This is a genomic window from Sphingobium fuliginis, from assembly GCF_015074805.1.
Taxonomy (GTDB): Bacteria; Pseudomonadota; Alphaproteobacteria; order Sphingomonadales; family Sphingomonadaceae; genus Sphingobium; species Sphingobium fuliginis.
Genome location: NZ_CP060035.1, coordinates 2260490 through 2375832 on the forward strand (window position 1 = coordinate 2260490; position 115343 = coordinate 2375832).

Annotated in this window: 101 protein-coding genes and 6 pseudogenes (2 of these 107 running past the window's edge); 57 read left to right on the forward strand and 50 right to left on the reverse strand. The window is 61.4% G+C overall.

Translation table 11 applies throughout. The annotated features are described in order from the left end of the window. Positions 1–412: pseudogene (gene arsH, locus H5V43_RS10890) on the forward strand (arsenical resistance protein ArsH) (it extends 340 nt beyond the left edge of the window). 72 nt (positions 413–484) lie between these two features. Here arsH and H5V43_RS10895 read toward each other — a convergent pair. Beyond that, on the reverse strand, positions 485–1144 hold the full coding sequence (locus H5V43_RS10895; protein ID WP_200887613.1) for a transposase: 660 nt from the start codon (positions 1142–1144) through the stop codon (positions 485–487). Then, positions 1116–1367, reverse strand: coding sequence for a hypothetical protein (locus tag H5V43_RS23480; RefSeq protein WP_200887614.1), 252 nt, complete (start codon positions 1365–1367; stop codon positions 1116–1118). The genes H5V43_RS10895 and H5V43_RS23480 overlap by 29 nt, the downstream gene beginning before the upstream one ends. Positions 1368–1740: 373 nt before the next feature. On the opposite strand from H5V43_RS23480, the gene H5V43_RS10900 reads away from it, so the two are divergent. The 5 genes from H5V43_RS10900 (at position 1741) to H5V43_RS10920 (ending at position 4646) form a co-directional block, all read left to right on the forward strand. Next, the gene (locus tag H5V43_RS10900) at positions 1741–2214 is read left to right on the forward strand and encodes an Hsp20 family protein (RefSeq protein WP_025548302.1); all 474 of its coding nucleotides are present in this window, start codon (positions 1741–1743) and stop codon (positions 2212–2214) included. 74 nt (positions 2215–2288) lie between these two features. Next, a complete protein-coding gene (locus H5V43_RS10905) occupies positions 2289–2804 on the forward strand; it encodes an Hsp20/alpha crystallin family protein (RefSeq protein WP_025548303.1) in 516 nt (171 codons plus the stop codon). A gap of 192 nt (positions 2805–2996) precedes the next feature. Then, complete coding sequence (locus H5V43_RS23905; protein ID WP_128830709.1) at positions 2997–3344, forward strand: NADH dehydrogenase ubiquinone Fe-S protein 4; 348 nt, start codon at positions 2997–2999, stop codon at positions 3342–3344. Between the two features lie 16 nt (positions 3345–3360). Then, entirely contained in the window at positions 3361–3909 is a 549-nt protein-coding gene (locus tag H5V43_RS10915; protein WP_128830710.1) for a hypothetical protein, read from the forward strand. A 104-nt stretch (positions 3910–4013) separates the two neighbouring features. Next, on the forward strand, positions 4014–4646 hold the full coding sequence (locus H5V43_RS10920) for a MarC family protein (protein ID WP_025548305.1): 633 nt from the start codon (positions 4014–4016) through the stop codon (positions 4644–4646). Between the two features lies 1 nt (position 4647). Here the strand turns inward: H5V43_RS10920 and H5V43_RS10925 are convergent, their stop codons facing one another. Genes H5V43_RS10925 through H5V43_RS10935 form a run of 3 tightly spaced genes read right to left on the reverse strand, consistent with a single transcriptional unit; the run spans position 4648 to position 5511 of the window. Beyond that, entirely contained in the window at positions 4648–5031 is a 384-nt protein-coding gene (locus H5V43_RS10925; protein ID WP_244968613.1) for a hypothetical protein, read from the reverse strand. Further along, on the reverse strand, positions 5009–5278 hold the full coding sequence (locus H5V43_RS10930) for an usg protein (RefSeq protein WP_025548307.1): 270 nt from the start codon (positions 5276–5278) through the stop codon (positions 5009–5011). The genes H5V43_RS10925 and H5V43_RS10930 overlap by 23 nt, the downstream gene beginning before the upstream one ends. Beyond that, positions 5275–5511 (reverse strand): hypothetical protein, encoded by a 237-nt coding sequence (locus H5V43_RS10935; RefSeq protein ID WP_025548308.1) that lies wholly within the window; start codon positions 5509–5511, stop codon positions 5275–5277. Before H5V43_RS10935 ends, H5V43_RS10930 begins: the two co-directional genes overlap by 4 nt. 272 nt (positions 5512–5783) lie before the next feature. Between H5V43_RS10935 and groES the strand changes: the two genes are divergently transcribed. From groES to H5V43_RS11075, 28 genes are all read left to right on the forward strand, one after another. Further along, positions 5784–6098 carry a co-chaperone GroES gene (groES, locus tag H5V43_RS10940; protein WP_025548310.1) on the forward strand — a complete coding sequence of 105 codons (315 nt, stop codon included), beginning with the start codon at positions 5784–5786 and terminating at the stop codon, positions 6096–6098. Positions 6099–6153: 55 nt separating this feature from the next. Next, a complete protein-coding gene (gene groL / locus H5V43_RS10945) occupies positions 6154–7773 on the forward strand; it encodes a chaperonin GroEL (protein WP_025548312.1) in 1620 nt (539 codons plus the stop codon). Positions 7774–8910: 1137 nt separating this feature from the next. Beyond that, complete coding sequence (locus tag H5V43_RS10950; protein WP_037481981.1) at positions 8911–9768, forward strand: GNAT family N-acetyltransferase; 858 nt, start codon at positions 8911–8913, stop codon at positions 9766–9768. Beyond that, positions 9765–11228: an NAD-dependent succinate-semialdehyde dehydrogenase gene (locus H5V43_RS10955; protein ID WP_025548317.1), complete on the forward strand. Its 1464-nt coding sequence runs from the start codon at positions 9765–9767 to the stop codon at positions 11226–11228. Before H5V43_RS10950 ends, H5V43_RS10955 begins: the two co-directional genes overlap by 4 nt. A gap of 22 nt (positions 11229–11250) precedes the next feature. Then, the gene (locus H5V43_RS10960) at positions 11251–12321 is read left to right on the forward strand and encodes a tartrate dehydrogenase (RefSeq protein WP_025548319.1); all 1071 of its coding nucleotides are present in this window, start codon (positions 11251–11253) and stop codon (positions 12319–12321) included. Between the two features lie 153 nt (positions 12322–12474). Further along, on the forward strand, positions 12475–13863 hold the full coding sequence (locus tag H5V43_RS10965) for an aspartate aminotransferase family protein (RefSeq protein WP_037481982.1): 1389 nt from the start codon (positions 12475–12477) through the stop codon (positions 13861–13863). Between the two features lie 20 nt (positions 13864–13883). After that, the gene (locus H5V43_RS10970) at positions 13884–14378 is read left to right on the forward strand and encodes an Lrp/AsnC family transcriptional regulator (RefSeq protein WP_025548322.1); all 495 of its coding nucleotides are present in this window, start codon (positions 13884–13886) and stop codon (positions 14376–14378) included. A 15-nt stretch (positions 14379–14393) separates the two neighbouring features. After that, the gene (locus tag H5V43_RS10975; RefSeq protein ID WP_025548323.1) at positions 14394–15548 is read left to right on the forward strand and encodes a M20 aminoacylase family protein; all 1155 of its coding nucleotides are present in this window, start codon (positions 14394–14396) and stop codon (positions 15546–15548) included. 169 nt (positions 15549–15717) lie between these two features. Then, a complete protein-coding gene (locus tag H5V43_RS10980) occupies positions 15718–16923 on the forward strand; it encodes an acetyltransferase domain-containing protein (protein WP_193666652.1) in 1206 nt (401 codons plus the stop codon). A gap of 207 nt (positions 16924–17130) precedes the next feature. Beyond that, positions 17131–18669: an ABC transporter substrate-binding protein gene (locus tag H5V43_RS10985; protein WP_025548327.1), complete on the forward strand. Its 1539-nt coding sequence runs from the start codon at positions 17131–17133 to the stop codon at positions 18667–18669. Continuing rightward, entirely contained in the window at positions 18654–19646 is a 993-nt protein-coding gene (locus H5V43_RS10990) for an ABC transporter permease (protein ID WP_048577285.1), read from the forward strand. The genes H5V43_RS10985 and H5V43_RS10990 overlap by 16 nt, the downstream gene beginning before the upstream one ends. After that, complete coding sequence (locus H5V43_RS10995; RefSeq protein ID WP_025548329.1) at positions 19643–20470, forward strand: ABC transporter permease; 828 nt, start codon at positions 19643–19645, stop codon at positions 20468–20470. The genes H5V43_RS10990 and H5V43_RS10995 overlap by 4 nt, the downstream gene beginning before the upstream one ends. Continuing rightward, positions 20470–22263 (forward strand): ABC transporter ATP-binding protein, encoded by a 1794-nt coding sequence (locus H5V43_RS11000; RefSeq protein WP_193666653.1) that lies wholly within the window; start codon positions 20470–20472, stop codon positions 22261–22263. Before H5V43_RS10995 ends, H5V43_RS11000 begins: the two co-directional genes overlap by 1 nt. Before the next feature lie 140 nt (positions 22264–22403). Beyond that, positions 22404–23144, forward strand: a complete 741-nt coding sequence (locus H5V43_RS11005; protein ID WP_025548331.1) for a DUF4198 domain-containing protein — start codon at positions 22404–22406, stop codon at positions 23142–23144. 27 nt (positions 23145–23171) lie between these two features. After that, complete coding sequence (locus tag H5V43_RS11010; protein ID WP_025548333.1) at positions 23172–23540, forward strand: hypothetical protein; 369 nt, start codon at positions 23172–23174, stop codon at positions 23538–23540. Then, entirely contained in the window at positions 23537–24241 is a 705-nt protein-coding gene (locus tag H5V43_RS11015; RefSeq protein WP_025548334.1) for a HupE/UreJ family protein, read from the forward strand. Before H5V43_RS11010 ends, H5V43_RS11015 begins: the two co-directional genes overlap by 4 nt. After that, on the forward strand, positions 24238–24846 hold the full coding sequence (locus H5V43_RS11020; protein WP_025548336.1) for a hypothetical protein: 609 nt from the start codon (positions 24238–24240) through the stop codon (positions 24844–24846). The genes H5V43_RS11015 and H5V43_RS11020 overlap by 4 nt, the downstream gene beginning before the upstream one ends. Before the next feature lie 25 nt (positions 24847–24871). Further along, positions 24872–25864 (forward strand): ornithine cyclodeaminase family protein, encoded by a 993-nt coding sequence (locus H5V43_RS11025; protein WP_244968614.1) that lies wholly within the window; start codon positions 24872–24874, stop codon positions 25862–25864. Between the two features lie 233 nt (positions 25865–26097). Next, positions 26098–26766, forward strand: coding sequence for a haloacid dehalogenase type II (locus H5V43_RS11030; RefSeq protein ID WP_025548339.1), 669 nt, complete (start codon positions 26098–26100; stop codon positions 26764–26766). Between the two features lie 5 nt (positions 26767–26771). Next, positions 26772–27473, forward strand: a complete 702-nt coding sequence (locus H5V43_RS11035; protein ID WP_044662785.1) for a cupin domain-containing protein — start codon at positions 26772–26774, stop codon at positions 27471–27473. A gap of 190 nt (positions 27474–27663) precedes the next feature. Then, on the forward strand, positions 27664–28524 hold the full coding sequence (locus tag H5V43_RS11040) for a GNAT family N-acetyltransferase (RefSeq protein ID WP_025548342.1): 861 nt from the start codon (positions 27664–27666) through the stop codon (positions 28522–28524). Between the two features lie 13 nt (positions 28525–28537). Next, a complete protein-coding gene (locus tag H5V43_RS11045; RefSeq protein WP_025548344.1) occupies positions 28538–29713 on the forward strand; it encodes an alanine racemase in 1176 nt (391 codons plus the stop codon). Between the two features lie 37 nt (positions 29714–29750). After that, positions 29751–31031: an NAD(P)/FAD-dependent oxidoreductase gene (locus H5V43_RS11050; RefSeq protein WP_025548345.1), complete on the forward strand. Its 1281-nt coding sequence runs from the start codon at positions 29751–29753 to the stop codon at positions 31029–31031. Beyond that, positions 31028–32488: an aldehyde dehydrogenase family protein gene (locus H5V43_RS11055; RefSeq protein ID WP_193666654.1), complete on the forward strand. Its 1461-nt coding sequence runs from the start codon at positions 31028–31030 to the stop codon at positions 32486–32488. Before H5V43_RS11050 ends, H5V43_RS11055 begins: the two co-directional genes overlap by 4 nt. Positions 32489–32515: 27 nt before the next feature. Beyond that, positions 32516–33841, forward strand: a complete 1326-nt coding sequence (locus H5V43_RS11060; RefSeq protein ID WP_025548346.1) for an NAD(P)/FAD-dependent oxidoreductase — start codon at positions 32516–32518, stop codon at positions 33839–33841. A gap of 257 nt (positions 33842–34098) precedes the next feature. Further along, positions 34099–36261, forward strand: coding sequence for a TonB-dependent siderophore receptor (locus H5V43_RS11065; protein WP_193666655.1), 2163 nt, complete (start codon positions 34099–34101; stop codon positions 36259–36261). A gap of 69 nt (positions 36262–36330) precedes the next feature. Further along, entirely contained in the window at positions 36331–37371 is a 1041-nt protein-coding gene (locus H5V43_RS11070) for a PepSY-associated TM helix domain-containing protein (protein WP_025548348.1), read from the forward strand. After that, positions 37368–38294 carry a 2-hydroxyacid dehydrogenase gene (locus tag H5V43_RS11075; RefSeq protein WP_025548349.1) on the forward strand — a complete coding sequence of 309 codons (927 nt, stop codon included), beginning with the start codon at positions 37368–37370 and terminating at the stop codon, positions 38292–38294. Before H5V43_RS11070 ends, H5V43_RS11075 begins: the two co-directional genes overlap by 4 nt. A gap of 51 nt (positions 38295–38345) precedes the next feature. Here H5V43_RS11075 and H5V43_RS11080 read toward each other — a convergent pair whose 3' ends face one another. From H5V43_RS11080 to H5V43_RS11100, 5 genes are all read right to left on the reverse strand, one after another. Then, positions 38346–39668, reverse strand: coding sequence for an aspartate aminotransferase family protein (locus H5V43_RS11080; RefSeq protein ID WP_128830712.1), 1323 nt, complete (start codon positions 39666–39668; stop codon positions 38346–38348). Then, positions 39665–40792: a phosphotransferase gene (locus tag H5V43_RS11085; protein WP_338055767.1), complete on the reverse strand. Its 1128-nt coding sequence runs from the start codon at positions 40790–40792 to the stop codon at positions 39665–39667. The genes H5V43_RS11080 and H5V43_RS11085 overlap by 4 nt, the downstream gene beginning before the upstream one ends. A 99-nt stretch (positions 40793–40891) precedes the next feature. Then, positions 40892–41383 carry an Lrp/AsnC family transcriptional regulator gene (locus tag H5V43_RS11090; RefSeq protein WP_025548352.1) on the reverse strand — a complete coding sequence of 164 codons (492 nt, stop codon included), beginning with the start codon at positions 41381–41383 and terminating at the stop codon, positions 40892–40894. A 60-nt stretch (positions 41384–41443) separates the two neighbouring features. Beyond that, positions 41444–42106 (reverse strand): haloacid dehalogenase type II, encoded by a 663-nt coding sequence (locus tag H5V43_RS11095; protein WP_193666657.1) that lies wholly within the window; start codon positions 42104–42106, stop codon positions 41444–41446. Between the two features lie 121 nt (positions 42107–42227). After that, positions 42228–42692: an Lrp/AsnC family transcriptional regulator gene (locus H5V43_RS11100; protein ID WP_037481985.1), complete on the reverse strand. Its 465-nt coding sequence runs from the start codon at positions 42690–42692 to the stop codon at positions 42228–42230. 203 nt (positions 42693–42895) lie between these two features. On the opposite strand from H5V43_RS11100, the gene H5V43_RS11105 reads away from it, so the two are divergent. Continuing rightward, positions 42896–43381, forward strand: coding sequence for an Lrp/AsnC family transcriptional regulator (locus tag H5V43_RS11105; protein WP_025548354.1), 486 nt, complete (start codon positions 42896–42898; stop codon positions 43379–43381). Between the two features lie 147 nt (positions 43382–43528). Here the strand turns inward: H5V43_RS11105 and H5V43_RS11110 are convergent, their stop codons facing one another. The 4 genes and pseudogenes from H5V43_RS11110 to H5V43_RS23605 all read right to left on the reverse strand — a co-directional run bounded on the left by H5V43_RS11110 (position 43529) and on the right by H5V43_RS23605 (position 45655). Beyond that, complete coding sequence (locus tag H5V43_RS11110) at positions 43529–44179, reverse strand: copper resistance protein B (protein WP_025548355.1); 651 nt, start codon at positions 44177–44179, stop codon at positions 43529–43531. A gap of 456 nt (positions 44180–44635) precedes the next feature. Continuing rightward, positions 44636–44770: pseudogene (locus tag H5V43_RS11115) on the reverse strand (IS3 family transposase); the annotation flags it as partial. A 122-nt stretch (positions 44771–44892) separates the two neighbouring features. Then, a complete protein-coding gene (locus tag H5V43_RS23600; protein ID WP_025548357.1) occupies positions 44893–45345 on the reverse strand; it encodes a HipA domain-containing protein in 453 nt (150 codons plus the stop codon). Then, positions 45314–45655 carry a hypothetical protein gene (locus H5V43_RS23605; protein ID WP_025548359.1) on the reverse strand — a complete coding sequence of 114 codons (342 nt, stop codon included), beginning with the start codon at positions 45653–45655 and terminating at the stop codon, positions 45314–45316. Before H5V43_RS23605 ends, H5V43_RS23600 begins: the two co-directional genes overlap by 32 nt. A gap of 467 nt (positions 45656–46122) precedes the next feature. Between H5V43_RS23605 and H5V43_RS23610 the strand changes: the two are divergent. From H5V43_RS23610 to H5V43_RS11145, 5 genes and pseudogenes are all read left to right on the forward strand, one after another. Further along, positions 46123–46349: pseudogene (locus H5V43_RS23610) on the forward strand (AbrB/MazE/SpoVT family DNA-binding domain-containing protein). A gap of 4 nt (positions 46350–46353) precedes the next feature. After that, entirely contained in the window at positions 46354–46734 is a 381-nt protein-coding gene (locus H5V43_RS11130; RefSeq protein ID WP_025548361.1) for a type II toxin-antitoxin system death-on-curing family toxin, read from the forward strand. Positions 46735–47087: 353 nt separating this feature from the next. Then, the gene (locus H5V43_RS11135; RefSeq protein ID WP_052816670.1) at positions 47088–48326 is read left to right on the forward strand and encodes a glycosyltransferase family 2 protein; all 1239 of its coding nucleotides are present in this window, start codon (positions 47088–47090) and stop codon (positions 48324–48326) included. Then, a complete protein-coding gene (locus H5V43_RS11140) occupies positions 48323–48748 on the forward strand; it encodes a GtrA family protein (RefSeq protein ID WP_025548363.1) in 426 nt (141 codons plus the stop codon). Before H5V43_RS11135 ends, H5V43_RS11140 begins: the two co-directional genes overlap by 4 nt. 176 nt (positions 48749–48924) lie before the next feature. Next, positions 48925–49659 carry a class I SAM-dependent methyltransferase gene (locus tag H5V43_RS11145; protein ID WP_157846846.1) on the forward strand — a complete coding sequence of 245 codons (735 nt, stop codon included), beginning with the start codon at positions 48925–48927 and terminating at the stop codon, positions 49657–49659. Positions 49660–49697: 38 nt separating this feature from the next. Here the strand turns inward: H5V43_RS11145 and H5V43_RS11150 are convergent, their stop codons facing one another. The 6 genes and pseudogenes from H5V43_RS11150 to H5V43_RS23625 form a co-directional block, all read right to left on the reverse strand. After that, a complete protein-coding gene (locus H5V43_RS11150) occupies positions 49698–50849 on the reverse strand; it encodes a glycosyltransferase family 4 protein (RefSeq protein WP_193666658.1) in 1152 nt (383 codons plus the stop codon). After that, positions 50846–52486 (reverse strand): hypothetical protein, encoded by a 1641-nt coding sequence (locus H5V43_RS11155; RefSeq protein WP_025548366.1) that lies wholly within the window; start codon positions 52484–52486, stop codon positions 50846–50848. Before H5V43_RS11155 ends, H5V43_RS11150 begins: the two co-directional genes overlap by 4 nt. A 388-nt stretch (positions 52487–52874) precedes the next feature. After that, positions 52875–54245, reverse strand: coding sequence for a hypothetical protein (locus tag H5V43_RS11160; RefSeq protein ID WP_128830718.1), 1371 nt, complete (start codon positions 54243–54245; stop codon positions 52875–52877). Positions 54246–54399: 154 nt separating this feature from the next. Next, the gene (locus H5V43_RS23615; RefSeq protein WP_373278222.1) at positions 54400–54648 is read right to left on the reverse strand and encodes a transposase; all 249 of its coding nucleotides are present in this window, start codon (positions 54646–54648) and stop codon (positions 54400–54402) included. Next, positions 54548–54757 (reverse strand): annotated as a pseudogene (locus H5V43_RS23910) (transposase); the annotation flags it as partial. The pseudogene H5V43_RS23910 and the gene H5V43_RS23615, both read right to left, overlap by 101 nt. Positions 54758–54917: 160 nt before the next feature. Further along, a complete protein-coding gene (locus tag H5V43_RS23625) occupies positions 54918–55193 on the reverse strand; it encodes a transposase (RefSeq protein ID WP_306303079.1) in 276 nt (91 codons plus the stop codon). 423 nt (positions 55194–55616) lie between these two features. On the opposite strand from H5V43_RS23625, the gene H5V43_RS11170 reads away from it, so the two are divergent. Continuing rightward, complete coding sequence (locus tag H5V43_RS11170) at positions 55617–56696, forward strand: IS630 family transposase (protein WP_025552325.1); 1080 nt, start codon at positions 55617–55619, stop codon at positions 56694–56696. Here H5V43_RS11170 and H5V43_RS11175 read toward each other — a convergent pair. The 13 genes from H5V43_RS11175 to H5V43_RS11235 form a co-directional block, all read right to left on the reverse strand. Then, positions 56647–56907: a DUF2274 domain-containing protein gene (locus H5V43_RS11175; protein WP_193666659.1), complete on the reverse strand. Its 261-nt coding sequence runs from the start codon at positions 56905–56907 to the stop codon at positions 56647–56649. The genes H5V43_RS11170 and H5V43_RS11175 overlap by 50 nt on opposite strands. Before the next feature lie 9 nt (positions 56908–56916). Beyond that, complete coding sequence (locus tag H5V43_RS11180) at positions 56917–58179, reverse strand: TraB/TrbI/VirB10 family type IV secretion system protein (protein ID WP_025549548.1); 1263 nt, start codon at positions 58177–58179, stop codon at positions 56917–56919. Beyond that, positions 58176–59033 carry a P-type conjugative transfer protein TrbG gene (gene trbG, locus H5V43_RS11185; protein WP_025549549.1) on the reverse strand — a complete coding sequence of 286 codons (858 nt, stop codon included), beginning with the start codon at positions 59031–59033 and terminating at the stop codon, positions 58176–58178. Before trbG ends, H5V43_RS11180 begins: the two co-directional genes overlap by 4 nt. After that, positions 59030–59806 (reverse strand): conjugal transfer protein TrbF, encoded by a 777-nt coding sequence (trbF, locus tag H5V43_RS11190; protein ID WP_025549550.1) that lies wholly within the window; start codon positions 59804–59806, stop codon positions 59030–59032. The genes trbG and trbF overlap by 4 nt, the downstream gene beginning before the upstream one ends. 1 nt (position 59807) lies before the next feature. After that, on the reverse strand, positions 59808–61103 hold the full coding sequence (gene trbL, locus H5V43_RS11195; RefSeq protein ID WP_025549551.1) for a P-type conjugative transfer protein TrbL: 1296 nt from the start codon (positions 61101–61103) through the stop codon (positions 59808–59810). Between the two features lie 126 nt (positions 61104–61229). Further along, positions 61230–61979 carry a P-type conjugative transfer protein TrbJ gene (trbJ, locus tag H5V43_RS11200; RefSeq protein ID WP_025549552.1) on the reverse strand — a complete coding sequence of 250 codons (750 nt, stop codon included), beginning with the start codon at positions 61977–61979 and terminating at the stop codon, positions 61230–61232. Position 61980: 1 nt separating this feature from the next. Further along, entirely contained in the window at positions 61981–64431 is a 2451-nt protein-coding gene (gene trbE, locus H5V43_RS11205) for a conjugal transfer protein TrbE (protein ID WP_025549553.1), read from the reverse strand. Then, on the reverse strand, positions 64425–64685 hold the full coding sequence (locus H5V43_RS11210; RefSeq protein WP_025549554.1) for a VirB3 family type IV secretion system protein: 261 nt from the start codon (positions 64683–64685) through the stop codon (positions 64425–64427). The genes trbE and H5V43_RS11210 overlap by 7 nt, the downstream gene beginning before the upstream one ends. Continuing rightward, positions 64682–64969, reverse strand: coding sequence for a TrbC/VirB2 family type IV secretion system protein (locus tag H5V43_RS11215; protein WP_037482814.1), 288 nt, complete (start codon positions 64967–64969; stop codon positions 64682–64684). Before H5V43_RS11215 ends, H5V43_RS11210 begins: the two co-directional genes overlap by 4 nt. Before the next feature lie 56 nt (positions 64970–65025). Then, positions 65026–65982 (reverse strand): P-type conjugative transfer ATPase TrbB, encoded by a 957-nt coding sequence (trbB, locus tag H5V43_RS11220; protein WP_052816711.1) that lies wholly within the window; start codon positions 65980–65982, stop codon positions 65026–65028. 62 nt (positions 65983–66044) lie between these two features. Then, a complete protein-coding gene (locus H5V43_RS11225) occupies positions 66045–66461 on the reverse strand; it encodes a hypothetical protein (protein ID WP_025549557.1) in 417 nt (138 codons plus the stop codon). Next, positions 66458–68479, reverse strand: a complete 2022-nt coding sequence (locus H5V43_RS11230; protein WP_025549558.1) for a conjugal transfer protein TraG — start codon at positions 68477–68479, stop codon at positions 66458–66460. Before H5V43_RS11230 ends, H5V43_RS11225 begins: the two co-directional genes overlap by 4 nt. Positions 68480–68624: 145 nt before the next feature. Beyond that, positions 68625–69584, reverse strand: coding sequence for a HEPN domain-containing protein (locus H5V43_RS11235; RefSeq protein WP_128830767.1), 960 nt, complete (start codon positions 69582–69584; stop codon positions 68625–68627). A 120-nt stretch (positions 69585–69704) separates the two neighbouring features. On the opposite strand from H5V43_RS11235, the gene H5V43_RS11240 reads away from it, so the two are divergent. Continuing rightward, on the forward strand, positions 69705–69995 hold the full coding sequence (locus H5V43_RS11240; protein WP_244968618.1) for a CopG family ribbon-helix-helix protein: 291 nt from the start codon (positions 69705–69707) through the stop codon (positions 69993–69995). Positions 69996–70132: 137 nt separating this feature from the next. Here H5V43_RS11240 and rlxS read toward each other — a convergent pair whose 3' ends face one another. Beyond that, positions 70133–72145 (reverse strand): relaxase/mobilization nuclease RlxS, encoded by a 2013-nt coding sequence (gene rlxS, locus H5V43_RS11245; protein ID WP_025549560.1) that lies wholly within the window; start codon positions 72143–72145, stop codon positions 70133–70135. 639 nt (positions 72146–72784) lie between these two features. Here rlxS and H5V43_RS11250 point away from each other — a divergent pair. Both H5V43_RS11250 and H5V43_RS11255 read left to right on the forward strand, forming a co-directional pair. Next, positions 72785–79456 (forward strand): autotransporter domain-containing protein, encoded by a 6672-nt coding sequence (locus H5V43_RS11250; protein WP_193666660.1) that lies wholly within the window; start codon positions 72785–72787, stop codon positions 79454–79456. Between the two features lie 56 nt (positions 79457–79512). Then, positions 79513–79787, forward strand: a pseudogene (locus H5V43_RS11255) (HU family DNA-binding protein). A gap of 405 nt (positions 79788–80192) precedes the next feature. Here H5V43_RS11255 and H5V43_RS11260 read toward each other — a convergent pair. From H5V43_RS11260 to H5V43_RS23915, 6 genes are all read right to left on the reverse strand, one after another. Further along, entirely contained in the window at positions 80193–80822 is a 630-nt protein-coding gene (locus tag H5V43_RS11260) for a lytic transglycosylase domain-containing protein (protein ID WP_025549563.1), read from the reverse strand. Then, a complete protein-coding gene (gene lepB / locus H5V43_RS11265) occupies positions 80810–81382 on the reverse strand; it encodes a signal peptidase I (protein WP_025549564.1) in 573 nt (190 codons plus the stop codon). The genes H5V43_RS11260 and lepB overlap by 13 nt, the downstream gene beginning before the upstream one ends. Further along, complete coding sequence (locus tag H5V43_RS11270; RefSeq protein ID WP_025549565.1) at positions 81379–81636, reverse strand: helix-turn-helix domain-containing protein; 258 nt, start codon at positions 81634–81636, stop codon at positions 81379–81381. The genes lepB and H5V43_RS11270 overlap by 4 nt, the downstream gene beginning before the upstream one ends. 175 nt (positions 81637–81811) lie before the next feature. Beyond that, positions 81812–82132 (reverse strand): DUF736 domain-containing protein, encoded by a 321-nt coding sequence (locus tag H5V43_RS11275; protein WP_025549566.1) that lies wholly within the window; start codon positions 82130–82132, stop codon positions 81812–81814. 522 nt (positions 82133–82654) lie between these two features. Continuing rightward, positions 82655–83281, reverse strand: coding sequence for a DUF2285 domain-containing protein (locus H5V43_RS11280; RefSeq protein WP_025549567.1), 627 nt, complete (start codon positions 83279–83281; stop codon positions 82655–82657). After that, positions 83241–83588 (reverse strand): transcriptional regulator domain-containing protein, encoded by a 348-nt coding sequence (locus H5V43_RS23915; RefSeq protein ID WP_025549568.1) that lies wholly within the window; start codon positions 83586–83588, stop codon positions 83241–83243. Before H5V43_RS23915 ends, H5V43_RS11280 begins: the two co-directional genes overlap by 41 nt. A 92-nt stretch (positions 83589–83680) precedes the next feature. Here H5V43_RS23915 and H5V43_RS11285 point away from each other — a divergent pair, with 92 nt between their 5' ends. The 7 genes from H5V43_RS11285 to H5V43_RS11315 all read left to right on the forward strand — a co-directional run bounded on the left by H5V43_RS11285 (position 83681) and on the right by H5V43_RS11315 (position 89344). Beyond that, positions 83681–84448: a LuxR family transcriptional regulator gene (locus tag H5V43_RS11285; RefSeq protein ID WP_025549569.1), complete on the forward strand. Its 768-nt coding sequence runs from the start codon at positions 83681–83683 to the stop codon at positions 84446–84448. Positions 84449–84504: 56 nt separating this feature from the next. Continuing rightward, positions 84505–85104 (forward strand): acyl-homoserine-lactone synthase, encoded by a 600-nt coding sequence (locus H5V43_RS11290; protein ID WP_013041121.1) that lies wholly within the window; start codon positions 84505–84507, stop codon positions 85102–85104. A 16-nt stretch (positions 85105–85120) separates the two neighbouring features. Beyond that, on the forward strand, positions 85121–85987 hold the full coding sequence (locus tag H5V43_RS11295) for a phytanoyl-CoA dioxygenase family protein (RefSeq protein WP_244968619.1): 867 nt from the start codon (positions 85121–85123) through the stop codon (positions 85985–85987). Positions 85988–85993: 6 nt separating this feature from the next. Continuing rightward, complete coding sequence (locus tag H5V43_RS11300) at positions 85994–86599, forward strand: GntR family transcriptional regulator (RefSeq protein ID WP_128830769.1); 606 nt, start codon at positions 85994–85996, stop codon at positions 86597–86599. A 165-nt stretch (positions 86600–86764) separates the two neighbouring features. Further along, complete coding sequence (locus H5V43_RS11305; RefSeq protein ID WP_126516753.1) at positions 86765–86884, forward strand: benenodin family lasso peptide; 120 nt, start codon at positions 86765–86767, stop codon at positions 86882–86884. A gap of 52 nt (positions 86885–86936) precedes the next feature. Then, on the forward strand, positions 86937–87593 hold the full coding sequence (locus tag H5V43_RS11310) for a lasso peptide biosynthesis B2 protein (RefSeq protein ID WP_025549571.1): 657 nt from the start codon (positions 86937–86939) through the stop codon (positions 87591–87593). Beyond that, complete coding sequence (locus H5V43_RS11315) at positions 87593–89344, forward strand: asparagine synthase-related protein (RefSeq protein ID WP_193666662.1); 1752 nt, start codon at positions 87593–87595, stop codon at positions 89342–89344. The genes H5V43_RS11310 and H5V43_RS11315 overlap by 1 nt, the downstream gene beginning before the upstream one ends. On the opposite strand, the gene H5V43_RS11320 is transcribed toward H5V43_RS11315, so the two are convergent. The 4 genes from H5V43_RS11320 to H5V43_RS11335 form a co-directional block, all read right to left on the reverse strand. Continuing rightward, a complete protein-coding gene (locus H5V43_RS11320) occupies positions 89341–91458 on the reverse strand; it encodes an Atxe2 family lasso peptide isopeptidase (protein WP_025549575.1) in 2118 nt (705 codons plus the stop codon). The two genes, H5V43_RS11315 and H5V43_RS11320, sit on opposite strands and share 4 nt — an antisense overlap. Continuing rightward, entirely contained in the window at positions 91452–94022 is a 2571-nt protein-coding gene (locus tag H5V43_RS11325) for a TonB-dependent receptor (protein ID WP_193666663.1), read from the reverse strand. The genes H5V43_RS11320 and H5V43_RS11325 overlap by 7 nt, the downstream gene beginning before the upstream one ends. A 77-nt stretch (positions 94023–94099) precedes the next feature. Then, positions 94100–95107 carry a FecR family protein gene (locus H5V43_RS11330; RefSeq protein ID WP_025552224.1) on the reverse strand — a complete coding sequence of 336 codons (1008 nt, stop codon included), beginning with the start codon at positions 95105–95107 and terminating at the stop codon, positions 94100–94102. Beyond that, positions 95100–95681: an RNA polymerase sigma factor gene (locus H5V43_RS11335; RefSeq protein ID WP_025552226.1), complete on the reverse strand. Its 582-nt coding sequence runs from the start codon at positions 95679–95681 to the stop codon at positions 95100–95102. The genes H5V43_RS11330 and H5V43_RS11335 overlap by 8 nt, the downstream gene beginning before the upstream one ends. A gap of 1062 nt (positions 95682–96743) precedes the next feature. On the opposite strand from H5V43_RS11335, the gene H5V43_RS11340 reads away from it, so the two are divergent. The 5 genes and pseudogenes from H5V43_RS11340 to H5V43_RS11360 all read left to right on the forward strand — a co-directional run bounded on the left by H5V43_RS11340 (position 96744) and on the right by H5V43_RS11360 (position 101583). Continuing rightward, entirely contained in the window at positions 96744–97886 is a 1143-nt protein-coding gene (locus H5V43_RS11340) for a tyrosine-type recombinase/integrase (RefSeq protein WP_244968620.1), read from the forward strand. A 102-nt stretch (positions 97887–97988) separates the two neighbouring features. Beyond that, positions 97989–98690 (forward strand): annotated as a pseudogene (locus tag H5V43_RS11345) (autotransporter outer membrane beta-barrel domain-containing protein); the annotation flags it as partial. 271 nt (positions 98691–98961) lie between these two features. After that, positions 98962–99999 (forward strand): GDP-mannose 4,6-dehydratase, encoded by a 1038-nt coding sequence (gene gmd, locus H5V43_RS11350; protein WP_025552180.1) that lies wholly within the window; start codon positions 98962–98964, stop codon positions 99997–99999. Further along, positions 99999–100865: an NAD-dependent epimerase/dehydratase family protein gene (locus tag H5V43_RS11355; protein WP_128830895.1), complete on the forward strand. Its 867-nt coding sequence runs from the start codon at positions 99999–100001 to the stop codon at positions 100863–100865. The genes gmd and H5V43_RS11355 overlap by 1 nt, the downstream gene beginning before the upstream one ends. A 58-nt stretch (positions 100866–100923) precedes the next feature. Then, the gene (locus tag H5V43_RS11360; RefSeq protein WP_037484369.1) at positions 100924–101583 is read left to right on the forward strand and encodes an ABC transporter ATP-binding protein; all 660 of its coding nucleotides are present in this window, start codon (positions 100924–100926) and stop codon (positions 101581–101583) included. A gap of 256 nt (positions 101584–101839) precedes the next feature. On the opposite strand, the gene H5V43_RS11365 is transcribed toward H5V43_RS11360, so the two are convergent. The 6 genes from H5V43_RS11365 to istA all read right to left on the reverse strand — a co-directional run bounded on the left by H5V43_RS11365 (position 101840) and on the right by istA (position 113442). After that, positions 101840–102919, reverse strand: coding sequence for an IS630 family transposase (locus H5V43_RS11365; RefSeq protein WP_025552325.1), 1080 nt, complete (start codon positions 102917–102919; stop codon positions 101840–101842). A 120-nt stretch (positions 102920–103039) separates the two neighbouring features. Then, complete coding sequence (locus H5V43_RS11370; protein ID WP_025551954.1) at positions 103040–104335, reverse strand: DUF6492 family protein; 1296 nt, start codon at positions 104333–104335, stop codon at positions 103040–103042. 499 nt (positions 104336–104834) lie between these two features. Then, positions 104835–109982 carry a glycosyltransferase gene (locus H5V43_RS11375; RefSeq protein ID WP_193666664.1) on the reverse strand — a complete coding sequence of 1716 codons (5148 nt, stop codon included), beginning with the start codon at positions 109980–109982 and terminating at the stop codon, positions 104835–104837. Between the two features lie 213 nt (positions 109983–110195). Next, positions 110196–111056 carry a right-handed parallel beta-helix repeat-containing protein gene (locus H5V43_RS11380; RefSeq protein ID WP_128830881.1) on the reverse strand — a complete coding sequence of 287 codons (861 nt, stop codon included), beginning with the start codon at positions 111054–111056 and terminating at the stop codon, positions 110196–110198. 266 nt (positions 111057–111322) lie between these two features. Further along, the gene (gene istB / locus H5V43_RS11385) at positions 111323–112183 is read right to left on the reverse strand and encodes an IS21-like element helper ATPase IstB (protein WP_013041154.1); all 861 of its coding nucleotides are present in this window, start codon (positions 112181–112183) and stop codon (positions 111323–111325) included. Next, complete coding sequence (gene istA / locus H5V43_RS11390) at positions 112180–113442, reverse strand: IS21 family transposase (RefSeq protein ID WP_013041153.1); 1263 nt, start codon at positions 113440–113442, stop codon at positions 112180–112182. The genes istB and istA overlap by 4 nt, the downstream gene beginning before the upstream one ends. Positions 113443–113874: 432 nt before the next feature. Between istA and H5V43_RS11395 the strand changes: the two genes are divergently transcribed. Beyond that, positions 113875–115343 carry the 5' portion of a glycosyltransferase gene (locus H5V43_RS11395; RefSeq protein ID WP_193666665.1) on the forward strand. 694 nt of this gene lie beyond the right edge of the window, so 1469 of the gene's 2163 nt are visible here — the first part of the coding sequence; it begins with the start codon at positions 113875–113877; its stop codon lies off the right edge, out of view.

Sequence of the window (115343 nt, forward strand, 5' to 3'; positions counted from 1 at the left end):
GATCAGCGGCATCATGAAGGCGCAGATTGATCATCTGCCGCTCGAGATGAAGGGGATGCGGCCGACCCAGGGGCGCACATTGGCGGTCATGCAGGTGTCGGGCGGTTCGCAGTCGTTCAACGCGGTTAACACGCTGCGCCTTCTCGGACGGTGGATGCGGATGTTCACGATCCCCAACCAGTCGTCGGTCGCGATGGCCTATAAGGAGTTCGATGAGGCTGGCCGGATGAAGCCGTCGAGCTATTACGACCGCATCGTCGATGTGATGGAGGAACTGGTGCGGATGACCGTGCTGCTTCGACCGCATGCTGGCCAGCTTGTCGATCGCTATTCGGAGCGGAAATCTGCAAAACTGGTGGTGAACCCAGATACCGATCTGTCGTCGATCGCGGTCGCGCACCAGCGGCAGTAAGGGCTTCTGTAGGGGAAAGCCTTCCCTGCCGCCGAGCCGCAGAGTCTCGGCCGCCCCCTTCTGCGGGCGAGCTCAGCCCCCCAAGCTGTGCAGAAACTCGCCACGCCGGCGGTGCCGCGAGCCATGCCCTTCAGTCTCGAAGCGGCACGACTCCGTTCGGTTCGGCCGGACCAATGCTCCGGTTCCGACAGTGTTCACTACGCGGATCATGTTGAAGGCCAGCACCGACAGCGCCGCTTCCGCCTTCACTCTCCGCAATCCTCTGGTGAGGAACCTACCCCCACCAGACATTCGTTTGATGGTTCCGAACGGATGTTCGACCGTACATCGCCTGGTCCGCATCAGGCTGGGATCGGCATAGATCCGCGCGTCCATCCGATCGAACGCGCTCTGATCGAACAGTCGATGGACCGTGCGTTGGACGCCTGGCGTGCAGCGAGGCTTCAGGGCGCAGCTCTTGCACGCTGATGTCCGGTATCGGATCGCGCGGTTGCGAGTGTGCTTGCTGGACCGGCGTGAAGTTTGACCGGCTGGGCACCTGATCGTGTCGCTTTCGTCATCATAGACGAATTGAGTCGGCCGGAAGTGCTCCGTATTCATCGCGCCGCGCTTGATCGGTGCGGTCACGATGATCGCCTCGGACTCGCAGCGGGCAACCTCCTCGGCGTTGGAGTAACCGCCGTCGGTCAGAACGTGCAATTCGTCAGCGCCCAGGACATCTTTGGCCGCCAACGTTCGCGTCGTTGAACACGTCGTGATGGATGATGAGGCCACTCTTCACATCGACCACCCTTTGAAGGTTGTAAGACGGCAGCTTCGGCGCGCGTGCGTAGCCCGCCATGTTGCGATAGATGCCGGGCATGGGCCGGCGAAGGCCCTCGTCGTAGACGGCTGCGCCTGCCGCACGCTCCGATGACGGTGGCGGGTACGTGATAGGGTCAAATGGTCTGTTCATGCCTCACTCCATTGTTTCCAAATTGATGAGGCACTCGGCGGCTTCGGCATGAAGCCTGCGATCCTGCACCGAGCGCAATCGATGCGGTCCGACATCACGGGGGCTGAACAGCCACCGTCAGAGGGGCCCGGTCCGCACCGATTGTCTCGTTCTGGTCGTGAGGATTTCAAGAGCCGGAGGCCCCCCGCCGGACTGCCGAACGGCGGACCGCACAGAGGAGCGGGCCAGTCGAAAATTCCCTCTTGAAACCCTTTCCCCCCTTCCTAACTTTTCTCTTGCCGGACGCTGATAACCGGGTCCGGTTGGACATGGAGAGCGCCGGCTCTCTCCGGCGCGTCTCATGCCCAAATTGCTCAATCAGGAGGATTTGGAAATGAGAACCAGTTTTGACTTTGCGCCCTACAGGCGCTCCACGGTCGGCTTTGACCGCCTCTTCAACCTGCTCGAATCGGGCATGCGCGAAGACGATGGCTATCCGCCTTTCGATATCGAGCGGCAGGGCGAGGACAGTTACCGCATCACGCTCGCGGTCCCCGGCTTCCGTCCCGACGAGATCGAGATCGTGGCGCAGCAGAACCAGCTGACCATCACCGGCAAGCGCGCCGAAGACAAGGACCAGGGGCAGTATGTGCATCGCGGCATCGCGGCCCAGCCCTTCGAGCGGCGGTTCCAGCTGGCCGACTTCGTCGAGGTTCGCTCGGCCAGCTTCGACAATGGCATGCTGAGGATCGACCTGCAGCGCGTGCTCCCCGAAGCGATGAAGCCGCGCAAGATCGAGATCAGCGGGAACACGCCGACCCAGACTCGGATCGAGGCGACGAAGGAGAAGAGTCTCGAGTCGGCCTAATCCCGACTTCCTCCCGCCGCCCTCGCGGGCGGCGGGATTCACTCAACTCTCTAGCCAGAAAAGGAGATGACCTCATGGCTTTTCGTGATCTGATCCCCTGGAGCCGGCAGGAGAACCGGCTCCCCGCCACGGTCAGCGCCGAGCGCGACCGGAGCGACCACCCGTTGCTGTCGCTTCACCGCGAGGTGAACCGGCTGTTCGACGACGTCTTCCGCGGTTTCGGCGTGCCGTCACTCGGCGGGTTCGACGGCAGCCTGTCGTGGCCCAATGTCGAGCTCGGCGAGACCGAAAAGGACATCCGCGTCACGGCCGAACTCCCCGGCCTCGATGAGAAGGACCTCGACATCACCGTTGAGGAAGGCGTGCTGACGCTGCGCGGCGAGAAGAAATCCGAGGTCGAAGACAAGGACCGCGGCTACAGCGAGCGCAGCTATGGACGCTTCGAACGGCGGATCGGCCTTCCGCGTGGCGTCGAACAGGAAAAGGCGAGCGCGACCTTCAAAAATGGCGTGCTGACCGTCACCCTGCCAAAGTCGGAGGCGGCGAATGAGAATGTCCGCCGCATTCCGATCAATGCGAGGGCCGCATGACGGCGCGGCCCGGGGCTTTAGCCCCGGGCCGACCCTCCAGCCGCAGGACGTTCCGCCCGAGCCGGAGAGCCGTGCCGCCAACGACAATCATGGTTCTGGCCCAAGCCGCGCAAGCGCGCTACCGCCGGATGCCTCGGCGATCATCGAGCCGGTGCCGATCGCGGTCAACCAGTCCGGTCGCGTCCAAGGAGCATGTGGCGGCTGCGCTTCGCCGAGCGCTGGAGCTCGCGCGCCGATTCGCTGATGGGATGGGCAGGAGGAGGCGATCCGCTTGCGCAGATCGAACTCCGCTTTCCCGACCTAGAAGTGGCCGTGCGCTATTGTCGGCGCGAAGGCGTGTCCTTCGAGGTTCGTGGAGTGGCACGATCGGGCCGTTCCATGCAGCCCCGGCTCACCGATCAAGCCCCGCCGAAGTTGTGCTGCTGGCCCACAGGTCCGCACGCGCGATGCGGCAGCCGGTATGCGGCCGTGCTTGAGGGCACCCAAAGCCTGGGAACAACGGTTGGCGGCGGCGGAATAGCATTTTCACATTCACCATGATCAGAGGAGACGATTGATGCGAAAAATTCGTGCAGCCGTCCTGGCTGGGGTGGCGGCGGTCGCCGTCATGGGCACCGCGCTGGCGACGAGCCACGACCGTCATGTGATGAAGGTCGGCCTGCCGGACGGCACGGTAGCCCGCATAGAATATCAGGGTAATGTGGCGCCGAAGGTCACGTTCGCGCCAGCCTCCAGCCTGGCGCCGATCGCCTGGTTCGATCCGTTCGAGGCGGCTCCATTCGCCCTGTTCGATCGGATCGCGGCCGACTTGGACCGGCAAAGCGACCTGATGATGCGCCAGGTCCACGCATTGCCGCTCCCGGCGATCGCCGATGATGGGAAGATCGACTTGACGGCGCTGCGCAGCCTGCCTCCGGGCACCGTCAGCTACAGTTTTGTCTCGACGATCAATGGCGGAAGCACGTGCAGCCGAAGCGTACGGGCCACCTCGCTCGGCTCGGGCCGGCAACCCAGGGTCGTGTCGAACAGTTCAGGTGATTGCCGCGAAGCGCCGTCGGCAACGGTCGTCCATCCGGACCGGACCGACGCGCTGCGCCGAACATGACGCAATCTGCTGATGGTCAACGCGGGAGGTTGTTCAAAGTCGCCTGTATCATAGGGGAGCGCCGCTGGCGCCGCTCCCTTTACGAGTCTGCAGTTGCTTAGCTCATGCACGTAACAGCCGGTATCCTCTCGAGCTTCATCACCCTGCTCGTCACGATCGGTCCGATCGAAACGGCGGTGGTCTTCGCCGGCCTGACGGCTGGGATTCATCGCAGCGAGCGGATCAGCCTCGCCGCCCGATCGGTCATAATCGCCTCTGGCGTCTTGCTGCTTTTCGCAGTGGCGGGCGGCACGGTTCTCTCGCTCCTGCATATTTCGCTACCGGCATTCCGCGTGGCGGGCGGCGTGCTGCTGTTCCTCCAGGCAATGACGCTCACCTTCTCGAGCCCGGGACTCTCGTCGATCAGCGAGGGCGAGCGCCGGGAAGCCGAGGGGCCCGGCGACATCGCGGTCTTCCCGCTGGCGTTTCCGTTGATTGCGGGTCCGGGCAGCCTTTCGGCCGCCGTACTGGTCATGGGCCGCACCGAGGGCTGGATCGAGGGGAGCGGCGTGCTCGCGATGATCATCGCCTGCATGGGGCTGACCTGGCTGGCGATGCTCACCGCAGACCGTCTCGTCCTGCTGCTCGGCAGCACCGGTGCCGACGTGGTGGGCCGCCTCTCCGGCGTGCTTCTCGCCGGACTCGCCGTCCAGTTCATCTTCGATGGCCTCGCGGCCGCGCCCTTCCTTGTCGGCTGAATCACCCACTATGCGGCCTGATCGAGCACCCGAAGCACCCGGTCGAGCATGGCGGCATTGGAAGCTGCCTTGGCAGCTCACGGCGGGCGAAGCGCTGCAGCAGTGCCAAATCCCGCCGCGGCAACCGCAGCGTGATCAGACTTTGCCCCAGTGCATCCGGGGGAATATGCTCAGCCGCCTTGCCGGATCGCAGGAAGTGATCGAGGAGCCGCTTGCGATCGGCAAAGCTCCAGCCCAACGCTTCCAGCTCGTCCGGCGGTGCCGACAGCAGCGCGAGCGCGAACTCCATGATGTGGTCGAAGGCGAGGACGAGGCGCACCGTCCGTCCGCCCCGCTTGCGCCAGCGCTCGGCAAGACCGGCGTCATGGGAGCGGGATGATACCATCGACCGCGCGCCATTCCCTGGGTCCGATCAGTCGGCCGTGGGCGATCCGAACCGAATGGAGCGCTGCCTCGATCTCGCGCCGCCAATGGTCGAGGAAATCGAACAGCACGGGGAAATCAGGCGCGAGATCATATTCCTGCCAGACGAACAGCTGGAGAAGCGACGGCGCATCGGGCCGGTAATAATGGATCTCGGCGGTCGTGAGACCGTAGCCCTCCAGCTGTGCGATAAAGCCGCGATCGGTCATTGCAGCGAGCGGCCGTCCGTCCGCGCTTTATCGAGCGAGCGCATGGCGGCGAAGACCTCGTCGATCGGCACGGCGCGTCTGGCACCGGGCAGCTTGCGCAGCGCTGGCTGGTCCTTCACCGCGGAGCGGTCGAACGCCCAGGAGGCGAGGATGGCCCGCTTTACTTCGGGTTCGAGACTTGGATGGTGCGCAACGTCAAACGGGTGCAGAAATCGGGAAAATGGCTGCGACATGGCCGTGACTCCTTTCCTTGTGTCGCTCCTTTCTCATGCGCGCGGTGGTGACGCAGACGGGAGAAGATTTGGTGACACCTTGAGTCGCGTCAAGAGGGAAGATGTGGGCACATGGTGCTGAAAATGGCTGAATTGGCACTCCGGGGAAGCGAGTGCCAAAAAATTTCATTCCATCTCTTGATCGGAAAAATCTCTTTACCTAGTTCTTGCAAACCTGTCGTTCCGATGAACGGCAGGCTTGTCCCATTCTGTTTTGCATCTGGAGGTTATGCATGCATTTCCGCCCCTTGCACGACCGTGTGGTCGTCCGCCGCATCGAAGCCGAGGAGAAGACCTCGGGCGGCATCATCATTCCCGACACGGCCAAGGAAAAGCCGCAGGAAGGCGAAATCGTCGCCGTTGGGCCCGGCGCGCGTGACGACAGCGGTCAGTTCGTCGAGCTGTCCGTCAAGGCCGGCGACCGCATCCTGTTCGGCAAATGGTCGGGCACCGAGGTCAAGATCGGTGGCGAGGATTTGCTCATCATGAAGGAGAGCGACATTCTCGGCGTGATCGACACTGTCGTGCCTCTGAAGCAGGCGGCCTGAGCCAGCCTGTCATTCCTCTAATCACCAGGAAGGAATTGAAGAAAGGAGCTGGCAGATGGCTGCCAAGGAAGTGAAATTTGCGTCGGACGCGCGTGACCGCATGCTGCGCGGCGTGGATACGCTGGCGAACGCCGTGAAGGTGACGCTTGGTCCGAAAGGCCGCAATGTCGTTATCGAGAAGTCGTTCGGGGCGCCTCGCATCACCAAGGACGGCGTCACCGTCGCCAAGGAAATCGAACTCGCCGACAAGTTCGAGAATATGGGCGCGCAGATGCTGCGCGAGGTCGCCAATAAGCAGAACGACAAGGCCGGCGACGGCACGACCACGGCAACCGTGCTGGCCCAGGCAATCGTGCGCGAGGGCGCGAAGGCGGTTGCCGCCGGAATGAATCCGATGGATCTCAAGCGCGGCATCGACCTTGCGGTCGGCGCCGTCGTCGAGGATCTCAAGAGCCATGCCAAGAAGGTCGGCGCCAACAGCGAGATCGCACAGGTCGCGACCATCTCGGCCAACGGCGACGCGGAGGTCGGACGCATCCTTGCCGAAGCGATGGAAAAGGTCGGGAACGAGGGCGTGATCACGGTCGAGGAGGCGAAGAGCCTCGAGACCGAGCTGGAGACGGTCGAAGGCATGCAGTTCGACCGCGGCTATCTGTCGCCCTATTTCATCACCAATGCCGAGAAGCTCAAGGTCGAGCTGGACGATCCTTATATCCTCATCCACGAGAAGAAGCTTTCAAACCTGCAGGCGCTGGTGCCGCTGCTCGAGAAGGTCGTCCAGTCCGGCCGACCGCTGCTCATCATCGCCGAGGATGTCGAAGGCGAGGCGCTCGCTACGCTGGTCGTCAACAAGCTGCGCGGCGGGCTCAAGATCGCGGCGGTCAAGGCGCCGGGCTTCGGCGATCGCCGCAAGGCGATGCTCGAGGATATCGCGATCCTGACCGGCGGCAATGTCGTCTCCGAGGATCTTGGCATCAAGCTGGAGAATGTCACCGTCGACATGCTTGGCCGCGCCAAGAAGGTCACGATCGACAAGGACAATACGACGATCATCGATGGCGTGGGTCAAAAGACCGATATCGACGGCCGCGTTGCGCAGCTGCGCCAGCAGATCGAGACCACCACGTCCGACTATGACCGCGAGAAGCTGCAGGAGCGCGTGGCGAAGCTCGCCGGCGGCGTCGCGGTGATCCGGGTCGGGGGCGCAACCGAGGTCGAGGTCAAGGAGAAGAAGGACCGCGTCGACGACGCGCTCCATGCGACGCGCGCCGCTGTCGAGGAAGGCATCCTGCCGGGTGGCGGTATCGCGCTGCTCCGCGCGATCAAGGCGCTCGACGGTCTCAAGGCCGCCAATGACGACCAGCAGTCCGGCATCGACATCATCCGCCGGGCGCTCCGCGCGCCTGCGCGGCAGATCGCCGAAAATGCCGGCGAGGATGGGGCCTATATCGTCGGAAAGCTGCTCGAAAGCTCCGAGTACAACTGGGGCTTCAATGCCGCCACCGCCGAATATCAGGATCTCGTCCAGGCGGGCGTGATCGATCCGGCCAAGGTGGTGCGTACCGCCCTTCAGGATGCCGCCTCGGTCGCCTCGCTGCTCATCACGACGGAGGCGCTCGTTGCCGAGCTGCCGAAGGAGGAGAAGACCGCGCCAGCGCCGGCGATGGATTATTGATTATCGGGAGGCCTGGCTGCCCGGGCCTCCTAATTTTCGCCGAGTGTGAACGGCCTTGAATCAAAGGTCATGAGCATCGTCCACACCAATTTGGGGCTGTCAGGGCGGCTGATCCGGCTGTTGAGGGATGAACGGCCGAAAGCGGACCCAAACTGGTGAGGCGTAACGGATAGTTTTCGCACAGCCTGCCCCGCAACGCCCCCATGATGACGCTTTGGTTGAGGGCCTTCGACCCGCGAAATGGCGCTTAACGTCAGTCCCGCTGTTAAAGAACGATCGCTAATGGAGGCGAGTATCGACCACATCATATTCGTCCAAACAAGGCCCTGAACTGATTCGTGGACTCTTCTCGCTGACCCGGCGTCGCATGATGTTGCAGCGCCACAGTGGCGCCAATATCTTCTATCTTCTCGTGCGCTGCCAATATGTCTCGCGTTCGCGTAGTCTGAAGTTTTAGCGTTCGCCCGCCGACGACCAGAAGACGCGGCTGGTCAAGGCTTGGTCGAGGCGATAAAGATCCATCATCAGCGTCTCGAGCTCGCGGCGCGCGCTTGTGTCGAGGCGCGCTACTCAGCGGTGTACGACACCAGAAGCGATGATCCGCAGGCGATCAAGGCGGCAGTGACCATGTTGTGCGACGCGGTCGAGAAGATGTCGCGCGACTGGTTCGATGATCTCCGGCAGAAAGCCGACCTCTGGCTCACCGCCGCGGCGCGGGCTAGAGCGGGTCGAGAAAGGTCTCTCCTCACGGCATCCCATTCATGGCCGTCGTTCATGGGCTCTTCTCCAACCCTCCGGAATGGCCACCATTGTTCTTGCCCGAAGGCAGAAGGAGGGGGACCAGGGATGCTTCACCCTGCCTGTCGACACATTGATCGAAAGGCCCGTCGGTTCACAACATTGCAATTTCGCCCGATCGCAGCGTCGTGGGCAGAGGCGTTCCTGCTACCCCACGGTTCGGCCATTCATCTTCGATTCCGGGCAAGACGCGGCATTTTGTGCAGGCACGACGGGGAATTACGCGCGATAATCTTTCGAAAAAAAGGCGAAGGCAGCAGCCAATGCTAGCCAGGGTGACTACATGTCGGTTTCTGGACAAGCATCAGGCGGGTGTTTCATCCGCCAGGGAGCGACGGCATGGCGACAAGCGTAGGTACGATGGCGACGTTGCGACGGATGACGGTGGACGATCTGCCCGCCGCGCAGTCGCTTTCCAAGGCTCAGAGATGGCCACACCGCGTCGAGGATTGGGAGATTCTGCTGAGCCTTGGCTTCGGCTATGTCGCGGAAAGCGAGGACGGCATCGTAGGCACGGCCATGGCGTGGCTCTATGGCGCCGACGCCGCGACATTGGGGATGGTCACCGTCTCGCCGCAAGTGCGCGAATCCGGCATCGACCGGCAGTTGATGGACGCGGTGCTGAGCGACCTGGGCGAACGCACGATCTTGCTCAACGCCACGGCCGAGGGGAAGCCGCTTTACGCCGAAATGGGATTCGAAGCTGCCGGGCCGGTGTTCCAGCATCAGGGCGCCGCCTTTGCCGTCCCGATCGCCGAACTCATTCCAGCTGAACGGGTGCGTCCGCTGGGAGCCAAGGACATGCCCACTCTGCACGATCTTGCCCGCCGGGCCACCGGGATGAATCGCGACGCCCTGTTGAATGCGCTGGTGCCCGGTGCGCAGGGGGTGGTGCTTACCCGCGACAATGAACCGGTCGGCTTTTCACTGTTCCGCCGCTTCGGCCGGGGTCATGTCGTGGGCCCGACGATCGCGCCGGATAGCGGCGGAGCGAAGGCGCTTATCTCCCACTGGCTGGGGTCCAATGCCGGCATCTTCTGTCGCATCGACATACCGGCGGAAAGCGGCCTTGGCGACTGGCTCGAGGAACTCGGGCTGCCGCGGGTTGCGGAGGTGACGCGCATGGTGCGTGGTCGGCCGCCCAAGACCGACCCTTCGGCTCGGATTTTCACTCTCACGACGCAGGCCCTCGGATGACTATTTCACTCAACAATCCTGACCTTTTCGTCCAGCACGTCCATATCGACGGCGAATGGACGGGCGCGCGATCCGGCGCGACGATGGACGTCGATAATCCGGCGACCGGCGCGGTCATCGGCACGATCCCCGATTGCAGCGAAGCCGACACACAGGCCGCGATCGACGCGGCGGAGGCGGCCTGGCCGGCATGGCGCGCAAAGACGGCCGGCGAACGGGCGGCGCTGCTGGAGCGTTGGTACACGCTGATGATGGACAATGTCGCTGATCTCGGCCGCATCATGACCGCAGAGCAAGGCAAGCCCAAGGCGGAGGCAGAGGGCGAAATCCGTTATGCCGCAAGCTTCGTCAAATGGTTCGCCGAGGAAGGCCGGCGCATCGATGGCAGCATGATCCCCGCGCCCGAAGCCAATCGCCGCATCCTGGTGATGAAGGAACCGGTCGGCGTATCGGCGGCGATCACGCCCTGGAATTTTCCTTCCGCCATGATCACGCGCAAGTGCGCGCCAGCGCTGGCGGCCGGCTGCCCGGTCGTCGTGAAGCCATCCGAACTGACGCCGTTCAGCGCGCTGGCGCTGGTCAAGCTGGCCGAACAGGCGGGTTTCCCCAAAGGCGTCCTCAACATCGTCACAGGTCAGGCCGCCCCCATCGGAAGCGTGCTGACCGGCAGCGAGACCGTACGCAAATTGTCCTTCACCGGATCCACCCGGGTAGGCGCGCTGCTGATGCGACAGAGTGCCGACACCATCAAGCGCCTCAGTCTCGAGCTTGGCGGCAACGCGCCGCTGATCGTGTTCGACGACGCCGACCTGGACCTGGCGGTGGCCGCGACCATGGCGAGCAAGTTCCGCAACGCTGGCCAGACCTGCGTGTGCGCCAACCGTATCCTCGTGCAGGACGGCGTCTATGACGCCTTTGCGCAGAAGCTGGCGAAGGCGGTTTCAGCGCTCAAAGTCGCGCCGGGCGACCGGGACGGCAGCACCATCGGCCCGCTTATCAACCGGGCGGCCGTCGACAAGGTGCACGCGCATGTCGAGGATGCGCTTTCCCACGGAGCGAGCATCTTCGCCAAGGCGCCCGAAGGCGCGACGGGGGAACGCTTCGCTACCCCCGTGATCCTGACCGGCGCCACCCGCGACATGCGCCTCGCACGCGAGGAAACCTTTGGACCGGTCGCTCCTCTTTTCCGCTTTCATGACGAAGCGGAGGGGATCGCGCTAGCCAACGACACCAGCTTTGGCCTTGCCAGCTATTTCTACACGGAAAATCTCCACCGCGCCTTCCGCGTGGGCGAGCGGCTGGAAGCGGGCATGGTCGTTCTGAACACGGGCGGCATGGCGATGGAAATGGCGCCCTTTGGCGGGATCAAACAATCCGGCCTGGGCCGGGAGGGCGCCCACGCGGGGATCGAGGAATATCTTGAGACCAAGGCGTTCCACATCGGCGGTCTCAAACTGTAATCCGGACATCTAGGGGGATTTCGTGACGCGCACCTACTCCATTTCCGTCATTCCAGGCGACGGCATCGGCAAGGAAGTCATGCCCGAGGGCATCCGCGTGCTCGAACGCGCGGCAAGCCTCTATGGCTTTGCCATCGAGCAGAAATGGCAGGATTTCGCCTGCTGTGACTATTATGCCCGGCATGGCGTCATGATGCCGGAGGACTGGAAGGCGCAGATCGGCAATCCCGATGCGATCTTCTTCGGCGCGGTGGGCTGGCCCGACATCGTGCCTGATCATGTCTCGCTCTGGGGATCGCTGCTCCAGTTTCGGCGTGAATATGATCAGTATGTCAATCTGCGCCCGGTGCGGCTGATGCCCGGCGTGCCGTGCCCGCTTGCCGGGCGCGAGCCGGGCGATATCGATTTCTGGGTCGTGCGGGAAAATACCGAGGGCGAATATAGTTCGGTCGGCGGCAAGATGTTTTCCGGCACTGATCGGGAGGTGGTGATCCAGGAGACGGTCATGACCCGCCACGGCACCGACCGGGTGCTGCGCTACGCCTTCGAGCTGGCTGCGACGCGTGAGCGCAAGCATCTGACTTCCGCAACAAAGTCCAACGGCATCGCCATCACCATGCCCTGGTGGGATGAGCGGGTCGAGGAAATGGCGAAAAACTACCCGACCGTCACGCACGATAAATATCATATCGACATATTGACCGCGCAGTTCGTGCTGAACCCCGACCGGTTCGATGTGGTCGTGGCATCCAACCTGTTCGGCGACATCCTTTCCGATCTGGGCCCGGCCTGCACCGGCACCATCGGCGTGGCGCCGTCCGGCAACATCAATCCCGATCGCACCGCGCCATCCCTGTTCGAACCGGTCCATGGATCGGCGCCCGACATCGCCGGGAGGGGCATCGCCAATCCCGTCGGCCAGATATGGTCCGCCGCCATGATGCTCGAGCATCTGGGCGAGGTGGAGGCCGCTGGCGCGATCATGCGGGCTGTCGAGACGGTGCTTGCCGAGCCGGCGCTGCGCACGGGAGACCTCAAGGGCAAGGCCACGACCGAACAATGCGGCAGGGCGATCGCGGACGCGATCGGCTGAAGCGGCCGCCAAGCGCCATGTCCAGCCGGCGGCAGATTATGCCGCCGGCTCCCGCCTAAAGGGCGAGTACGGATCGCTGCCCGGCGCACATCGGCCTTTCGCTCCGCCGCATGCGGCTAGGCTTGGACCATGATCACAACAGCGAGCCCACTCATGACGCTCCATTCCAACCGGTCGTTGCTCGACATCGACCGCGACCATCTGATCCATCCCGTCACATCCTTCCGTGCGCATGAAGCGCGAGGCGCGACCATGCTGCAAAGCGGCAAGGGCATGTGGCTGACCGATATGGAGGGGCGCGAACTTCTGGACGCCTTCGCCGGCCTGTGGTGCGTCAATGTGGGCTATGGCCACGACAGCATCGTCGAGGTCGCGGCAGAGCAGATGCGTCGCCTGCCCTATGCCACCGGCTATTTCCATTTCGGCAACGAACCGGCTGCGCGGCTGGCGCAGCGACTTGTCGACCTCAGCCCCGAGGGGCTGGATCATGTCTATTTCACCCTGGGCGGATCGGATGCGGTCGATGCCGCGATCCGCTACATCACCCATTATTACAACGCGATCGGCAAGCCGGCGAAAAAGCAGTGCATCGCATTGGACAGAGGCTATCACGGTTCGACCAGCACGGGGGCAGGGCTGACCGCACTTGCGAATTTCCACCGCAATTTCGACCTGCCGCTGCGCTGGCAGCATCATATCCCCTCCCCCTATCCCTATCGCAGTGACCTGGAAGGCGATGATGATGGCATCATCGCGCGCTCCGTCCAGCAACTGAAGGACAAGGTGGCCGAACTGGGCGCGGACAATGTCGCGGCCTTCTTCTGCGAACCGATCCAGGGGTCTGGCGGCGTGATCGTGCCGCCGGTCGGCTGGCTAAAGGCGATCCGCGCCACCTGTGACGAACTCGGCATCTTGATGGTGGCGGACGAGGTCATCACGGCGTTCGGACGCACCGGCCCGATGTTCGCCTGCGAGGCGGAGGGCGTCGCGCCCGATCTGATCACGGTCGCGAAGGGGCTGACCTCCGGCTATGTGCCGATGGGCGCGGTACTGATGTCGGACAAGGTTTATCAGGGCATCGCCGACGGCGCGGCGGTTGACGCGGTGATCGGCCATGGGGCGACCTATTCGGGCCATCCGGTGAGCGCGGCCGTCGGGCTGGAGGTGCTGCGCCTCTACACCGAAGGCGGTATATTGGCGAACGGCCAGAGGGTCGGCGCGCGGTTTGAAGCGGGGCTGAGGGCTATCGCCGATCATCCGATGGTGGGCGATACGCGTGGCCGGGGCCTGCTCGGCGCGATCGAGCTGGTGGCGGACAAGGGCAGCAAGGAGCGGTTCGATCCTGCCCTGAAACTGCCCGATCGCCTTTTCGCCAAAGGCTATGAGAATGGCGTCATTTTCCGTGCCTTCGGCGACAATATCATCGGCCTTGCCCCGGCGCTATGCGCGTCGGACGAGGAGATGGACATGATCTTCGCGCGCATCCGCAAAACGCTGGACGACCTGCTGGAAGAGGCGGATATTCGCGCGGTTGTCGGGTAAGACATAAGGGGGCTAGGAACATGTTGGGCGGACCCAGACTGGACAGGATTGATCTCAAGATCCTCTCGCAGCTTCAGCAGTCGGGCCGCGTCACCAATGTCGAGCTGGCCGACGCGGTCGGCCTGTCCCCCAGCCCCTGCCTGACCCGCGTCAAGCGGCTGGAGAAGGCCGGATATATCACGGGTTATGGCGCGCATATCAATCTCCACAAGCTCGGTGAATTTCTGACCGTGTTTACCGAAGTCACACTGACGGAGCATCGTTCAGGCGACTTTTCCAGGTTCGAGGCAAGAATTCGCAAGCTCGACGAGATCGTCGAATGTCACCTTGTGAGCGGCGGCTACGACTATCTTCTGAAATTCGTGACGCGCGGCGTCGCCCATTATCAGTCGATCATCGAGAATATGCTTGAAAGCGACTATGGAATTGAGAAATATTTCAGCTACGTCGTCATCAAGTCTCCTTTCATCAAGCATCATTATCCCATTCAGCATCTGTTTGGCGAACAGCGATAGGGCGGAGCGCGATCCATGACCGACATTGCCGACCTCATCGAACCGCTCGTCGCCTTTCGCCGGGACATCCACGCCCATCCGGAACTGGCTTTCAGCGAGCATCGCACGGCGGGTCGGATCGCCGAGCAGCTGCGCCTTCTCGGACTGGAGGTGCACGAGGGAATTGGGCGAACGGGCGTCGTTGGCGTGCTGCGCAATGGCAGTTCGGCGCGTTGCATCGGGCTGCGGGCGGATATGGACGCGCTGCCGATCGACGAACAGACAAACCTTCCTTACGCCAGTCGTACGCCCGGGCATTTCCACGGTTGCGGACATGACGGGCATGTCGCCATGCTGCTGGGCGCGGCGCAGCATCTGGCCCGCAGCCGCACCTTCGACGGCACGGTCCATTTCTTCTTCCAGCCGGCCGAGGAAGGCCATGGCGGCGCGCGCGAAATGGTGCAGGAAGGGTTGTTCGACCGCTTTCCCTGCGATCGCGTCTTTGCCGTGCACAACTGGCCGGATCTTCCTGCCGGAACCATCGCCACCCGGCCCGGTCCGATCATGGGCGCTGCCGACAAGTTCGAGATCAGGCTGGAAGGACGTGGCGGCCACGCCGCCATTCCGCAGGACACGCCGGACGCGATCCTTGCTGCGGCTGCATTGGTGCAGCAATTGAACGGCATCGTGTCGCGCCGGGTCGCGCCGACGGCCTCCGCCGTCCTTTCGATCACGCAGATTCATGGTGGACATACGCATAATGTCATACCCGAGGCGGTGATCATATCCGGCACCGTTCGCACCTTCGACCCCCAGATACAGGATCGCATCGAAGCGTCGATACGCCAGATGGCCGCAGGCGTGGGGCTGGCCGGGGAAGTCACCGCGACGGTGACATATGACCGCTATTATCCGGCGACGATCAACGACGCCGAGGCCGCGCAGGAGGCGCTTGAAGCGGCTGCGACCGTCGGCGACGCACGGCTGGCCCCCGATCCCGCCTTCACGTCGGAGGATTTCGCTTTCATGCTGCAGGCCTGCAAGGGCGCTTATATCTGGCTGGGACAGGCGAAGCCGGAAGGATCCGCCCCGCTGCATAATCCGCATTATGACTTCAACGACGATGTACTGGAACTGGGCGTGAGGCTCCATGTCGCGCTGGTCGAGAGACACCTTGCGGCGGGAAAATGACGACTCTGGTCGGCAGGGAGCATGCCGAAGCACAAAGACGCTATAATCTTTCATCTGAAGCGACTGGTCCGGCAGGAAGCGCCGATGCCCGGCGAAACTCGATACACGTCGCTTCGTAACATGATCATGATCGGCATGGATCGATGCTGATCGGTGATGGGGACGGGACATGGCTAGCAACGCTTCGATGACACATGGCGCGGTCGGAATGAGCGCATCCAGGGCACCGGCCGCCGCAGCGGCGGGAAGGCTCCAGAATATCGATGCCCTGCGAGGTTTCGTGATGGTGCTGATGCTGCTCGACCATTTGCGCGAGACATGGTTTGTCTATGTCAACGTTACCGACCCGTTCGACGCACGCATGGGCTTGCCCGCAATGGGTATCGCGCGGTTCATCGTCAGCTTCTGCGCACCCATATTTGTCGCCCTGACGGGGCTTGGCGTCTATCTGTTCAGCATTCATCACACAACGCGGGAGACAACCGGCTTCCTTGTGAAGCGTGGCCTGTTGCTCATCGCGATCGAGCTTTTGTTCCTGTCGCCGCTCTACTGGGGAATCGTGCCGCAGCCCACATTCTGGCTCCAGGTCATCTGGTGTATCGGCATCTGCATGATCGCTCTGGCCGGATTGATGCGACTGCCGCGCCCGGTGCTGATCGGCCTTGGCATCGCCCTTGTCTGCTTCCACAATCTGCTCGATCCGATCCGGTTGGCACAGGGCGATAGTTTTTTCCCGCTCTGGGCATTGCTGCATCAGCGTGACACAATCCTGCTGCCATTGGGTTTCGTGGCGAAGACGACCTACCCGCTCCTGCCGTGGCTGGGCGTCATATCGTTGGGCTTCGGCATCGGGCCCTGGTTCCGGCTGGAGGTGGACCCGGCCACGCGCCAGCGTCGCCTGCTCTTGCTGGGCTTTGGCATGATCCTGACGTTCATCCTTCTGCGCCTGCTCAACATCTATGGTGACAAACCCTGGCATGCGATCGACGGGGACCCGGTGCGCACGCTGGTGAGCTTCATCTCGATGACCAAATATCCGCCGTCGCTGCTGTTCCTGCTGCCCACGCTGGGCGGCGGCGCGTTGTTGCTGGCGCTGTTCGAGCGGATCAAGGATTCGCCGGTCATCGCGGCGCTGGCCGTGTTCGGTGGCGCGCCCATGTTCTTCTATCTGCTGCATCTGTCCGTGCTGCGTATCCTCTACCACAGTGCGCTCGCGATCTGGGGTCCCAACCACGGCGCGAATTTCGGGTTCGACAATTATAATTGGGTGTTCGTTTGGTACGCCGCGATGATCCTGCCGCTCTACATTCCGACGGCCTGGTTCGCGCGACTGAAGCGTCGCCGCCGGGATATCGCCTGGCTCAAATATTTCTGACCGGCAGGCCGGCCGACCACCATCCGACAAGGACGAGTCGGCCGCCCGACCTGCCGCACAAACTGCCGGACGAGCGGCACAAGATGCCGGGCAATGCCGGACCGCCGCGACAAATCGGCAGAGACCGATGGCAAATGGCGATAGGCTTGGGACGGCAGCGCCCCATTCATGCCCTAGTGCATTCACATGAAGGAACAGGGACAATCCATGGCCAATGTCATTTCCACCGATCTGTCCCGGCGGATGCTGCTGGGGGGACTGGCTGCGGGGATGACGGTCGGCGGCGCGAGCGGAGTGACCGGTAGACCCAAGGCCGGCGGACGCATCCGCATCGCCAGCACCAATGCCTCCACCGCCGACACGCTCGACCCGGCCAAGGGCAGCACTGCTACCGACTATATTCGGCACTACATGCTCTACAGCGGCCTCACACAATTTGACGGGCAGCTGCGCGGTCAACCGGGACTGGCCGACCGGATCGTGAGCCAGGACAATATCGTGTGGAATATCCGCCTGCGTCGCGGCGTGCATTTCCACAACGGCAAGCCGCTGACGGCCGAGGACGTCATCTTTTCGCTGCTGCGCCACCGCGACCCGGCTGCGGGGTCCAAGGTGAAGACGGTCGCCGACCAGTTCGCCGGCGCGAGGCAGACCGGGCCGCTCGAGTTGCAATTGCGGCTGACCGGTCCCAATCCCGATCTGCCCGCGATCCTGGCCGTGTCGCATTTCCTGATCGTGGAAAATGGCCACCGCGATTTCAGCAAGGCGAACGGCACCGGGCCCTACACCCTGCATGAGTTCGCGCCGGGCATTCGCACCATCGTGCGCAAGAACCGCAATTACTGGAAGCCGGGCCGACCCTATCTCGACGAGATCGAACTGATCGCGATCCCCGACGAAATCTCGCGCGTCAACGCGTTGCTGTCGGGCGATGTGCAGATGGTCAATGCCATCGGTCCGGGTTCGGTCAAGCGCGTGCGCGCCACGTCCACCCATTCCATCATGGAAATCCCCTCGGGCCTGTTCACCAACCTGATCATGCGCCGCGACAATCCGGTAACCGCCAACCCGGATTTCGTATTGGCGATGAAATATCTCCAGGATCGCGAACTGATCAAGCGGGCGCTGTTCCGCGGCTTTGCCACGATCGCGAACGACCAGCCGATCTCGCCCGCCGATCCCAATTTCAATCCCCACATCCCACAGCGCCCGTTCGACCCGGATCGGGCGAAGTTCCTCCTCAAACGGTCCGGTCTATTGGGTGTGCGACTGCCGGTCTATGCCGCGCCGGTCGCCAATGCGTCCATCGACATGGGAACAGTGCTGCAGGAACACGCCGCGCAAATCGGCCTGAAGCTAGCCATCAATCGCGTGCCCAGCGACGGCTATTGGGCGACCCACTGGATGAGGCACCCGATGACGTTCGGCAACACCAACCAGCGGCCGACGACCGACATGATGTTCAGCCTGTTCTTCCAGTCCAAGGCACCGACAAACGAAACCGGATGGAACAATGCGCGCTTCGACCGGCTGTTGCTCGAAGCGCGCAGCACGACCGACGCCGCGCTGCGCAAGGAGATTTACGGCGATATGCAGTGGATCATCCATGAGCATGGCGGGCTGGCCATTCCTACCTTCATCAGCCTTCTCGACGGGTATGACAGGCGTCTCAAGGGCATGTTCCCGATCCCTCTAGGCGCCTTCATGGGCTATAACTTCGCCGAACATGCATGGTGGGACGCATGAGCGGCGCGCCTGCCATGTCCCGCTGGCGGGGGCCACTGAGGCTCATCGTCAAGCGCATCGGGCTCGCCTTCCTCACTCTGTTTCTGGTATCCCTGGTCATCTTCACGATCAGCGGGCTGCTGCCCGGCGACGCCGCGCAGGAAGTGCTGGGGCAGAGCGCCACGCCCGAACAGGTGGCGGCGCTGCGCCATGAAATGGGCCTCGATCAGCCCGGCCCGGTCCGTTATGCGCGCTGGCTCCAGGGCATTCTCGTCGGCGATCCGGGCCAGTCCCTTGTCGCCAACAAGCCGGTCGCCGATATCATCGCGGAACGCTTGCCCAACACGCTGACGCTCGCAGCGCTCGCCGCCCTCGTCTCGGTTCCTCTGGCCTTCCTGATCGGGATCGCGTCAGCGGTCGCCCGAGGACGCAAGCTTGACCGCGCGCTCAATATCCTCACCTTGTCCATGGTCGCGCTGCCCGAATTCCTGGTGGCGACGATCGCGGTGCTGGTTTTCGCCGTCAAACTGCTCTGGCTGCCGTCGATCGCTCTCATTCCGAAGGACCCGACACTGGCCGAATTCGTCCGCGCCTATGCCATGCCGGTCATGGTTCTGACGGTTGGCGTGGTTGCGCAGCTGGCACGGATGGTCCGCGCCGCCATCATCGCCGAACTGGATCGCCCTTATGTCGAAATGGCTCAGCTCAAGGGCGTCGGGCGCAGCCGGCTGATCTTTCGCCATGTCCTGCCCAATGCGGTCGGTCCCATCGTCAATGCCATGGCGCTCAGCCTGTCCTATCTTTTCGGAGGTGCGATCATCGTGGAAACGATCTTCAGCTATCCCGGGCTCGCCAGCCTGATGGTGAACGCGGTCACTTCGCGCGACATGCCCCTGCTTCAGGCCTGCGCGATGATCTTCTGCGCCGCCTATCTTCTGCTCGTGCTGATCGCGGACACCGTCGCGATCCTGGCCAATCCGAGGTTGCGGCAGGGATGAAGCGAAGATCGCTCCTTCGCCGCGCTGGTGCCTTGCCCCTTTCGGGCAAGATCGGGCTTGCGCTTGTCGGCTTCTGGATCCTCGCGGCGATCCTTGGCCCCCTTGTCGCTCCCTACCCGCCCGGTGCGTTCGTCAGCGAAGAGGTCTTCGCCGGTTCGACCAGCCAATTCTGGTTCGGCAGCGATTTCCTGGGCCGCGACGTGCTGAGCCGTCTGCTGGTGGGGGCGCGCCTTACCATGGGGCTGTCCGCGATCGCGGTCGCCATCGCGGTCGCGCTCGGGACCGGGCTGGCCTTGACAGCGGCGGTCGGTCCGCGCTGGCTCGACGAGCTCCTGTCACGCGCAATGGATACCTTGATATCGATTCCCAGCAAGATATTCGCGCTGGTGCTGGTCGCGGCCTTCGGATCGTCGGTGCTGCTGTTGACGCTGATCGTCGCGATTACCTATGTTCCGGGTAATTTCCGGATCGCGCGCTCGCTCGCGGTCGGGCTGGCCCGGCTCGATTATGTGGAGGTCGCGCGCGCGCGCGGCGAAGGGCGGATTCATATCGCACTGGTCGAAATGTTGCCGAACATGATCCGGCCGTTGTGCGCCGATATCGGATTGCGGTTCGTCTTCATCGTGCTGCTGCTGTCTGGCCTGAGCTTCCTGGGCCTCGGCCTGCAACCGCCCGAGGCCGACCTGGGGGCGCTCGTGCGCGAAAATGTTTCTGGTCTGGCCGAGGGCGCGCTTGCGATCATGGCGCCGGCGGTGGCGATCGCCAGCCTGACGGTGGGCGTCAACCTGCTGATCGATGCAGCCACGCAGGGGAATGTGAAGTGATGGCGGACGCCCATGTCGAGGTGCGCGATCTCTGCGTCACCGTGCGCGGTCCCGATGGCGCGCCGCTGCGGATCGTCGATGACATCTCCTTCGATGTCGCCCGTGGACAAATGCTGGCGCTGATCGGCGAGTCGGGTTCAGGCAAGACCACGATCGCCCTGTCGCTGATGGGCCATGGTCGAGGCGGCGCAGCCATCAGCGGCGACATTCGGGTGGGCGACACGACCCTTGACGGTGTGGGTGCCCGATCGCTTGCCGCGCAGCGAGGCCATCGCATCACCTATGTCGCCCAGAGTGCCGCGGCGGCGTTCAACCCGTCGCGGCGGGTGATCGATCAGGTGATCGAACCCGCGTTGATCCACCGCACCGCCTCGCCAGCGACGGCGCGGCAGCGAGCGGTCGAACTTTTCCGCGCGCTCGCACTGCCCAATCCCGAGACGATCGGCAGCCGCTATCCGCACGAACTGTCGGGCGGGCAGCTTCAGCGGCTGATGGCGGCGATGGCGCTGATCACCAGGCCGGACCTGGTGATCTTCGACGAACCCACGACCGCGCTGGACGTGACGACGCAGGTGGAGGTGCTTCAGGCCTTCCGCCGAGTCGTGCGCGAACAGGGAGCGACCGGGGTATATGTGTCGCACGACCTGGCCGTGGTCGCGCAGATGGCGGACCATATTCTGGTGCTCAATCGCGGCCGGGTGCGCGAGCAGAATGACGTCCGCACCATATTGGAAGCACCCACCGACGATTATACCAAGACGCTGATGGCGGCGGCGCATCCGGTCGTCGCGGTGGCCGCTCCGGCTGCCCGCGCGCCAGAGCCGCTATTGGCGATCCACGGCATCTTCGCCGGCTACGGTCCGGTGGACAAGGCAGGCCGCCCCGCCAATCCGGTCTTGAGCGACGTCAGCCTGACGATTGGCCGGGGCGCGGCGGTCGGCGTGATCGGCGAGTCCGGATCGGGCAAGTCGACCGTCGCGCGCGTCGTCGCCGGTCTGCTCGCGCCGACCGCCGGTCAGGTGACGCTCGATGGAGAGGCGCTTGCGCAGACGGTGTCGGGGCGGACACGCGAACAGCTGCGCCGCGTGCAGATCGTGTTCCAGAATGCCGATGTCGCGCTCAACCCGGCGCATAATGTGGGCGACATATTGGGGCGGGTGCTGCGCTTCTATCATGGGGTGAGTGGCGCGGAAGCGGGCCGGCGGGTCGCGCAATTGCTCGACCTGATCCGCTTGCCGGCAGGCGTTGCCGATCGACGGTGCGGCGAATTGTCGGGCGGGCAGAAGCAGCGCGTCAATCTGGCGCGCGCGCTGGCAGCCGAACCCGACGTCATTCTGTGCGACGAAGTGACATCGGCGCTCGACACGGTGGTTCGAGGCGCGATCCTCGACCTGCTGGCGGACCTGCGGCGCGAGCTTGGCCTCGCCTATCTGTTCATCAGCCATGACATCGCCACGGTCAAAGCCCTGTGCGACGATATCGTGGTCCTGTACAAGGGTACGCGGGTGGAAAGCGGCCGATGCGAAAGCTATTCCACAGCGCCCTTCCACCCCTATACCGATCTGCTGATCTCCTCGGTTCCGGAAATGCGGACCGACTGGCTGGCTGACGAAAGCTTCCGGAACAACGCCCCTTTTGCCGGGATGAACGAGCAGCCCGCGCTTTGCCGGTTCCTGCCGCGCTGCCCGGTCGCGATAAGCGGACGTTGCGACACGATCGCACCGCCCTTGCAGTCGATGGCCGCCGGCAACATCATTCTGTGCCACCGGACGGAAGAGGAATTGGCGCGGTAGCAGAGGGCGCGGCGGCCGCTGCATCACGTGCTTCTGAAGCCGGTGGATACGGCGTAACATACCGAAGCCTGTGTCAAATTGGTGAATCCTGCTGATCCCCCGCCATAGGCTCGACCTCACAACCGTGGAGGAGAAAAAGCGTGGCGAAACTGAAATCCCTCATCTGGTCGACTGCGGCGGCGGCCGCCCTTGTCACACCGACCATCGTCCAGGCGCACGGCATCTACTTCGCCCAGCGCGCCAAGCAGATCGCCGTCATCTATGGCGTCGGCGCCGACGATCTGGAATCCGTCAAGCGTCAGCCTAATATGGAAAGCGTGCAGGCCTGGGACACCGACCTCAATCCAGTCGGCGCGCAACTGCGCACCAATGGGCCGCTGGTCGTCGTGGATACCGACGAGCCGCCGGCGATCGTCAGCGCCGTGCTTCAGAATGGCACCTGGTCCTGGGTGCCTGGCGGCGAGATCGTCAAAAAGACCAGGGAAGAAGTTCCGAACTCGACCAAGACCGAGACGACGATCAAATATGCTGTGTCGATCCAGGGTCCGTTGACCAAGCCGGTGCCGCTGATACCAGCACAAGCGCTGCAGATCGTCCCCGTCGGCAAAATTCCCGAAAAGCTGGGCGAGCCGCTGACCTATCGCGTGACCTGGATGGGCAAGCCAGCGGCAGGGGCTGGAGTGATCAACGACTTCGTCAACGACCCCGATGCGGTGGAAGTCAAGACCAGGGCTGACGGCACGGTGACGTTCCCGGTGCGCAACCAGGGATTGAACGTCATCCGCGCGGTCCTGGTCACGCCGAGCGACAATCCGGCCAAGACGGATCGCTACGAGCACACCGCGACACTGGCTTTCACGCTACCTCACAAACCCGAATAAGCCTGGCCGAAAATGGGAGAATCCTCGATGAAGTTCCTATCCTTCGCGATCGCCTCCGCGCTCGCCGTCACGCCCGCATTCGCTCATGGCGATGACAAGCCGCGCCACGGCGGCCAGGTCGCAGAGGTCGGTGAGACCATCTTCGAACTGGTCCGCACGCCGGCCGGCGCATCCCTCTATATCATGGAGGATGGTGACGAAGTGCCGGCCGCGTCGATGACCGGCAAGCTGATCGTCACGGCGGGCGGCAAAAAGACCGACGTTCCGCTGGTGGCGGCGAAGGGCAATCAGTTCGTTGCAAAGGGTGCCCAGATCCCGAGCGGCGCGCGCGTGGGCGTGCTCGTGATCAACAAGCAGACCCAGGCCCGCCAGTCGGCGACCTTCGCCATCAAATGAACGGCCGACGCGCCGCCCTATTGGGGCTAGCCGGTCTCGCGCTTGCGACAGGTCTCACCGACCTCGCCGCGGCGCATGGCGTGGCGGAGGGTGACAAGGCCTTCATCCAGAACAATCCCGGCATGAACATCGTGCCCTACATGTATCTCGGCGCCAAACATATGGTGACGGGATATGACCATCTGCTGTTCCTGTTCGGCGTCATCTTCTTCCTGTACCGGCTGAAGGATGTCGGCACCTATGTGACCCTGTTCGCGCTGGGACACAGCACGACGCTGCTGGCGGGCGTCTTTTTCAACATTCACGCCAATCCGTTCCTGATCGATGCCATCATCGGGCTGTCGGTCGTGTACAAGGCGCTCGACAACCTCGGCGCCTTTCCGACGTTGCTGGGTTTTCAGCCCAATCAGAAGGTGGCCGTGCTGGTCTTCGGCTTCTTTCACGGGTTCGGCCTTGCCACCAAGCTTCAGGACTTGATCGCCTCGCGCGAGGGGTTGATCCCCAATCTCGTCAGCTTCAATGTGGGCGTGGAGATGGGCCAGTTCATGGCGCTCAGCGTCATCCTGATCCTGATGGGCCTGTGGCGGCGATCGCCCAGTTTCACGCGCAATGTCGTCATCGCCAACAGCGCGCTGATGTGTGCCGGTATCGTCCTGACCGGTTATCAGTTCGCCGGCTTCATGATGGAGAAGAGCCTATGACTGCCACGACCTCTGTCGCGGCGCCCTATCGGGCGCAGCCAGCCACCCTCTGGCGCGCGGCCCTCGCCGCCGGAGTGGCCGGCGCGGCGATCCTGCTGCTGTTCGTGCTGCCCGCCGAATATGGTGTTGATGTGACGGGCGTCGGCCGGGCGATCGGCCTTACCGCGATGGCGGGGGACCAGGATGCCGCGGAACCCGCAGAAGCAGCCGGGCCGCCGCCAGCTCCCGCGGCCTATACGGTGCCGCCCCAGACGCAGGCGAGCATCGCCAAGGCCACTGCCTTCCGGAGCGACACCAAAACGATCACGCTCGCCCCGCACAGCGGGATGGAAATCAAAGCCCGGATGAAGGTCGGCGACACGTTCAACTTCCGCTGGACCGCGACCGGCCCGGTGCGCGCGGACATGCATGGCGAACCGATCGGCGGCAAGGAAGACGAATTCACCGACTATTGGAAGCAGAAGGACATCAAGGGCGCGCAAGGCAGCTTCACCGCCCCCTTCGCCGGCACCCATGGTTGGTATTGGAAGAATCGCGAGGATGTTCCCGTGACGATCACGGTCAAGACCGACGGCTTTTACGAAACGCTGTTCGAACGGACATGATCGGTGGAAGGACATGCCGCGCGTCATGCGGCACGTCCTTTCGGATAGCGTCGGTGACGTTCAGCGACTGAACACCATCTTCACGGAAATAGGGGTAATCGTCATTCACTTCATGTCCGAACAGGAATCGGCCGCGCTTGTCTCGCACGAGATGGCCTATGCCGCGGCACGCGAAGCGTTGATCGCAGCGGTCGACGATGCCGTGCTTTTCCCCGCCGTCATCGCGCACGGGTCGAAGCAGACCAACCGCTTTTCGATCAAGTCGGCCGCCACCGGGTCCTTCGCGGGGCTGAAGGTCGGGTCCTTCTGGACCGACAACGACGCCCTCGGTCTGCCGCGACATAATTCGCTGATCTTGCTGTTCGACCAGCAGGTCGGACGCATCGACTGGGTGATCGAGGCAGGGCTGGTCAATGCCTATCGCACCGCGGCGGCCGACGCCGTGGCGGCCGACATGCTCGCGCGTCACGACGCGAGCACCCTTGCGATCTTCGGCGCTGGCAACCAGGCCTTTTACGAGGTCATGGCCCTTCGCCGCGTCCGTCCGATCACCGAGGTACTGGTCGTCGCGCGCGACGCCGACAAAGGCGCTGCGTTCGTCGCGCGGTTGCAGGAACAGGGCTTGGCGGCTGCCCGCGCGGGCGCGGAGGAGGCGTGCCGCCGCGCCGACATGGTGGTCACGGCGACGCCGGCGCGCGCGCCCTTGTTCGACGCGAGCTGGATAGGTCCGGGCACGCATGTCGCCAGCATGGGATCGGACGCTGCTGGCAAGCAGGAGCTTCCCCCTGCCCTGTTCGAGCAAGCGTCGCTCTATTGCGACCTTCCGGCGCAGTCGGTCATCATGGGCGACTTTCAACATTTCGCCGGCGATCGCAGCGCCATCGTCGCCATTGGCGACGTTTTGCAGGGTCGCGATCCGGGGCGCACGTCAGCCGACCAGATCACCATATTCGACAGTTCGGGCATCGCCCTGCAGGATCTCTGCATCGCACGTCATCTGATCGCGATGAAGCCGTGATTCGCGCCGGGCGGGCGCGGTATATCCTGCCGTGATGTGACAGATATAGGTCAGGTTGTGCCACGGCCGCAGCCAAGAAGAACAGGATCGCGTCGCAGTCGAGCGCTAATCTCCGCGCGACGGTGCCGCCGATCCGTGAGGGAAGCGACCGATGGCCGTTAGGAGGCCGCTCGGCACGATCTACCGCGTCGCCCGGTTCGGGACGGTTCAGCGCTTTTGTAGAAGGGGTTTCCATGACGACTCTCAGGCCCAAGTTCATCACCTTTGACTGCTATGGCACCCTCATCAATTTTGAAATGGCGCCGGTTGCGCGACAGGTTTATGCGGATCGCCTTTCCGGACGGGCCCTGGAGGATTTCTGCGACTATTTCTCGGCCTATCGGCTGGACGGCGTGCTGGGCGCGTGGCGGCCCTATCGCGAGGTCGTCGCCGAAGCGTTGCAGCGCGCGTGCAAGCGGTCGGGCACCGAATATCGCGATGCCGATGGCGAAGCGCTTTATGCCGCCATTCCGACCTGGAATCCACACCCCGATGTGGTGGAGCCGCTCAAGCGCGTGGGCGAGAAGATCCCGCTGGTCATCCTGTCGAATTCGATGGTGGATCTGATCCCCTACAGCGTGGAAAAGCTTGAAGCGCCGTTCCATACCGTCTGCACCGCCGAGGAGGCTCAGGCCTACAAGCCGCGCATGCAGGCATTCGAATATATGTTCGACACGCTGGGCTGCGGTCCTGAAGATGTGCTGCACTGCTCGTCCAGCTTCCGCTACGACCTCATGACCGCCTATGACCTGGGCATCAAGGACAAGGCCTTCGTCAATCGCCGCCATGAGCCGATGAATGCCTATTATGAGGTCAACGAGATCCCCGATCTGGGTGGGCTGCCAGGGCTGATGGGTCTGTGAGCGCCATGATCGAGCAAGCGGTTGATGCGGTCGTCGACATGCGCGCCTATGCCGCGGGCACGGCGCCCGCGACGGACTGGTTCGCCGGCCGCAAGGCGCCGGCCTTCGCCGACAACGCGGCGCAGGTGTCGGCCGTCTCCTTGAGGGGTGAAGGCCGGGTCGAAGGACTGGCGGCGGACGAGTTCGTGCTGGTGCTGGAAGGCCAGCTCGAGATCGAGAGCGATGCGCGGACGCTGACGGTTCTGCCCGACAATGGCGTGGTGCTGCCAGTTGGATCGAACTTCGGCTGGCGGGCTTCAGACGATCTGCTCGCGATCGTCTATACCGCCCCTGCACAGGGTCCGGGCAGCGAGACGACGCCGGTCGCGATCGATCTGGACGCCGACATGACGCCATCTGGTCCGCCGGCGGCCGAAAATCTGCTCGGCCCCGTTCCGTCCTGCCGCAACCACACCGATTATCTGTCGGCGAACAGCGAATTCGTCTGCGGCATCTGGGACTCGACGCCTTATCATCGGCGACAGATTCCCTATCGCCAGGTCGAACTGATGCTGCTGCTGGAGGGAGAGGTCAGCTTCAGCAATGACAAAGGCAGCGTGACGTTCCGCAAGGGCGACGTGTGCATGTTTGTTCGGGGCGATGGTTGCGCGTGGCTGAGCGAGCAATATGTGAAGAAGATCTACGCCACCCAGCGTCCGGTCTCCTGATGAAGAAAGCGATGGCGGCGCTATTTGTCGCCATCGCTGCATGCAAGATGGCGGTTTTGGCGCCTTTGGAAGGTGCCGCCAGAGGATGATGGCGTGATGACCCGGTTTTCCTCTGACGAGACTGATTTTGGGGGCGTTGGTTGCGCGCGCGCAGCCGCGCCCGCGCAATAATTTCCGTGGGGCTGGCGACATGACCGACATATTTCCCGAGACGACGGTGACGAGCGATGCAATGCCGCTGACGCGCGATCATCTGCCCCAGGCGCTCGCCCTGTCGCGGGCGGTTCAATGGCCTTACCGTGCGGAGGACTGGGCATTCGCGTTCGATCTCGGCCGGGGGTTCGGTGTCGAGATGAACGGGCGCCTCGTCGGCACCGCGCTCTGGTGGCCCTATGGCGACGACTTCGCCACCGCGGGTATGATCATCGTGGCGGACGAAGCGCAGCGGCGCGGGATCGGCGCGCGACTGATGGACGCCCTGCTCGCTGACGCGGCGGGACGTCGCATCATCCTCAATTCCACCGACGAGGGACAGGCGCTCTATCGCAAGCGGGGTTTCACGCCCTTCGACAATGTGATCCAGCATCAGGCGGTGCTGGCTGAAACGCCGGAGCTCGATCCAGCGCTGCCACTGCGTCCCGCCACTGCCGACGACCGCGCGACATTGATGGAGCTGGACCGCGCGGGTGCGGGAATGGATCGCACGAACCTGCTCAACGCACTGTTTGCCATGGCCGATGTGCTGGTGATCGAGCGGGACGGCGCGGCGGCGGGCTATGGCTGTGTACGCCGTTGGGGCCGGGGCGTAGTGATCGGGCCGGTCATCGCCCCCAGCGACGAGGATGCGAAGGCGCTGATCGCCGCGCTCGCCGCCCGCCATGTGGGCGATTTCGTCCGCATCGACGTGTATCGCAGCGGCGGGCTCGGCCCGTGGATCGAAAGCCTGGGCCTGCCGCAGGTGGGCGAAGTCTTGTGCATGGCGCTTGGCGCCCCCCCGGAGGCGCGGGATGGCGTGCGGTTATACGCGCTCTCCAACCAGTCGCTCGGCTGAAGAGGTGAAAGAGATGATCGATACGGTTATGCAATCGGAACAGGCGCTCGCGGACCAGCGTGTCGACACAATCGAAACGCCGGCGCTCGTGCTCGATCTCGCCAAAGTCGATCGCAACATCGCCCGGCTGCGCGGCCGGCTCGATGTGCTTGGCGTCACCTTCCGCCCCCATGTCAAGACAGCCAAGTCGATCGACGTGGCGCGGCGGCTCTTTCCCTCGGGCGAAGGGCCGATCACCGTCTCGACGCTGGCGGAGGCCGAATATTTCGCCGCCGGCGGCTTTACCGACATCTGCTATGCGGTGGGCCTCAGCCCGGACAAGATCGGGCGTACACGCGATCTGGTGGCGCGCGGCATTGACCTGTCGGTCCTGATCGACTCGGTCGATCAGGCCGAGGCACTGGGCGAGGCCGCGCGGGATGGCGCACCCATGCCCAAGGTGCTGATCGAAATCGATTGCGACGGCCATCGGGGCGGGCTTCCGCCGGACGATCCGGCCTTGCTGCTGGTGGCAGACAGTCTGCGAGATGGCGGCGTGACACTGGCCGGCGTTCTGACCCATGCGGGCGAGTCCTATGGCGCGCGCGGCGGCGTGGGTCTGCCCGAAGCGGCCGAGGCGGAACGGGCCGCCGCCGTCGCCGCGGCTGAAGCGCTGCGCGCCGCGGGGCATGCCGCGCCGGTGGTCAGCGTGGGATCGACCCCGACCGCCCATTTCGCGCGCAATCTTGACGGCGTGACCGAAGTCCGCGCCGGCGTCTTCATGTTCTTCGACCTTGTGATGCAGGGCATCGGTGTCTGCGCGCTCGACGATATCGCCCTCTCGGTTGTCGCGACCGTGATCGGTCACCGCCCCGAAAAGGGCTGGATCCTGATCGATGCTGGCTGGATGGCGCTCTCGCGCGACCGGGGCACGCAGAAGCATCCGGTGGATCAGGGCTATGGGCTGGTTTGCGATATTGACGGTATGCCCTTTGGCGATCTGATCGTCGAGGATGCGAGCCAGGAACATGGCATATTGAAGCTCCGCGCGGGCAGCACCGCCGCCTTGCCCGACCTGCCCCTCGGATCGCGCGTGCGAATTCTACCCAATCATGCCTGCGCGACCGGCGCGCAGCACGAGACCTATAATGTGATCGAGCATGGCGGCCATGCCATATCCGCCACATGGTCGCGGATGCGCGGCTGGTGATGCAAATGAAGGCCATGCCGCGCGGCGAGACAGCCGCATGAAGATGATGTCCTATTGGCTCGACACGACCAAGCCCTTCGCCTCCGGCGCGCCCGGTGGCCCGCATGGGACCGCGGATGTCGCGGTCGTAGGCGCCGGCTTCACTGGCCTGTCCGCCGCGCTGGCACTGGCGAAGAAAGGCGCGAAGGTCGTCGTGCTGGAGGCTGATCGGGTCGCCGGGGCGGCGTCGGGCCGCAACGGGGGCATGTGCAACAACGGTTTCGCGCAGGATTATGCCGGCATGGTCGGCAAGCTCGGCCGCGAGCGCGCCAATATGCTCTACCGTGCCTTCGACGCGGGAGTGGACAAGGTCGAGTCCATCATTGCCGCGGAAGGCATCGACTGCCATTTCGCCCGCGTCGGCAAGCTGAAGCTCGCCGCCAAGCCTGAACATTATGACAGGATCGTCCGTTCGCAGGAGCTGCTGGCCCGCGAGGTCGATCCGGAAACGAGGCTCGTTCCGCGATCGGACATGCGCGGCGAGATCGGCTCCGATCATTATTTTGGCGGGATGCTCTACGAAAAGGGCGCGAACATGCACATGGGTGAGTTCGGCCAGGGGCTCGCCGAAGCCGCCGCCCGGCATGGCGTGCTGATCCATGAGTATAATCCGGTCATCGGCATGAAGCGGCTGGCGGGACAGGCGCATGAACTGAAGACGCCGCAAGGGACCGTGCGCGCCAGTCAGGTGCTGCTGGCGACCGGCACGTCGGCGGTCGGGCCGCTGGGCTGGTTCCGTCGCCGGATCGTACCGATCGGAGCGTTCCTGATCGCCACCGAACCGCTGCCGGTCGATCTGCTCGATCGGCTGACGCCCCATCGCCGCAACACCACGGACACGCGCAATTTCGTCAGCTATTTCCGCACGTCTCCCGACAATCGCATCATCTTCGGCGGGCGCGCGCGCTTTTCCGGGCGCAGCGACGCGGCGTCCGACGCGAAGAGCGGGGTCATCCTGCGCCAGTCGATGGTCAGCGTCTTCCCCGAGCTAGCCGACGCGCGCATCGATTATTGCTGGGGCGGCATGGTCGACATGACCCGGGACCGCCTGCCTCGCGCGGGCGAGCGCGACGGCCTCTTCTACTCGATGGGCTATAGCGGCCACGGCACCCATATGGCGACCTATATGGGCGCGATCATGGCCGAGGTGCTGGACGGCCGGGCCGACCTCAACCCCTGGCGCGATTTCGACTGGCCGGCCATTCCCGGCCATTTCGGCAAGCCCTGGTTCCTGCCGTTCGTCGGAGCCTATTACCGCTATCAGGACCTTGTGAAATGACCGTTGATACCATGGACAAACTGAGCCAGGCGATCGCCCGCGGCGGAGAAGCCTTTATCGACGGCGCGTGGGTTACGGTGAACGCCGGCGAGATGCTGCCGGTCGTCAACCCCTCCACCGGCGACGTGGTGGCCAAGGTCGCTGCCGGCACGGCGGCGGACCTCGACCGTGCGGTTGCCGCCGCCCGCGCAGCTTTCCCGTCCTTCGCCCTTTCCGCCGTCGCGGATCGCCTGGCGCTGCTGGAGCGCATCCACGCGCTCATGCTCGACCGTGCGGAAATATTGGCACAGGCGCTGGTGTTGGAAATGGGTGCGACGATCAGTCATGCGCGCGCCGCCCATATCCCTCTGGCGGCCGCTCATGTGCAGGCCGCGATCGACGTGTTGCGCGACTATGATTTCCTGACGATGCGCGGCACCACCGCTATCGTGCGCGAGCCGATAGGGGTGTGTGGGCTGATCACGCCCTGGAACTGGCCGCTCTACCAGATCGCGGCGAAGGTCGCGCCGGCGCTGGCCGCCGGATGCACGGTGGTGCTGAAACCCAGCGAGTTGTCGCCCTTGAGCGCACTCATGTTCGCGCAGATCGTGCATGACGCAGGTGCGCCGGCCGGTGTCTTCAACCTCGTCAACGGCACCGGGGCCGAAGTCGGTGCGGCCATGGCGGCGCATCCCGGCATCGACATGATCTCCATTACCGGTTCCAACCGCGCCGGGGTGCTGGTGGCGCAGGCGGCCGCGCCCACGGTCAAGCGAGTGACGCAGGAACTGGGCGGCAAATCACCCAATCTGATGCTGCCCGACACCAATTTCGAAAAGGCGGTCCCGCCCGGCGTCATGTCCGCCTTCCGCAATGTCGGTCAGTCGTGCAGCGCCCCCACACGCATGATCGTGCCGCGCGACCGGCTGGCCGAGGTGGAGGCGATCGCCCGCGCGACGGTCGCGTCGATCATCGTCGGCCAGCCCAGCGAGGCGGAAACGATCATGGGGCCGATCGCCAATCACGCGCAATATCGGCGCGTGCAGGCGATGATCGCGGTCGGCATGGAAGAAGGCGCGCGGCTCGTCTGCGGTGGACCGGGGCAGCCCGAAGGGCTGGAGCAGGGATTTTTCGTACGCCCGACCATTTTCTCCGACGTCGACAGCGCCATGCGCATCGCGCAGGAGGAGATTTTCGGGCCCGTGCTCGTGATCATCCCCTATGACGATGTCGATCAGGCGGTCGCGATCGCCAACGACACGATCTTCGGGCTTGGCGGTCATGTGCAGGGTGCCGACCTTGATCAGGCCCGCGCCGTCGCCCGCCGCATCCGCACGGGACAGGTGCATCTGAACTATCCCGCCTGGGACCCTCATGCACCCTTTGGCGGCTATAAGCGATCCGGCAATGGCCGCGAATATGGCGCCTTTGGCTTTGAAGAATATCTCGAGATCAAGTCCATTCTAGGCTTCGCCTGATCCGTCCGAACATTGGAGGCCCGTTCCATGCCCGCCCCGTTGCGTTTCATCGAATCCTCGCCCGAACTTCCCGCCGAAGCAGACGCTGTCGTGATCGGCGGCGGGATCATTGGCGCTTTCACTTCCTATTATCTGGCCAAGCGCGGCTTCAAGGTCGCGCTGGTCGAAAAGGGCGTGGTCGGCGGCGAACAATCGAGCCGCAACTGGGGCTGGTGCCGCCAGCAAAATCGCGACGAGCGTGAATTGCCGCTGGCGACCAAGGCGCTCGACCTTTGGCAGGCGTTCGGCGAGGATATGGGGGAAGATACCGGCTTCCGCCGCTGTGGCCTCTTCTATGTCAGCAATAATGACGAGGAACTCGACACCTGGGCGCGCTGGGGCGAATATGCCCGGTCGGTCGGCGTCAAGACGCGCATGTTGTCGAGCGAGGAGGCGACCCAGCACGCCCGCTTCACCGGCGAACGCTGGAAGGGGGGGGTACATTCGCAAAATGACGGCATCGCCAATCCCGGCATGGCCGTGCCGGCGGTCGCACGGGCGCTGATGCGCATGGGCAGCAGCGTGCATCAGGCGTGCGCGGCGCGGGGCATCGAAACCGCCGGCGGCGCGGTCAGCGGCGTGGTGACCGAGCGCGGCACGATCCGTACGCGGCTGGTCATTCATGCAGGCGGCGCATGGGCATCGTCCTTCCTGCGCCAGCTGGGCGTGGATTTTCCGCAAGCCACCGTGCGCCAATCGATCCTGGCGGTGGGCACGAGCGGTCTCAACCTCCCTGACGCATTCTACAGCAAGTCGCTGTCCATCACGCGGCGCGACGATGGCTGCCACACGCTGGCGATCAGCGGCCGGGCGAAGGTCGATCCCACGCTGCAATTTCTGCGCTATCAGAGCAAGTTCCTGCCGATGTTCAAGAATCGCTGGCGCAGCCTGTCGCCGGGCGGCCTGCACGGCCTTCGCGGTCGACATGAGGGAATGACGCGCTGGACTCTCGATGGCCCCACGCCGATGGAAAAGGTGCGTATCCTCGATCCGATCGCCGATCCCAAGACGGTGCGGCTGACGATCGAGCGCGCAGCCGACCTGATCCCTGCCTTGGGCTCGGTGCCGATGGTCGCGGCCTGGGCAGGCTTCGTGGACAGCACACCGGATGGCGTTCCGGTTATCGGCGAAATCCCGAACATCCCCGGCTTCATTCTGGCTGCTGGCTTTAGCGGCCATGGCTTTGGCATCGGTCCGGGTGCCGGACATCTGGTTGCGGATATCGCGTCGGGTCAAACCCCGATCGTCGACCCGAAACCCTATCGCCTTTCCCGGTTCAGTGGCGGCGAAAAGATCGACGTATCGGAATTTTGACCCGGGCAGATGAGGTGCGGACCGCCCCGCATGTTCATGCCGTTAGGGTTCATCGATTCACAATATTGCACCGGCCGGCCCGATGAATTTGACGTAATATTTCCGTAACGCGGCCTAGCCTGATCCGTAACAAGAGGTGGAAAGAACCACCCCGGCGAAGGCTTCCGCGACAGGCAGGACAAAGCCCGTGCGGACATAAAAAGCCAGCCCCACTTCGCAGGACATCGGGAACAGCGATTTCATAAGGGGAACACATCATGCGCATGTCATCGGTCCGCCGCCTTGGCTTCCTCGCGGGCTCCGCCGCCATCGCCCTGTCTGCCGCGCTTTCGCCCGCCGCTCTGGCGCAAGAGCCGGCAGACCCGGCCTCCGACAGCAACATCGTGGTCACCGGCCTCAAGCGGCAATATTTCGGCGATACGCCGGTCAAGGAAATTCCCCAGGCGGTGCAGTTCCTGGAAGGCAAACTGCTCGACGATCTCAACATCACCCGCCTCGACACCGCGCTCGAACTGGCGAGCGGCGTGTCGCGCCAGAATAATTTTGGCGGCCTTTGGGACAGTTTCGCAATCCGCGGCTTTGCGGGCGACGAGAATTTCCCGAGCGGCTTTCTGGTCAACGGCTTCAACGGTGGACGTGGCTATGGCGGTCCGCGCGACGCGTCGAACGTCGAACGGATCGAGATTCTGAAAGGCCCCAACTCGGCGTTGTTCGGGCGCGGCGAGCCGGGCGGCACGGTCAACATCGTGACCAAGAAACCCACCTTCAAGGAAGGCGGCAGCTTCGCCATATCCGCGGGCAGCTGGGAGACATACCGGGTCGAAGCGGATTATAACCTGCCGCTGTCGGACAGCGTCGCGGTGCGGATCAACGGGTCGTCCGAGCAGGCGGAAAGCTTCCGCGACACGGTCAACACGCAGAAATATACGCTCACCCCGTCCTTCCTAGCCAAGCTGTCTGATGCCGACATCTTCACATATGAACTGGAATATGTGAACCAGGAGGTACCTTTTGAGCGCGGCGTGGTGGCGATCCCGACTGTCAACGCCAACGGCTCTATCAGCTATAATCTGGGCGCTATCCCCAACAGCCGGTTCCTCGGCAATCCCAATGACGGCCCGGTCAAGGTCGAGGTGCTGGGCCATCAAGCGCAGTACCAGCATGATTTCAGCGCGGATTGGACGCTGATGCTGGGTGCGGGCTACAAGGACACCACGTTCGAGGGTTTTTCCAGCGATCCGGAACTGGTGCTTAGCCGACAGCGGCTCGACAATGACGGACGCACCTTGACCCGCCAGCGCCGTTATCGGGATTACAGCACCACCCATATGGTGTTCCGCGGGGAGCTCAGCGGAAAGGTCAACACGGGATCGATCGTCCATAATATCCGCATCGGCGCGGACTGGGATCGCTTCAAGATCAAGACATACCAGACCCGCTATCGTCCGATCGCTTCCGACCAGTCCTATGCGATCGACATTTTCAACCCCAACTACAACATTCCCGCGCCCACGCCGGGAACCGTGATCCAGAACGCGACCGAAATCCAGAAGGCCTGGGGCATCTACGCGCAGGACCAGATCGAGATTACCGAGCAGTTCAAGATACGCTTTGGCGGCCGCTATGACGATTTCAGCCAGGATATAGATCTGCGCCTCAACAACACCAATCCGCGCAAATCCTATACCAAGTTCAGCCCGATGGCCGGCCTCGTGTTCGAGCCGGTGAGTAGCCTGTCCTTCTACGCCAGCTATGGCAAGGGCTTCCGTCCCAACAGCGGCGTGGGCTTCGACGGCAATCCTTTCGCGCCGGAAATCAGCAAATCCTATGAAGTCGGCGCCAAGTTCATGACGGCCGACGGACGCATCACCAGCACCCTGTCGCTTTATAAGATGAAGAAGGATAATGTGCTGACGACCGACCCGGCCAACGCGGGCTTTTCCAAGCCGGTGGGATCGGCAAAGAGCAAGGGCATCGAGTTTGACCTCAACGCCAAGCTGCCCGCCGGGTTCGAGCTGTTCCTGACCTATGCCTATACCGATGCGGAGTGGGCGACCAACGCGCTCGATCCCAATTTCGGCTTCCAGATCCTCAAAGGCGATCCGCTCATCAACATTCCCAAGCATCAGGGCAATGCGCTGCTGTTCAAGAATTTCTCGATCGGAGACCATGAGGCGATGCTGGGGGCGGGCGTCAACCACGTCGGCAGGCGGCTGGGGGAGACAGCGACGACCTTCTTCCTGCCTAGCTACACCATCGCCAAGGTGCTGGGATCGTTCAACATCACCGACCAGATCAAGCTGTCGGCGGATGTGAACAACCTCTTCAACAAGAAATATTATGCCAGCTCCTATGCGGCATTGTGGGTCGCGCCGGGTACGCCGCGACAGTTCACCGTCCGCGCGAGCTTCAACTTCTGATGCAATGCCAGGCCGCCGGCATTTTCGTGCCGGCGGCCTGGCATTGCCCCTTCTTAACACAGGCATATCATGTCCCGGCTGCAATGGCTTCGCCTTCATCGCTATGCCGGCCTGACCATGGCACTTTTCCTGCTCGTTCAGGCGCTCACTGGCGCGCTGCTTCTATATCGTGGACCTATTGAGCGCCTGCTCGATCCCGCGGGCCAGACCAGCCGGGGAAGAGCTGCGCTTATTTCAGCGGGAGAGGCGGCACGCGCCGCCAACAGCGCAATGCCTGGCACGCATCTCCTCCGTCTGTTCGCGCCGGACACCGACCGCGCCACATGGTTCGCCCATATGTCCGATGCGGATGGCCGCCGCACCTATGCCTCGATCGACCCGGCCGGCGGCGCGGTGCTGCGGGCCGGCGACCTGACCCGCTTCCCCCTCGAAGCGGCGCTACAGATCCATTACCGCCTTCTCACCGGCCGAGCCGGGATGATGGTGATCGCACTTAACGGCCTGGCGCTGGCGATCATGGCGGTGAGCGGCGTCGGTTATTGGTGGCCCAGGCGCAATCCCGCCAAGGCGCTGGCAATTCGATGGAAGCTTTCCCCCCGCCTCGTCCTGCGGCAGGTGCATCGGACCCTGGGCGTTATCGCCAGCGGCTTTCTCATTCTCATCTCTTGCACGGGTTTCCTGCTCGTTTTTCCGGATCTGGTCGGGAGCGGGGTTTCCGTTCCGCCGGCAAATATATCGGCTCTTCAGATCGATCGGAGTGTGACCCTCGCGCAAGGCATTTTCCCCGGCGCGGCGCTCCGTGACATAAGGGTCGGTGGTGACAGGCTGACCGTCAATTTCCATGCGCCGGATCGGAATGGGCGCGCGGTCGATGTCGTCGCGGTGGCCTTGCCGTCTCCCCATATCTTGAGTGCCATGCCCGCCTCCCGCAGCCGCGCGCTCTGGATGGTCCTGCTTCCCATTCATACCGGCGAGTTCATAGGCCTTACCGGCTCCGCTCTCTGGCTGCTCGTCGCCCTCTCCCTAATCGCGCTGGCGCTCACCGGCCCGCTCATGTGGTGGCACGTTGCAACTCAGCGCCGCCGCGCTCCTCGAAAGGTTCCGACATGACCCTGCTCTACACCTCCGATCCTGCGCGCGGCCGGGTCTTGCGTGACATTTTCGCGCGGGAAGCGGCCGATATTGCCTTTGTCGAGCCGCCCGAAAGCTACGATCCGAGCGCCATCCGCTATCTGGTCGCCTGGAGTCCCTCGGCGGAACTGATCGCGAGCCTTCCCAATCTGGAAGTTCTCTTCTCGATCGGTGCCGGGGTCGACCAATTCAACATGGACGGTCTGCCGCCCCATATTGACGTGGTGCGGATGATTGAGCCCGGGATCGTGGCGGGCATGGTGGAATATGCGACGATGGCGGTTCTGATGCTACACCGCGACGTTATCGCCTACCGGGAAGCCCAGCGGGAAGAGCGCTGGTCACCGATCAAGCTCGTTCCGGCGCAGCATCGTCGCGTCGGGGTCATGGGCCTGGGCCAATTGGGTCAGGCTGTGCTCGAAGCGTTACGCCCATTTGGCTTTGCGCTATCGGGCTGGAGCCGTTCACTGCATCGGCTGGCGGGCGTGACATGTCATGCCGGCACGACGGGGCTTGGTGACTTCCTCGCCGAATGCGACATTCTCTTGTGCCTTCTCCCGCTGACGCCGGAAACGCGCGGCATCCTGTGCCGCGACCTGCTCTTGCAACTGCCCCGGGGCGCGTCGCTCATCAACGCCGCGCGTGGCGGCCATCTCGTGACAGAGGATCTGCTGGCCTTGCTCGATGAAGGCCATATCTCCGCAGCCTTGCTTGACGTCACCGATCCCGAACCGTTGCCGACAGGCCACCCTATCTGGAGTCATCCCCGCATTCTGCTCACCCCGCATGTCGCGAGCATGACGCGCGCGGACAGCGCCGCCCACGCCCTCATCGCCAATATCCGCCGCCATCGGGCGGGAACAGCGATGGAAGGCAAGGTAGAACGCAGCACAGGCTATTGAAAGCACGACAGGCAAGTCGGAACCGGAGGGGTTTGCCGCCCCTTCGGCATTTTAAAGCTCCAGCGCCTTGTCCAGCACATCGACGAACAGATCGACATTCTCCCGGCTGAAGATCAACGGCGGACGGATCTTGAGGATGTTGTGATCCGCGCCGCACGCGCTGATCAGCACGCCGTTCTCACGCATGGCATTCACGACCTGGGTTGTTCGGGCACGGTCGCTCGCCTGGCTCTCCTGGTCCGTCACGATATCGGCGGCAACGAAAAGGCCAGCGCCGCGCACATGCCCGAGGCAAGCGTGCCGCTCCCGCAAGGCCTCGACTCGGCTCAGGAGATAAGCCCCGACATCACGGGCGTTGTCCATGATATGGTCGCGCTTGATGACCTTGAGCACCGCCGCCGCCGCTGCGCAGGACACCGCGTTGCCCGCGAACGTGTTGAAATAGCGGGAACTGCGCCCGAACTCCTCAACCACGTCATGCCGGGTCAACAGACCGGCAATGGGCTGTCCGTTGCCCATGGGCTTGCCAAGCGTCACGATGTCGGGATCAATGCCATGCCGCTGGAACCCCCACATATGGCTCCCGGTCCGGCCGAAGCCCGGCTGCACCTCGTCGGCGACGAAAATGCCGCCGGCTTTGCGGATTGCCTCGACTGCACCCTTCAGAAATCCGGGCTCTTCGGGAAGGATGCCGTCACTCGTAAAAAGTGAATCCACGATGAGCATGGCAGGCCGGATACCGTGTCTCTTCATATCGGCGATCGCCGACTCCACGTCGCGCGCGAAGCGTTCGCCGACATTGGGACCGGTACGATAGGCCGCTGGCGCGGGAACGGTGCGCACATGCATCCCCAGCGGAACGCCCTCACCCAATGTCGGAGAGAATTTCGAAACCGCGTCGGTTATGCCATGATAGGCGGTCTCAGTGACGATGACACCGGTTCCGCCAGTGCGAACCTGCGCGATGCGATAGGCAAGATCGTTCGCTTCGCTGCCTGAGCCGGTCAGCATCATATGCGACAAATCGCCCTCCACGGTCGAAAGCAGACTGTCGGCGAGCTCAAGGATGGTTTCGTGCAGATAGCGCGTGTTTGTGCATAGCGTCGCCACCTGTCGGGTGATCGCTTCTACGACATCAGGATGGCAATGGCCGAGCGACACGACATTGTTGTAGGTATCGAGATAGCGCCGTCCATCGGGGTCGTAGAGCCACACACCCTCGCCACGGACGAAATGGAGCGGCTTTTGGTACATCAACCGATAAGCAGGCCCAAGCAGCCGGTCGCGCTGTTCGATCATCCGCGCCTCATGTGCATCGAGTTCGACTTGCCCGGGGATGAAGGCGTTTACGGAGGACACATCCACGAAGGTCATTCATTGTCTCCTGACTGGCAGAATTGAAGCAAACGGCGGCTGGCCTCGGCCCGAGGCAGCTGGTCGATATGGTCGAGGCCCGCCCATGCGAGACCGTTATTGCGCATGATATAGGCGCGATTTTCGGGGTAACGTGTCGCGCGCCATTCGGTGATGAGCACCGTGATAACAAGCCGCGCCATCACCAGGTCCAGCATCACGGTCTGCTCCCCCGGCTCCAGCTGCAGCCGACCGTGATAGGCGCCGATCATTTCCGCTGCATTCCGAAGCGGGTCGGGACCGTCCACCAGTTGATAGGCAGCGGCAGTCGCGATCTCGCCCACGAGCGGCCCGTGGATCACATCGCCAAAATCGATGATAGCCGCCACCTCGTCGGTGCGGTCTGGTCGGACCAGCACATTGCCTAGGTTGAAATCATTATGGATCACCTGCGCGCGCAGCTTGGTGAGTGCCGGCAGTGTGTTTGTCTCATAATGATCCATGAAGCGCCGGACGAGCACGCGCCGCGCCGGGTCGGCAATGCTGTCGATCATCCCGGCAAGGCGATGCGCGGCCGCCACGTTCCAGAGCAAATCATGTTCTGCCGCCGGATGGACAAAGTCATGAAGGGCCCGATCGAGCGAGGCGAGACAGCGGCCCAGCGCCTGACGCAGCGCTGTCGTCCTAGGCGAGGCGACAAGCGGCGTTCCCGGCAGGAATGTCAGCATCCGAAGGATCGAAGCGCGACCGTCGGCCAAGGATATGTCCGTGTGGTACCGCCCGTCGAGGGCCGCCACTGGATGTGGCACGGGCAATGAAGGCGCCGCCTCCTTGAGATGATTGAGCACAGCATTTTGCAGATGCACGATTTCGCGCGCTTCGGCGGGGTTCGATATCTTCAGCAGGAACTGGCTGCCGTCGGGGGCGGTCATCCTGAAGTTGCGATCCCTTTCTCCACTCAGTTCAACGGCATGGAGCGCCTTGCCGAAGATGTTTCGCGCCAGGTCTTCTGCATCCTGCGCGCCGAGTTGGGGCGGCTGGGTGGTAAGCGTCGGATCGAGTAGCATATTTCGCCCCATGTTGATCGAGCCGCGATGGTATTTCCTGCGCAACCCGACAGATTTCGACGTTCCGCATGCTGGCATGCTATGAGGGACATGCTGCCGTAAAATGTGCCGAATTCGTGCGGAGTGCCGATCGATCAGGCTGAGATTTGAAACGGCTCGAGCATCTTTATGCCCATGTCAGTCCGCCGATTGAACGAGATCGAGGAACCCGCGTTGCCCGACCTCAAAACTGCGCACGACGAAATAACTGAAATAGCGGTCGACCAGACCGCTTTCCTCGACGATCTTCATGATCGTTTGGGAATAATGCGACACCGACCGGGTCACGAACTTCAATATATAGTCGCAATCGCCGCTGATGCGCGCGCAATCCTGAAGTTCGTCGATAGTCTTCAGCTTCTGCTCGAAGCGCGATACCGTTCCCATACGCCTGTCATGCAACGTGATCTCCGCGAATACCGTGACCAGTTCGCCGATCGCCGCAAGATTGATACGTGCGCCATAGCCGGTGATGTAGCCCGCCGTTTCAAGGCGATCCACCCGCGTCAGGCAAGGGCTGGGCGACAGACCCACCTTCTCCGCCAAGGCAGAATTGGTGATACGGCCATTCTTTTCGAGAACGGCCATGATTCGCAGGTCGGTCGCATCCAGCTTGACGGTCCTTTTCACGGCAGCGGCAATTCCTCTATTCAGCGAAGTTGAAATGGCCGGCCATCAGCACCCGCGATCTCAAAGTCCCAGCAATGCCGGCAGATCGTTGAAATCGCGAATGCGGGTGAGACCATAATGTTCTGTCGGCGGCTCATGACCGCGATCGACAAAGACCTTCGCGCCAAACCCGAGATCGTGGGCAGTCATCAGATCGTAGCGGGGGCTCGATGACACATGCATCATATCTTCGGGCGAACAGCCCAGGCGATCGAACATATATTCGAAGGGCCGCATGAGCGGCTTGTAGGCACCCGCCTCCTCCGCCGTCAGCACGGCGTAGAAGGGCACGCCGATGTTGCGGGCGCTGTGTGGGATCAGGTCCACCATGCTATTGGACAGGATGACCAGCGGATAATGATCGGCGATTCGCGACAGCGGACCCGGAACGTCCGGGTGCGGTTGCCACGTCGGAACGGCATCGTATAAAGCCTGCGCATCCTTGGCTTCGAAAATGACGCCGTGCTTCCGACACGTACGCTCGATTGAATTGGCGACGACATCATGGAAAGGCTTCCAGGCACCAAGAACCTCGTCAAGGCGATAGGCGCGAAAGGATGCCAGAAAGGGCTCCATTTCCGATGGGTCTACCCGCTCGGCAAAAATTTCGCGGGCGGTCGGCCCCATGATGAAGTTTATCATCGTTCCATAGCAGTCAAAGCTGATAAATTTGGGTCTGAACACCGGGCCGTACCTTTGCTGTCGTTGAAGAGCCTGATGAATAGCGTCTCTTTATCGACAATTTCCGCTGTGCATTAAATTGTCGGAAGCGAATTCTTCCAATTTTTGGCGCCTTCACCAAAGATCAATCGCTAAGCGGCAGCGACGAATTGCGGATCGGCGTGCTGGAAACGATGAATATGGAATAGCTTTGGATGCCGAGATCCGCTTGCCATATCTGTTCCAGAATTCGCGCCGGCCCGTCATAGCCCTGAGCAACGATTTTCACCAGATAATCGAATTTGCCGTTCACCATGTGGAACTCGACTACCTCGGCTATACGCAAGACGGCCCTTTCGAACCGCTCCGCCTCCGCCCGCCGATGGTTTTTCAAAATCACCTGCACATAAACGGTGACGAAATCGCCAAGCTTAGTGAGATCGAAATGGGCGTTATAGCCGATCACGATCCCCGCCGCCTCGAGCTTCTTGATCCTTGCCAGACAGGGACTGGCCGACAGTCCCACCGCTTCCGCCAGATCGACATTGCTGATGCGGCCGCTGCTCTGCAGCTTGCGGAGAATTTTGATATCGATCCGGTCGAGCTTCATTTCGCTGGTCTGTTTCCCCGTCCCATCTGCTTTCGGCAGGCCAAGGGGTCTGCCTGTCCATCATGAGGTAATGCCGCCAAAGATTCTGCGGTTCAGGAGCTTTGTACAATCCAAATATCAGGCTTGGACGTATCGAGCCGATGGATTCTGCCGACCGAAAAATCATAGCATCGGCCGCGCGGATCGCGCGGGTGGAGCGTGCAATGGAAAAACTGGACCGGTTGGATTTCAAGATATTGTCCTATCTCCAGGAACAGGGTCGCGTCACGAACGTCGGTCTGGCGAACGCCATCGGCTTGTCCGCCAGTCCATGTCTCAGCCGGCTGAAGAGGCTGGAGGATGCAGGTTACATAAAATCCTACGGTGCGCGGGTCGCGCTGGAGAAAATGGGCGATTACCTGATGGTGTTCACCGAGGTAACATTGGCCGATCACCGCGTTGCCGATTTCGGGCGATTCCTCGCGCGGGCGAGGGAAGTATGCGAAATCGTCGAGTGCCACCATGTCAGCGGAGGCTATGACTATTTTCTGAAGGTCGTCGCCCGCAGCGTCAGTCATTATCAGCGCATCATCGAGGGGCTGCTGGAGAGCGACGCGGGCATCGAGAAATATTTCAGCTATATCGTTCTGGGTTCTCCGATCATGCGCGACGGCTTTCCGATCGAGCGCCTGTTTGGGGGTGCGGAGTAGGGGACGGCCGACTGCTTCCATGATTGCCTACAGCCGTTGCGGCAGGCTCGTGCCTCCTGCCGAAAATTTACCGTCCGGCGCCGGTTGAGCTCGCCACGAATAGGCTCGCGACACGCCGACAGACCGAATCTTGGCAGATCTGAAAAGTCACAGGCTGAAGCCGAACCCGATCACCGCCATGGTCGACTGCAACGCATCGCCCGATTGACGCGCCAGCCGACGGGTGCCGCCAAGCAATCGTTCATGGACCACCGCTGTATAGATATTGATCTTGGGCGTCAGCCGATAGCGGAGGCGGAACGTCCCTTCGCCTTCGGTGAGGCCGGAAGCCATACCCTGCCCTGCCGCGCCCTGCGCGGACCATCCGACCGCCACGCGTGGTTCGAGATAGAGCCGCCCCGTGATCGGCAACTGGTAGATGAGTTGCCCTTCACCGGTCAGTTGCGCATCGTCCGAGAGGAAGAGGTAGCTCTCCCAGCTAAGGCGCGAGCCCACTGTGCCCTGCACTCCGATCGCGGCGTGGAAGTCGCGCGGATGGGGTTTGAAATCCTTCCGCACACCCGCCAGCCACGTCGTGTTTCCCACCGTATGTCCAAAGAAGAGGCGCGCCTGCACCTCATCGATCTGACCGCCGAGCGCTCCGCCTCCCTGGGTCACCAGCATGACCTGATCGGTCGCACCGCCGTAGGAAAAGGTGCCGTCGAGAAGAAAGGCATCGTCCCCCTTCCCCATCCGCATTTCGATAAGGTCGAAGCCGCCCGACAAGGTCAACGCGCTCGTTCCTTCATCCTGCGCCATCACTGGCGAGCAAATGGCCGCGAAACACAGCGCCGACAAGGCGACACCGAAGAAGCGTCGTTTCTGTCCCGATCCCCGTTGCGGCATGGAAGAACAATAATGGCCAGCGTACGGTGTTATCGCGCGAAGCCGCGCTTCCATTGCCCCTTAGGATGGCAAATTATTGCTGGCGCGCGGCAGCTTATGCCGCGATGCGAGGCGCAGAGCCAGAAGCAGGACCCATCACCAGACTACTGGCGGACGCGTGGTGGCCCGCCAGTAGTTCTGGTTTCTCTCGCGCTTGGCTCTGGCGGCGCGATGGAATGATATGGCGGAACATAGCCGCTTTCACACTGGCCTTAATGGCAACAATTCTGCTTTTCCCATTCGTTTCCGCTGGAGGAGCCGGTTCGCCATAACTATCGTCCAGTTGCACGCTGAAGCGCCCCGGCTTTTCAGGAGGCAGTTTTCATTGGGCTATGCAGCGATATCGAGGTTCTCGAGGTCTGCATAGTAGTTGTCTTCGGCCTCAGCGGGTGGAATGTGCCCGATAGGTCCGAAGAGCCGGTGATTGTTGTACCAACCGACCCAGCGCAGCGTTGCCATTTTCACGGTCGAAACGCTTGGTCCAGCGCTATTCAAGCGTCAGCGTCGATCACATGCGGGAGTCGATCAACAAACTGAGCTGAAGCAGATCAGCCCGCACTAGAGTCTCATGCATCGGCAACAAGCCGCTAGGTGTTGTCTGGTGAGGATACCCGCGTCGTGACCGCATCATAAAGCGGAGCGAAACGAACTGAAGTAAATGCTCTGGCATCCGGTTGGGCGATTTTGAGCAGCGCAAGGTTTTTGAGGTGCATGCCGCCATCGGCGATCAGCCACGCGAAAACCGCGCGGCGGAAGAGAATGTCGAGATCGGCCGCAGGGTCGGTCGACAGCGGCCGCAGTCCGCGCGCCATCCGCTCTATCGTCCCATCATATTTGGCCGAGGCGGGAAGATCCAAGATCGAACAGAAATCCTCAAGCGCGATCCGCCTTTGATCGCCCGGTCCTTGGCAGATGTCGAACCGCTCCACGATGAGCGCTGGGACCATGCCATCGGGCATCGCCGTCAGGGCGACATCCGGCACCGCAAAGCCGGCGGCTCGACCGAATTTAAGACAGAGCCATTCCACGATTGGCAGCATCTCGAAGCCAGCGGTGCCTGCCGGCTTGAGGATATGGGTGAATGGCAGATCGATGGCTGGGAGGAGTCCGCCATCGGGCCCAGAGCATGGGCGCCTTGATCTGGACGCCCGCCAGGCGCGGCGTTTCCGCGCGAGCGCATATGCGCGCGAGGTTCTGCTCAAAGCTCTCCTCGATCGCGCCGCGCGTCGCGCCATCATAGCGGCCGGTGAAGCGGCCTGCGTCGATAAAGCCGTTCAGCCTCGTCGTGAGAATGTCCGCCGGCAATGCCGCCAACTCGTCGCGGACCTCGACCACGGTGATGTTCGACATATACTCCCTACGGGACGTCATCGGGGCCACCCACTGGGGGCGCAGCCCCCCAGGTGCTCGAGGCACCGGGGGGGGGGGGGGGGCGAATGGTAGCTCCCGGTAGGCTGACCCATCCGCAGCTTACAGCTTGACGGGCCTCAACGAGATACAGGGGGGCGCTGCGCGCCCGTCTTTGCTGCGCCATCGGACCTTGTATCTGGGAGAAACGGCGATCAGCCGACAAGGGAATGTTTTCCTCCATCGGTTCGGCCAACCCTCTCAGGACAGCCGCTTGGCGAAGATTCCCGGCGGCAATCCGATCAAGAACGAGCGCGCCACCGCCTGCAAACGCGCCGGGGTATCCCTCACAGACTGGCCCGCAATGGCCGTCTGAGCGGGCGAACGGCAGATAGCCAAGCTCAACAAACACGTTGAAGTAGAGTTCTGCCGCCCTGGCCTTCCGTGAGCGGTTAAGTTATAACTTGCGTATGAACGGCGTTCTCAAGATCACGAAAATAGGCAATAGCGCGGGGGTAATACTACCCCGCGATCTTCTGGCACACCTCAATGTCAAGATGGGCGAAACCCTTTCGGTGGTCACCACACCCCGAGGGATCGAGTTGAGTGCAGCTGCGTCCGATTTTGACGCCCAGATGCAGCGGCCCGCGAGGTAATGCTTCGGCGCAAACGCTCGCTCCGCGAACTTGCCAAATAAATCCGTGCAGGATTGGATTTGGGTCTCATCCGCGGTCGCCATCGCAGCGCATGCCGAGCAGGTGGCCGAGAATGGCGGCGATGACGGTATACGAGACGAGGGCCTGCTTGATAGCGCCATAACGCGCCCGCTGAACCTTGCGACCTACGGCCAACCCGATGTCGCAGATTTAGCAGCTGCCTATGCGTTCGGTTTCGCGCGGAACCATCCTTTTGTGGACGGCAACAAGAGGACCGCTGCGGTAGTGAACGAAACATTTCTCGTGCTTAATGGCCATGAGCTGGCCGCCACGGATGCTGAATTGGTGGTGGCTTATGTTGCACTCGCAGCGGGTGAATTGTCTGAGGAGGAAGTGGCTGTCTGGTTCCGCCAGCACACCCGCTAGATGGTGTGATGGGCTCGTCCACAACGCTCGCCGTCTTAACCCTGACGGCGACAGCATGCGCTGCGCCAAATGCCTGCAGAAGCTTGACGACAGGCACGAACGAAGCAACAACAGGCGCAGCCAGCGCGGCCCTATCTCCGGTGGGCGACATCATCTCGGAAACGAGGGGCTGCCTCGTCAGAATCGGCAGCCAACGCGCGAATCTCACCATTTTGCTTAGTACATTGACCCGACCTAGTAGAATGGACTGAAGATTGGGGATAAGTAAGAAACGAAATTTTAGCCAGCGATATGCAAAAGCAGGCCTGCTCGCGTAAAAAGCGCGATCGCAGCGTAGGCCGCGGGGGGCTAGTATGACGGTTTATCAAACAGCGCAGAACTTGGTGTTGCCTGCCGACGACAAAGACGAAATCGCCGTCTCAATCGTTATGCCTTGCCTAAATGAAAGCGGCAGCCTTCCACACTGCATCGCCAACGCGCAGGACGCGCTGATGATTATCGCCGAGCGCCACGGCATTTCCGGCGAGGTAGTGATCGCCGACAACGGTTCGACTGACGGCAGCCAAGCACTTGCCCGTTCGCTAGGAGCACGGGTCGTAGATGTGGCCGAGCGCGGCTATGGCGCGGCGATCATCGGCGGGTTCGGTCAGGCCCGGGGCCACATGCTAGTGATGGGCGATGCTGATGGCAGTTACGATTTCACTGATAGTGTGGAAATGGTTGGTCGGCTCCTCGAAGGTGCTGACCTGTGCATTGGATCGCGCTTCAAGGGCGGAATCGCCCGAGGCGCAATGCCGTGGAAAAATCGCTACATCGGCAACCCCGCATTAACCGGCGTACTCAATCTGTTCTTCCGTTCGGAAATTAGCGATGCTCATTGTGGACTGCGTGCCATTACGCGCGAGGCGTTCGCAACCTGCGGGCTGACCTCGAGCGGGATGGAATTCGCAAGCGAGATGGTTATCAAGGCTAGCCTCAAGCGCTTACGGATCGCGGAAGTGCCAGCAACCCTTTCACCAGATTTGCGTGATCGCCCGCCTCATCTCCGGCCATGGAGAGATGGCTGGCGACACTTGCGCTATCTGCTGATGCTGAGCCCGACCTGGGTGTTCGGAGTGCCGGCGCTGATGGCGATGCTGACCGGCCTGGCCATCCTCGCAACGGCCTTTGCCTTCCAGATTGGTCTTGCTGCCGGAACCGGGCCGTTCGGGACAAGTTGGACCATCGCCGCCGGTTTCCTGCTGACGACCGGCCATTTTGCCGGGATCATGGCCTTTGTCACGCACATTCATGGTGTACGGCGCGGCTACCGTTCGCTGCGGCCGTGGATCGCGCGCAATACCAGCATGCTCACACTGGAGCACGCGTTGGCATCAGGCCTGGGACTGATCGGGATCGGAATCGCGGGGCTCGCCGCAGTCGGCTGGCGCTGGTCAGAGAGCGGCTTTGTCGCACTGCCTTCGGTGCTTCCGCTTGTGGTGGCGAGCGATTTTGCGGCAATCGGCCTGCAAACAGCGCTGGGAGGCTTCATGCTAGCGATCATCACCGATCATGATACTCACTTTGGGCGCGCTATGGGTTCGCGAGGGTGAGGACCGAACTCTACGGGATCGGCTTACGGGAGGTTTGCAGGTTCCTCGCTGTTGGCGCTGCGTCGGCGGCTCTTAATACTGCGATCATCGTAGTGCTCACTGAATTATTTGGTCAGCCATATCTCGTTTCATTTGCGATCTGCTTCTTCCTAGTTAACATCTTCGGTTTCATTACCAATCGCAGTTGGACATTTCGTGTTAAACATAGCCGGTGGAAGTGGCAATTCCTGCGCTATTTTGTGCTCTCATTTGCGAGCCTTCTGCTGTCGATGGTAATCAGTGTGGTTCTGGTGCGTCAAGGTATCGCCTATTGGATTGCGGTCTATGCTTCGGCTGCGTTAATGGCGCCCGTAAACTTCATTGCGATGCGTTTCGCAAGTTTTGGCGTGTCGAAGCGGCCAGCAGGTGCGTTGTTCCAATGAGGGGGGCTATTCCAACTTCTTCAGCACCGCAGGTCTGCGATGGATTGCACCATCTGTGCTCATATGGCGCGACGCCACGGATCGTCATAAACACCGGCCATCCAGCCTCGCCGGTTGTTGAGATATGGCAGTGCGGCATGTGTAGGCATGGTGTGACCCGCCCAGCGATGGAGGACGTGTCGGTTCTTTATGCGGGCCGGGAGAGTGAAGATTTCCTAGCCCGCGATCCTTCATGGGTCACACAAATAAAGACACTTGCATTTTTGCGACTGGCGCGCCGATTGGTGGCTTTTGCTCAAGTTCCGCCAAAGTTGATCGTCGATTTCGGCACCGGCAACGGCATGCTTGCTCGCAGCCTGGCAGCCATAAAAAGCGATGCAAGAGTATTCGCTCTCGATTTCTTTTCTGATCCTCCCGGTCCGATGGAGGGAGCGGCCTACTTACCATTCGAAAAGGCATCGAGCCTGACAGGAAAGGTTGATCTATTGGTAGGCTTCCACGTCCTAGAGCATGATGACAATCCGGGGCGCCTCCTTCATAAGATGACCGATCTGCTCCGGCCTGGTGGAACCGCCATCCTCGAGGTGCCAAACATCGACTGCGTATGGACACCATGGTTCGGCACGGCCTGTGCGAACTGGTATGCACCTTTTCACCGGGTCCATTTCAGCAGACGTAGCCTTGCGGCACTGTTTACGCAGCACGGTCTGGAAATTGTGGACCAGCAGAACATCTGCGGTCCAACCATAGCGTTCAGCCTTGCCAACCGCCTCGGGTGCAAGCCGGGGGCACCATTCTTTGCCGTCGGCCTGCTGTTTCGTCCGGTACAGTGGCTTGCCGAAAAACTGACGGGTCGCCCGAGTGCGTTACGGATCGTGGTGCGCAAACCGGCCCACGCGGACACTCAATAGGCTTCCGCCATTCTGTCGGGCGCCTCCTGCGGCTGGCTTCAAAAATTGATGGAACGCTCGACCTGTTCGAGCGAGTGGTCAAGCGAGAGTCGCTCGTGATTGCGGGCATACCAATCGGCGGTCCTCTGACGCCAGCCGACGGGGTCGCCCACCATCGCCAGTAGCGCTTCTGCCAGCGATTCCGGATCGGACTTGGCAACGAGACCGTTTTCGCATGGGCTAACGAGTTCAATCGCAGCGTTGTCGGGCGCCTCGACGACCACTGTCGGAATTGAGCGGGCCGAAGCTTCTACCACGACTAGACCATACCCTTCGCGTTCAGACGGCTGTACAATGGCGAGCGCTTCGCCCATCGCACGCTCGAGTTCGGCTTCGGATACGAACCCCGCGAAAGTGACCACGTTCTCCAGCCCAAGTGTGCGGGCCTGTGCGGTCAGCGCATCACGATCGGGTCCATCGCCAAAGATGTTCAGGCGTATATCCGGGTGGTTTACGTGAAGGAGGGCGAAGGCATCGAGTAGAAGGTCCACGCGTTTGGGTGCAACCAGCCGTCCGGCATAGAGCAGCGTCGGAACGCTACTTGGTGCGCAGGACGGTTTCGGACCACCGGTATATGCACCTGTCAAATGGACGAACTGCCTTCCAAGTCCGGCAAGCCGGTTTCCATGAAGGCTACTGAACACGAAAGCCCTCTGGGGGATTTTCGCGCAAAGTGCCTGAACCCCGGCGCCGATCGGACCCAACCGACCCAGATATTCGCGCCAATAACTGGCCGTCCACACCTCGAACCAGTCGACGTCGAGGCTGAAGCGGCACCACAGCCGCGCCGCGCCGAGCGCAAGCAGCGAGAAAAAAGGGAAGCTTGCCGTGTGCACATGGTCGTAGTGACGCCCTTTGCGCACAAAATGCGCGAAAACGCCAATGCCAAAACGCACTGGCGGCCAGATCCGGCGTCGTTCGCCGACGTAGAGCGGCATAACCGGACCAACCGGAACAACCGTGACCCCGGCTATTGCCGGCGCATTGTCCGCATTCCACTGGCGTAGGGTGAGGTATGTAACTTCATATCCCCTCGCGGCAAAACGCTCCGCCAGCGCACGATACCATCGCTCGGCGCCACCCACGGTCCAAGGATACAGGCAGTCATAGACTACGCAAATGCGCTTTGGGATGGCTGGTACGTCAGTCATGGTGCAGCAACCCGGCATCCGGCAGCGGCAAATACCGAGCGACTGCGCTGATCTATCGCGTTCATCGGCCCAGGATCGACGCGATAAAGGCGATTTATACCGGCATAGATACCACCATGCGGTACGGCGATGCTCGCATGGTTCGCGCACACGAAACGGGCGATCCGTTCAAGGTCGGCAAACGAGGATGCGATCAGACGGATCGGTCTATTGGATAGGTCGGGCTGGTTGAGCGCGAGGTCGCCGAGGAAAGGCGCGTGCTGCTGGTCGACCAGAACGTAGTCGGTACCGCTAGCGGCTATGCTCGCCTCCGCTTCGGCATAGGCGCCGTACTGCTGGTGGGCAAGGTACATCTGCACGGGCAGTTGCAGTAACAGTGACATAGTAGCCCCGCGCCATATGAAAGGCCGCAAGCGATCACGCTCCCCAGCGAGCGCGCGCCAGCCATAACCGCTTAAGAGCGCCGCATTGCCAAGCAACCCGTGCAGGTAGCGGTAGCCAAAGCCATAGCCTTGCGACGCTAGGATGACAGTCATCACGGCGACAGTTAGCAGGATACCGCCAGCGAGCGCCTGCGCCATGCGATGGTGCCGGGTCGCCCGAAAACCGGCGAGCAGCAGCGGTATAAAGCCCAGCCACTGCCAGGTCGCGAAGCGTAGCAGGTTTGCCGCCATCACCGGAATCGCTCGATAGTTGCTAGCCAGCATGTCCCCAAGCCGGTCGGTGTAGCCCGTGCCCGAAGCGACAATCGAATGCGGTCCGGCAACGAGTCCGATCATCAGGTGTGGCCAGATCATCCAGAATGCCATGATCGCCCCATAGCCGACGGTGAACACCGCCAATCGTGCCCACTGCTTTTCGGCCAGCATGAGCAGGAAAAACGGTGCCACAAACATCGGGTGAGGGAGCGGCTGATGCAGGCCCGTGGCGAGGAAACCCACAATCAGCGCCGCTAGATCGGTGGCGCGTCCGCGCTTGAGGAATAGCCATAGCCATAGGAGGTTGGCGGCCAGGTGTGCGGGCATGGCGAAAGCTGTCATCCCGGTCAGCACGACTTGGCCCGATAATGCGAGCGTAAGTACCGCAATCGAGGCGGCCTCGCGATCCTCAGGCCACAGCAGCCGTGCGCACCGCCAGACGGCGTACAACGCGAGCGCGCTCAGCAGCGGTCCAGTCAGCGCGGGATCAGCAAACTTGCCCACTACCGCACGCAACATGGCATTACCGGGAAGATAGGCCGATATCCACGCTTCCGGTCGGGTGACTGGCAGCATGAAGCGCAGATTCAGCGCATCAGCGTGTTCCTGCCAAGCCGGGGGAAGCGGCCAAACCAGCCGACCATGCGCGAACACGATCGAATCGAACACCGCCATCTGCTCGTCGCGTGCATGGTCGAAGCCAAACAGGACTGCACGGTGTCCCCACCAACATACTGCCACCATGGCGATGGTCTTCAGGATGAGCGTACGGTTCCCGAACATGATCGGCCGTGTGGGGGCAAAGGGACTGAAGATCACAAGGGCGACAAGGATCAACTCAAGGCCAAGCAGCGGGAAATCCTGCCGACCTAACAACATTCCGGCAATGTCGAAGTTAGCGAGAACCGACAGTACGCTCAAGACAGCGATCAGCGCCACGCTGCGCCAAGCGAGGATCGGCAGATCCGGTATTATCGCTGGCCCCGTTCCAGTTGTTTTGAGGCCGCATCGGGGCCAAAACGCCCTCATACCCACTCCTTGTTATGCTGCGGGCACCGTCCGTCTCGAACATCGGCCTGCCCAATATCAATGTAGATCAGTATGGTTTACCAAGTATTGACAAGATTACGTGTCAATCCGCGCGCGATAAACCATCAGCGTCACCTCCCCTGCGCCGGAGAGTGCCTGATCATCCGCTAATCTCGCGTGCCAACGGGACACCTGTTCCGGGCCTTGTTCAAAATGAAGCCTCTTCCAACAAACGAGAAGCTCCGGAAACCCCGGGACGCTTCACCCCCCTTAGGGGAACTTCCAAATAACTCGCGCCTCAAAGCCTCGCATCGCTCGAATCTGCCCGCGCATGACGAACATTAAAGCATGGCGGAACCCGCTCGCCCCTCTTGGGATCTCCGAAACTGTATATGTAATATGGAATGCTATCATAGCCCGCATCGACGCGAGCGACAGCATTCCGGTCCAACTCAACACTAGAAAGTAAATAAAATCCGCCCTGCTGTTCCCGTTGAACGAGCCACTTCGACAGAGCCGACGTGTCGTTCAATACATGAGGAAAGTTCCAGCGGGTAAATGTTGATGCGCAATCGGCCCCAACTCGCTGAAACGGCAGATCCAATTCGGCAAACACTGCTTGCGGCAGAGATTGCGGGGCTCCGACCCAGGGAGCATTTTCCAACCCCTTCCGGCGGATGATCGATGCCATTTTCGGTGCCGTATCGAATGGAAGGAGGAAATTCATGGTTGCTGTCGCTATGCCCAGACACGCGAGACCTACGATCCAGACGCGCACTAAGGTTGTCATTTCTCGTCTTAGCGACAGTGCGACAAACAGAATTGAAATGATCATCAAATGACGAAGCAACAGCGGATATACAAAAATTGAAAATAAAAATGTAACAAATAAAAATACAAAAAAATATAATCTCTCAATCCAAAATAATTGTTGATGAATCATATATATTAAAATTGGAAACATCAATGCGTTGATTAAATAAAACGCGTTCCATCTTGGCTGAAATGGGAAAACCAACTGGCCCATGCGAGAAAACCAACCAAACGCATCCCAATATAGGCTCGATGGATGGAGTGCTGGAACAATATCACTTGGCGGAATAACTGATATTGCAGCAACAACGCCTGAAATGAACCAAGGAGCAACACGCCAATGGAACATCTCTCGCCATCTCAGTGATAAAAACACGATAGAAACCACACCGAACAAAAAATCAGTGAGCGGCAATAATCCGATCAGGACCCAAAATGCGCGCTTGTTCCAAAATCGAACAACCGCGAAAATAATCATTATTCCAAGACTTCCACTGCGAGAAATCGTGTTGAACTCAAACAGGATCGGCTCAGACAGAAGCACGCAGACACGCAACCAAAGAGCCTGATTCGTAAAACTAAAAACAATAAATATTGTTATCAACCCACAAAAGGTCGCAGCAATTTTTAAAGCTAAGCCATTACCTACAGCGAACGCAATGAATCGAAGAAAAATGTACCAAAGCGGCGGGTGCCCTTCATATCGCAAATGCTCCGCCAAGGCTGCTAAGGTCGGGCTCGATGTAGCGATTTGGAGCGCCTGCCATTCATCCTGCCACGGGACATGAGTCCAAATCAGTGAAAGCTGCAGCACGATGATGAAACTACATGCAAGCCAATCTTCCTTTAGTTTCATTTTTCCTCACCACAGCATAATACACTGCCAAATAAAGAACCTATTCTTTCACATAAATCAACAAGCGTATTAAGCCAAACCAACTCGCCTATGCCACTCGCAATGGCGCTCAGACTTTTCCGGTTCGGCTGATGCAATGGTTGATCGCCGTTCTTTAGGCGGCGTGGACAAATTTGAGCCAGTATCTGGCGGTAGCGAGATGCACCATACCGAGGAAGCTATTGGCCAGTTGGTCGTAGCGCGTGGCGATGGCGCGGTTGATTTTGAGATGGCCGAACATGCGCTCGATGCGGTTGCGCTTGTAGAGCTCTCGGTCGTGTTCGATCTTCACGGCGGTTTGATCGACCGGGGATGACAGCCTCGATATTCCGTTTGGCGAGGTCAGCGCGGATGGCCTCGGCATCGTATCCCTTATCGGCAAGTAAAGCGTCGGGCGCGCACTCGGGCAGGCCAATAAGGGCATCATAAGCCTTGCAGTCCGCGGACTCGCCGCCTGTCAGCAGGATGGCGATCGGTCATCCGAGGGCATCAGCCAGGCACTGAAGCTTACTGGTGAATCCGCCCCGCGAGCGGCCAAGAGCGCGTCGATGAATCCCCCTTTTCCGCCCGCTGCCGAGACGTGGGCGCCGACTGTGGTGCTGTCGATGCTGTAGTGGCCGCTGTCGGCAAGCGTCACAGCGACGGTCTCCCAGACCCCGGCCTCGCTCCATCGCCGGAACCGCCGATAGATTGTATTCCAACTGCCGTATTTTGCGGAACGTCGCGCCACGGAGCACCGCAGCGGAGCCGCCAGAGAATGCCGTTGATGATTGGGCGGTTTTGCTCCGGACGCCTGCCACGGCTACGGTTCTCGGGCTCAATGGGTAGCGAGGCCTTCAGAACCCTCCTCTCTGCTTCTGTAAGATCGCCCCGGCTCAAGCCTACCTCCAAAAGGGAACCTTGAATCAACCCTTCGCCGCCGGGTCAATCACTTCCGTGGGACGCGGTGCGCTCTTTGCCAGCAAAGCGCTCCCAATGCGAAAGGGAGGGCGAAGAATAGTGCGTATTCTGCCAATATTCAGCCAAAACCCCCGGTATCGCGCTTGGCTCAAGGAGCGGCAGGAGCAACGGGAACAACATGATCGGTGGCGTGACCCAAAGCGACACCGCCGCCCGTTTCCAAAGCGTCGCGGTGCTGGGAGGCGTTATAAACCAGCGCCAAAACCTCCGGCCGATGTGTTCAGAACTCGCCATGAGCTGGAACATACCTCGCAGACGCCGAGATGCTACCATCTCTCCATCGGTATTTGTCCACGCCGCCTAGTGGATTGATCGGAACGGACGAGTCTTATTGGGGATTCCCGACGCTGATGCGGCGTGCGACACTGCGGAATGCGTACTGGTATCAGCATTTCCGTCACGGCCTCGGACAGGGCTCGGCTTGAGGCTATCGCTGCGGCGCGGAGCTCGCCGCAGAAGCACGCTTGGCGAGCGCGGATCATTCTCCTGACCGATCAGGGTCTCGGAACCAATGCGATCATGGCGGCCACCGCCAAGTCCAAGACTTGCGTGTGGCGCTGGCAGGAACGCTTCATGGCCGAGGGGGTCGAGGGCTTGCTGCGCGACAAGACCCGGCCACCGGGCATCGCGCCGCTCGACGCCGTGCTGGTCGACAAGGTCGTGGCGTTGACGCTGGAGCCGCCTGCTCACGAAGCGACGCACTGGACGGTTCGCGCGATGGCCAAGGCAGTTGGCATCGCCGCGTCCTCGGTCGTGAAGATCTGGCACGACCACGGCCTTGCTCCCCACCGCTGGCGCAGCTTCAAGCTGTCCAATGACAAAGCCTTTGCCAAAAAGCTTCACGACGTCGTCGGGCTTTATGTCTCGCCGCCGGCTCACGCCATCGTGCTGTCGGTTGACGAAAAGAGCCAAATCCAGGCACTCGATCGCACGCAGCCGGGGCTGCCGCTGAAGCGTGGCCGCGGGGCGACCATGACGCACGATTACAAGCGCAACGGCACCACCACCCTGTTCGCCGCGCTCAATATCCTCGACGGCTCGGTGATCGGCCGCAACATGCAGCGCCACCGGCATCAGGAGTTCATCCGGTTCCTCAACGCCGTCGAAGCCGAACTGCCGGCCGACAAGGCCGTCCACGTCATCCTCGACAATTATGCGACCCACAAGCAGCCCAAGGTCCGCGCCTGGCTGGCCAGACGTCCGCGCTGGACCTTCCACTTCGTGCCGACCTCGTGCTCATGGCTCAATGCCGTCGAAGGCTTCTTCGCCAAGCTGACCAGGAGGCGCCTGAAAAACGGCGTCTTCCACTCCGTCGTCGACCTACAGGCTGCCATCAACCGCTTTATCACCGAGCATAACCAAGAACCGCGCCCGTTCGTCTGGAAGGCTCATCCCGACAATATCATCGCTGCCGTTCGGCGCGGGCACCAAACGTTGGAATCAATCCACTAGGCACATTCCTGCTCTTGACGAATACTCGATCACTCTCAAGGAATGCTTCTAGCATCGCCGGTATCAACTCAGTGATAGGTTCCTCTCTTCCGTAAGTCTGGCTATATAACGCTGCATATTCGACAACCGCCCGATGAAGGTCAGGGAGAATCGAAATTGTGAGCTTTACCGGCGTTCGCTCGGGAATGCGCGGCAGTTTCAGATCAGCCATGTGCTCCTCCTATTCTTTCCATGGCGGCAGGACGAGATCTCGATGGACCAGCAATCGTACCGGCGTTCCCGGACGAATGATGATCGTCGGCTGCACCTGCAGATTACGCGAAGTGATCTGATCGCCCGCCCGGGACACATTCTGCTGGGCCGCCTCGCGGACAGCCCGCACCAGATCGCTCTCACCGGAAATGGAGAGATTGGCGCCAACACCCAGCAAGGTCGATATCGCCACACCCTGCAGCAATCGCAGGCTATGATAATCGGCCTTGTCCGCCAGCCCTGCATAACCGGACGTGTCGGTCGCCGGCGCATTGTCCAGCCGGATTGCACTGCCGTCGGGCATGATGATGCGCTGCCAGATGACCAGGGCGCGGTTCTGCCCATAGCTGATGCCGCTATCGTAGCGGCCGATCAGCCGCGCGCCCTGCGGAATGAGCAAGGTTCGACCGCTTGGACTGTCATAAACACGTTCCGAGACCTGAGCGGTCACAAGGCCGGGCAGGTCGGATCGCAGGCCGGTGATCAGGCTGGCGGCAATCACACTACCGGCCGACACTATGTTCGGTGACATGGGCGGCTCCATGCTGTGCGAATTGATGTCGCTCTCCGCCTGAGACGACATCATGAAACGCTGCTTCCTCGCCTGCCGGTTTGGATCGAGATCCTGATCAGGCCCCGACGCCTCTGGCACGTGTGCCGTCGGCGTAACCTGCGACGTTGCCGCAAGTTCGGGGCTGGCCGCTTCTCCAGCCTTTTGCGCGGTGATCGCCAGCAAGGAAGATTGCCGGGCAGCTTCTAGATCGGCAGCGGCTTTTTCGCGGGCGGCAGCCGCAGCTCTTGCATCAGCGTCATCGGGCCGTACACCAGCCAAATCACCCTCTTCCCGTTGCCGCTTCAGGATCGGGCGTCCCAGATCGCCGGGCAATGGCTGTCCGAGCTGCGGCACCGCATCATAGCTTTTGGGCAATCCCGCCAACTGATCCGATGGCAGGCGCGAAGACTCGGCCTCATTCATCGACATGCCGATATCTTTAGGCCGATACGGCGCCAGCGCCCACCACATCGTAGCCGCCATTCCAATGGCGAAAATGGCGACACCGCCCACCAGAATATTGCGCCTGAATCTCAGCGCTTTTATCGGTTGAGCCCGCATTTGCAGCGCTGCCGGATTTTCCTTTGGCCGAACTTCTTCCGTCGATGCGTGAGCAGCGCTCTCTCCCAGCCGTTCGTCGCTCGACGGGATCTCTGTCGGCGCCTCCGATCCGCTCATGACGCCCTCCGCCGGCGAGTTGAGCCAGTCCGTACGACCCTCACAACCTGCTGTTTTCTGGTGCCAAAACGCAGTTCAGCCTGGTCGAAGATCCGGTCGACGATGTAGAAGCGGTCCCTGAGCCGATAATTCACGAGCTGCGCCTCCCCCTGGCCATCCACCAGAAAAAGTGGAGGCGCATCGCCAACAACGATCGACGCTGGAAACTCGATATAGGTCTGCCGGCCGTCATCAAAAGCGCGGAGCGGACGCCACGTCGGGGTATCGCCCGAAATTGCATAATTGAAATGCAGCTGCTCGACCTGAATGCCTGCCGCGATGGGTTCGGCGGCACGGGCCGCGTCATTCGCGCGGCGCAGCGCCAGCAGGGCATCTTCGGGATAGCTCCACGAAATGCCCGTCAGCGCGGTCCGCGCAGTGCTGAACAGCGCCAGGTGATAAGCACGGCGATCGGTCGTGATGAGCAAGTTTGTCGACAGGCCGGTCAGGCTGGGCTTGACCAATATATGAGTCCGCTTAGTCGCTCCGTTACCGCTGGACGTATCGCCTATGACCCAGCGAACGGTATCCCCGCTGGCGACGGAGACGAGCATTTCCCCCTGCTCCAGCGCGATGTCCGTTATCCGTTCGGGCGCGGTGATCAGCTTATAGATCGTCCCAGCCGAATAAGGATAGACCTGCACTGCATTCAAGAAGGCATCGGTTTTGGGGCCCAAGGTGGCATGGCGATTGGCGAGTTCGACATTTGTCAGGCCGCGATTCTGCGCCTGCGCCGACCTGTTTCCCCGATCGGCGATGGCGGGCGATGCGATCATGGCCAGCATGGCGAACGAAATGGTTGATTTATGGATCATGGCTGCGCCTCCATCCTGTCGGCCGATGGGTTGGAAATGGCTGTTGCCGCCGCTGTCCGGGACGGGGCCGATCGTACCTGGGTGGCGTCGCCCTCGATCTCCCGGCTCCAGCCAATCGCATCGACATAGATGCCGAGCGGATTACGGCGGAGATCATCGGCGGTTCGCGGAACCTTGGTGACGATAGTCAATATCGCCGTCCAGCGCGACGAGCCCGCCTGGCTTCCCCGCTCATATTCGCTCTCGGTCCATTTCACCTGAAAGGACCTGTTCGACGCGCGCAGGACGCTCGTCACCTGCACCGAAGCCGTCTGTTCACCGATCCGGGCGAAGGGTTGCCGCGCCCGCGCATATTCCCCCAGGAAAATGGCGCCCCGTTCGCTGGCAAAATCATAAGCCTGCAACCAGTTCCGGCGCATCAGCACAGGATCGAGCGACACGCCGCGTACATTCTCTATGAAGCGCGCCAGCTGATAGGCGATTTGCGGATCGGTCGGCTGATAATCCGCCTCGGCCTGCGACACCGCCCTCGCTTCACCCAGTCGATCCACCTCTACGACATAGGGCACAACGCGGCTTTGCAGCGATTGCCAGATCAGGCCTGATGCCATCGCGCTCGACAAGGCCAACGTACCGAAAGCCATTAATCGCCAGTTCCGCGCCTGCACGCGCGCGCTCCCGATCCGCTCGTCCCAGAGCTGACCCGCTCGCTGGTACGGAGTTTCGGGCGCGGGAGTCTGGCCATAACGCTGGACTGCTCGTCGAAAGATCATCTCAGTCGTCCTTTTCGTGAATGTCGGGGGTGACGGACGCGCCGCCGCGATCACCTTCCTTCAATGTCTGCGCGGCAAGGTGACGGTGATGGCGCCCGTCCTGCCGGCGTTGCATCGCTTGCGCCCAGTCCGGTACATCGCCCTGCTTTGCTCCGGCCGATTTTGCACCGCCCGTGCCCAGCGCCGACCAGGCCGCCTCCCGTCCACGCTCGGCGGCGGCGGCGATACCCAGGCTGCTTGCCGCCTTGTTGCGGACGGCATGTCCGGCTGCCGTGGCGACACCACTCAGGCCGGCAGCCATGCCCGACGAGCCGGAAGTCTCCTGGCCTAGCTTGTAGGCTGCCTGCGCCGCCGTCCCCATCATGGTGCCGGCCCGGATCGCGGATAGTGCGCCACCGGCAAGCGCTCGGCCGCCACCGATCGCGGCGGCACCGCCCAGAACCGCGACCCCGGCGGCACCAGCCGCGCTGCCAACGGCGGCGCCCGCTCCCAATTGCGGCGCTCCGGCGGCAAGGCCCGACGCCATGGCAGGCGCAAAGATGCCAAGGCCGAACAGGGCCAGCGCCGCCAGCACCAGGCTCATGGCGGCGCCGATGTCGGGTTCCTGCCCCTTGAGGGCATCTACCATCTGCGAAAAGAAGCTGGAGCCGATCCCGACAATCACGCCCAGCACCATGACCTTGATGCCGGAACTCACGACATGACCCAGCACGCGTTCAGCGAGGAAGCTCGTGCGGTTCCAGAGCGCGAAGGGAACGAGAATGAAACCCGCCAGCGACACGAGCTTGAACTCGATCACGGTGACGAACATCTGCACGGCAAGGATGAAGAAGGCCAGAATGACGATCACCCAGGCGAACAGCAAAATGGCGATCGTCAGAAAATTGTCGAAAAAGCCGGTGAACCCCATCAGATCGGACGCCTGATCGAGCAGCGGCCACGCCGCCTCGAAACCGGCTCCAGCCAGCCTTCCGGGCTTCAGCAGATCCTCCGCCGAGATGCTGCCCCCACCCGCCGTCAGCCCGGCCGCGGCAAAGGAACGGAAGATGATTTCGGAAAGAGAGGAGAAGCTGTTGATGATGAAGGCAAAGGCGCCAACGAAGAGGATTTTCTTCAGGAACCGCCCGATCACATCATGCTCACCGCCCATCGCCCAGAAAAGCCCTGCGAGGGTCATGTCGATGCCGATCAGCGTGGCCGTCAAGAACCGCACATCGCCGCCCAGCAGGCCGAAGCCGCTGTCGATATAGGCGATGAAAGCCGCGAGAAATTGGTCGATGACATTGAGATCATTCATGAGACAGAATCCTCATGGACTTTGGTGTCGCGGAGCCCCGCTGCGAGAGGGGCTGTTGATGAGCGAGGCTCCGCGACGAGGCAGCGTCCGGCCGTGGGGGAGCGGCGGGACCGGCGCTGCCTCATCTCAATTCCGGTTATAGGCGGTGCCGGACCCAAGAAATTGCCTGGTCGCCGCCCGCGCATCGGCTTCCGCCTGGATCCGGCGCGCCTCTTCGACCGCCTGCGCGCGGAAATGCGCGGCCATCATATTTTGGATCTGAAGCTGCTGCTTGGTGGCCAATGCCAGCAACTGGTTGGTCGCCTGGGCCGCCTGCAATGCGCCCTCGGCGCCCTGGCTTTTCCCTACAAGCGTTTCGATGGCGTCAGCGTCCTGGGCGACGTTGCCCACCACCTGCGACTGGATGCGCATGGACTGTTGATACGCATCCTTGGCAGCGTCGAAACGTTCCCGCGCGGATGCCAGGCGTTCGTCGCTGCGCATCGCAGCGTCGTAATTGTCGGGAAACAACCGCTTGAACTGGCTGTCGAGCGTGTTGATCCGAAAGTCGATGCCCTGGGCAGCCGCCATCAACTGGTCGACGGCGCGCAATTTATTCGTCAGCTCGGTGAGTTCGGGAAAGCTGATGCGGCTCAGATTCTTCGCCATGTTGGTCAGCATCGACGCTTCATTCTGAAGCGACTGGATCTGCTGGTTGATCTGCTGGAGCGTTCGGGCAGCGGTCAGCAGGTTCTGCGCATAATTGGCGCTGTCGAATACGGGGATGGCATAAGCGGGCCGGCTCTGGAGGAGCAGACCACCGCCCATCGCACCGGCCCCGCCCAATGCGAGGACAGAAGCCACCAGATATTTGCGGAGCGGAATGCGCGCTTTCATCTCATTTCTCCTTGGACTGGAGGGAAGCAGGGGATGGAAAAAGCTCAAGATCGTCCGCTGCTGCCGGGAGGCCGCAGCCGCGCAGGAAGTGGCCCGCAAATCCGTCGAGACCATGTTCGGTGATGATCGCATCGATCCGGCTCTGGCTGTCGGGGTCAGACGCACCGCACAGAGCGAGGGCGACCGGCCCCAGATCCAGTTCAAACAGACGGTTGCCGCGTTGGGACTGGAGATAATAATGGCGCTTGGGCGTCGCGCGGCTGATGAGCTCGATCTGGCGCGCATTGAGGCCGAAACGCTCATAGGCTACCCGCGATTGCGGTTCGACTGCCCGGTCATTGGGAAGCAGGATGCGCTGCGGACAGCTTTCGATGATGGCAGGCGCGATGCTGCTCTCGCTGATATCGGCAAGGCTCTGGGTTGCGAACAGCACTGCCACATTCTTCTTCCGGAGAGTCTTCAGCCATTCCCGGATGCGCGCGGCGAAGAGCGGATCGTCAAACAGGCTCCAAGCCTCATCCAGGATCATCAGCGTCGGCCGGCCGTCAAAGCGTTGCTCAATCCGATGGAAAAGATAGGTGAGGACCGGAGCGGCCAGACCCTTGCGCCCCATCAGCGCCTCGGTTTCGAAACATTGGACATCGCGCTGCGCGAGGCGCTCCTCCGCGGCGTCCAGATATCCGCCATGGCTGCCATCCAGCATATAGGGCGCGAGCGCCAGCCGAAGAGCATTGGACTGGAGAAGAAGCGACAGGCCGGTCAGCGTCCGCTGTTCGACCGGGGCCATTGCCAGGCTGGAGAGCGCCGACCAGAGCGCGTCCTTTATCTCGGGGTTCAGCAGCACCCGTTCCTGGGCGAAAATGCCACCCAGCCACTCGGCCGCCCAGCTGCGCTCGCTTTCCCTGTCGATGTTGCGCAACGGCTGAAAGGAAAGCAGATCGCCTTCCCCATCACCGGCGCCCAGCGCATGGTGGCTGCCCCCCATGGCAAGCACCGCCGCGCGCGCCGAGCGGCCCATGTCGAACATGATGACGCGGGCACCGGCATAACGGCGGAACTGGAAAGCGATGAAGGAAAGGAGAACCGACTTTCCTGCGCCGGTTGGTCCCAAGACCATCATATGGCCCACGTCGCCGACATGGGTCGACAGGCGAAACGGTGTCGATCCGCTGGTCTTTGCCTGGAACAAAGGCGCCCCGGCGAGGTGACGATTGCCATGAGGTCCGGCCCAGACGGCGGAAAGCGGCATCAGATGGGCAAGATTGAGGCTGTGCACCAGCGGCTGCCTTACATTGGCGTAGACCTGCCCGGGCAGGCCCGACAACCAGGCCTCGACCGCATTGACGGATTCGCGGATGCAGGTGAAGCCAAGCCCGTTCACAACCCGCTCGACGGCCCGGACCTTGGCATCGACGGCAGTGGCATCGCGATCCATCACCGTAATCGTCGTGGTCAGATAACCGAAGGCGACATGATCGCCGCCCAGCGCCTGCAGGGCGAGGTCCGCGTCGATCACCTTGTTGTCGGCGTCGCTGTCGAGCAGCTGGGCCGGCTGATTGTACATCACCTCGCGCAGCAGCGCCGCGACCGATTTGCGCTTGTTAAACCATTGCCGCCGGAGCTTTGTCAGCGAGCGGGCGGCATCGCTCTTGTCGAGCGCGATGTAGCGCGTGACCCAGCGATAGCCGAAATTCTGGTGATTGAGGGCGTCGAGCAGGCCGGGTCTGCTCATATTGGGGAAAGCGAGCAGCGTCAGCGTACGGATGTGCTGCCCGCCAAGGCGGGGTTCGAGACCGCCGACAAGCGGCGTGTCCGCCAGCAGGCCGTCGAGATAGAAGGGCGTCTCGGGAACATGCACGCCATGATCCCGATCCGACACGGCCGCATGGAGAAAGGTCAGGGTTGCGGCATCATCCAGCGGCTGGATTTCAGGCATGAAAGTGCTGAACAGATCGATGATCCGCGCTGTCTCGGCAATGAAGCCGCCGAGCGCCTGACGCCAATCACGCTGCCCGACCTTCCCTTCGCGCTCGACAAGATGCCGTCCAGCCGCATCGCTGCTGTCAGCAGGCGGCAGCCACAGGAGGGTTGCATGATATACGCTTTCGAAATGCTGCTCGTGAGACGCGAATTGCGCACGCCGTTCCTGATCCATGAGCCAGGAAGCAGGATCGCCGAACTTGCCATCGGGATACCCCTGCGCTTCCCGTCGGTGGGCCTCGAAGAAAATCGCCCAGCCCGAACCGAGCCTTTTCAAAACATTATTCGCACGCGCGCAGGTGGCAACCAGTTCCGCTTCCGTCGCGCTCTCAAGGTCTGGCCCACGGAAGCGGAATGTGCGCTGGAAACTGCCATCCTTGTTGAGGACCACGCCGGGCGCGACGAGCGCGGTCCAGGGCAGATGGTCGGTGATGCGGTCGGCCCGGGACCGATATTCAGACAGGTTCAGCATGCCCAATATCCCTTCTGGCGGAGATGGCGAAGCAGGACCGGGGCGAAATCAGGATCGCGGCGGGTCGCTATGACCGCGATGCTGTGCCCGATCGTCCATGCCGCGATCCCGACCAGCCATATCTGAAAGCCAAGGCCGATCGCAGCGGCCAGGGTGCCATTGAGGATCGACAGGCCCCGGGGCACCCCGCCCAGCAAAATGGGCGAGGCGAGGCTCGCATGGATGGGGACCTCGAAGCCTTCGATCGCGATCATGCCACGAGCGCCCCGCCGCCGAAGCTGAAGAAGGAAAGGAAGAAGGAGGATGCGCCAAAAGCGATGGAAAGGCCGAAGACGATCTGGATCAGGCGGCGAAAACCGCCCGAGGTCTCACCAAAGGCAAGCGTGAGCCCGGTCGTGATGATGATGATCACGGCGACGATCTTCGCCACCGGTCCCTGCACCGATTCCAGCACCTGTTCGAGCGGCTGTTCCCAGGGCATGCCGGAGCCGGCGGCATGCGCGGCGGCCGAAGCCATGGCAAGACCAGCGGCGAGCATGATGGCGACGGACCCGGCACCGTGAAGGACGGCTGGTTGGGGGAATGATTTTCTGGTCATAAAGCTAATCCTGTGGGGGTTGGAGGGACGAGGAGTTCGATGAGCCGGTAGCCACCCTGCGGGTCGAGACCATCGACCCGCGCGAGGCTGGTGACGCGCCGCGCCGCGCCGCGCCCGGACAGAAAGACGATGAGGTCGATGGCATCGGCGATAAGGGCGCGCGGAACCCTCGCCACGGCCTCCTGCACCAGGCTTTCGATACGGTTGAGCGCAGCGGCGGAACCATTGGCGTGGACGGTCGCAATCCCGCCGGGGTGACCCGTATTCCAGGCCTTGAGCATGTCGAGGGCTTCGGGTCCCCTCACCTCGCCGACAATGATCCGGTCGGGCCGCAACCGGAGCGTGGAACGCACCAGGTCGGTCATGGTGACGATGCCCGCCCGCGTGCGCAGCGCCACGGTATCGACCGAGGGGCTTTGCAATTCGCGCGTGTCTTCGATCAGGATCAGCCGTTCCTCCCTGGCCCCGATCTCGCCCAGCAGGGCATTGGCGAGGGTCGTCTTGCCAGAGCTGGTGGCGCCGGCGACTAGGATGTTCCACCGCTCATGCACCGCGCGACGCAGAAGCGCCGCGGCGGTATCGCTGATGATGCCATCGCTGACATAATCGTCCATGCTGTAGGGCCGGGACGCCGGCTTGCGGATCGCGAAGCAGGGGCCGACCGCAATCGGCGGCAGGATCGCTTCAAATCGCTCGCCGGTCCTTCCTTCTGTCTGCGGCGGCAATTCCGCTGATAATATGGGTGCGCCGGCATGAACCTCCGTGCGCACATGCGAGGCGACCAGGCGGATGATCCGTTCGACTTCGCCGGGCCCAAGGACAATATCGGTATCGACACGTCCTTCACCCAGCAGGTCGAGCCGCAGGGCGCCATCGGGATTGACCATGATCTCGATGACGCGGGGATCGTCAAGTGCCGCAGCGATCGCCGGTCCCATCGCGCTGTGCAGCATGGCTTTGCGCCGTCCGGCTGCCGTTTCATCATGCGTCGTCGCGGTGAATGTTTCGTGCCGGGTCACCCCTCGCCTCCTTCGGCCGATGGGGCCGCGATCGTCCGCTTGCCGGTTGCAAGCTGGCGGCCAACCTGGCTGATGAACGCCTCGAAGCGCTGGCGGCCCTGAGCCCGTCCAACCTCGTCATTCTCCCCGAGCGGGGGTGTCACCATGAGCTGGTAGCGGATGAACAAAGCGAGGCTTTCGACCATAATGTCGATGTCGCGGCGGGCGGCTGCCAGTTCCTTCGACAGTTCATTGAGGCGCATGCGCAGCGCCGCTTCCGCCTCACTCGCGCCGCGATGGCGCAGCCATGTCCGCAACGCATCGTTGACCAATCGGCTTTTATTCCCTGCATGGCCGGTACCCATGGCATCGAGCGCATCGCCGATCTCGCGGTCGATATAGAGATTCTGGCGGATCTTGGGCGCGCGCTTCATAGCCCCAACGCCTTTTCATGGGTTGACGCGACATCGATGGCATGGCCGCGGATGACCGGCGCCATGCGCTGCGCCTGCTCCATCGCGCGCTTGTCGGAAACGACATCCTCATCCTCGATGATGGAGCGATCCATCTCCAATTCGGAATTCTGCCTGCCGGTCCGAATCTCGGTTTCAAACGCCGGATGCCGATGCTGCTGGCGCCCGCCTTCGTCGGCCGCCTTCCCCGTGACAGCTGCGGCAGCCAATGTACCTCCCCGCTCGGCAGGCGCACTCCAATCATCTTGCCGCGACGGGGGAATGTCGGAATAGGCCTTGTCGCTCAGCAGCGGCGGCGCTCCGATACGAGCGGCGAAATTGGGATCGCTATAATAGCGCAGCTTCTTCGCGCGGATCGGCGCCATGCCGGCGACGAGGACCAGTTCCTCCTCGGTCGAAAGCTGCATGACTTCGCCGGGTGTCAGAAGCTGGCGCGCGGTTTCCTGGCGGCTGACCATGACATGGGCCAGCCACGGCGCCAGACGGTGCCCCGCATAGTTGCGCATGGCGCGTTGTTCGGTCGCCGTCCCCAGCGCATCGGATATACGCTTCGCCGTCCGATCGTCATTGGTCGCAAAGGCGATACGGACGTGGCAATTGTCGAGAATGGCATTGTGCTCGCCATAGGCCTTTTCGATCTGGTTAAGGCTCTGCGCGATCAGGAAGGCCCGGATCCCGTAACCGGCCATGAAGGCAAGGCTCGTTTCGAAGAAATCCAGCCGGCCAAGCGCGGGGAACTCATCCAGCATTATGAGGAGTTGGTGCCGTTGATCTTTCCCGGCCGACTGATCGAGGCGCTCGGTCAGCCGCCGTCCGATCTGGTTGAGGATCAGCCGGATCAGCGGCTTGGTACGGCTGATGTCGGACGGCGGCACCACCAGATAGAGCGAACAGGGCTGCGTGCCCTCCATGAGATCGGCGATCCGCCAGTCGCAGCGCGACGTCACTTGCGCGACAGTGGGATCGCGATAGAGGCCAAGGAAGGACATGGCGGTCGAAAGCACGCCCGATCGTTCATTCTCGCTCTTGTTCAGCAATTCCCGGGCGGCGGAGGCGACGACAGGATGGACCTGCGGATGCTCCTTCGTCCCGAGATGGTTGGCGGTCATCATGAGATGGAGCGTTGCCGCAAAGCTTCGGCGGGGATCGGAAAGAAAGGTCGCCACATGGGCGAGCGTCTTTTCCTCCTCGGCATAGAGAATATGGAGAATGGCGCCGACCAGCAGGGAATGGCTGGTCTTTTCCCAGTGGTTCCGGGTTGTCAGCGCGCCCTCGGGATCGACGAGGATATCGGCGATATTCTGGACGTCCCGGACCTCGTCCGCGCCGCGGCGAACCTCAAGCAGGGGATTGTAGCGGGCAGAGCGTGCATCCGTTGGATTGAACAGCAGGCAATGCGAGAAACGGGCGCGCCAGCCTGCCGTCAGGGTCCAGTTCTCCCCCTTGATGTCGTGAATGACCGCGGACCCGGTCCAGGACAACAGGGTCGGCACGACCAGGCCAACGCCCTTGCCCGAACGCGTGGGCGCAAAGGCCATGACATGCTCAGGCCCCTCATGACGCAGATAATGGTCGCCATGGCGGCCGAGCATGACACCGGCCGGCCGATACAGTCCCGCCCGCCGCACATCCCTGTGGCTCGCCCAGCGCGCCGAGCCATAGGTCGTCACCTGCCGGGATTGGCGCGCGCGCCATAGCGAGCCGCAGATCGCGGCGGCGCAACCAACAAACCCGCTGGCCGCAGCCAGCGCGCCCGCCTTGTCGAAGACGATCGGCGCATAAGCGTCGAAATGATACCACCAGGCGAAAAGCGACCAGGGGCAATAGACCGGAATATCGCCGAGCATGAACCAGGAGGGCCCCAGCTGGGGCTGATAGGCGAGCATGATCGCCGCCCACTGGGTAGCGGCCCACACGCCTGCAAGGACGATGGCCAGCACAATGAGGATCTGGCCGATCAACAATTTGGTCGGGGTCACGGTTTTGCTCCCGCCCGCCGGACTGGACCGGTTCGAGCGGGTTCAAGAATCCGCGAAAGCTTTTCAGAAGGACATGGTGCAAATCGGCCCAGATCGGCTCAATTGGGTCGCCATTTACGGGTCCACACGATCATCGCCCGATCGATCAGGCCCCGGCATCCACCCGAAGCTGTTCGATTCTCTCGCATGCGGATATTTCGACGGCATCCCGCAACATTCGGACGGACTGGGCAATCGCCTCAAGATCCTCGATGCTAATGGCATACGCAGCCGAGTAACGCGCCTCGACATAGGCGCGCTTCAACAGTTCGAACAGGCGACGCTCTGCCCTTGTGCCCCGTGGCCAAGCGGAGATCAGACGCGTCTCAATGTCTTCGGCAAGGGATCGGAGAAATTTGATATTATGGGAGCGCGGAAAATACAGTGTTCGGACGAGGAGAAAGCAGATGTACAATCGTTCCGTTGCTTGGTGGAACGAGAATGCTGCATCCTTTCGCCAACCTAAGTCTTCAGATCCTTTCGCAGCCTGATCATCTGCCGTAACTAGCGCGCGGTTTGAACTGTCCATCCAACTTTGATGGTAGGCCAGCGCCATCTCATAAGCGTCCCGAGGTGTTAGCGGCTGCGGCGCTACCAAACTCGTTCCGGGGAGTTCGTAGAGGACGATTCCATCACGAGCGATATCAACCCAAAAATATTCGCCCTTCCGCAGGCCCTGATTCACTTCATCGAGCGTATGGACGATGATGTTGACCGGCCGGCGCACAGCGTCATCGTGCAGGATCTTGTCCTCGGCGACATACCAATAACCGGCGATGTCAGTGAGGTCGGCATGGCTGACGATGATCAGCAGATCGAAATCGGACTGGTAGCCATTTTCAGGTTCGTCGACCCAATCCATGCGTGAATAACTCCCGAAGAGAACGATCTTCAGGATCCGCCCATTGCGCTTCCAGGACTGGCTTGCGCGAGAGGTCGCCTCGGCAAATTCGCCAAGGAGAATTTTCTGGACCCGCTCCAACTCGCCGCGCTGGATATCCGGCAGGTGATCAAGATCCGTTTTCATGTCCGGATTCTCGCGGGATTTCCTTCCCTTGGCAAGCACCTATGAACTTGTCCTGGAGAAGCGAAGCGTGCACAATCATGGGGCAGGGACAAGAGCATCGCTTCCCGGCCACGGCTGTTGCATTTGCTTGCCAAGCCAAGAGCCTTTTGAACAACTTTCATGACGATTGGCAGTGATGAAGATGGCAACAGGGACCGGGGTCTTGACAGCCCATGTGCCGGTGGGACGGCCGATAAGATCGATGCCCCGGTTGCTCGCATTGACCGTTCGCGACGGTGGATCATGAAGCAGGCTCTGGCGGCATGGATCGACCAGGAGGAAGAGCGGCACAAGATGACGCTTGAAGCCTTGGCAGATGTAGACGCGGGCCGGGTGATCGATCATCAGAATGTTCAGGCCTGGGCTGACAGCCTTGCGACCGACAGCCCGCTACCCTCGCCCCCCGCGTGAAGATTCAGTGGACCAGCAAGGCGTCGTCCGTTCCTTTGCGCCCGCATGAGCGCCTGCGGCCGGTCGGACCCGATGCATCCTCGCGTGTCGTATCGCGAGCCGCAGTCTCCGCGTAACTGACGACGGCATTTCCAGGGTCAACTGATCGTCGGCCCGCTTCGACCCCGCCCGAAGGACCAGCTCACGCCATCTTCGCGCATAAGGCCGGACACACTTTGCCCGACACGCCGCTCCAGCACTGGCCGCCAGGGCACGAGCGCAAAATCCCGCGACCGTTCGAGCACCGCAAAGCGCCCGGAAATGAGGTCGATGCGGCGCCTGTATATGCCCTCGAGCTTTTCGCCCTCGACGGTCTCGGCAAAGGGCAAGGCCAGTTCGTGCGACAACTGGCCCGCCACGCGCAAAAGCTCACGTCGCCGCAGGACTGCAAGCAGATCCTTGCGATAGCGGATTTCGCCTTCGCGCTGCTCGGCCAGCTCCTCCTCCACCAGCCATTGTCGCCGACGCGCCAGCGCATCCGTCATGTCGCGACCAAAGCCTGCATTGCGCAACTGGGGAGGATCACCGTCGACCAGCGTGCGATCGAGCCAGGTTGCGGCATGGGCGGTCGCCAGTTCCGCGACACCCACGGGCGAGAGCATCTCGATCATGACGGGCTGGATCCTGAGTTGCCGATGCTCGAACGCCGCTACGCGATCGAGATGGTCGGGGGTGATGATCCAGCGCCCATCGCCCGGACGCCCGGCAATATCCCCGGCACGCGCAAGCGCCTCGAGCCTGCGGACATGCGCCTCGACATAGTCCGAACGCGCGCCCGGGTCATGGAGGCGATGCGCTTCGCCATCATAGCGTCCGCCATTGCCAGCCGCGACGGCGGCGATCGTCCGATCCACCTCGCGGACGGCTGCTTCCCTCGGCCTGATGGCGACAACGGCGGCGCCTGGCTGAGGACCGTCCCCATCGACCTTTGATGGTGGGAGCAAATCGCCGGTTTCGCCCTTGCCGATCGGCACATAATGAGAGCGTCCGTCGATGCCGTCGATCAGCAGAAAATGACGATCCTCCAGCTCATCGGCAAGCCCGCGCATGAGTATGCGCCCGATGAGCGGCGAGGCGCCTGCCTCGGCCGGATCATAGATAAGCTGGTCGGCGCTTGACCGCTCCAGCCGCAGCCGCGAAAATTCGCGCTGCATCGTGCGGATGATGTCTCCCCGTTCACCCATGGTGCGGAGGACAGATTCGAGATCTGGGTCAAGCCGATAGCGGCCGGTGGGCAGAGGCTCGGCCAGCCCCATACGCGCGAGATGCCCAAGCCTGCTCGCCTGCAAGTCATGTTCGCGGGGATCGCGGGCAATGGGTTTGACGATATGGTCATCGGCGATGCGGAGCAGCGAACGGTCGATCGGCGTGAACCTGTCCTGCGTGATTTCCGCGCGGCGCGAGACGAGAATTTCGCGATCGCTTCTGGGACCAAGATCGAGTTCAACGAGTTCAGCCGCACGCTCGCGCAATCCCCTGCTGATATAGTCGCGCGCAATGACAAGATTGTCGCCATGCTGATCGACGCCCCGGAGCAGGATATGGCTGTGCGGATGGCCCGTATTATAATGATCGACCGCGACCCATTCGAGCCGCGTGCCGAGATCCTCTTCCATCTGCATCATGAGACGGCGGACAAGGGGTTTGAGATCCTCATATCGATCGCCATCCTCCGGCGCGACGATGAAGCGGAACTGATGCCTGTCTCCACTGCCCTTTTCCAGAAAGGCCTTGCCGTCGGCATGGTCCTCCCCGGGACCGTAAAGCGCGCTGCGGTCACCCGCCCTATTGGTTCCGTCCCGCTGCAGATAGCGCAGATGGTCGACCGCCTGGTTTCCGCCCTTGCCGCCCAGCCTCACAAGCCGCGCCTTGACGATGACACGCCGGCGCTGGAAGAACGCATTGCTTGTCCCAACGCTAAGCAGCCGGCCGATGCCAGCGCCGCGCCCATAGCGATGGCCGGAAAAACCGGCTCCTCCCTTTCGTCCTGGCCCCGCGCCGCGCGCCAGATTGGCGGCGGCGACCACCCTGCCGGCATAACGCCGCGCCTTGGGCCCACGCGACGCGCGCTGCCGTCCAAGCCGGGGCGCGAAATCCTCATCATCGGCCATCGCATGGTTCCTGCTCTGGCCCCTCTCGTAGCCAGAGTGCGGCATCTTCCGCGCCATGGGAAGCGGTGCCGCCAGAGAGCCCGGAAATCCGCGCCTTTCAGATGGACTTGGCACTGGACAAGCGCCCATCCCGAAATATGGCACCAGGAAAAATGATGTGCAGACAAGAGGTTAGACGGCCTCTGGTGCCGGCACCTTTATCTTGCCTTAGGCCGCCCCCCTTCCCGCTCCCCTCTGCTCTCCCCGTCACCTCTCCTCGATCGCGGCCATTTTGAAATGCGCGAGTGCCTGCTAACGCCAAAATCGAAACACCCGTCTTGCCGCTTCTCCCCCTTCGTCCGCCAGGCAATTGGAGGCACCTGGTCTCGCGATTCCTGTCTTGGTCCCGTTCGCGTTGAAGCGCCAGGTTTCGTGGACAAAGGGTATCCATTGTCGGGCAGGGACGAGAATGGCGATGCCCACACATGCCTTTCCGATCTTTTGACATCGAGCTGCGATGGGATGCCATCTCCATGTCCGGGACCAAGGCCGGAGCATTAAGCAAGGAAAGGAATTTATCTTCAAATTGGAATGATTTAGCGGCTTGCAACCTTTCGAATTCTCCGTGTAACCAATTGGCGGGGTTTACAGGGGTCCAACATGAATCTGAAGAATTGCGCGTCCAAATGGGCGCTGCTCGCCAGCGCCAGTGTCATCACCGCGCTCGGTACCGGTTCGTCTGCGCAGGCCGCCTGCACCACCGCCAATGGCATCGTCACCTGCACGGGCGACAACCAGCCCTTCACCATAACCTCTGACACCCAGACGATTATTGCGCAGGACGCGACCGTTACCGGGTCCGGTCTGTCCGCGATCCGCCTGAACAGCACGCGAGCAAATCTCGTCGTCAATGGGACGGTCAGCGCTACTGGCGCTGCTGTGCTTACCATCCAGAATGGCGACCGGATTCTTAACTACGATCCCTATGCCGGAGCTGCATCGCCGAGGGGATACTATTCCTACCCCTACCTCTATCCCACCGGTCAGGCTAGGATTCTGATCGGAGAACAGGGCGTCATCAGTGGCGATACCGGTATCTGGATCGAGCGATCAAGCAACAACTATCTGGGCGGCTCCACGGCCTCGATCGACAATAGCGGCCTCATCACCGCGACCTCGGGAAGCGCGATCCGTGGTCCCTCCGGTCTTTCCGGCGTCAGCTACACATCGATCACCAACCAGGAAAGCGGGACGATCCATGGCATTGCAGCACCCATCGAAACAATCACCAATGCCGGCCTGATCGACGGCCGCGGCAATGCGGCCATCGACGTTGGCCTGCGCTATGACAGCTTCTTTGCCAGCTATGGCCTGTCATACATCATCAATAGCGGTACAATCACTTCCACTGCCGGGGCGACGATTATCGGCCAGCACAACCCGCTGTCCGTTAACAACAGCGGCGTGATCGGAAACAGCAATGGCGGCCAGTCGATCCATGCCGGATCGAACCTGTACCTGACCAATTCGGGCACGATCCAGGGGGATATCGTGGCCAGCGGCGCCAGCACGATCGACAGCACGGCAGGCACCATCGAGGGTGACGTGCTGCTGGGCGATGGCGATGACATCATCATCGCCGCGCTCGATGAGAATAACCGGCTGACGACCGGGATCACCGGTCAGATCGACGGCGGCGCTGGCACGAACGCCATTGCTCTCACTATTGCCGCCGATGCCACGCTGACCGGCGCGCCGCTGCTGCCGACCCGCTTTTCCCTGCTGCAGGCGGGCCTCTCCAATCAGGCGAAGCTTACGCTCGACACCAATTTCAGCGGCACGTCGCGCCTCTATGTCTTCGGCACGGGCACGCTACTCAACCAGGGACTGATCGATACACAAGGCCGGGCCATGGAGGCTTATGGCTCCGGCTATTCCTCGCCACTCAGCCTGCAAAATAACGGCACCATCAAGGCAAGCCTGAGGAGCGCGACCGACGCCGCCGTTTCGATCGATGGCGTATCCCTGACCAACGACGGCAGCATCGAAGCGACCGGCGGCGCGGGCGTGCTGTTGAAGTCGGGCTACGGCACGGCCCTCACCAACAACGGGACAGTCAGTGCGACCGGGAGCGTGGCCATACTCTTTGGGGGCGGCTATTCCAGCAGCGCGACGCTGGTGAACAAGGCTGGAGGCATCATTCAGGGCGATACAGCCGCCATCGCCATCCTGCCCGACAGCAGCCCCTATTCCTACGCTTCGACCACCATAACCAATGCCGGCTCGATCATCGGTCATGTCGATCTGACCGGCGCGGCCAGCACTGACCGCTTCGTCATGCAACAGGGCGGGACAGTCAGTGGCGATATTCGACTTGGCGCCGGGGATGACAGCTATATTTTCGACGGGACGATGCGGGACGATGGTTTCCTGGCCGGCATTTCCGGGGTGCTAGACGGCGGCGCCGGGACCGACCAGCTGCTGGCGCCGATCAAGGATGATGCCGCGATCACGCTTGACAATACCATCAATTTCGAAACGGTCGGACTGGATATCGCCGAGGGCAAGCAGCTCAGTCTTGCCGGTGCCACGGGCGGCGCCCAGCTCAGCCTCTACGGCAAGGGCAGCGTCGACCTGTCGCTCGATATCGCCGGCCAGAATGTCACGCTGATCAACGCCTCGGGCTACGGCTTCAACTTCCCCGGCGACAGTAGCAGCCTCTATGTCCAGACCGGCACAACGATCGTCAGCCGGAGCTCGCTTAATGCAGTTTTCAGCTCTGCCTATTATGGCGGCAGCGCCGTTCAGCTGGATCAGCTCGACCGGTTCACCAATGAGGGCAGCATCACCCTCACCCAGCCCACCAACCCCTATGGTGCGCGTGCCTCCGCTATCAGCGGCGGCAAGGAGGTCGTGAACAAGGGCGAGATCCTGCTCAACGGCGGCAGCGCCATTGCGGGCGCTCTCACCGTGACCAACAGCGGCATGATCGTCGAGGTCAGCGGCGGCGCTGCGGCGGTGGGCGTATCAAGCTTTCGCGATCTCACCAATAGCGGCACGATCCGCACTTCCGGCAGCGCGGTCTATGCCGGCGATTACAGCGCCTCGACGGTCCGCAACAGCGGCACGATCGAAAGCACCGGCACGCGGGCGATCATTGGCGGTTATGCGCCCACCGTGGTCGTCAACCAGGCCGGCGGAACCATCACCGGCGGCGCGGGCCTCGAAGCCATCGCCCTTTCCGGCGGCGGCGCAGTCAGCAATGCCGGCACGATCAACGGCGATGTGAACCTCAGCTATTCTCCCTATGGCGGCGCCAGCTATGCCAGCGGTGCCTATGTGGATCGCGGCGGCACGCTGAACGGCGACCTGCTGTTTGGTGCTGGCAACGATATTTTCGTTGCCAGCAGCGACACGCTCAGCGTGATGGGTAGCATCGACGCAGGTGATGGCGTCGACAGCTTCGTCCGTGCCTATGATGCCAGCAGGACCGTCGACCTCAATGCCTTCCCCTCGTTCCCGGGCGGGTTCGAGCGGTTCGGCGTCGGTGCCTTGGGCGAAAACACGGTCATTACGTTCACCGCCACCAATAGCTCGATCCGCAAGCATCTCACGCTGGTCGGCGACGGCGCGATCGTCAATCAAGCGGATTTCAGCACGGCCAACCCCTCGGAACAGTTGCTGACGCTGGGCTATTCGGTAGATCCGCTCAACCTTTCCGGCGCCGGCTCGACCCTGAATTTCATCAACCAAGGCAAGATCAGCGGTGCGGTCGGAGGCTATACCGCCAGCTTCACCAATGAAGGCACCATCAGCAACAGCGCCAGCGGCGTGACAGCCGTGGAACTCATTGCCAACAGCCCGGATGGCTTCACCTTCCAGAATAGCGGGACCATCGTCTCGCCCAATGGTTCGCCCTATTTTTACACTACCACAGGCGTCACCATTCAAGGCGCATCCGACAGCCAGATCATCGACAATGTCGCAATTGGCAACAGCGGAAGCATCACGGGCGGACTGTCGGCCTCGTTCCATGCGACCGAATTCAGTTTCGCCAATTACGGGACGATCGAACCGGGCCTTAACAGCTATCTCCCTTCGGTCTCGCTCTCACTCGGCCAGAGCTATTATAGCGGTACTGACACTAATGCCGACAAAGCGACGATCAGCAACGGCGGGAGCCTGACGAACGCGATCGATGCCGCAATCGCGGCCAAGGCGCTGGCTTTCAGCAACGGCGGTACGATCGGTTCATCCCTTTACGGCGCGGCCGTCTTGCTCACCCAAACGGCGCATGAGACCCGTGACATGACGCAGGGTCTCTATGGGGCAATCGATCAGGAAAGCCTGTCCTTTGCTAATAGCGGTACGTTGAACGGCAGCGCTTATCTCTATTCCAGTGCAACCTCCATCGCCGTCGCCAATAGCGGTACGATCGCCGTGCCGATCAACAGCCTTGTGGAGCTGGATGACCCGGCTCTGAGGATCGAAGGGAACAGCCTGGGTAGCCAGACCATTGCCTTCACCAACAGTGGCGGGATCAGCACCAACCGCCTGGGCGCTTCGGCCGTTTCCATTGAGAGCGATGCGCGCTCAGTCGAACAGCTTAGGAACGGCTTTGACGAGACGGATGGCCCGATCGCCGGCGAACCCACCACGACCATCATCGTCACCAACAGCGGCACGCTGATCGCCGAGGGCGGTGCCAGCTATCGTCCCGCAACCACGCTGCCCTATCCTTGGTATCCTTCATTCCCCGAAAGTCTCAACCTCGTCGCCGCGCTCAGCATCGATGCCTCCAGCGGCGGCCAGTCCAGCATTACCTTGATCAATGAGGCAGGCGGGATCATTTCCGCCACCGGTGCGACCCGCAATGCTGCCGATGTGCAAAACCCTGTGGTCGCGGGCCTGGAAAATATCGGTTCGACCGCCTTTATGGGTCGCGCGAATCAGATCACGCTGGTCAATGCCGGGACGATCCGCGGCCTTCAAGGCGGGATTGTGCCTGCCAGTCTGCAGGTCGATCCGACCGCATCCGACCATGATTTCGCAGGCCAGTTCCTCGCCGGCGCGATCCAGACGATCAACTCGGCTGACAACGTCACCAACCTCGCCACGGGCGTGATCACCGGCTCGGTCGATCTGGGCGTGTTGGACGACAGCATGGCCAATTACGGCACCATCAACGGCAATGTGTATCTGGGCGAAGGCAATGACCGCTTCACCCATGGCCTGGGCGCGACACTCAACGGCACTGTCGATGGCGGCACCGGCACCGACGCACTGGTCATCGACATCACTGGCGGTGGCCTGCTCAACCAGGCGACGCTCGACAAGTTCGTGAACTTCGAAGAACAGTCCATCACCGGCACCGGCACCATCACTACCGATGGCCCGCTTTCGATCGCCAGCCTTGTGCTGCGCGACGCCAACCTTACCCTGGCCGCCGGGCAGACGCTCAAGACCGCAAGCGACACCAGCATCGTCTTTGCCGAAGGCACGAACAGCCTGGTCAATCTCGGCACCATCGCAGGGTCCCTGAACTTCACAGCAGGCACGAACAGTTTCGTCAATCGGGGCAGCATTGCAGGACCCGTCACCCTTGGCGGGGGGAGCAACAGCTTCACGCTGGGCGCCGGATCCTCGGTCAGCGGGCCGGTCATCGCCAATGGCACCGACGATCTGCTGATCCTGGCGGCGGGCGGCACCGACGCGGCACCGCAGGAATCGCGCCTGTCCGGCTTCACGGGCTTCGAACGCACGCGGCAGGACAGCGGCGCGCTCGCTCTGTCGGGCGACTTCACCACCGGGCAGTTGATCCTTGCCGGCGGCCGCTTTATCGGCCGCACCGGATCGGTACTCAATGCCCCCTCCATCCTGGTCAACCAAGGCGCGACCTTTGGCAGCGCGGGGACCGTCAACGGCAATATCATGGTGCAGGGCGCCCTCTCCCCCGGCGCCTCTCCGGGCACGATGACGGTCAACGGCAATGTCGCGCTGGCGGGTAGCTCCACCACCCTGTTCGAGATGACGCCGACCATCAGTGATGCGCTCATCATCAATGGTACGCTCAGCATCGCGCCGGGTGCGACGCTGAAGATCACCGGCAATCGTCCGCTGACCCCTGGCGTCACCTATGAACTGATCACCGCCACCAGCGGCATCACCGGCAGCTTCGCCACCATCGACAAGGCATCCAGCGTTGTGGGCTTTGTCCGGCAGGGCGATCACAGTATCGACCTGCTGGGCCAGTTCGTACTTGGCAGCGGCGCCAGCGGCCAGGTCACGCAGACGGTCAATTATCTGAACGACCTGCTGATCGCCGGCACCGCAACCAGCGGCATTTTGAATGCGGCGCCTTCCTTGTTGCTGGCAGATGGTACGGTGAATCAGGCAGCCGTCGCTCGCCTCAACGCGGAAAGCTATGCTTCCGCTCCGCAGATCGGCATCGAAAATGGCCTGGCCATCGCCTCGGCCCTGCGCACCGCCTCGACCAGCGCGCGGGGTGAGGAAACGGGCCTCTTCACCTTCGGCCAGACGCTCGGCGGCTGGCGCCGCCTCCCCGGCGACGCGGCGCTCGGCACCGCGCGAGCGAATATCTCGACCTATGGCGCGCTTGCCGGCATCGGTCTCGGCTCACAGACAGCCTCGCTCGGCGCGTTCGTCGGCTATATCGACGCCCGCCAGCAGATCGGTGCGCTTCAGGCCAGGACCAAGGCCGAAGGTATCATGGCCGGCGCAGTCGCGCAGGCGTCGCTTGGCCGTTTCCATGTCGCCGCCTCGCTCAGCTACGACGGCAGCAAGGCCGACACCGACCGCAGCCTGCTCAGCAGCAGCAAACTCAGCAGCCATTATCGCTTGCGCAGCTGGACGGCGGATATTTCGCTGGGCCATGCCTTCGCTCTGAACGATGGCTGGAGCTTCGAACCCGAGGTCGGCTTCACGCATGTCTCCTCGCGCCGCGGCAGCGCGAGCGAGACGGGTGATGCTGTCTGGGCACTGGATGTCCAGGGGCGGCGGACCAAGGCCAGCTTCCTGCGCGGCGCGCTCGAACTGCATGGCCCGGCCGAGGCTCGTATCAATCCATGGCTTTCCGCGGGCGTTCTGCATCAGCTGAGCGGCAACAGCAGCTTCGCGACTGCTGCCTATGCTGGCGTATCCGATGACCTGACTGTCGCGGGCGTGAGCCGCAGCAGGACGCTAGCCACGGTCGGAGCAGGCGTGAACCTGCGGGTTTCGTCGGCGGCAACCCTCTTTTTCAGCGGCAACAGCGAATTTGGAGCCGAAAGCAGCGGTCAAAACCTCACTGCTGGCCTGAGGATCCGTTTCTGAAGATCCAATATTAGCAAAGCGGAGCGCCCAACTTATCAGAGAAGGCTCACGTTCCCATGACCAATGCCGGTCTTGCCCATGCGCTTGCTGCCGATCACGGCATCTCCAAGGCTGACGCCCGCAATATGGGGATGCCGTCTTCGCCGCCATCGTCCATTCTGCCAGCAAGGGCCACGAAGTGTCCCTGAGCGGATTCGGCAAGTTCAAGGTCAGGCACAACCCGGCCCGCGAGGGCCGCAACCCCGCGACCGGTGAGACGATCCAGATCGCGGCATCAAGGCAGCCTGGTTTCACCGCAGCCAAGGCCGTCAAGGATCAGCTCAACCGCTAATGCCCCAGTCAACTGCGGTGCCGTGGTCATGCGCGGCGCCGACATTACGGCACCGAGCATCGGTCAGACGCCACCACTCAACACCCCTCCCAGCGTGCCTGGGCGACGCTTGCGCCTGCCACATCAGGCCGCGCGATCAGTCCCTGTGCCCTGCCATCACCAGCGCCCAATATGATCGCGCTGAACCAGGCGCGATGAAAGATCAGCGTCCCGCTTCGATCGGGCAATTGATCTGCTGATGTCGGAAAGGCACATCCCCAGATGCGGTCCCATCAATCTGGGCAATCCTCAGGCCAAGGGCATGCAGGGTTCCAGGGTCTGATCCACAGCAGGCGGAATCCGGGCACAGCTCAGTCTGAAGCAGTTGATGCAGCAAGTGCCCGCAAGATCGCGACCCGATCGGGATCAACGCCGTACCGCGAAAAGCGGGTCGGAATTCGCCCTTCCCTCGCCCGGCGCCTCTGCCTTCTCGGGTACAGGCTCTCCGGCCAGATAAATAAAAAGGGGCGGCGGATTTGCGACCGGTGAGGGTGGCGGTAACGCCGTAGGATAGGGTCCGATCAGTGATGCGAGGGTCATCATATAGGCGCGCGTTTCCGGCGGCAACGGCCGGCCTTCGATGAGAAATTGCCGATAGCGCTCGGGACCGGCATGATAGGCACCGAACAGCCCCGGATAGCCGAAGCGCTGGTTCATGGCGGCAAGATAGGCGGTGCCCGCGAGGATATTGTCATGGGGATCGTGTGGATTCTGCCCGAGCCCATGAAGCCTTCGCATGTCCGCCCAGGTCCCGGGCATCAGCTGCATGAGCCCCATGGCCCCGGCGGAGCTGGTGATGGGCTTGCCCTGCCAGACCGTGCGGCCGCCGCTCTCCGCGCGCATGACCGCCTCGACCCATAGCCGGTCGATCCCGAAACGGGCCGACGCCTCGGCTATCTCTCCGGCCCAGTCCGCAACTGGGTCGGCGCGCAGCGGCGTTGCCCAGAGGATCAGCCCCATCGCGATCGACCGCAGGCATCGCGTCAGCCCAGCCATAGCGGGCTCGCCTTGCCGATGATGTCGGCCTCTCCCACCGGCCCGAAATAGCGGCCGTCGAAAGATGCCGGAACCTTGTCCATGAGGAGGAAATAGCGGCCGGGACGCAGACCCTCGCAGCCCTCCCACCAGGGCAAGGTCCGGCCCATGCTGTCATGCAGGAGGCGTCTGGCGACCAGCTTTCCGTCCAGCGCCACCCTCTCGCCGCGCGCGCAGACGATGTCGCCCGGAACGCCGATAACGCGCTTTACCAGCGGCACGTTCATGGGGAGATAATGCCGCCGCGCGGCAAGCAGGCGGGCCGGATAGGGCGCGCGCGCCACCACCATGTCGCCGCGCGCGAGCCTTGCCCCCGGGTACACCAGGTAGAAACCGACCGGGGCGCTCGCTGTCGCATTCCAGACCAGGCGCGGGGACGGCGGGAAGGCAATGGTCGCCCCCAGCGCAAGCGCGCCCAACCCGATCCAGAGGGCATGGCGCCGCAGGCGGCGGCGCCTTGCGCGTGCCGCGCGCAACGCCTCACCCCAGGCGAAAAGCGGGAGGTCGCGAGGCCGACTCATGCGCCTTCTCCAGACCTGCGGGCCGCCGACCAGGCATCAAGATCATCGACATGATAACGCCAGCTTCCGCCATGCATGCGGCAGAGCGGCCCCCGCCCCTGATGGCGCAAGCGCTTCAGGGTGTTGGCGGCGATCCCCAGATGAAAGGCCGCCTGCTTGGCGGTCAGATAGGGGCAGGTATTCCGCGCGACCCGGGCGCGCTCGGCCAGGTCCCGCGGTTGGGCGCCGGGCCGTTCCTTCGCATGATCTTCCATGGCTGTTTTCCTTCGCGACCCGGCCCCGGAAGGGGCATGTGGGTCAGATCGGCCCATGCTGGGGCGATCCGGCCCATCGCGGCACGGTCGGAAAATGGGGGGCGCCCTTTTCGACCCCCGGCGCGATCATCCGGTCCCGGCCGCATGGAAAGCGACCGGGACCGGCGACGGACCATCAGTCAGCCGGATTCCAGATGATGGCGAAGGCATCCTCATCATCCTGCCCGGCGGCCCGGCCCAGATTGGCGTAGAGTCGGCGGGGTCCGAATTCCGGGGCGGCAAGGCTGAGCGATACATAGTCCTTGCCGGAGGTTTCGCTGATCCGGATCCAGCCCGCCCCGATCTCAACCCCCGACGCCAGGACGCGATAGTCGGGCTGGGTACTGCCATTCTTGTGGCTGTTGGGGATGATCTCGACATCGGTGCGAATCGAGAGGGTGCGAAGCTGGCCCTTGAAGCCATTTCTGTTGCGGGTGACATAACCGATTGCAGCCATTTTCTGTCTCCTGTCGTGTGCCCGCGAACCATTTCCGGGCGACAGCAGGCCAGGAGGGCCGGGCCGCAAAGGCCTCACGCACCGCAGGCCGAAGCGTCAGCGAAGGACCGGCCGGCCAGCCTTATTTGGTCCGCGAGGAGCCCTGCCAGGGGTGGGGAAATAAGGCGCAGCCGAGCCGGTTGCGGGAGGGTGGGCCCGGCCCAGAAGCCTGCTTTTCAAGGCGCCGGGATGGATCGCGCGGCAGCACAATCGGGAAACGATGGCATGCATGGCCCGTCAGTCCGACAACCAGGAAAGAAGGCCGCGTTGCATCATGCCACAGTTCGCTTCGGACGATTGCATCGGCATCATCAAGCGGGCGCGCAATTCATAGGAAAGGAGGATCATGCCGCCCTCCCATCCATGGGCGTGGCGGCAATGGCGGGATCAGCCTCGCCCTCTCCACCCACGCCCTACCGGGCAGCGCGATGCTTCTCCAGCAGCCAGTCGGCGGCAAGGCTGCCCTGCCGATCCTCTGCTCTCCTATTTCGGTCGCATCAGCAGCCGATAGCCGCCCTGCGCCATGGCGCGGGCGGATTTCACCATGCGCCGCACGCGCTGGCGCACATGGTCGGTCCGGCCTTCCCAGCCCGCTTCCACCGCCAGTGCCCCGAACAAGGCTTTGCCGATTTCGCGGTGGCTGGCCCCCGACGCGCGCGCATCATGGACGCGCAGCAGCGCCAATCCCCGCCCGATCACGGGATCAGCGGGATAGAGCGGCGCGCGAAACCGGCCAGTCCTGACCAGATCAAGAAAGCGCTCGAGCGTTCTCAGGCGCCGGGCCGCCCCTTGCGAGCCCCATATCTCATAATGCAGCAACACAGCGCCCCGGGTGTGGGTCAGGCTGCCTGCCATGATGTCGATTCTCAGATGCCGAAGCCCATCGCTTAGCACGGCATGTTCCCGGCCCATGGTATCGGTCGCGATCCGCAGCCACGGCAGCAGCTGCCCAAGCTCGATTCTTTCCTCCACCGGCGCAGAATGGTTGGCGATGACGACAGGCAGGGTCGCAGGATCGATATCCGCACGCCAGATGATCCGAGCCTCCGGTGCCGGGAGGTCGGGATGTTCAGCGAAAGTGAAGCCCCCATGGCGACGGGTCCACGGCACCTCTGGTAATGCGGCTCGCCTGCGCATGCCAGGCGACATAGTCCGGATCGCGGCGCAGCCATTCCCACATCAGTCCCGCGCGATCGATTCCGCGCAGCCCGGCATAGCATGCCGGATCCTGCCAATTTTCGGCGGCAGGACCCGCAGCGCTCCGTCTCACCGCTCGCTTTCCGGGCGGACCGGCCGCGCTTTGGCCGCTTTGAATGATCGAAGTCGGCGATCTTTGCTGCACGGCAGCAAATATGTCCCCGGACAGAAAAAACCATGATATGTCAGGTTCATGACAAAACCTGCCGGTCGGCGGCATGAGGCCCCGCCTTTCGGCCACAACAATGAGGAAAGGCCGACTGCAGGACGCGCGGCAGCTTGAGATGCCGCCTGCGGCCGGGACGCGTGCGCATGAGCATGCATCAGGAAGCGATGCATTTCCTCCAATGCATCAACCAGGTTCGGACGCGCGATGACATGGGGTCCGTCATGCGCGTGATTGCAGAGCAGCTGGGCTTTCAATATTTTGCCCTGACCCAGCATGTCGATGTGGTCGCGGCGGGCAGCGGCGTGATCCACATCCACAATTATCCCGACCGTTGGGCGGATTTCTATGCCGCGAACGCGCTGGGCATCACCGATCCCGTCCACAGGGCCTGCCATATGACCAGCTGGGGGTTTCGCTGGACACAGATGCCCGCCCTCATTCCCTTGACGAGCGGCGACCACAGGCATCTCGCACGCGGAAGGCAGGCGGGGATCGGCGACGGTTTTACCATTCCCTCCAATATCGGTGGGCAGCCCCCAGGGTCCTGCACCTTCGCCAATGCGGGCGATCGTCCCCTGCGCGAGGACAGGCTCCTCCTGGCGCAACTGCTTGGCAATTATGCGTTCGATGCCGCTCGGCGACTCTGGTCGATGCCCCGACAGGCCATGACCGCGCCGCTCATCACCGATCGGCAGCGCGACTGCGTGCAGTGGGCGGCGCGAGGCAAGAGCGACTGGGAGACCAGCCAGATATTGGACATCAGCAGGGAAACCGTGACGAGCCATATCAAGGAAGCCTGTGCACGCTACCAGGTCAACAAGCGGATATTGCTCGTCGGCCGGACGCTGGGTGACGGAACCCTGACGATCAGCGACATTGGCGGCTGGAGCCATCCCCATTTCTGGGAATAGCGGCGACTCAGCCTCCGAACCGACCCTTGATCGCCCATGACCAAGGGAGCTTATCCATGTTGCATATTGTGAAAGAACCGTTCCGGCCGCTGCCGGACACCGTGTTGCGCGCCATGTTCGCGGCCCGCAAATCCGTCTTCGTCGATCTCCTCAAATGGCAGATTCCGGTTCTCGACGGCCGGTTCGAGGTCGACCAGTTTGACGATGAACATGCGCGCTACATCATCCTGTCCGAACCCGACGGCACCCATCTCGCCTCGGCGAGGCTGCTGCCGACCCAGCGCCCCCATATTCTCGACAGCTTCTACGCCAGATTATGCGACGCGCCACCGCCGCGCGGCGGGGACATTTTCGAGATCACCCGCTTCTGCCTCGACCGGAACCTGCGGGCGGCCGAACGGCGGGTGGTCCGCAACCGCCTTGTGACCGCGATCGCGGAGCATGCGCTGGAGAACCGCATCAGCCGCTATGTCGCCATCGCCGAGATGAACTGGTTCCAGCAGATCCTGGCCTTTGGCTGGCAATGCCGGCCATTGGGCGCGCCGCAATGGCATGAGGGCTCGCTGCTCGTCGCGTTGGAGATAGAGATGGGCGCGGACACGCTCGACCGGCTCGCTGAGGCCGGGATCTATGATCAGGCACCGATGGCAGCGTGAGACGGGAGACGCGATCATGACCGAACCCCTTCCCACCAGTGCGTCGCGCCTGATCGAGCAATTGTTCGACCAGGGCTGGTCCGTCCTACCGCACGCCTTGCCCGAAGGCGTCATCGCCGCGCTGGACGCAGATCTCTCGCCCTCTTTTGCGGAGACTCCCTTCTGCCAGGGACCATTTTATGGCGAGACGACCAAGCGCTTCGGACGGCTGCTGACGCGGTCGCCCCATGCAGAAGCCCTGGTGCGGCATCCGCTCATCACCCGGATCGCCCGGCAGATTCTTAGCCCCTGGTGCGACTGCATCCAGCTCAATGTCGGGCAGGCCATCGCCATCCACCCCGGCGCGCCGGCGCAGGCACCCCATCGCGACCAGGATATGTGGCAAGCGCCCAAGGGAGAGATCGAATATCTGGTCAATATCATCTGGCCATTGACGCCCTTCACCGCCGATAATGGCGCGACGCTGGTCTGGCCGCGCAGCCACGGCGCCCAGGCGCTCCTGCCCGGTCCAGTCACAGATCCGATCGCTGTCGGGATGGAGCCCGGCTCTGCCCTCATCCTGCTGGGATCAACCCTGCACGGTGCCGGCGCGAACCGGACCGCTGCGGTGCGGCGCGCGATCGTCACGGGCTATAGTCTGGGATGGCTCAAACCCTATGAAAATCCTTGGCTTGCCTATCCGCCCGCAGTCGCACGCCGGTTTTCTCCTGAACTGGCCGAGCTCGCCGGCTATCGCCAGCACCGCCCCAATCTCGGCAATTTCGAGGGACAGTGTCCCTCGGTCCTGCTGACTGGCGCGCCTGATCGCCCGCTGGCCGCGATCGATGCGCTGCGGCCGGACCAGCAGGACATGGTGGCGGCCTTTGCGGCGCGGCAAAGCTGAATCAGGATGAACGCCGGTCCAACCTCCGAGCGGGTTCAGCAGAGTCTCAGGCGCCTCATCATGGAACGGGGCTATCGTCCCGGATCCCGTCTCGATCCTGCGGAGCTTTCCGCAATCCTGGCATCGAGCACGACACCGATCCGGGAGGCGCTCAACCATCTGGCGGGCGAGGGCCTTGTCGAAGCGCGAAGCGGCGGGGGCTTCCTTGTGCCGCTGATCGACGAGCCGGGCCTCAAGGATCTCTACGCCTGGTCGGGCGACATCGTCCAGCTCGCCCTGCGTAGCGCCCGCCTTTCGCTGCTGCGAGCGATCGAACTCGACCCGGATTTCGCATCGGGCGCAGACCGGGCCGCGCACCTCCTTCACCGAATCGCGAGCGCCTCCAGCAATCGCGAACATGGCGAAGCGATGGAACGCACCAACGCCCGCCTTCATGTCGCGCGTATCGGCGAAGAAGACATTCTGGGCGACACTGGGGAAGAATTGCAGGCGCTGGCGCACAGCGCGCGCGCCGGTGACATCGGGCTGCTGCGCAGGACCTCATCGACCTATCATCTGCGCCGCCAGCGCGCCGCGGCAAAACTGCTTCGCGGCATCTATCGAGATGATTAACAGGCGGGACATTCCGCCTGCAACTTGCCGAAGAGCAATATCCATTCCTCCCGATCATTCCATATGTTCGCGATATCGGATCCGTATAAATTTCGGATAGGGCCGTCCGCTTCCTACGCTCCATGGTGCTGCAACTAGTCGCAGCAAAGCCAAGGAGTGAATATCATGGAACGTGACAATGACGTGATCGAACTCGGCGCGGTCAGCGTGGAAACCAAGGGGCCCGGCGGCATCACCGGCGATGTCGGGCTTGGTGAAAATAATTTCGGCCTTTCCGACGACTGAAGCGATGGCGCGCAGCTTCGCGGCTGCGCGCCTCGTCCGTTCGAGACACAGAATGAGCGGCTATACACTGCGCGATGGTCTGAGCTTCTGCCGGACCGAGGGACAGGTCATTTTCCTCGACCTCCATGCCGATCGCTATTTCGGCCTGCGGCCAGCGCTGGACCAAGCGTTCAGATCCCTCATCGACGCTAACCACATCGATGCCCGGCAGTGCGACGCCTTGCTGGAAGCGGGCATCATCATCCGGTCGCCGGTCGGTATCAGGCCCGCCCCCTGCCCGCGCTCGCATGCATCCGAGGCCAGGCTGCCCATTGCGAAGCCGCGCCTGTCACCAGCCTATCTCGCAAGCGCCCTGACCCGCCGGTTCTGGTGGCGCGCGAGACTGAGACAATTGCCCTTCTCGCGGAACATCCGCTCGATCGAACGGCGAAAGCTTGGCGTGACCCCACGGACGGCCCCGACCGACCGGCTTGCCCATATTGATCAGGCCTATCGCCGGGCCGCCATGATTGTCTCTGCCCGTGACCAGTGCCTCCCCACCGCGCTGTCGCTCGCGTCATGGCTGATCGCGCTCGGCATCCGACCGGATCTCGTCCTGGGCGTCAAGCTCAACCCCTTCCAGGCCCATAGCTGGGTCGAGGTCGACGGCATGGTCGTCGCCGATGATCCCGATCAGGTCCGTCCCTTCTGCCCGATCAGGATCATCTGATGGAGAGATTTGTCGCCATATTCGCGCCGAAACCGGAACGCAGTCCTATCGCGCCGCCGATCCGGAGCGCGATTTCTCGCGCCGAGGCGCTGTCGGTCATGATCGACCGGGACGATATGCTGGTCGCAAGCGGCGGCGGACAAGTCCGGCATCTGGGCGATGATATCGGCATGGTCATCGGCCCCATTTTCGCGACCGGCAAGAGCGATCCGGCGACCCCGCCCTCGGATGTCGCGTCCAGCGGCGATCCGTCAGATCTCCATCGCTTCAGCCAGGACTATTGGGGTAATTTCGTCGCGATCCTGCGCGATCGCGCTGCAGGCTTTCATGTTCTGCGTTCGGCCTTCGGGCGCCTGCCCTGCTTCCATGCGGTGCAGGGCGATCAGCTTATTCTCGCTTCCGACATGGCCCTGCTGTCGCTTGGCGGATGGAAATCCCGTGGGGTCGAATGGTCCGCCATATTGCGCCGCCTCGCGCTCAGGGACATCCCCTCGCCCTCCACCTGCCTCATAGGCGTGAAGGAACTGCGGGGCGGCTCCCGTCTCGATCTCACCCCAGAAGGGCTGAGCGTCACGCAGACATGGAACCCATGGGACCGGGCTGGCAGGCACCATTGGATCGACGACCGGGACGAGGCCGCGCGCATGATCCGGCGCGCGGTATCGACCGCGACCCGCGCCAGCATCATGGGGGCCAAGCGTGCCCTGCTCATGCTGTCGGGCGGGATAGACTCCTCCGTGCTGGCCGCCGCGCTCGGCACTCATGGCTGCCCCTTTACCTGTTTCAATCTCGCCAGCCGCGGCGCGATCGGCGATGAACGCCATTATGCCCGGATGGTCGCATCCCATCTGGGCGCGCCGAACATCGAAGCGCAATGGGATGCTGGCATGGTCGACGTCAGCCGTTCCCATACCCAGGATCAACCCAATCCCCTCGCCCGCAGCTTCATGCAGGGCACCTCCCGCCTGCTCCATGAGGCGGTCGGGGCAAGCGGAGCCGATCTCACCATCGATGGCGGCGGTGGGGACAATGTCTTCTTTTCCTTGCGGTCCATCGCGCCGGCGACCGACGCTTTCCTGCGCGGACGAAGCCTGGGTGAAGGCTGGTCTACCGCCAAGTCGATCGCGGCCATGGCCGATGTGAGCACGATTACGGTGCTTGGCCGGGCAGTGTCACGCGCGTTCCGCCGGTCGCCGGCCTATCGCTGGCGGCCTATGACCCAATTTCTGTCCCCGCAGGTCATGGGCGACACAGCTCTTGTACCACGCCACCCCTGGCTGGAGCCGCCCCGCGGCGGTGAAACCGGGACGGCCGCCCATATCGCGCTCATCACCGCCGCCCAGGGCTGGGCGGAAGGCAATGATATCCGGAGCCCGGTGCGCCATATGACGCCTTTGGCTTCGCAGCCGGTCGTGGAAGCATGCCTGCGGATACCGAGCTGGTGGTGGTTCAGACAAGGCCAGAACCGGGTCGTGGCACGGGATGCCTTTCGCGACAGCTTGCCAGCAGCCGTCGTCGACCGCAGGACGAAGGGCACGCCCGACAGCTATATCGCGGAAATCTTCACCGCGAACCGCTCCGTCATCCGCGCCATGCTGCTCGACGGACATCTGCGCCGAGCCGGACTGCTTGACCTTTCCCTGCTCGAACATGCCCTGGACGGCGAGGGTTACGTCCAGGGCACGGCCTATCACCGCATCATGCATCTCGCTGACGTCGAGGCATGGGTGGCGGGGCAGGCCCAGGATTAGGGAGGAAAGGGCTGTTTTAGGCGCAGCCTGTCCCAGATCGCATATTGCTCCGCCTTGCGCGGATCGGGATCTTTCTTGCCCTGAAGCCAGTAGAGGAACCAGTCGACATTGCGTTCGTAGATCGCCAGCCGGTGTCGCGGCTGCCATTTATTATGAAATTCATCGGGAAAGACATACATGTCGACCGGCTTGCCCTGTTCGCGCAAGGCAGCGAAGACGTCGATCGCCGTCAGATATTCCCGATCGGCCAGTTGCATGAGCAATGGCGTATCGATCGACGCGGCATTGCGGATCATCGAACCGGGCTCCCAATAGTCCCGATCGTCGGATGTGGCGGGCGGGAAACCCTGCGACCGCATCTTCCGGGCAAAGGCCGGGCCGATGGTGGCGTTCACGGTCCAGGGTTCAAGACAGCAGGTGCTAATCGCGGCTGCGGCAAAGCGGCGGCTGTTGATGAGGGCAAAGCCGACCGTGCTCGATCCATCGCTCAAACCGGTGATGCCGATGCGATCCGGATCGGCAATTCCCATGTCGATGACGCGCTGCACCCCGGTCATGACCGAAGATTGCATGCTGCGCCTCTCCCCCCAATCCCGGTCATTCTCGGCCAGCAACTTCTGCCAGTCCTTGTTGAGCGGGTTGATCGCCCCGACATGGGGCGGGCGGTCCAGGCTGAGAACCGCAAAGCCTTTTGCCGCGAACAGATGGATCGGATATTCATTGCCGGTCGCGCCCCGCAGAAATCCGTTGCTGCGATAGGTCGTCACGATCATGGGCAGCCTCTCTTGTCCATCATAATCGGGAGGCAGGACGAGGTCACCGGCGACTTCCAGGCCTCGGTCGTTCCGCCATTCCAGCCGCTCGACCCTGCCGAACCGGATGGATCGATATTCGGGATTGGGATCGTAGAGCAGATCCATATGCCCATCGCCCGGATCGATCCGCACGATCCGTGGCGGCACGCTCGCGCCCTGACGCAAGCAGACAAGATCCCTGCCTGCGAGATCACAGCCGCTGATGACATCGCTTGTGACGAATATTCTCCGTGGCGGGCCGGAGCCAGGCCGCCAGCGATAGAGCGCCGTCGACCGGTCATTCCAGCCCTCACGGCGCAGGAAGAGCAAGGGGCCATCATGGGACATCCACCAAAGCCCGGCAAACTTGCCGCTACAGGCCCCACCCGGGCAGGGGATTTTCACGCCAGCCGCAGAGGACATGGCCAGCGCCCATGGGCTGGCCGGATTGGCGGTGACATGCTCCGTCTGGATAAAGCGCCCATCATCGGCCCTCGCCGAAAGCGGAAGGATTGCATAGCCGATCGGATCGGGGCCCAGCAGCGCCCGGTCACCTTCTTCGCCGGGCCGGGCCTCTCCCCCGCCCGGATCGACGCGAAACAGGGACAGGGCTGTCGTGGCGAGCGGCATGGGCTTGTCGCCCATCATCGGCACATAGCGATCATCATAACGAAAGCCGGTCACGGCCTCGCGCACCAATGCGGTCCGCTCCGCCATCTGTCCGGTCCGGATCGCATAGATGAGCGACCTGCCATCAGGCCCCCAGGCAAATTGCTCCACATCGACGGGAGAATGGGTGACGGCCCGGGCGGGACCGCCATCGGCACGCACTGTCCAGAGTTGGGTGACACCATTGTCCCGCCGCAGGAAGGCGATCCACCGGCCATCGGGCGACCAGGACGGCGCGAGCAGGATCGGAAATCCCGTCGGCAGGATGACCCCGCGATAATCGCCGGTCCCGCCAATAAACTCTCCGCCCTGATCGAGAAGCCGCGGCTTCGCGGATGGCTTCACATCCATCACCGCAAGGCCGATGCAATAGCTGTTGGTCGATGCCTCCGCCCGGATCAGGATGAAGGCGAGCTGTCTGCCGTCCGGGGAAAGTCCGAGCGGGCTCTTGTTGCCAAGAAGGGCGCCATCGCCCCGCCCGATGTCGCGCACGCCGAGCAGGTCCTGCGCCGTGATGGCGCGTCGCTTCATCATGGGCGCAGGGACCGGCAGCAGGTCGCTGCAATCCGCCGTCGCCGTGGAAGGCAAGGCGAGAAGTCCAACGCCCGCGGCCAGCAGCGCGATCGATCTCCTGTCCATGACGCTCACCATTTCTTGACCAGTTCGAGCGCGATGAAGCGGCCGACCGCTGAATAGTTGGTCGAGTCATAGGGCGTGTCATAATAGAGGCTGGTCGCGACGACCGAAGGCAAGGCATTGAGAATATTCTGGACCGAAAGGCCAAGCTCGACGCCGCGCAGCAGCCCCCCTTCCTCGCCAAAGCGGTAACGGGCGCTGATATCGATCGTCGTCATGCCGTCAATGTGCAGAGCCGGGGTGGAGCGCACATCCTTGACGCCGCCGATCGTGCTGAGCGTGGCCGCGGTGCGGAAGCCGCCCTTGCTCCAGCCGATCATGCCCCTGCCGCGCCAGTGCGGCGGGTTGAACAATCGTCCCGCCAGTTGCTCGACCGGACCGTCCGCCAGAAGCTGCTGCTCGCTGTCGAGATAGGTGAGATTGGCCGACATCTCGATGTTCCCATCGGAAAGGCCGGTCCTGTAGGCAAGCTGGGCATCGATGCCCCTGATAGTCTGACGCCCGGCATTGATATTGGCGCGATTAATGATCGCGGCGACCTTTGCCGGATCATAGGGCACGCCCGCCCCGTTGAGAAACTGGCTCGCATGGGCGATCGCCGCTGCAAGCTGCTCGGGCGTCGGCGCGTAGGTGATCTGCCTGGCGTAGATCGGATTGACGAGCGCCAGCGCTGACGTCGGGATCGGGTTCACGATGCGGTCGACATAGCGGGTTTGGAAATAGCTGAGCTCGAAGGACGCGCCCGGAAGGGCGGGCGGACGCAGCGCCATGGTGGCCGACCAGCTGCGCGCCTTTTCCGGCTTGAGGTCGCTATTGCCCCCGGCGATCAGCAATGCGGTGGTCCCGGCGGGATAGCCCTTCCCCCCGAATGTCGTGATTGGATATAGGATCGCCTGTTCGATCGAATAAAGCTGGATGAAGCTTGGCGCCCGGAAGGATCGGCCCCAGCTCGCCTTGATGTCGAGGAAATCAGCCGGCGCGTAGATCATGCCGAATTTGGGTGTCACGACATCGGCAAGGCCGCGATAGCGCTCATAGCGAAGCGCGGCGCTGAGACTGAGGCTGCGCATCAGCGGCAAGGCCTGCCCGGGCCCAATGAGCGGGAAGCTGGCCTCGCCAAAGGCATAGACGCTGTCCTGCGACGGCCTGGCGTTGTTGATATTGCCCACGCCCCTGAAGATTGCGAAGTCATTCGCCCGGATACCGGCCCCTATGGCCAGCTTGGCGTCCCCGCCTGGCAAGGCGAACAAGGGGCCGTCACCCGCGATCTCGCCGGTGATCGTCCGGTTATTATAGCGCCCAAAGGCCCGGCTCAAAAACCGATCGTTTATGAAGGTATCACCCTGAAAATAAGTGCGCCCCTTGCCGAAACTACCCGACAGGCTGAGCTGCCACTGCCCCAACGAGAGCCGCGCCGCTCCCGAAAAGGCCAGCGTATAGCTGTCAAAGCTCTGGGTGATCCGGCTGACCGACAGATTGGCGGCTCCGCTCGTGGGATAGGAAAATTCACCGGTCCGCTGGTTGTAAAGGCCGTCCAGTTCGATGGTCAGATTGTCACTGATGTCCTGATGGATGCTTCCCGCCACCGCATGGCGACGACTGGCCGGCAGCAGGGTCAGGTCCGGCCTGATCCGGCCATATTTGCGCTGGTTCGTCATGAGCGCAGTGTTCCGGCCATATTCATAGGTCAGGAAACCGCCGCCGCCGTTCCAGCGGCTACCCGCCAACACGCCATATTGCTGCTGGAAATTCCCGCCATCGGGCGATCCGCCGATGCGAGTCCGGGTTTCAACGCCATCATAGTCGCGCCTCAGGATCACGTTGACGACGCCGCCGACCGCGTCCGATCCGTAAATGGCCGAGGCGCCGTCCGCCACCACCTCAATCCGATCGACCGCTGCAAGCGGAATAGCGGAAATGTCGACGCCCTGCCGGGCCGAGTCATAGGGCACACGGCGACCGTTCAACACGGTGAGCGTCGCGTCGCTTCCCAGGCCGCGCAGATTGACCGAGGACCCGCCGCCGACATTGCCGCCCGTGCTGGACGGCACGTTGAAGCCGACGCCCGGATTCTGCCCACCGCCAAAGCTTTGTGGCAGGCTGCGCGCGACATCGCCAAGATCGGCAAGGCCGCTATCCCTGATGGCCCTGTTATCGAGAACCATCACGGGCGAGGGGATCGGCGCGCCGCGGATGCGGCTGCCCGTGACCAGGAGGCTTGCGCCCTCGCCGCTTTCCCCGTCCTGCCCGGACCCGCGTCCTTTCCGGATAATGATAGTGCCCTCGATCCGCGTCCAGACAAGACCGGTTCCGGCAAGCTGTCGATCCAGGGCTGCCTCCACCGTGAACGCGCCCTGCAGGGCTGGGCCATTCACTCCCTCGACAAGGTCCGCATCAACAAGGATTGTCTGCCCGGAGCGCAGGGCCAGTTCACGAATCGACGCACCAAGCGGCTGAGCGGGCAACACCATTGCGATGCTGGAAGAATGCTGGGCAAGCGCCGCCGGGGCGCTGACCGCGAGCGCAGCGGCGACGATACTGCCGGACAGATATAGAGCGGATAATGAAAATGGAGACATTTGGCCTTCTCCCCCTTGCCGCCAGTGGGCGGGACAGTGGGAAGACGCCGGCTTGCTAAAACACCCGACAGATTTTTTTACATATTCGATCCCGCCCGCTTGGGCGGCGCCATCAGCAGGAGCGTGGCGCGGTCGGGCCGCTCCACCTTGAGATGGAAACTGGCCGCGACAGCGCGCGCGAACCCTTCTGGATCGCGAACCCTAAATGCACCCGTCACGCGCAGCGGCATGGCAAAGGGCTCGGCCAGCCGGATCTGTATCCTGTTGTAGCGGTTGATCGCTGCCACCGCCTCGGCAAGGGGCGTGGCATCGAGCGCCAGCATGCCCGATACCCATCGCGCCTCCACCGCCGATACGGCCTGCCCGGTCCTATGCCCATCAAGCGCGACGCTCTGTCCCGGTCCAAACGCCCTTGTCTCTGCACTGGCATCGGATCGGTGCAATTCCACTGACCCATCGATAACGGTAACCAAGGGATGCGCACCGATCAGGCTGACGTCGAACATCGTGCCATGGGCGACAATTTCGCCACCCGGGACCCGCACACGGAAGACGCGCCTCTCATCCCCAGCGACCTCGAAACGCGCCCGCCCCCGGTCGAGGTCGAGCCGCCGTTCGCTGCCGGACAATTGCACGCGAAGCCGCGAGGCCGTGTCGAGGATGACGGTTGATCCGTCCGCAAGGCTGATCGTCCGGATCTCGCCCACTGCCGTTTCATAGACGGCGGCCTCAGCCGCCGTGGAAATGCCCAAGGGGCCGCCGAACCGCAGGAAGCTGACCGACGCCACCCCCAGCAGAACGGCGGCGCCAAGTCCGGTAGCCGCGATATGCGTCTTCTGCCGCATCCAGAATGGCGCGCGCGGGAGCGAGCGGTTCCGGCCGACATGCCGTTCCTGGAGCAGCGTGCCGAGCTGCCAATTGCGCTTAATCAGGTCATACGCGATGCGATGCCGGGGATCCGCATCGATCCAGAGCGCAAAATCGCGCTCCAATGCCGGATCGGATTGTCCGGCACGCCGCGCCAGCCATTTTTCGGCGGCTTCATGGATGGATTGGGGAATCTCTGCCCCGCCGGGCTCAGTCATGCGCCCGCAAATGCCGTCCAAGCTGCCTGATCGCCCTGCTCATCTGCTTCTCGACCCCTCGCACGCTCAATCCGGTCCGTTCGGCAATCTCGGCATAGCTATAGCCATCAAGACGGCAAGCCAGAAATATCTCGCGGGTCAACGGCTTCAATCGCAGCACGGCCTCCTCGATTCGGACGAGCCGGTCGCGCGCCTCCAGCGCGGCGACGGGATCGCCACCCGAAAGCGCCAGATCCTCGATCGGAACATGATGATGCGCACAGCAGCGCTCTGCTACCCTGGCCTCATCACGCAGCACATTGCGCGCCGCCTGGCGGAGATAGGCTCCGGGTGCCCGGATCGCTCGACCATCATGGTCCGAACTTCCAGCCATGCGGCTGAAAACCTGCTGGATGACATCTTCCGCCTTGTCATGCCCCGTCCATCGCGAGAGGAAACGCAGCAGCGAGGGCCGCTCTTCCCGATACAGGCTTGCCAGCGGGTCCGGCGAGAAAGCCGCGCGATCATGCTCAGGCGGCAGGGGATCACCCTCATCCAGCGGCAGGCGCGCCATTTCCGAAGCGGGCCGTATCATAGCCTGCTCCTGCTATTTGTTCTGGCTTGCGATCCCATCCGCCGCTCCCTCGCACAAGACGAGGTTGCGCCGGATAAGACCGGGCGTTGAGCCGCGCTTGAGAACGCGTGTCGATGCCTTTGGCCATAAATGGCTTGGACATAACATCGACCACCCGGCCGCTTCCGCGACGAGTCTATCCTTCCCAAGCGAGGGGCTCAAACCTCGGCGCCTTCCAACGAAAACGCCACGACACATTATCGTAATGTCAAGTCGGCGCAACAGGTTAGAGAAAGATCGAAATCAGCTTTGTTCCACCCTCTCCGCATCGCCCTTGGTTGAGAGAGGCACCTCTGACATGCCCTAAGTTCATGTGCGAGGACAGACCGGTCGTCCACGTCGAGCATCGGCCGGGGCAGCGGTTCCACTATCGGCGCATATAAGTCCGATCCGGGCCGATCCGGGCCGATCTGGACCATTCCCTTGCAGGCCGGCGAAAAGCGATAGTCATTCATGGCAGCGGATCGCTTCTGCATCCCCGACGTGGGGCTGGCCCGCGGCCACTGGACATCGTCATGAACAGGCCAACGCCCGATGAAGAACTACAAGACCCGGCGCCTGCCCGAGGAGATGAGCAGGCGGCTTGAGCATCTGGCGACAAGTTCGGGTCGGGCGCGGTCGGAAGTCCTGGTCGATGCCTGTTTCAACCTGCGACAGGCGCCAAGCTCTTTGCCCAGTGGCCGAGGAGCTTGCAAATGATGCCCGAACTTCCACCATTCAAGAACACGGAGCTTCCAAACCCCGGCATGCTCGAGCTGATCGCCCTGTGCATATACTGCCCGACGCCGCGCCGCACACTCAAAGGCGCAGCGCGCCAGCAAGCCCTCGGTGGAACGATACGGGCGACGGCAGCTAAAGGGGCTTCTCCATGTCGACAAGACGTCGCCTAACCAAGCCACCCGGCCAAGCCGATGCGACAACGCTGCATGGGGCACCGGCGGCTGGCGAAACGCCGACGGCAACTCTCCTAACCCCGCGTGACATCCTGTCGCGGCTGAACATGCACAGCACCGATCCCGCAAAATGGATGCGCCGGACCTTCGTGAAACATGGCGTGCCCTACATCCATGCGTGCGGAAAGACGCGCGCGACAGAGTCACAATATCAGCTGCTGCTGGAGAAGATCACATGCTCTCCTTCCGTCCCCGTGGGAAGAACCGGGTTTACCATATTCGAGGAACAATCGCGCTCGGCAACAAACGGATCATCGTCAAGGAGTTCAGTTCAGGAACGAGTGACCGCGATGCTGCGGCGCACCTGATGGCGGAACATGAGACGAAGCTGCGGCACCGGCTGATGTTCGGTCCGGCCGCGATCGTGGCGCAAGGCAAAATAGCCGACGCGTTTGAAAGCTACCTGACGAAGGCGAAGCCCCCCTGCCCGTCCGATGTCCTGCGCATCGGCAAGCTCAATGGCCTGATCGGAGACTTCAGCCTGCGCGAACCCAAGCAAGCCTGGGAGCATTTTCGCCGCGCCTATCTGACCGGCCATGACCCGGCGGGTCAGGATCGCTATCGCGCCGTGTTCCAGGCCGCGATCAACGTCCATCACGACCTGCACGACCTTCCGCCCCTGCGCATCAAGGCGATCCCGTTCGACAATGAACGGGTGCGCTTTCTCAGCAAGGAAGACCGCGACCGGTTGATCGCGGCCTACTCACCGCACATACAGCCGATCATCACCCTGCTCGCCTTCCATGGCCCACGCATCCAGACCGCATTGCAGTTGCCGTGGGGCGTGAACGGCGTCGATATGAAGGAGGGCTCTATCCGGCTCAATCACACCAAGAATGCGATCATCCGATCCGTGCCGATGCATCCACGTGTCATGGACGTGCTGCGCCCGATCTGGGAGAAGCAGGGCCAGCCGACAACGGGGCATGTTTTCCTCAACCGGTTCGGTAAACCCTATTCTGACACCCGCTTGGCGAAGATTCCCGGCGGCAATCCGATCAAGAACCAGCACGCCACCGCGTGCAAGCGCGCAGGGGTAGAGGATTTCACCGTGCATGACTGGCGCCACCACTGGGCATCGCACTGCGTCATGGCGGGCATCGACCTCATCACCATCATGAACATGGGCGGCTGGAAGTCGCTGCGCATGGTCCAGCGCTATTCCAGTGTCAGCGTCGACCACATGCGTGAATCCATCAACCAGCTAAACTGAAGCAGAACGGCCCATGCCCGAGAGAGACGTGGCGCAGGGAAACCAACTCCACATTCTTTCGTCACCAAAACCTGCGTATGACAGGCGGGTTCGCTCGGCGCATTCGTCCGCTATATCGACACCCGTCAGCAGATCGGTGCGCTTACGGCCAGGACCGAGGCCGACGGCATGATGGCCGGTGCGATCGCGCAGGCAGCGCGGGCGGGCTTCCACATTGCCGCCTCGCTCAGCCCTGACGCCAGCAAGGTGGATACTGATCGCAGCCTGTTGAGCGGCAGCAAGCTCAGCAGCCATTACCGCCTGCATAGCTGGACGGCAGACATATCGCTGGGTCATCCCTTCAGTCTAGCCGACGGCAGGGGCCTCGAACCCGAGGTCGGCTTCACCCATATCTCCTCGCGCCGCGGGAGCGCGAGCGAGACGGGCGATGTGGTCTGGGCATTGGATGTCGAGGGACGGCGGACTAAGGCCAGCTTCCTGCGGGGATCGCTCGAACTGCACGGCGTGGCCAAGGCTAGCATCAGCCCGTGGCTCTCTACTGATGTCCTGCATCAACTGACCGGCACACGCCGCTCTGCGACCGCCGCCTATGCCGGCGTCACCGATACCCTGACTGTAGCGGGCGTAAGCCGAAGCAGGACGCTCACCACGGTTAGAGCAGGTGCGAACCTGCAGGTTTCGTCAGCTGCAGCCGTCTTTTTTCAGCGGCATCAGCGAATTTGGCGCCGAAAGCACCGGTCAAAGAGCCTCTTCTGGCTTGAGTATCCGTTTCTAAACTCCAAATACCATACAGCTATTAAATAGCTAATAGCTGTATGGTATCGCCTAGTAAGACAGGCCGAATCCATACTTTCCTGCGAACTTCTTAGACGCGCGACATCATTACAATGTCGAACCAATTCGTGCCAACACTGATGCTACGATATCTTTTTGCTGTGAACCACGAAACCGAATTTCTATAAAATTATTTAAAATAGATATGTTGGACCGTGGTCAGAAATGAATGCTTTGCCCTCTGGCCATCACGCCACAATGCCACTATTGGGATGTGCCAACATCGTTAAGGGAACAAAATATGTCAAAGAGTGCCATCGTTACCGGAATCAGCGGCCAAGATGGCGCATATTTGGCGGAGAATCTGCTCGACCGCGGGTATACGGTCTATGGCACATATCGCCGGACCAGTTCAGTCAATTTCTGGCGGATTGACGAACTTGGGATTTCCAATCATCCCCAGCTTAAGCTGGTCGAATATGATCTCACCGACATGGGGTCGGCCATCAGGCTCATCGAAACGTCTGAAGCGACCGAAGTCTATAACCTTGCTGCGCAGAGCTTCGTCGGGGTCTCATTCGATCAGCCTATCACCACCGGCCAGATCACAGGTTTGGGAGCCGCCTATCTGCTCGAGGCGATCCGTACCGTCAACAAGGACATACGCTTTTACCAAGCCTCCACATCCGAGATGTTCGGCAAGGTCCAAGCCATCCCGCAACGAGAGGATACCCCTTTCTACCCACGCAGCCCATATGGTGTCGCAAAGCTCTATGCCCATTGGCTGACAGTCAACTATCGGGAAAGCTTCGGTATCTTTGGCACCAGTGGCATCCTGTTCAATCACGAGTCTCCACTGCGCGGCCGTGAGTTCGTGACACGCAAGATCACCGACACAGTTGCAAAGATCGCCCAGGGCAAGGCAGAGGTCCTGGAGCTTGGCAATCTCGATGCCAAACGCGACTGGGGTTATGCAAAGGATTATGTTGAAGGTATGCGGCTAATGCTGCAGCATGACGTGCCGGATACGTATGTACTTGCCACAAATCGGACAGAAACGGTCCGCCATTTCGTTGAGCTGGCATTCGCCCAAGCAGGCATTTCGCTCGAATGGTCGGGCAAAGAAGAGAACGAAATCGGTGTGGATCCGCAAAGCGGAAAGACCCGCGTTCGCATAAACCCTGCCTTTTATCGGCCTGCAGAAGTCGATCTGCTGATCGGCGACCCAGGCAAGGCGGAGCGCAACCTGGGCTGGAAACCGAAGGTACAGCTTGAAGAGCTCGCCCGTCTGATGGTGGAAGCCGATATGCGACGTAACGCTACGGGCTGGTCGTTCTGATGCGGGTGGCGCTGACCGGGGCGACTGGGTTTACCGGTCGTTTCGTCACCTCTGCCTTGGAAAAGGCAGGATTGACGCCGGTCGCGTTACGGGTCGATCTGCGCAACAAGGATGCTGTTGATAAAGTTGTCAACGCGACAGACTTTGACAGGGTTATCCATCTTGCAGGCCACGCCTTTGTGGAAGCGGCTGATTGGCAGTCTTTCTATTCGATCAACCAGCTTGGAACGCTGAACCTGCTTGATGCCGTGGCGCGGAAAAGGCCCGGTGCGCGGTGCATTATCGCATCGAGCGCGCAGGTCTATGGCCCACATGCCGAAGGCCTGATCTTAGAAGACGCTCCGACAAATCCGACAAATCATTACGCTCTGAGCAAATGGGCGATGGAACGTGGCGCTGAACTTTGGCGCGACAGGCTTGAAATCGTTGCGACCCGACCCTTTAATTATACGGGGGTAGGGCAAGATACTAAGTATCTAATCCCCAAAATCGTCGATCATTTCCGACGTCGAGCTGACGTGATAGAACTGGGCAATACTTGGGTGCGCCGTGATTTTGGCGATGTGCGGACGGTTGCGGACGCCTATACTGGCCTTGTGCAGGCGGCTGTCGTCCCATCGGTCGTTAATATCTCAACCGGATCAGTATTTTCGATCGGCGATATATTGGAGCGGCTCACAGTGCTGAGTGGCCATCATATCGATGTGCAGGTCAATCCTGCTTTCGTACGAAAAGGTGATGTAGAGGTCCTTGGCGGAAGCGCCGCAACACTTCGTCAAATTCTGCCCGATTGGCAACCGATGTCGTTAGATGATACATTAGAATGGATGTATAGCGTCGATGATAGTCAGCGAAGACAACCATAATTGTTCGGTGGCATTATCCGGCAATGTATTTAGCAAAGTTAGATGTCTGGTTGCGTAAATGATATCTTTTGAAAATGTCTCGAAAAGCTACCATATCCGGAAGTTCCGGAAGGATGTTCTGAGCGGCCTGAACTTCGAAATTCCAACCGGTTCCAGTGTTGGAATATGTGGAGCGAACGGGGCCGGGAAATCGACGCTCATGCGTCTGATTTCGGGCGTAGAGGCGCCAACCTCTGGAAAGATCACGCGAACCGTAACCTGCTCCTGGCCCATAGGATATTCCAGTTGCTTTCAATCAAGTCTGACCGGGGCAGACAACGCACGTTTCATCGCGAGAATTTATAACAGGGATATACGGCAGTTACTGGATTATGTCGAAGATTTTGCTCAGTTGGGTCCGTATTTTTATCAACCGATTTACAGTTACTCAGCAGGTATGCTGGCGCGATTGGCGTTTGGAGTATCCCTAGCGATCGAATTTGATTGCTATCTCGTCGATGAGGTCACAGCCGCTGGCGATGATCGTTTTCGCCAACGATGTGAGGAAGCCCTTCATTATCGCCGCGCTAACGGAACGTTGCTGATGATCAGTCACGACCCCAATACGCTGCGCTCATATTGCGAACGTGGCGCCGTTCTGAACAATGGCCAGTTGCTCTTTTTCGATACGATCGATGAGGCCATCGATGTGCACATGCATAATCAGGCGGCGCACTGATGCGATCTTGCCATCTGCAGGGCGCCGACGCTCGGCCCGGAGGAAGTGTTACTTTTTGGGTAGGATAGGAGGCCCTACTTTGGCGTGAAGAGCACCGTCCGGCATTCTTGAGGGTGGCGGCGACCGGACCTGACTCTGTAGCAATCGCCGGACCTAGAGCGTTTTCCAAGCAGATGGAATCATCTGCTGACTCGGAAAACGCGACAAGACAAAAACTTAGAGCAGTCGAGCCGATGCAATCGGATCGGAATCTGCTCTAGTGGATTGATTCCAACGTTTGGTGCCCGCGCCGAACGGCAGCGATGATATTGTCGGGATGAGCCTTCCAGACGAACGGGCGCGGTTCTTGGTTATGCTCGGTGATAAAGCGGTTGATGGCAGCCTGTAGGTCGACGACGGAGTGGAAGACGCCGTTTTTCAGGCGCCTCCTGGTCAGCTTGGCGAAGAAGCCTTCGACGGCATTGAGCCATGAGCACGAGGTCGGCACGAAGTGGAAGGTCCAGCGCGGACGTCTGGCCAGCCAGGCGCGGACCTTGGGCTGCTTGTGGGTCGCATAATTGTCGAGGATGACGTGGACGGCCTTGTCGGCCGGCAGTTCGGCTTCGACGGCGTTGAGGAACCGGATGAACTCCTGATGCCGGTGGCGCTGCATGTTGCGGCCGATCACCGAGCCGTCGAGGATATTGAGCGCGGCGAACAGGGTGGTGGTGCCGTTGCGCTTGTAATCGTGCGTCATGGTCGCCCCGCGGCCACGCTTCAGCGGCAGCCCCGGCTGCGTGCGATCGAGTGCCTGGATTTGGCTCTTTTCGTCAACCGACAGCACGATGGCGTGAGCCGGCGGCGAGACATAAAGCCCGACGACGTCGTGAAGCTTTTTGGCAAAGGCTTTGTCATTGGACAGCTTGAAGCTGCGCCAGCGGTGGGGAGCAAGGCCGTGGTCGTGCCAGATCTTCACGACCGAGGACGCGGCGATGCCAACTGCCTTGGCCATCGCGCGAACCGTCCAGTGCGTCGCTTCGTGAGCAGGCGGCTCCAGCGTCAACGCCACGACCTTGTCGACCAGCACGGCGTCGAGCGGCGCGATGCCCGGTGGCCGGGTCTTGTCGCGCAGCAAGCCCTCGACCCCCTCGGCCATGAAGCGTTCCTGCCAGCGCCACACGCAAGTCTTGGACTTGGCGGTGGCCGCCATGATCGCATTGGTTCCGAGACCCTGATCGGTCAGGAGAATGATCCGCGCTCGCCAAGCGTGCTTCTGCGGCGAGCTCCGCGCCGCAGCGATAGCCTCAAGCCGAGCCCTGTCCGAGGCCGTGACGGAAATGCTGATACCAGTACGCATTCCGCAGTGTCGCACGCCGCATCAGCGTCGGGAATCCCCAATAAGACTCGTCCGTTCCGATCAATCCACTAGCCTGGTTTCGTCGATCAATTACTGCCCTGGCCGCGCCCATCGATCTGTTCAGGCTGCGAGGCAAGCCAAATATGTCTGCATTGGCTGCAAGGTGTCGCAGGCGGGCTTCTGAAAAAGATAGCCGAAATACCCGTCCTCGCCGGTCGGCGCTGCGCCATCCAACAATTGGTCGGGTTCGATGATCGGCCGTAGTATGCAGGGTTCGATCGGCTTGAACAGCTCTGGATGACAATAGGTCACAAACGCACCGTACCAGGCAAATTCATAGGGGCTCACCGCGATCAAACCACAAAGGTTGGTGTAGCCGAAATCTGCCGCGCGCGATTCGAGAGAGAGGCAAATATCTGAATCAAATATGCCGTTACACCCGATATAATGATATTTAAGTGGGTTAAGACGCGCACTGAAATGTTCGTCAATGGCATCAAATGCCACGCCGGCCGAAACGAGATTGCCTCTCAGCCAACATTGTTCGCCCGTATCAATGAAGTGCTGATTTATTTCCTGTCGATCTAGAGGGCGGGCCGTGGTGCACAAAACGCCGTCACGAAATAAGGCTGTTCCGAAGTCGAATGGTTGCGTAAAGAACTGGGCTGAATCGCACGTCAGGTAATGCCTTGACAAGCCGAGCTTGGAAAAGGCCAGTTTAACAACCTGCTGTACATGCCAACCGTCGAAATAAGCCGGTGGGACATTACCAGTCTTCTCCAACACCCAATCTTCATACAGGATTATCGGCAGTCTTTCGATGAACCCCGTAACAGAAGCGCTATCAAACAACCTATCGAATAGCGCTTCATCCCGCCTTGGGATAACCAGATAGAAGGGGACTTCAGGTTTTACGTAAGAGAGGTAGGATCCAAACAATATAACGGACCAATGAGCATCATTGGCATAGCTCTTGTTCAGAATAGCATAGTCCCGATCAACGTCCCGGCCGTGGATCCGGACGCCTTGGAACTTCAGTCGCGTATCGTCCGCAACCGTCAGGCGGATCTCGAGGTCACTGACGTCTTGGGGTATATTCAGAGAGAAAATCGTTATGAGGCCGGGTCCAGCCTGTGCCGTTATGTCGGTTTTCACAAACTCATGCAGCCCGGAATTGCAAACCACGTCAACAATTGCGCTCGCGCCGCTATTCTCCACCTCGCCAAGGACAGCCACGGTGTAGACGCCGGCTTTGCAGGCGCGATAGGGGCCGCAGACAAGGAAGCCGGATTTTCCAACCGTCTGTATAGACCGATCACCCCGTTGGCCGTTCAGGACGAAGCTTTCATAGTCGTCGACAGTCAGGTGCATCGCATCACCGGGACACTTGTTCCCCACCGGGGCCGACATCATCATCTTCAGAAAAGCTCCGTGCTTGGAGAGCGCATCTTAGCCGCCCAAGATTTCTTCAGGGCAGACAGTGGTGCGAAAGGGCGCGCCATCCATCCACCCTCCAAACCAACCAACGGCCGCAGATAAGGCTCCCATGCCGGAAAAAGGACGGTGTGACAACCTTCATCGGCAATGCTCCCCGGCCGTGCGCCCCGTCGCGGTGCGAAACCGTGATCGTTGGCGCAGGAAGCTTGGGCGCGCTGCTGGCCTTGAAGAGCGGTGCGGCATGCTGTTTAAAATATTGGGATCGGTTCCGGCTGAAGGCCAATCCCAAAATATAGGCCTTTTCGTCGTTTTTTTCGATAGGGGGTATCGCATGCCGGAAAGGCATGGATTTCTGCGGCTTTGAGCTCCATTCGGGGCATTTCCTGAAACAAAGCGAGACCACGAGAAAGAAAAATGTCTCCAAGCCCCCGGAAAATCAACGTTTTTTTTGCAATTTTGAAAGAGGTTCTGGCGCCGCTTACGAAACCTCCTCAGCCGGCCCCATTTCGCTCAGATTCCCTTCCCATCCATTATCCATTATTTCGCGAGCGGCCCCGAAGGAAACGGAGTTCAAGCGAATGCCAAGCGGCCTGGGATCCTCATTAAGCCCCAGCGACATCGGGCTCACTGGCTCAATTCCGCTCAAACTCACCCGGTGGATGCCAGGCTCGACGAAATCGATCAGTGGCAGCAAAATCTCCTGGTTTTCTCCGGGAATAACCTGCACCTCCAACGATGCTTCATCATTGACCGCATAGTGAAGCGACACACCGACATCCCCATAGGATCCGGGTAGCACTTCTGCGTGGATGACTGGAGCTTGAGCTACATCCCTTGTCCGGAAGGCAAAAGTCACCGACGAAGCCGCCGACCAGCGACCATCCGGTTCCCAATCATGCCATCCATCCAGCATAAGCAATTTCCCGCCCGCGCCATCAAAGGTCCGTAATTCAAGACCGAGCAATTGCACGCCAAACCGCCGATAGTCCGGATGCGCTTCGCTTCGGCTCGGCCAGTTCGGATTATTGGGTATCAACCGAATATCGACCTCGCCCCGGCTATTGGCCGCAGCGTCCAACGGGACGAGTATCCGGTGCTGCAACGCAGTTCCACCCGGCATCTTAGCTTCGGCGATTTTAGCGCCGCCGTTGGCGAGGATTGTTATGCTATCGTCCTGCCGGTCACTGCCCATGCGGGAAAGATCCAGCAGGAGAACGCCATCTCTAACGATATCGGGGTCGACAGAAAAACAAATGCGCCCCGCATCTGCAAGTGACCATATTCCTGCACCATCGGGATTATGCCAGCCACCACACAGCATCTGGTCCGGAAGCCGCTGCCGATCCGGATCGGAACCTGGACGAAGAAACTGGCCCGGAGTCATCAGTGGCCATTTCTGGCTGGGCAACAGCATATCCTGACTGAAACTCATCATGCTGACGAAGAAATCTGACTTCCCAGCCTTTTTTCCCCCAGCCTCAAAGAGGGAAACGTACAACGGGTCCGATTCAGTTAAAAGAGTGGTAGGAATTTCCACGTCAACCACCGTGGGGATATCATCCTGCAATTCTATGGCAGATACGCAATGGTCGTTAACGAACAATGTTATCGTCATCGGATGTCCGGGGGAGGCGTGGGGCGCATCGATAACGAATTGCATCCTGACAGGGCGATCAAACCGGAGGCGCGCAACGCCGAACGCCAGATTCAGGCAGTTGTTTTGGGCATGAACGCCATCTCCCCCATAAGGCGATCCGATTCGGCAGAAGGGCCGGAAATCATGTATCCTCTCGTCGGGCGTAACGGAGGGACGATGGATCGTTTCGGTAAGCCGACGGGGCAGATCAACCGATGGTTCAACTTGCAGGGCAGCACGAATGTCTTCACGCGTACTGAACAATATGGCAGCGTCCCCTGCCTGAGACCTTCTTTCGACCATGAACGCGCTAAGACCGATACCCAAGCGCCTGGCATCTTCGAAGCTGTGGAAAACCTCCCGAACAGCAAAGGCATGATCACCGATCATCTCTATGACAAGACAGTCATCTTTGTTGATAATCTCCTGCGGGATAACCACCCGGTTGATCAACAAATCTGCTGTCTCCTCTCCAACTGCAACAGGCGGAAATTCCCATAGTCCCACGACCCGATCATTGGCACGCACTTCATAACGAAGCCGTTCGTGGCTTGGCTTCAAAACCTTGGCTAGGACAGTGAGAACAACATCTTCGTCTGGAACATGAGCAAACCGCAATTCGATGGTCCCGATAGTCGATTTAGCCCATCGTCCCCACACTTCAGAGCCATACCATCCCGACGGCAGATAAGACGCTCCCTCACCATGATTGCCAACCAAGGCGACGTCGCCCAGATTATAAACGGTGGCCGCGCGCACCTTCATTTCTGCGGCCAAAGCCTCGACGATATGGTCGGTTGTTTCGCTCCAGGAAGTGACGGTGAAATTTTCCCTGATTTCGGCTTCACGGGTCGCCCGGGATGTTGATGACGTGGAATAATGTTGAATCATGGATGCCCAGCGGATGCGGTCGAAGGGATCAATCAAGTCCGTAAGATCCGGGGCGATTTCCTTCATCGACGACCGGTTGGAAGACAGGCAAATCTTACCGTGCGCCAAGCTTTCGCCGACCGGCAATCCCCAACCCTCATATAGCGAGGGATAAGCCGTCATCAGAGCCTTGTCATAAAGCCAGTCCAGCGAGCTATCGTCGATATTATCCAGAATATGGATATGTGAATTGACTTTCGGGTCATCCCGCATGACGCGTGCGGTCTCGGCACCATTCCATGAAACGCCGCCCACGATCACAAGATGAGGGCAGGCGTCGCCCATCCTTTCCCGCAGAATGAGCCAAACATCGTAAAGGAGCCCATAGTTTTTGCGAAGATGAATTCCGCCAACACTCAGCACGAATGGACGGCTGCGGAAAAACTCCTGGGCTCGCATTCCTTCTGGAGTGGATTTTGATTCAAACGTGCCCACTTCATCAGCCAGACGGATTTTGGCAACCGTCGGCATGGTTATGTCATATTTTTCCGCAAAGGCAGAAACATCTCTACGCGTGCTTTCCGAATAGACGAGCAAACGGTTCGTGTGCTCAAGGATTATCGCACAATTCCGCTCCCACCGTTCCCCATAGTTGCCCTCATACCAATGTGGGAACAGCGCGGGGGTCATATCGTGCATCAGCACTGTCAAAGTCAATTTATGACCACGCGCAAAATGAGCTAGTTCCATGGCATAATCGGAATTAAGCATCCAGCTACTGCCAACCGAAATAATGTTACTGTTATCAGAGAATATAATTGCATTTTTCTTTTTTAATTTCTGCGACATAAGGCGAACCATATAGGCATTCAAAATATCTTTAATTATTACTTCTCTAGGTATTTCTATGAACCCAATTTCATTTGAATGATAGAAAACAAAACGAACGGATAAATCCATTCTCTTAATCAATTCTGCTCCTATCGATCGCTCTACCCTGACTATGCCGGATAACATATTGGCATTATTGGCCCAGGTAGTGACATCAAGAATAATATCACCATGACCGGTTTTGGCAGCAAAGATGCCCCCCTTATTTCCTTCTTTTGTACGAATTTCTGCAAAACGGTGTAGCACTTCGTCATATACGGCTCGCGTTTGCTGAACATGCTTCTCCCAAGAGAATTGTTCCTTGACATGATTTGCCAGGTCAAGAGCTTGCGCAGGTGTAATGGGCTCATCCCACGCTTCCCGAACAGCGTCGCGGAGGGAGTCCGAGCAGGATGGATCGCAATAGCGAGCACGGTCTCCAATATACTCACACTCGCCGGAACGATCGCTGAGTACCATGTTGGCCCCGGTCGCGGCAGCCTCAAGAGCTGTCAGTGGCGCCCCTTCCGCCCAGCTTGGCAAAACAAAAACGCGGGCGCCGGCGATCGCGGAACGAAGCATATCCGAATTTGGCTCCAACCGGTCTATCATGACGACACCCGGACCGCCAAAGCGCCTGATCAGATCAGCATATTCGGGATGCGCTTCATGACCGATAAGGACGATCGGCAGATCACTATCCCTCAAGGCGTTCACCAGCATCAGCTGATTTTTGCGCGGCTCCACTCGGGCAACGCAAACCACATAATCCTGCAACCCATAAGCCTCACGGAACAGGTCCCTAGGCGCATTCTGGAAATGAGTAGCGTCAACTGGGTTACGAACAAGATATTCAGACGTACCCACATCTCCGACAAGGTTTTTGAAAGCGTTCCGCTCACTCTCGCTCAAATAGATTAGGGCATCGGCCAGCTCCGCAATCTCGGTCGCCATGTCTCGATATCCCGGCTCCGGATCGGCCGATGGATGCAAGGTCGATCGCTCACGATGAATTTGCGCATAGTGCCGGACCATCGTTTCGGCCTCGCCGCCCGATTCAGCCCTTCGGAAAGCGCGAAAAATGTCCGCCTGCCAAAGCGGAGCCTCTGAAAGGTCAAGGAAGATCGGCGAAAAGACCAACGGCTTATTCAGTCGCTTTGCTTCTCGAGCAACACGCAGCGCAGTTTTCGGGTGCCATATGTTGAAGCCATGAACGATATCCGTGGACGGCATGATTCGGTCGTGAAGAGCCGTCGCCGCCACAGACAATGACCGGAGCGCCTGTGCCGTCGCTGGGACACGTCGACTGGGACCTCCCAATGTAGTGTCTTCAAACCCGTGGGTGACAAGTGACACGCCATACGTCTTGGACGGCTTGCCACCACTTCTATAAAGCGAGGGAGAAGCTATTTGCTGGAATAGCGTGCAGAACAACTTGTCGTGCTCGCTAGCCCAGCGGTCCCAGGTAACATGTTCCACCGAAGCCCGCAATTTCATCCGTTCATCGCGCAATCTCATCAAAACCGTACGAAGCGAGGCGGCATCCCCATTTTTGAAGGGAATATGAGGGAAGTCAGACACCCAGCCCACGTCCGAAGCAATGACCTCAACACCCGATGCCAGCGCCTCCAGCACGCTCATTGGACCGCCCTCATTGAGCGCAGGCACCAGAATATAGTCCATTGATTGGTAAAATGCCGGAAGGTCGACTTCGTCGATATGCTCGGCCATGCCCGGCCACCCTTCACCCGTAAAGTGCCATTCTATGTCCGGCACATCCATCACTGCGCGCACCAACGCCTCGCCCTTACGTCCAGTGTGATAGGTGCGACCAACAACGGCAATTTTGATCTTGGGTCGAAAAGCATCGATGTCGACCCCTGGCATGATGCAACTGGATTGCGAAACACCAAGAGCGTCGATCAATTTGAGCGTAGCACGCGACATGGCGATAGCATGATCGACTTCCAGTGCGGCCGCATCAAAGCGAGCGGCAGTAGCTGCGTCCTCCTCGCGATGAGTGAACAGGGCGATCTCGATCGGCGAAATCCTCCCGCCACGACACCCATAGGTTATGTAATATTGAATCGAAGCTGTCGGATCCGTATCTCTGCCATAAGTGACATAAGGCAAACGGTCAGCGATCTCCTTTGCCAGCCGTTCCAATATCCACCCGGTGTCAGATATCACAATATGCACGGACAACCGCGGCTTTGCCCACTGACCAATTTTACCATTCATGGCAGTCATCTATGCAACAACCTTTGACGCAAAAATTATATAATATTATGATATCTGATGAATTAACAACCACTTTTACCGCACCAAGGATGAAGTTGGCCGCAAACTGAGCTCGAATCTGCAATTGCAGAATACCGGCCGCAGTCGATCTAAGGTGTTGGGTTGGACGGCTCCCATCGGCATTGCAATGTGCCAAGGTGATGTCGCCGTAGGACACACATGCTATTGTCGAACCGAAGAGATCTTGTAATTGAAGATGCAATGATGCGTGGACGATACGTTCTTGGATCTCGGGCGAGGGAGAAATTCCCGTGAAGCCGGAGATATGTTCGTCGTAATTCCTTGAATGCTACGCGGGCCGCACATGGATGGATATGTTCCCGAACTACTGTTGAGATCGTTGCGCTCGATCACCATCGGGCCCGTCAATTTATCCACGTTGAGCGCAAGCATGGCGCCCCTGACCCTGTTGTCGGTCACAGCACCGCCAAAGGTGGGCGCTTCATACCATGGTGCCGATCCGATCATGATACCAAAACCACAGCGATGCCGCGGACCACAATCGATCACATTACGCCTGACCCTCGTGCCAGTGAAGTCGCCGCTGGTGGCCTTGGGCCAAGCCTGGAGCATGATTTCCGCGAACGAGCCACCTTCCTCGGCATCACTATGACTAAATTGATTGTTCGCAACCATACAGCCGACACAGCTTCCAAAGATGAGTTGCACATCAGTGTTGTCGTGAAACCGATTACCCGATACCTGAAAGCGCTTCGCATTGTGGATTGTAAGGCCATCGGCCCATCGTAAGTTAGCGTTGTGCGTCCCGTTCCCGTTGAAGGAATTGTTCCTAATAACCGTGCCGGTGCCCGAGCCATATTCAAGCGCTGTATAACAAGCCATGTCCCGGAAAACGGACCGCGTAATCGAAACATTATCTCCGCTTATCCTCAGTCCGCCTCCCATCGGCCTTTCCTTGTCAGATGCACAACGCTTTGCGGATAATTTAGGATCACTCAGGCGCGTTCCCTGAAATACCAAGCTATCAAGCCGGACAGCGTCGCTAATTATATCGAAAGGCATTATCGCGTCTCCCACCTGGGAGGAGGGTGCGATCGCGAGATGCAACAGGGCGCAGCGCGCTTCATTGGCAGAGCATGGCGGGGTGATGTTACTCCGGCCCCGGGTCTGCAATTTGACAGGACGCAATATCCGGATGGGTGTCGCGATCAGATAGTGACCTGGCGGGATCGCCACTGTTCCGCCTGGGCGTGTCAACGGGCACCGAAGATTCCGCAAAAGTGGGCATCTAAAATTCCCTAGTTTGGCGGGACGGTCTGTGCCGGTGATCAGCCGTGATGGAGATCTGGCTTTTCCTTTGCTGGTGGTCGGCCGCGCCGTTTCGGCAAGGGCGGTGGGTTGATGGATGGAGTTGCGCGCGCATGCTCAGGCAGCAGGTCGGCGTGCTGTCGCATACGATAGCTCGAGCCCTCGATCTGGATGACAACGGCATGGTGAAGGAGGCGGTCCAACAAGGCCGTCGCCACCACAGGATCGCCAAAGACATCCCCCCATTCCGCAAAGCCGCGGTTGGATGTGAGGATCATGGCGCCCTTTTCGTATCGGGCGTTGACGAGCTGGAAGAACAGGTTGCCGCCGCCCGGCGTGACAGGGAGATATCCGATCTCATCGACGACGAGCAGGGAGGAGCGGCACAGGAAGCGGATCCTTTCGCGCAACGTTCCTTCGCGTTCAGCCTTGGCCAGCGCAGCGATCAGATCGGCAAGCGGGATGAAGTAGACGCTTTTGCCTGCCTTCACGGCTTCGACTGCGAGGGCGGTCGCGATGTGGCTTTTCCCGGTGCCCGGCGGCCCCAGCAGATGCACGACCTCGGCCCGGTTGATGAAGTCGAGGCCGGCCAGCGCCAGGATCCGGTTGCGGTCGAGCGATGGCTGGAAGGAGAAGTCATATCCGTCCAGCGTCTTGATGATCGGCAGCCTGGCCATGCGCAGGGCCGCCTTGATCCTGCGGTTCTCCCGCAGCGACAGTTCTTCGTTCAGCAATATGTCGATCGCCTCAACGCCATCGATCTTGCCCTGCTCGATCCCGCGCAGGGTGGCGTCGAGCATTTCCAGGGCGCGCGGCATTTTAAGATGGACCAGACTGCGGCGGATATTATCAACGCGAGACGCAGCACCCCCATGGCTCATGGCCGTTCTCCTCGGGCCAGTTGGCTGCCGATCGCCTGATAGATCGCCAGGGAGCGCACAGCGACATGCTCGCCGATACGGCCAATGGTGATTGCATCCTTTGCGTGGTGACGACGCTTGGCCCCGCTGCCTCCGGTTCGATGCACAGGATCGATCCTGTACTGTCGGCGCCCCTCCAGGACAGGATGCTCGGCAATGACCTGGCCCAGGTCGATGATCCGGATCTTGTCGGGCAACTGCTGGATTTCGACGACGCGGCGGGTGCGATCGGGAACGCTGTAATAGTTGCCGCCGACGGAGACCATGCCGTCGTGGCTGACGCGGCGCTCCAGCTTCAGCACGGCATCGAAGCGCTCTGCTGGGAGCAGTTGCAGCTCAGGCTGCTCGGCGGCAAAGGCTTCGAGAATGATCCGCTGCGTCGTGCCATGGACACGGACGTTGGCGACGGTATCGAGCCAGTCTATCAGCTGGACATTGAGATCTTCCAGATTGCGGAAGCTTCGGCCCAGGAAGAAGTCCTTGCGGATATAGCTGAACGGCCGCTCGACCTTTCCCTTGGTCTTGGCCCGATAGGGGCGGCAGGCGCGGGGTACGAAGCGGTAATGCCGCGCCAGGGCCAGCAATGATCGATTGTAGATGATATGGCCCTGATCATCCTCCCCCGTCACGGCGGTTTTCATGCGATCGTAGAGGATCTCGATCGGAACACCGCCGATCGTTTCAAAAGCCTGCATATGGCAGCGCAACAGGGTTTGGAGATCCTGGTGCATGACATAGCGTGCAAACAGGAAGCGCGAATGCCCCAGCACCAGGCTGAACAGCCAGACGATCCGGCTGACGCCAGGCTCATCGGTAAAATCAACGACGAACCGGGCGAAGTCGATCTGCGCCTGCACGCCTGGCGGCGTCTCGAACCGCACCTCGAAGGGCTTGGGGCCGTTTTCCGGCCGGATCGCGGCCAGGAACCGCTTCACGGCAGTATAGGCGCCCATATAACCCAGCTCACGGATTTCCCGCGTCAGGCGCGCCGCTGTCAGATCGGGAAAGGCCGCCACCCGCTCGCGCAGAAATTCCAGATAGGGCGCCAGCTTGTTCGGCCGTCCCAATGCGCGTGGGCCATAGACCGGAGCTTCGACGCCCCGTTCGATATATTTGCGGATGGTCTTGGGATCGCGGCCAGTGCGTCGGGCGATGGCTGATATGGATACGCCCTGCCGATGTAGCTCGAGGATCATCATCAATTCTCCAAGTCGGATCATCGGCCCCGTCTCCGCGTCTGCAAAGGAGATGAGGACGATGTCGGCTCATCTCATTCTGCCGGGGCTAGCCCCGGCAGAATGAGATGAAGGGGCCACCAACTAGGGAATTTTCAAAGCCCACTTTTGCGGAGAATTGCAGGACCGATGACAGGGGGCGTAGCGTCTAGGCAGGCCTGAAGCGCTGGTCCCGCATCGCGCACGTTGCCCGCAAATGATGACACCGCATCGCACGGCCCCTTCGGTTGAGCGCTGGCAACATCGGGATGCCCTTCAACAACACCCAGAATTAGGAGTGCCAGGACCACTAGGCTTTGGACAAATGCCCAGGCAGGGGGACGATAATCTGGGTTCCCCGGCTTGCGGGATGATTGGGCCTCGTGCAGGAAGCGCCTAAACACGGCATTTACCTCTTGGGGTTCGTAGGAGCAAAATATGCTTTCAAAACTGTTGGACGGCAAGCGCAAGGTCAGCGACCGCCGAAAAGGTAATCAGTGCCGTGACGCCCGCGATTGGGCGGGCGCAGTCAATGCCTATACGCGCCATCTTGCGTTCAATAATGCGGACCAGCCCATCTGGGTTCAGCTGGGCCATGCCTGGAAGGAGCAGGGGCAGCTTGAGGAGGCCGCTGAGGCTTATCAGACAGCCGTCGATCTGGATATCAACGACGTGGACGCCAATACCCACCTCGCCGACATCCTACGTCGCCTAGACCGGGGCGAAGAGGCTCTAGCAGCTTATGAACGAGCAAACCGCGCTGCACCCAACGCAGAGGCGATGCGTAATATCCGATTATTACGTAACGACGCCAGGGTCACGGTTGCCACAGGCCTGGGGGAAGGAACGACCTTCTTTGCGATCCAGGATCTGTTTGGATATCTCAAGGCGCATGTAACGATGTCGGGCATCCAGCGCGTCCAAGCTGGTATTGCGATACACGCGATTAAGGACGCGGATGTCGATGTCCGCTTCATCCTGACCGACGCGGGGGACAGAACACAGGTTCTTCCTGCCGGAGAATTCTGGATGGTCGATAACGCACTGGTCATGGGCATCATCGATTATGCCTCTGGCAAGCACGTCGATCATGACACGCTCCGCGCAATGGTGATGGCGTGTGAAGATGGTGCAGAACGCGTTCAGCCGTTGCAGGGGAGTACTATTGTCCTGCTGGGAGCCTTCTGGGGACTGGGGAACAGCATCAGGGATTTTGTACATTCCAAGCGCGCTGGGGTACGCGTGGGTGCCTATGTCTATGACATCATCCCGGTCACTCATCCTGAATTTTGCGATGAAGCGTTGGTCACCGATTTTTCGATGGCGATCTGCGAATTATGCGCCACCGCTGACTTCATACTGACTATTTCCGATGCGACGCAGACTGCGCTGAAGGATTTTATCACTGAAAGCGGCGGGCGGCCGATCCCCATGACAACGGTCCCCTTGGCGCATCACCTGACGCGTGAAGTTGATGAGGTGGTCGAATGGCCTCAACAGTTACGACGCGTGAAGGGGAAACGCTATGCCGCCTATATCTCAACCATAGAGGGGCGAAAAAACCATCTCTATGTCGTCAACGTCTGGAGGCGTTTGATCGCCCAGGGTGTCGATGTTCCCGACCTAGTGTTCGTCGGGCGGCACGGTTGGAAAATTGGCGCGCTTACCGATGTTCTGGCGGCCACAAACAATCTCGACGGGCGCCTCCATATTGCGCACAACCTGTCCGACGGCGAACTGAATGCTGTCTATGCCAACTGCGATTTTTCTGTTTTCACCAGCTTTGTCGAAGGCTGGGGTCTGCCGGTCGGCGAAAGCCTGTTCCACGGCCGTCCCTGCATCGCGTCCGACACGTCATCAATCCCTGAAGTTGGGGGCGACCTGGTGGACTATGTAGATCCATTCAG

What these genes read in the sequence shown, in the direction of transcription:
- H5V43_RS23480 (WP_200887614.1), bottom strand. Translation starts at nt 1,367, where the DNA reads ATGAACAGACCATTTGACCCTATCACGTACCCGCCACCGTCATCGGAG.
- H5V43_RS10900 (WP_025548302.1), top strand. Translation starts at nt 1,741, where the DNA reads ATGAGAACCAGTTTTGACTTTGCGCCCTACAGGCGCTCCACGGTCGGC.
- H5V43_RS10905 (WP_025548303.1), top strand. Translation starts at nt 2,289, where the DNA reads ATGGCTTTTCGTGATCTGATCCCCTGGAGCCGGCAGGAGAACCGGCTC.
- H5V43_RS23905 (WP_128830709.1), top strand. Translation starts at nt 2,997, where the DNA reads ATGTGGCGGCTGCGCTTCGCCGAGCGCTGGAGCTCGCGCGCCGATTCG.
- H5V43_RS10915 (WP_128830710.1), top strand. Translation starts at nt 3,361, where the DNA reads ATGCGAAAAATTCGTGCAGCCGTCCTGGCTGGGGTGGCGGCGGTCGCC.
- H5V43_RS10920 (WP_025548305.1), top strand. Translation starts at nt 4,014, where the DNA reads ATGCACGTAACAGCCGGTATCCTCTCGAGCTTCATCACCCTGCTCGTC.
- H5V43_RS10925 (WP_244968613.1), bottom strand. Translation starts at nt 5,031, where the DNA reads ATGGTATCATCCCGCTCCCATGACGCCGGTCTTGCCGAGCGCTGGCGC.
- H5V43_RS10930 (WP_025548307.1), bottom strand. Translation starts at nt 5,278, where the DNA reads ATGACCGATCGCGGCTTTATCGCACAGCTGGAGGGCTACGGTCTCACG.
- H5V43_RS10935 (WP_025548308.1), bottom strand. Translation starts at nt 5,511, where the DNA reads ATGTCGCAGCCATTTTCCCGATTTCTGCACCCGTTTGACGTTGCGCAC.
- groES (WP_025548310.1), top strand. Translation starts at nt 5,784, where the DNA reads ATGCATTTCCGCCCCTTGCACGACCGTGTGGTCGTCCGCCGCATCGAA.
- groL (WP_025548312.1), top strand. Translation starts at nt 6,154, where the DNA reads ATGGCTGCCAAGGAAGTGAAATTTGCGTCGGACGCGCGTGACCGCATG.
- H5V43_RS10950 (WP_037481981.1), top strand. Translation starts at nt 8,911, where the DNA reads ATGGCGACAAGCGTAGGTACGATGGCGACGTTGCGACGGATGACGGTG.
- H5V43_RS10955 (WP_025548317.1), top strand. Translation starts at nt 9,765, where the DNA reads ATGACTATTTCACTCAACAATCCTGACCTTTTCGTCCAGCACGTCCAT.
- H5V43_RS10965 (WP_037481982.1), top strand. Translation starts at nt 12,475, where the DNA reads ATGACGCTCCATTCCAACCGGTCGTTGCTCGACATCGACCGCGACCAT.
- H5V43_RS10970 (WP_025548322.1), top strand. Translation starts at nt 13,884, where the DNA reads ATGTTGGGCGGACCCAGACTGGACAGGATTGATCTCAAGATCCTCTCG.
- H5V43_RS10975 (WP_025548323.1), top strand. Translation starts at nt 14,394, where the DNA reads ATGACCGACATTGCCGACCTCATCGAACCGCTCGTCGCCTTTCGCCGG.
- H5V43_RS10980 (WP_193666652.1), top strand. Translation starts at nt 15,718, where the DNA reads ATGGCTAGCAACGCTTCGATGACACATGGCGCGGTCGGAATGAGCGCA.
- H5V43_RS10985 (WP_025548327.1), top strand. Translation starts at nt 17,131, where the DNA reads ATGGCCAATGTCATTTCCACCGATCTGTCCCGGCGGATGCTGCTGGGG.
- H5V43_RS10990 (WP_048577285.1), top strand. Translation starts at nt 18,654, where the DNA reads ATGGTGGGACGCATGAGCGGCGCGCCTGCCATGTCCCGCTGGCGGGGG.
- H5V43_RS10995 (WP_025548329.1), top strand. Translation starts at nt 19,643, where the DNA reads ATGAAGCGAAGATCGCTCCTTCGCCGCGCTGGTGCCTTGCCCCTTTCG.
- H5V43_RS11000 (WP_193666653.1), top strand. Translation starts at nt 20,470, where the DNA reads ATGGCGGACGCCCATGTCGAGGTGCGCGATCTCTGCGTCACCGTGCGC.
- H5V43_RS11010 (WP_025548333.1), top strand. Translation starts at nt 23,172, where the DNA reads ATGAAGTTCCTATCCTTCGCGATCGCCTCCGCGCTCGCCGTCACGCCC.
- H5V43_RS11015 (WP_025548334.1), top strand. Translation starts at nt 23,537, where the DNA reads ATGAACGGCCGACGCGCCGCCCTATTGGGGCTAGCCGGTCTCGCGCTT.
- H5V43_RS11020 (WP_025548336.1), top strand. Translation starts at nt 24,238, where the DNA reads ATGACTGCCACGACCTCTGTCGCGGCGCCCTATCGGGCGCAGCCAGCC.
- H5V43_RS11025 (WP_244968614.1), top strand. Translation starts at nt 24,872, where the DNA reads ATGCGGCACGTCCTTTCGGATAGCGTCGGTGACGTTCAGCGACTGAAC.
- H5V43_RS11030 (WP_025548339.1), top strand. Translation starts at nt 26,098, where the DNA reads ATGACGACTCTCAGGCCCAAGTTCATCACCTTTGACTGCTATGGCACC.
- H5V43_RS11035 (WP_044662785.1), top strand. Translation starts at nt 26,772, where the DNA reads ATGATCGAGCAAGCGGTTGATGCGGTCGTCGACATGCGCGCCTATGCC.
- H5V43_RS11040 (WP_025548342.1), top strand. Translation starts at nt 27,664, where the DNA reads ATGACCGACATATTTCCCGAGACGACGGTGACGAGCGATGCAATGCCG.
- H5V43_RS11045 (WP_025548344.1), top strand. Translation starts at nt 28,538, where the DNA reads ATGATCGATACGGTTATGCAATCGGAACAGGCGCTCGCGGACCAGCGT.
- H5V43_RS11050 (WP_025548345.1), top strand. Translation starts at nt 29,751, where the DNA reads ATGAAGATGATGTCCTATTGGCTCGACACGACCAAGCCCTTCGCCTCC.
- H5V43_RS11055 (WP_193666654.1), top strand. Translation starts at nt 31,028, where the DNA reads ATGACCGTTGATACCATGGACAAACTGAGCCAGGCGATCGCCCGCGGC.
- H5V43_RS11060 (WP_025548346.1), top strand. Translation starts at nt 32,516, where the DNA reads ATGCCCGCCCCGTTGCGTTTCATCGAATCCTCGCCCGAACTTCCCGCC.
- H5V43_RS11065 (WP_193666655.1), top strand. Translation starts at nt 34,099, where the DNA reads ATGCGCATGTCATCGGTCCGCCGCCTTGGCTTCCTCGCGGGCTCCGCC.
- H5V43_RS11070 (WP_025548348.1), top strand. Translation starts at nt 36,331, where the DNA reads ATGTCCCGGCTGCAATGGCTTCGCCTTCATCGCTATGCCGGCCTGACC.
- H5V43_RS11075 (WP_025548349.1), top strand. Translation starts at nt 37,368, where the DNA reads ATGACCCTGCTCTACACCTCCGATCCTGCGCGCGGCCGGGTCTTGCGT.
- H5V43_RS11080 (WP_128830712.1), bottom strand. Translation starts at nt 39,668, where the DNA reads ATGACCTTCGTGGATGTGTCCTCCGTAAACGCCTTCATCCCCGGGCAA.
- H5V43_RS11085 (WP_338055767.1), bottom strand. Translation starts at nt 40,792, where the DNA reads ATGCCAGCATGCGGAACGTCGAAATCTGTCGGGTTGCGCAGGAAATAC.
- H5V43_RS11100 (WP_037481985.1), bottom strand. Translation starts at nt 42,692, where the DNA reads ATGAAGCTCGACCGGATCGATATCAAAATTCTCCGCAAGCTGCAGAGC.
- H5V43_RS11105 (WP_025548354.1), top strand. Translation starts at nt 42,896, where the DNA reads ATGGAAAAACTGGACCGGTTGGATTTCAAGATATTGTCCTATCTCCAG.
- H5V43_RS11110 (WP_025548355.1), bottom strand. Translation starts at nt 44,179, where the DNA reads ATGGCGCAGGATGAAGGAACGAGCGCGTTGACCTTGTCGGGCGGCTTC.
- H5V43_RS23600 (WP_025548357.1), bottom strand. Translation starts at nt 45,345, where the DNA reads ATGCTGCCAATCGTGGAATGGCTCTGTCTTAAATTCGGTCGAGCCGCC.
- H5V43_RS23605 (WP_025548359.1), bottom strand. Translation starts at nt 45,655, where the DNA reads ATGTCGAACATCACCGTGGTCGAGGTCCGCGACGAGTTGGCGGCATTG.
- H5V43_RS11135 (WP_052816670.1), top strand. Translation starts at nt 47,088, where the DNA reads ATGACGGTTTATCAAACAGCGCAGAACTTGGTGTTGCCTGCCGACGAC.
- H5V43_RS11150 (WP_193666658.1), bottom strand. Translation starts at nt 50,849, where the DNA reads ATGACTGACGTACCAGCCATCCCAAAGCGCATTTGCGTAGTCTATGAC.
- H5V43_RS11160 (WP_128830718.1), bottom strand. Translation starts at nt 54,245, where the DNA reads ATGAAACTAAAGGAAGATTGGCTTGCATGTAGTTTCATCATCGTGCTG.
- H5V43_RS23615 (WP_373278222.1), bottom strand. Translation starts at nt 54,648, where the DNA reads ATGCCGAGGCCATCCGCGCTGACCTCGCCAAACGGAATATCGAGGCTG.
- H5V43_RS11170 (WP_025552325.1), top strand. Translation starts at nt 55,617, where the DNA reads ATGCGTACTGGTATCAGCATTTCCGTCACGGCCTCGGACAGGGCTCGG.
- H5V43_RS11175 (WP_193666659.1), bottom strand. Translation starts at nt 56,907, where the DNA reads ATGGCTGATCTGAAACTGCCGCGCATTCCCGAGCGAACGCCGGTAAAG.
- H5V43_RS11180 (WP_025549548.1), bottom strand. Translation starts at nt 58,179, where the DNA reads ATGAGCGGATCGGAGGCGCCGACAGAGATCCCGTCGAGCGACGAACGG.
- trbG (WP_025549549.1), bottom strand. Translation starts at nt 59,033, where the DNA reads ATGATCCATAAATCAACCATTTCGTTCGCCATGCTGGCCATGATCGCA.
- trbF (WP_025549550.1), bottom strand. Translation starts at nt 59,806, where the DNA reads ATGATCTTTCGACGAGCAGTCCAGCGTTATGGCCAGACTCCCGCGCCC.
- trbL (WP_025549551.1), bottom strand. Translation starts at nt 61,103, where the DNA reads ATGAATGATCTCAATGTCATCGACCAATTTCTCGCGGCTTTCATCGCC.
- trbJ (WP_025549552.1), bottom strand. Translation starts at nt 61,979, where the DNA reads ATGAAAGCGCGCATTCCGCTCCGCAAATATCTGGTGGCTTCTGTCCTC.
- trbE (WP_025549553.1), bottom strand. Translation starts at nt 64,431, where the DNA reads ATGCTGAACCTGTCTGAATATCGGTCCCGGGCCGACCGCATCACCGAC.
- H5V43_RS11210 (WP_025549554.1), bottom strand. Translation starts at nt 64,685, where the DNA reads ATGATCGCGATCGAAGGCTTCGAGGTCCCCATCCATGCGAGCCTCGCC.
- H5V43_RS11215 (WP_037482814.1), bottom strand. Translation starts at nt 64,969, where the DNA reads ATGCTCGCCGCTGGTCTTGCCATGGCTTCGGCCGCCGCGCATGCCGCC.
- trbB (WP_052816711.1), bottom strand. Translation starts at nt 65,982, where the DNA reads ATGCTGCACAGCGCGATGGGACCGGCGATCGCTGCGGCACTTGACGAT.
- H5V43_RS11225 (WP_025549557.1), bottom strand. Translation starts at nt 66,461, where the DNA reads ATGAAGCGCGCGCCCAAGATCCGCCAGAATCTCTATATCGACCGCGAG.
- H5V43_RS11240 (WP_244968618.1), top strand. Translation starts at nt 69,705, where the DNA reads ATGACGATTGGCAGTGATGAAGATGGCAACAGGGACCGGGGTCTTGAC.
- rlxS (WP_025549560.1), bottom strand. Translation starts at nt 72,145, where the DNA reads ATGGCCGATGATGAGGATTTCGCGCCCCGGCTTGGACGGCAGCGCGCG.
- H5V43_RS11250 (WP_193666660.1), top strand. Translation starts at nt 72,785, where the DNA reads ATGAATCTGAAGAATTGCGCGTCCAAATGGGCGCTGCTCGCCAGCGCC.
- H5V43_RS11260 (WP_025549563.1), bottom strand. Translation starts at nt 80,822, where the DNA reads ATGGCTGGGCTGACGCGATGCCTGCGGTCGATCGCGATGGGGCTGATC.
- lepB (WP_025549564.1), bottom strand. Translation starts at nt 81,382, where the DNA reads ATGAGTCGGCCTCGCGACCTCCCGCTTTTCGCCTGGGGTGAGGCGTTG.
- H5V43_RS11270 (WP_025549565.1), bottom strand. Translation starts at nt 81,636, where the DNA reads ATGGAAGATCATGCGAAGGAACGGCCCGGCGCCCAACCGCGGGACCTG.
- H5V43_RS11275 (WP_025549566.1), bottom strand. Translation starts at nt 82,132, where the DNA reads ATGGCTGCAATCGGTTATGTCACCCGCAACAGAAATGGCTTCAAGGGC.
- H5V43_RS23915 (WP_025549568.1), bottom strand. Translation starts at nt 83,588, where the DNA reads ATGCCGCCGACCGGCAGGTTTTGTCATGAACCTGACATATCATGGTTT.
- H5V43_RS11285 (WP_025549569.1), top strand. Translation starts at nt 83,681, where the DNA reads ATGAGCATGCATCAGGAAGCGATGCATTTCCTCCAATGCATCAACCAG.
- H5V43_RS11290 (WP_013041121.1), top strand. Translation starts at nt 84,505, where the DNA reads ATGTTGCATATTGTGAAAGAACCGTTCCGGCCGCTGCCGGACACCGTG.
- H5V43_RS11295 (WP_244968619.1), top strand. Translation starts at nt 85,121, where the DNA reads ATGACCGAACCCCTTCCCACCAGTGCGTCGCGCCTGATCGAGCAATTG.
- H5V43_RS11300 (WP_128830769.1), top strand. Translation starts at nt 85,994, where the DNA reads ATGAACGCCGGTCCAACCTCCGAGCGGGTTCAGCAGAGTCTCAGGCGC.
- H5V43_RS11305 (WP_126516753.1), top strand. Translation starts at nt 86,765, where the DNA reads ATGGAACGTGACAATGACGTGATCGAACTCGGCGCGGTCAGCGTGGAA.
- H5V43_RS11310 (WP_025549571.1), top strand. Translation starts at nt 86,937, where the DNA reads ATGAGCGGCTATACACTGCGCGATGGTCTGAGCTTCTGCCGGACCGAG.
- H5V43_RS11315 (WP_193666662.1), top strand. Translation starts at nt 87,593, where the DNA reads ATGGAGAGATTTGTCGCCATATTCGCGCCGAAACCGGAACGCAGTCCT.
- H5V43_RS11320 (WP_025549575.1), bottom strand. Translation starts at nt 91,458, where the DNA reads ATGGTGAGCGTCATGGACAGGAGATCGATCGCGCTGCTGGCCGCGGGC.
- H5V43_RS11325 (WP_193666663.1), bottom strand. Translation starts at nt 94,022, where the DNA reads ATGTCTCCATTTTCATTATCCGCTCTATATCTGTCCGGCAGTATCGTC.
- H5V43_RS11330 (WP_025552224.1), bottom strand. Translation starts at nt 95,107, where the DNA reads ATGACTGAGCCCGGCGGGGCAGAGATTCCCCAATCCATCCATGAAGCC.
- H5V43_RS11335 (WP_025552226.1), bottom strand. Translation starts at nt 95,681, where the DNA reads ATGATACGGCCCGCTTCGGAAATGGCGCGCCTGCCGCTGGATGAGGGT.
- H5V43_RS11340 (WP_244968620.1), top strand. Translation starts at nt 96,744, where the DNA reads ATGGATGCGCCGGACCTTCGTGAAACATGGCGTGCCCTACATCCATGC.
- gmd (WP_025552180.1), top strand. Translation starts at nt 98,962, where the DNA reads ATGTCAAAGAGTGCCATCGTTACCGGAATCAGCGGCCAAGATGGCGCA.
- H5V43_RS11355 (WP_128830895.1), top strand. Translation starts at nt 99,999, where the DNA reads ATGCGGGTGGCGCTGACCGGGGCGACTGGGTTTACCGGTCGTTTCGTC.
- H5V43_RS11360 (WP_037484369.1), top strand. Translation starts at nt 100,924, where the DNA reads ATGATATCTTTTGAAAATGTCTCGAAAAGCTACCATATCCGGAAGTTC.
- H5V43_RS11365 (WP_025552325.1), bottom strand. Translation starts at nt 102,919, where the DNA reads ATGCGTACTGGTATCAGCATTTCCGTCACGGCCTCGGACAGGGCTCGG.
- H5V43_RS11370 (WP_025551954.1), bottom strand. Translation starts at nt 104,335, where the DNA reads ATGATGATGTCGGCCCCGGTGGGGAACAAGTGTCCCGGTGATGCGATG.
- H5V43_RS11375 (WP_193666664.1), bottom strand. Translation starts at nt 109,982, where the DNA reads ATGACTGCCATGAATGGTAAAATTGGTCAGTGGGCAAAGCCGCGGTTG.
- H5V43_RS11380 (WP_128830881.1), bottom strand. Translation starts at nt 111,056, where the DNA reads ATGCCTTTCGATATAATTAGCGACGCTGTCCGGCTTGATAGCTTGGTA.
- istB (WP_013041154.1), bottom strand. Translation starts at nt 112,183, where the DNA reads ATGAGCCATGGGGGTGCTGCGTCTCGCGTTGATAATATCCGCCGCAGT.
- istA (WP_013041153.1), bottom strand. Translation starts at nt 113,442, where the DNA reads ATGATCCGACTTGGAGAATTGATGATGATCCTCGAGCTACATCGGCAG.